The organism is Mangrovimonas sp. YM274, assembly GCF_030908385.1.
Taxonomy (GTDB): Bacteria; Bacteroidota; Bacteroidia; order Flavobacteriales; family Flavobacteriaceae; genus Mangrovimonas_A.
In genome coordinates, this window is sequence record NZ_CP133091.1 from 1,899,216 (window position 1) to 2,014,558 (window position 115,343).

Genomic DNA, 115,343 nt, shown 5'->3' on the forward strand with positions numbered 1-115,343 from the left:
ATGTTGATAGGTCCTCCAATGGTGGGGTATTTGGCTCATGCTTTTGGATTGCGATATGCCTTTTTTGTCTTCGTATTTTCCGGTTTAATGCTGATTCCAATTTCTAGATTGTTTTTCAATAGAAAATAGAAGATTTTTGGGAAATTAACCCCCAATGGTAATCATGCTTCGGTTGTTGTGGAGTTCGGTATTGTTGAATGCTTCAAAAGTGGTTAGGCCGGCTCTAGTAGCTTTCTTTTTAAAAAGTGCCAATTGAATTAAAGGTTCAATAGATTCGTTATTTCTAAGGGATGTGAGCAAATTCGTTTCATTGTTTGAAAACAAGCAATTTTTAAGCTTTCCGTCGGCAGTTAATCTAACACGGTTACAACTATCGCAAAAAGGATTGGTAACAGTGCTAATGATTCCAAACTGCCCCTTAAATCCTTTGATTTTATAATTTCTTGAAGTGAAATTGTCCTCGTTTTCCAATGTTGCAACTTTTGAAGTTCCAAAATGCTCATACACTTGAGTAAGAATTTCTTCTTGGGAAACCAATTTGTCTTTATTCCAATTATTGCCATCAAAAGGCATAAACTCAATAAACCTTAAAGAGATAGGAAGGTCTTTGGTTAAACCAATTAAATCCAATATTTCGTCATCATTGAAATCTTTCATCAAGACTACATTTATTTTCACGTTGAAACCTTTTTCCAAGGCAAGCAAGATATTCTGATAAGTCTTTTGAAATTCATTTCTTCGGGTAATCAGTTTGAATTTCTCCGGATTGAGCGTGTCCAAACTAATGTTGATATCCTGAAGCCCATTAGTTTTAAAGTCTTCAACAAACCGGTCCAAAAGTACGGCATTGGTAGTAATAGACAGTTTTGCAGGTAATGTTGAAAGACGTTTTAAGATATCTGTAAAGTCCTTTCTTACCAAGGGTTCACCACCTGTAAGCCGTATTTTGGTCACGCCATTTTCTACAAATATTTTAGCGATATCAAAAACTTCATCGGCCGTCATTAAATGGCTTTTGGGAGTCAATGGAACGCCATTGGCTGGCATACAATAAGTACAGCGTAGATTGCACTTTTCAGTCAATGAAATGCGGAGATAGTTGTGCTTTCGACCAAAACTATCGGTCAATATGGAATCGTTTTTTTGCATCTATTCGTGTTGCTGTCCTTTTAAAATTTTGAAAATATGGAGAAGGTGAGGGAACACGGCATCCATAGATTCTTTAGCGCCATTGGTAGATCCTGGTAAGGCCAAAACCAAACAATCCCCTAGTGTTCCTGCAACACTTCGTGATAACATGGAGTAAGGCGTGCGCTCTTGCCCATAACTGCGGATGGCCTCTTCAATACCAGGAATACGTCGCTCCAAAATAGGTTCCAATGCTTCTGGAGTAACATCCCTAAATGATAATCCTGTACCTCCAGTAAAAATGATGAGATTATGGTTTTCGGAATTAGTGATTGTTTTTTCTCTTATAATATCAATCTCGTCAGGAATCACTTCGTATTTGGAAATGGCCACATCATTTTGTTCGAGTTTCTCAATGATGGCTTTTCCGGCTCTGTCTTCTTTTAAGCCTGCCGAAATAGTATCGGAACACACAAAAACACAAGCTTTGAGTTGTGATCTATGTTTGTTGTTGAAACTGCTTTTGCCTCCTTTTTTGTCCAACAGTTTAATCGTGCCAATTTCAATCTGTTTGTCGATAGGCTTTAACATGTCATAAAGTGTCAAGGCCACCACCGAAGCGCCGTGCATAGCTTCGACTTCAACCCCTGTTTTATAAATGGTTTTTATGGTAACGTCAATTTTGATGTCAAGATCCTCAATCTCAAATTCAACAGAAGTAAACTCAATAGGCAAGGGGTGGCAATCAGGTATAATGTTATGCGTGTTCTTTACGGCAAACAGTCCCGCAGTTTTGGACATTTCAAACACGTTTCCTTTCGGCACCATATTGTTTTTGATGGCGTCTATGGTGTCTTGTTTACTTACTTTAACTACAGCTTGGGCTGTGGCAACTCTTAAAGTTTTTATTTTATGGGTAATGTCTACCATGGTTTATTTATTGGTTTTCCATTGATGGGTTTCGTCTTCAAAAATCTCCTTTCCAAACAGAGGCACTTTTTTCTTTACAATATCCACTAAGTATTGGGTGGCTTCATAGACTTCCGAACTGTGTTTAGCCGAAACGAACACAAAAAAGCAAATTTCTCCAGCCTTTACAGTGCCCAAACTATGGTAAATATGCATACAGGTAAGGTTGAAGGTTTTAAATGCTTTTTCCCTAATATCAGCAAGAATTTCATTGGCCATGGCTTCGTAACAGGTAAAGTCGATGGCGGCTACGGTTTTATTGTTCACCACATCGGCACGAACCTGCCCTAAAAAGATATTGTGGGCGCCAATATCGGTTTTTGTTTGGTGCTTTCGAATGGATTCTGAAATGAATTCCGGAGAAATAGGACCGTCAATGAATACTTTTTTCATTTTTCAATAGTTTTGAAATGGCTTCGGCGCCATCGGTGATACATATAATGGATTTGAATTGTTGTTGCTTTAAAATGTTAGCTGCTTGCTTGCTTCTTACCCCGCTTTGACAGAAAACAGCATAGGTGTTTTCAGGATTTAAACTGTCTAGATTTAATGCCAATGTAGAAAGCGGAAGCTTGAGCACATTTGGATGTTCTACAGAAGGTAATTCTCCTAGTTCCCTTACGTCAATAAGGGTTATATCATTTTGAAGTGCTTCAGTGATGGATTGATTCCTTACAGCAGTGTTTAAATATTGGGCCGTATAAAATGTCTTGTCAATAACTGGCTCCTGCTTTTTAGAAAAAGAAAAGATGTGTTGTGACGAGGTCAAGGCATTATACACCAATAGTTTTCCTGATAACAGTTCGCCAATACCTAAAATCAGCTTCATGGCTTCATTGGCTTGCATCATTCCTATGAGGCCAACAGTAGTTCCTAAAACACCTGCTTCTTCACAATTTTGAACATTGCCGTTGGCTTCGGGAAACAAACAGCGATACGTAGGGCCATTGTGATAATTACATACCGTGACCTGTCCTTCAAATTGATGAACCGAGCCGTGGATAAACGGCTTGTCTAACAACACACAGACATCGTTGATGAGATAGCGAGTAGCAAGATTGTCCGAAGCGTCAATTACCAAATCATATTTAGGAATGATGTCCAAAGCATTTTTGCCATTTAAAAATGCATCATAGGTTTCAATAGATACCGTTGAATTGTTCTTTTTTAAATGCTCTGCTGCAGTTTTTGCTTTGTTAAGGTTGATGTCCTCCTCAGCGTAAAGTGTTTGGCGATGTAAGTTGGTTTCATCAACAGTGTCGCCATCAATAATACCGATGGTACCAATTCCAGCCGAAGTTAGATATGGCAATACAGCACAGCCCAAACCACCAGCCCCTACAACCAATATTTTGGCATCGGTAAGTTTTTGCTGCCCAGAAATGCCCACTTGAGGCAAATTAATTTGTCTGCTGTATCTATTCATAATTATCCTCCTGCAAATGGTGGTAATAAAGCTATTTCATCGGTATTTGCTATTACCGTTTCGGCTTCAATGCTCACTAAATTGGTATTTAAAGCAATATGGATTGGCAATTGCTGAAGTTCATATTTCTTAAATAAGTGTTCAAGGATGTCACTTAATGTTTCATTCTTCACTTCTATATGTTCTTCTGTACACTGCGTAATTTCAGCGACAGCACCAAAATATTTTATAACAGCCATATTATTCTTTTTTATTGACCAAACCACTGGTGATTTGGTTCATTTGTTTCACTTTTTCTTCAAAGTCGCCTTTAATGGTTTTTCTGTAGGCGTTAAGGTTGTTAACCAATTGGTTGATGTCCTCAGGAATGACATCTTCCAAAAACTGCCTGATACGCTTGGCAGTAGTTGGGGACTTTCCGTTAGTGGAAATGGCAATTTTCACATTGCCTTTGGACACGATTCCACCTAGGTAAAAATCGCATTGATCTGGGGTGTCGGCAATGTTAACCAAAAGCTGTTTGCTTTTGGCATCTTTGTTTATCTGTAAGTTGACTTCAAGATTATCGGTACAGCCAATTACCAAATGCCTATTGTCTAAATCTGAAATGTCATAAGCTTTTTGAGTAAGCTTTACACTAGAGTGTTTACTGGCCAATGCAACCAACTCTTCATGGAAAGTTATAGAAACCACTTCTACATTGGCACGGGGGCTGGATTTCAATAGAAATGATAACTTTTCCAGACCAACATTGCCACCGCCAACAATAAGCACATTGAGTTGGTGTACTTTTACAAAAATGGGATATAATTCGTTTGTTTCCATAATTTGCAATTTAGTTCCCTAAGGTATCTTGGGTTTCATTGATTAAAGTTTGTAATTCTTCTTTTGTATTGATGTTTCTTAGCGCCAATTGGTCTTCCTCTTCAACAATAACCCGATTACAATTCAATTGTTCGATTGTGTTTCGCAATTTCAAATTGTCTTGCACTAAGGCTTTTTCAAAAATTGGTAAACATGTTTTGGAATAAGCTGCAATAAGCGGAAAATTATCCGTTCCGTTGCTAACATAGGTTACATCGGCTTCAGAAAGATTTGCTATGATGTATTTTGAAACGACCTCTGTAGACAGTTCTGGAATGTCGCAACTCAAGATAAGATTGTTTGCTGTTGAAGCATGCTTCAAAGCTGTGTAAATACCTCCAACAGGGCCTTTGTTACTATAAATGTCGGGGAGCAATTCCAATCCAAATTGACAATAGGCTTCATTGGAAGTCACCAAATAGATATAGGAAGTAATAGGATGCACGGCATCGATGACATGTTTAACGAATGGTTGCCCCTTATAAAGTACCAAGCCCTTTTCCTCCTGCATACGCTTGCTGGCGCCACCGCACAAAATATAAGCCGTTATGTTGGACGCAAAACTCATAAGGTCATTAATTTAATGGAAGCAATCAGTAAGACAATCGATAAAATATATTTCAATTGTACATTGGTAGAAATTCTACTTCCGTAGAGCGCGCCTAAGGTCCCACCAATTAAAGCGATGGGAATAAATACAAAAGATTCCATAGGAATGGTATTCTGGTTATAGGTGAAACCTAAAATCCCTGAAATGGAATTCACAAAAATAAACAGTGCCGAAACAGCCGCAGCTTCTTTCATGTTTCCCCATGCCAATAGAATGATGACAGGGCTAAGGATAATCCCGCCGCCAATACCAATCATTCCGGAAAATAGTCCTATTCCAAAACCAATGGCCAATGCCAACGGAAGCTTAATAGGCTTTTGAACGTTTTGTTCCTTTCCGAATACTCCTAGAATTCTCATGATGGCAATGGCTAGAAACACTCCTAATACTTGTTTGTATAAGGTTGGGTTAATACTTAAATAGCCTCCCAAAAATGCGGCCGGAATAGATGTGATGGCGAAAGGGTAGAACAGTTGCCACCTAAAGTGTTTATTCTTTTTGAAAAACCAAAAGGAAATGCCAGACACAAAAATGTTTAGTAAAAGGGCTGTGGGCTTCATAAAGGCAATAGGGAATGAAAACAGGGCCATTAAGGCCAAATAACCACTGGCACCACCGTGACCAACACTGGCATACAAAAAAGCTATCACCACTAATATTAGGGAGAAAATGATAAATGCTTCTGTGCTTAGCGTGCTCATAGTTCCAATTTTTTAAATTCCGCTTCCAAATAGGCCATACAGTTGTTATTGATGGTTTCGAATTGTTCTATCAAGGCTTTTCCGTAAGGGGTAAGGGTTGTGCCTCCACCATTTTTACCTCCAATATTTTTGATAAGAATGGGCTCCTTAGAAATATCGTTCATGTCGTTCATTAGCTTCCAGGCTTTTTTATAAGACATATTCATGGCCTTGGCTGCCGCATTGATAGAGGAGGTTTCCTCCACTTTTTTAAGCAGTAAAATACGTCCGAAACCTAAAAAGGTTTTGCCGTCATTCTCAATCCAAACCCTACTTTTAATGTTCATTGTTCATTCAATTTGATACATTCAATAATGTCACCTTTGGAAACTTCTGAAATATGTTCAGGGATGCACACCAATGCATTACTTAGTGCAAACGTATGCATCATAGAAGAACTTTGACCCCGCAAAACTTCTACAGTGTCATTTTCAAAATGCGCTTTTAAAAACAGTGTTTTTCCCGAGGGATTTTTAATATTGTGTTTGCTCTTAGCTTGTATGCGTTGCAATTCGCTATTTTCAAATCCCATATACTTTTTTAGTAGAGGAAGCGCATAGACATAAAAACAGGTTAAAGCGGATGCCGGATTGCCAGGCAGGGCAAAAACATAGGTGTCTTTGTTCTGTCCAAACCACAAGGGTTTTCCAGGTTTTTGATTGATTTTATAAAATACTTCTTCAACATTGTTTTTAAGCAATGCCTCCCTTACAAAATCATAATCGCCCACAGAAATTCCTCCTGAGACAAATACTACATCTGAAGCAGCAATGGCTTTGGAAATAGTTGCGACAGTAGTTTCAAAAGTATCTTCTACTTTATATTTTGTTATATTGGTAATGCCAATTTTTCTCAAAGCAGCCGATAGCATGGCGGCGTTACTTTCGTAAATTTCTCCTGGCTTAAGCATAGTGCCGGGTGCACGTAGTTCATTTCCTGTTACCACAATGGCAACCTTTGGAGAGGTGTAAACTTTTACTTCATGAATGCCCAAACTTGCTAAATAACCTATAGCGGCTTCATTAAGGCAAGTTCCTTTTTCTAGGGCGAGATTACCTTTTTTTATCTGTTCGCCAGTTCGTCTAATGTTGGCTGTTTTTTCAGGAAGTTTATCAATCGTGATGATATCACTGTTCTTTGTAACGTGCTCCTGTATCACAATGGTGTCGGCAGCATCAGGGACCAAAGCGCCCGTAAAAATGCGTACTGCCTCGCCGTCATTCAAAGAATGGTTAAGCGTGTCGCCGGCTTTCGATTCATTAATTAGCGTATAGCTTTTGGCGTTACTCCATTTTATGGCATAGCCATCCATGGCCGATTGACGAAACGGAGGCATATCAATAGGAGAAAAAATGTCTTCAAACAGTACTTTTCCCAAGGCATTATCCAAAGGGCATATTTCTGATTTATGCGGAATATTGATGCCGTTTAATATGTTTAAAGCTTCGGATACGGATATCATGATTTCACTAGCGTTATTTCTTGGTGAATATAACGAATATTCCTCAAATTTTTCTCCTTCTACATGTATTTTTATTCCTGTTAAAGCTGTTTCATTTTGGCATTCAATATGATATGTTTCTTATAGGCATTTGTGAAAATAGGGGTGTGGTACATTAGTTTTATAATCTTATCTTTAACACCACTTAGAATACACATTTATGATGGACGCGTTACAACAGTATTACGGATACCTTTTTGAGGATGAGTTACTTGAGGAAATTCAACAATTTGGAAGTTTTAGAGAGGTCAAGGAAGGAGACATTTTAATTGAAATAGGCGAGTATATAAAGTACATGCCCTTGCTGATTTCTGGAGCCATTAAAATTCTGAGAGAGGACAAGGAAGGTGATGAACTTATTTTGTATTTTATTGAAAGAGGGGATACCTGTGCGATGACGCTGTCCTGCTGTATGGAACAAAAGAAAAGTGAAATTAGGGCTGTAGCCGAAACAGATACGCAGTTAATCATGATTCCTGTTCAAAAAATGGCAGAATGGATGAGTAAGTATAAAAGTTGGCAAAATTTTATTTTACAGAGTTATAATGAAAGAATGACTGAGCTTTTGGAAGCTATTGATGCCATTGCGTTTTTAAAAATGGACAAGCGGGTGTTAAAATACCTTAAGGACAAGGCTATGGCCAATCATGATGATCTTATTAATGTTACCCATAGAGAAATTGCTAATGATATGCACACTTCCAGAGTAGTTATTTCAAGACTACTGAAATCTTTGGAAAAGGAAGGGCATATAAAACTTCATCGTAACAGCATCAAAGTCTTGGATCTATAATAGACTGTAACCAATGTTACCTTAAATTAAGGTAAGTAAATTACTTTTGCACCAAAATTAAAGACATTGATTGATATTATTGGTTATGTAGCGGCTCTGGTGATTGGAGTGGTTTTAGGTTTGATAGGAGGAGGTGGTTCCATACTTACGGTGCCTTTATTAGTATACCTTTTAGGGTATAGTCCTGTGGTGGCAACTGCTTATTCCTTATTTGTAGTAGGATCGTCTTCTTTGGTAGGTGTAGTTCAAAAGCATCGTAAAAAGCAAGTAGACTTCAAAACCGGTTTGGCCTTTTCATTCCCTTCGTTTTTGGCGGTGTATATGTCAAGGCGATATTTAGTACCATATATCCCTGATGAAATATTCAATATTGGAGGATATGTGCTTTCAAAGGATATGTTGATCATGGTCTTTTTTGCAGTGGTTATGTTTATGGCCGCAACTTCCATGATTAAAAAGAAGGAAAAGAAAGAAGAAGTCCATAAGCCGCAACCCTATTATAAAACCTTTGTACAAGGAATGGTAATTGGAGGAATTACAGGTGTGATAGGAGCTGGAGGAGGCTTTTTATATGTGCCGGCACTGGTACTTTGGGCTGGATTGTCCATGAAAAAAGCAGTAGGGACCTCTTTGGTGATCATTGCCATAAACTCCTTAATAGGTTTTTTGGGAGACTTGCATACGCAAACCATCAATTGGACATTTTTACTATTATTTTCAGCACTAACCATAATCGGCATTTTGATTGGAGGTTCCCTTTCAAAATATGTATCCAATACAAAACTTAAAAAAAGCTTTGGTTGGTTTATTTTAATCATGGCAGTATACATTATAATTAAAGAATTTATTCAATGGTAATGAAGCATATAGTAACTTTGTAAAGTGCTGTAGGCGAATAATTAAGAAAATCATTTATTATGAAGATAGAACAAATATACACAGGATGTTTGGCGCAGGGAGCCTATTACATTGAAAGTAATGGCGAAGTGGCTATTATTGATCCATTAAGGGAGGTACAACCCTATATAGATAGAGCAAAAGATAATAATGCTACCATAAAATATATTTTTGAAACGCATTTTCACGCAGACTTCGTTAGTGGACACGTTACTTTGTCCAAACAAACAGGAGCTCCAATTGTATACGGACCAAATGCCAATCCTTCTTTTGATGCAATTATCGCTAAGGATGGTCAGGAGTTTAAATTGGGGAATGTTACCATTATTGCTCTGCATACACCAGGGCATACTATGGAAAGCACCACCTATTTATTGAGAGACGAAAACGGAAAGGACTACGCTATTTTTAGTGGAGATACGTTGTTTTTAGGAGATGTAGGGCGTCCCGATTTGGCTCAAAAAGGAAAAGAATTGACCCAAGAAGATTTGGCAGGATATCTTTATGATAGCTTGCGTACCAAGATCATGCCGTTGGCAGATGAGGTGATTGTGTATCCGGCACACGGTGCTGGTTCTGCTTGTGGAAAGAACATGATGAAGGAAACGGTAGATACCCTTGGTAACCAGAAAAAAATGAATTACGCTTTGAGAGCAGACATGACCAAAGAGGAATTCATTAAGGAAGTAACCGATGGATTGTTGCCGCCTCCACAATATTTCCCGTTGAATGTGAAAATGAATAAAGAAGGTTACGAAGATATCGATGAGGTTCTAGAGCGTGGCACAAGAGCATTGAGTCCAGATGAATTTGAAGTAGCTGCCAATGAAACAGGAGCTATCGTACTAGATGTACGTGATCAAGGTGATTTTGTAAAAGGCCATATTCCGCGTTCTATTTTTATAGGAATCAATGGAGGATTTGCACCATGGGTTGGTGCTTTGATAAAAGACACCAAACAACCAATATTATTGGTATGCCCAGAAGGAAGAGAAGAAGAGACCGTGACTAGATTGTCAAGAGTTGGATTTGATAATACCCTAGGTTATTTGAAAGGTGGTTTTGAAGCTTGGGAGGAAGCAGGCAAAGAAACAGACAGTTTGGTGTCAATTTCTGCGGAAGAATTGAAATCCCGTATGGAAAAAGAAGACTTGCCAATTTTTGATGTTAGAAAAGATGGAGAGTTTACAGCATCACACGTTGAGAATGCTCATTTTACGCCATTAGATTTCTTAAATGATCATTTGGCTGAATTTCCAGAGGATAAAACATTTTATGTGCATTGTGCCGGAGGATACCGTTCAGTGATTGCAGCATCCATTTTAAAAAGCCGTGGGATCCACAATTTGGTGGATGTTGCTGGAGGATTTGCAGCTATTAAAAATGCTGAGATTCCGGTAACTAATTATGTATGTCCTTCTACATTAAAGTAAGACAAAAACTAATATAGATGGAAAAAGGTCAATTCGTGATTTGCGAATTGGCCTTTTTCGTTTTCAATGAGAGTTTATAAAAAAATTATATCTGCCTTGTAACGTTTTTGAAATTTATCCTACCAATAAGTGTAATCAATTTAATTAATAACGATGAGAGAAGATAAACAACTTTTGGTAGTAACGCATTTAAGCCAGTTGTTGACATGTCTAACAGGTTTTGGAGGCTTAATTGTGCCTTTGGTACTTTGGTTGACCCAAAAGGACCGTGTGTACTCTATGGACCAACAAGGAAAGGAAATTGTGAATTTTCAATTGAGTATCATTGTGTACACTCTATTAAGTATTCCTTTAATTCTTCTATTAGGTTTAGGTATTGTCACCTTGATTGTGGTAGGATTGATTTCATTGGCATTTCCTATCATTAATGCCATAAAAGCAAGTAACGGAGAAGTTCCTAAATATCCCTTATCTCTTAATTTTATTAGTTAGTTATTTTTATAAAGAGATAAACCAAAAAGAGCTCACTAAAATTGTGAGCTCTTTTTTATTTAACACTTATTTTGGGTCAGTTAATTATGAATTAAGCATTACTGGCATTACCAACATAGTAATCAATTCTCCTTCGTCCAAACCATCAATTGGAGTTAGAATACCGGCTCTGTTTGGCAAGCTCATTTCCAATTGTACCTCGTCGGAGTTTAGGTTGTTCAACATTTCGGTTAAGAAACGGGAGTTAAAACCAATTTGCATATCGTCTCCTTGGTAATCACAAGTTAAACGCTCTTCGGCTTTGTTTGAGTAATCGATATCTTCTGCAGAAATATTCAATTCTGCACCAGCAATTTTCAATCTAATTTGGTGAGTCGTCTTGTTAGAGAAGATGCTCACACGACGTACAGAGTTTAAGAACTGGGTACGGTCTATAGAAAGTTTATTTGGGTTTTCTTTAGGAATTACCGCTTCGTAGTTAGGATATTTTCCATCAATCAAACGACATACCAACTCTGAGTTGTCAAAAATGAACTTGGCATTGGAATCGTTGTATTCTATAGTTACGGCATCTTCATTGGTGGCTAAAATTCCTTTTAAAAGATTTAAAGGTTTCTTAGGCATGATGAATTCCGCCACTTGAGAGGCTTTTACATCCTCACGGGTATATTTTACCAATTTGTGGGCATCGGTGGCCACAAAGGTCAAGCCTTCTGTTGAAAACTGAAAGAACACACCACTCATTACAGGACGCAAATCATCGTTACCAGCAGCAAAAATGGTCTTGCTAATGGCAGTCGCCAAAATATCACCAGCAATAGTGGTAGTACTTGGGTCTTCAAGAGCAATAGCTTTTGGGAATTCATTACCATCGGCATATGCCAAGGCATATTTACCGTGGTTAGAGCTAATTTCAACCGTATTGTTGTCTTCAACCACAAAAGTTAAGGGTTGCTCAGGGAATGTTTTTAAAGTATCAAGTAACAAACGCGCAGGTAAGGCGATACTTCCGGTACTGTCACTTTCTACATCTATCACAGAAGACATGGTAGTCTCTAAATCACTTGCAGAAACTACAAGCTTGGAATCGTTCAATTCAAAAAGGAAATTATCTAAAATAGGTAGCGTATTGGAGTTGTTGATCACGCCTCCCAGAACCTGTAATTGTTTAAGTAAATACGTACTCGATACTATAAACTTCATGTATTTGTTTTTATATACTAGATTGTCCTACAAATATATCCCAAACCACTTTTAAATTAAAACAAACTTATTAACAACTGTTAAGTGTATTTTCGCTTTCTGGCATAGTTGAAACCTAGTCCGAAAATTGCCAACAAAAGGAGTGGAAGTACAAGATTTATAAGCTGCCACTTGGTTTTTTGCTCGGCTATTTTTTGAGGATCCAAAAAGGCCAAATCGATTTCTTTGGTTCTAATGTTTATAAGTCCGTCATCCTCCAAAAGGTAATTTACGGCATTTTCCAAGAACTCCTTGTTGCCAAAATTACGCTTGGTAAAGAAATCAAATCCTAATTCCTGAGGTTGGTTTCTAACCACATCATTTTTGATCACGTCACCATCGGCCACTACTATCATTTTGGTAGGGACACTGGTAGTTTTATCTTCGGAAAGTTTCAATGGTTTTACACGGTTGTTGTACACCGAAGTAAATTCGCCTTCCAAAAGAACCGCTAAGGTTTGGTGACCTTTGTTGAAGGTTTCAGGGTTTGGCTCTTGGGTAACAATCTCTAAACTTATTTCGCGTGGCACACCTTCCAACTGCGTAAGGCTGGAACTTCTCAATAAAATGGTTTTGTCAACACTGTTCTTCAAGGTATCTATCTGGCTGGCAAAATCAAATTTCACCAAGTTGATATTGTTCGTGATAGGGTGGTTGGGATTGTTGGCTGCCAATGGGGAATACGGCCATTGTAGTGGCTGAAACTGTGTGTTGTTACCTTCTCCAATCGCCAAAGTAATTGGCGCCGAATACATGTCCTTAACCAATACAGGGTTGATGCGAACCCCGTATTTAAAGAAGAAATCATTTAGGTTGTTGTCCCTCATAACGGCAATGGCGCGTCCAGTTTCATTCAGCAAACTGTCCTTATCCATAATCACAGATTCCGTTAACCACAAACTTTTACCGCCGTTCATAGTGTATTGATCCAAAACATATTTTTCTTCTTCGGAAAAAGGAACGGTTGGTTTAGCTGCAATAACAAGATCATAACCTTCTAACTGTTTCAACGTTTTTTCAGGAGCATTGGCAACACTGTCCATGGTGAAAGGCGCAATATTATAATGCTCTTTCAAGGTCTTTAAGAAATCAGCGATATAAATGTCTTCCAGTTCGCCATTTCCTTTTAGGATGGCTATTTTCTTTTCTTTTGTGGTGGTAAGTTTTTTGAAAGCCTCTGCAAAGGCATATTCCAAATGCTGAATGGAATTGTTCACACGTTCTTGGTCTGTGGCTCCAATATTGTTTTTCAGCAACGGAATTTTAACCGTTTGCTCGTTATAGCTGGCCAAAGCCCAAGGGAAAATAAGTTCTTGTGACGATTTGCCGCTTTCCTTTATCGATAATTGAAAGGGCTGTAGACCACGTTGTGCCAATTGTTGAATGTTTTGGTCACGTGTTGCTTCATCGGCTACAGGATTGATAAAATTAAAAGTCACATCGGAATTATATAAAGCAAACTCTTCCAAAATTTGACGGGTCTCTTCTTTTAAGCGTCTAAATTCAGAAGGGAAATCGCCTTCCAAAAATACATCTACAATTAAAGGCGAATCTACTTCTGCAACTGTATTTAAAGCAGCTTGTGACAGTGTATACCGGTTATCTTGGGTAAGGTCAAATCTTTTGTAGATGCTTTGGGCAAAAACATTGAGAACCAATAAGCCTATTACAAATGTAGATAGCCCAATGATATCTTTTTTATTGATGTTTTTTGTTTGGATGCGTTTAGCGGTCAGCAAAACAAAAATTGCAATGATACTCAAGAAGTACAGCAAGTCCCGGGTGTCCAAGACCCCACGACTCATACTTTTAAAGTGGTTTTCCATCCCTAGTTTTTCTAGGTAAACCGTATCTCCAAAAAGATTGAGACTGGAAAGCCCTTCAAATCCAAAATAGAAAATGAAGCATAAAAATACCGCACTGATAAACGCTACAATTTGATTATCGGTAAGTGTCGAAGAAAAAATACCAATGGCAGTATAAGCGGCGGCTAAAAACAACAATCCAAAATACGAACCAAGGGTACTGCCCACATCCAAATTACCTTCTGGGTTTCCCAGTTTGTAAATGCTATAGGCATAAAGCAGTGTAGGCAATAGCGCCATCACAATTAACAGCAGGGAGCCTAAATATTTACCCAATACAATTTGAATTTGGCTCACCGGTTTTGTGAGGAGAAGCTCCAGGGTGCCTTGTTTTTTTTCATCACAAAAACTTCGCATGGTAATGGCGGGAACCAAGAAAATTAAAATCCAAGGGGCTAGGGTAAAGAAGGTGGTCAGGTCTGCAAAACCATTGTCCAAAATATTAAAATCGCCTTTAAATACCCACAAAAATAAACCGTTGAGCAATAAAAACAACGCAATAACAAGGTAGCCTATGGGGGAGGCAAAAAACGAATTGATTTCTTTTTTAAGTATAGCTAGCATTTCTTGACTTTAGGTGTTAAAAGTAAAAAAATAAATGGGATTGCCTTTGAAGATTTTGAGAGAAGGAACGTATTAAGCCAATGATTCCAACTTATCAACACTCCAAGCTTCTGGTTTGGCATTAAAGAGAGGTTTGGTATTGGCCCAAACACCTTTGAACAATTCTGAATGCCTATAGTTTTCCAAATCGTTTTCGGTGTCCCAATAACTGTATGTGAAAAAGATGTTGGAGTTGGTTTTATCTCGGTACAATTCCAAAAACTGACAGCCTTCAAAAGCTCGTATTTTGGTTTTGTTGGCTTCAAAATTGGAAAGAAATGTGTCTATTTTTTCGGGTTGAAAACTCATTTTCACGATCCGTACAAACATATGTATAATTTAATGGGATTAATATTGAAGTGTCAAGACACTTTCTTAAGGATTAAAGAAATTAATGGTCACCGTATCGCGCATTTGTAATCCCATAAGGGTAGAGGCGCTTCCCACAGTGCTACTGTTACTTTTGTAAATGGCAATTTCTATATAGTTGGAAGAATTGAATACAACAAGCCCTTTTCCTTGGTCGTAGCGTTTTTCTTCAGGAATGTCAAAGTTGATGACGTCACTGTATTTGTTGAATATTTCTTTAAACTTATAACTCCTTGCAGAGATTTCGAAAGGACGTGTTTTTTGAATGGATTCAAAAAATTTACGTTTGATGTTGGTCACTACGTTTCCGTAGTTGTCAATGTAGATTACACTTCCTATAATTTGGTTTTTTTCATCATTTACAAAGGGTGTTAGGTTTTTGATTGGTTTGATGTGGTCAATAACCTTACCAATCACTTCAAGAGTACCTCCTCTAGCAATATGACAAGCCACTTTTACAAACACATCCAGCACAGGGAAATTGGTTTCAATTTTATCGTGTATGTTAATTTCCACAATTTTCTCTGGTGCAATTTCGGAGCAAATCATGCTCATAATGCCGTTGTTGGCGCAGATGAAATAATGACCGTCCAATTTAATGGCAATGTGTTTGTTTTCAGGGTTTAATTCAGAATCAATTCCGATGACGTGGATGGTTCCCTTAGGAAAACTACTGTAGGCACTTTGGATGATGTAGGCGGCTTCCGGAACATTGAAAGGGGACACCGAATGCGAGATATCAACAATGCGAACGTCAGGAAGTTGACTGTAAATAGCGCCTTTAACGGCTCCGGCGAAGTGGTCTTTTTCTCCAAAATCGGTCGTTAATGTGATAATTGCCATTTAAAATTGTTGATAGTTTTTTAACCTAATTTTCATTAAAATTATGTAGCTTTCCATTGTCTAAAAAAATCAAATAAAAATAACTGAAGTCAATTTAATTACAATTTATTTCCGTTATTTTTATTCTGAGAATTAAAAAAATGGCGCCCGTTTTATTTACCACAAAACTAATAAAACAAAAACAGATTAATGTACTAAATCACTTAGCTTTTGAATGAACTTATAATTGAATTGGAAGAAATTACTCCAAAAGAGTTTTTTGGAGCCCATAATGTAAATATTGAACTTCTTAAAAAGTACTTTCCAAAACTTAAAATTGTTGCCAGAGGCAATAAAATTAAAGCCTATGGCGACGAAGATCTTCTCGAAGAGTTTGACCGCCGCCTTACTATGTTGATGGGGCATTTTGGCAAATACAACAAACTCGATGAAAACGCAATAGAACGTGTGTTGACTAGCCAAAGCAGTGATGATTACACAACTTCAGAGCAAAGTGGTGAAACTATTGTTCATGGTGTGGGCGGAAGACTGATAAAGGCCCAAACCCTAAACCAACGTAAATTGGTGGAAAGTATGCGCAAAAACGACATGGTTTTTGCCATCGGCCCTGCGGGTACAGGAAAAACCTATACGGGAGTTGCCCTTGCAGTACAAGCGCTTAAAAACAAAGAGGTCAAACGAATCATCCTTACAAGGCCAGCTGTGGAGGCTGGGGAAAATCTTGGGTTTTTACCGGGTGATTTAAAGGAAAAATTAGATCCTTACATGCAGCCTTTGTACGACGCTCTAAGGGATATGATTCCTGCTGAAAAATTGACAACGCTTATTGAAAACGGGACTATCCAGATTGCGCCTTTGGCGTTTATGAGAGGACGTACCTTGGATAATGCCTTTGTGATTTTGGATGAAGGTCAAAATACCACTCACGCCCAAATGAAAATGTTTTTGACCCGTATGGGAAAAAACGCCAAGTTTTTATTGACGGGAGATCCAGGACAAATCGATTTGCCTAGGCGTACCATTTCAGGTCTTAAGGAAGCTTTACTCATTTTAAAGAATGTAGAAGGGGTAGGGATGGTATTCTTGGATGACAAAGATGTGATTCGTCACAAATTGGTGAAAAAGGTCATTGAGGCTTATAAAAGCATTGAAAATAGGGAATAGTTTGAGCTTGCAAATTTTGATGCAAGTAACCTTTTTTAATGATACAGGTTGCTTAACTATTTTGTAAATTTGCACCGATTAATCCAAACGGGTTAACTTTTATTGATCAAACTATACAGACAATTTTTAAGACCTTATGAGTAATACTATCATAGATACCAATTTTAATTTTCCTGGGCAAAAAAGCGTTTACAAAGGAAAAGTTAGGGAAGTATACAATATCAATGACGAGCAATTGGTCATGATTGCCACAGATCGTTTAAGTGCTTTTGATGTGGTAATGCCAAAAGGAATTCCGTACAAAGGACAAATCTTAAACCAAATTGCGACCAACATGATGAAAGCAACGGAAGATTTGGTGCCTAACTGGTTAACAGCTACTCCAGATCCTAACGTAGCGGTAGGTGCTCTGTGTGAGCCCTTCAAAGTAGAAATGGTAATCCGTGGGTATTTGTCTGGTCATGCCGCTAGAGAATATAAAGCAGGAAAACGTGTGTTGTGTGGTGTGGAGATGCCGGAAGGTATGAAGGAAAATGATAAATTTCCACAACCAATCATCACGCCTGCAACCAAAGCGGAGCAAGGTGACCACGATGAGGATATTTCCCGTGAAGACATTTTGGCTAGAGGGATTGTTTCTGAAGAAGATTATTTGGTATTGGAAGATTACACGCGTAAATTATTCCAAAGAGGAACTGAAATTGCAGCTTCTAGAGGTTTGATTTTAGTAGATACCAAGTATGAATTCGGTAAAACCAAGGATGGTAAAATTGTATTGATCGATGAAATCCACACGCCTGATTCTTCTCGTTATTTTTATGCTGAAGGGTATGAAGAGCGTCAAGAAAAAGGAGAAGCACAAAAGCAATTGTCTAAAGAGTTTGTACGCCAATGGTTAATCTCCAATGGATTCCAAGGCTTGGAAGGACAAACGGTTCCTGAAATGACAGATGAGTATATTACAACGGTAAGTGAACGTTATATTGAGCTTTACGAAAACATCACAGGAGAAACTTTTGTTAAAGCAGATGTAAGCGACATCCAGAGCAGAATAGAAACTAATGTTTTGGAATATTTAAAATAAAACAGAACAGATCCTTTTTGGATTTAAAGAAAAAGGTAGCTTAAAAAAGCTACCTTTTTATTTTTGAGTTAGTTAGTGTGGTTGTGTGTTAATTTTTTTAACTTTAATAGTAAATTAATTAACCATGAAACCACTCTTTACTTTAAGCATTTTCTTATGCCTTTTTATTGCTCCAAATTGTTTTGCTCAAGATCCTTATCTCACTATTACATCCAAAGATTCCATTAATAATATTCCTAAGTTTAAGAGTAGTTTGGGGGTAAATATGAAGCTGAATGGTTATTTGGATTTGTTTGGAGGGCTTCAGGGCAATGACACCTTTAACATTGGCTACATTGACGTATTTGGAGACGATGACGAAACAAGTCTTAATGTTGATATGTACCAAACACAGATTAGGTGGTCAACGTTTATTGTGATGCCAAATGGACAACAGATTAAGGCTATAGTAGAATCCGATTTTTGGGGAGGCAATGGACATGTACGCTTAAGAAAAGCTTATGTGGAAAGTAAGCATTGGCAGATTGGGCAAAATTGGAACAATTTTGGGGACGAGGATCTTTGGCCCAATATTATGGAGTTGGAAGGCCCCCCTTCTGGAATCTGGGTTCGGAATCCTCATGTAAAGTATATGAATACTTTTAATGATGAAAAGTGGAAGTATGAAATAAGCCTGGAAGCACCTCAAGATGATTATTTTACCCTTCAAGAGATTCAACCTTTTTTGGATGATACGCATCAATCCACACCAGATGTCACCTTTGCAATGACCTATCAGAAACCTTGGGGACATTTACGTTTGTCTTCTATTCTAAGAAACATCAAGTATAAACTTAACGACAAGGTGGATAACTTTTTTGGATATGGCGCGACGTTTAGTGGTAAGCATACGGTTGACCGTAATTGTTTCCAATTTCAGTTGGTAGGGGGGAAAGGCATCTCCTATTATCTTACAACCATCTCCGGATTTGGCTATGACGGATATCCCGCCGTTGGAAATGATTTCAAAGGAACTTTGGCTTTTGGAGGTTGGGTAACCTATGAATATTTTTTCAACGAAAAGCTACACGGCAATGCGGTTTTTGGATACACGCGTTATAGTACGGATGATTCGGAACGCTATGTAATTATTGATGAAACGGAAGCCGAATTGGATTATATAGCTGGTGATTTTCGTCATAGACATTATTATGGTATCCTTAACTTGATGTACGATGCTTACGATAGAATGACCTTGGGGTTAGAGGTAGACTACGGAGTTAAATCGGTTAAATTTGATGGTAATATTGACGGGTTTTATTTTGATGAAACCTTTAAACGAGATGCTATGCGTATCAGTTTTGGCTTTATGTTTTCTCTTTAGAAAATTAAGGGTATAAATGGGAAATTCTTAAAAAATCATGTTTCAAAAAATATAAAACTCAAAATATTCATTGGCTTTTCTTACATTTATCACTCACGAAAGCCAATATGAACCAACTTAACCAACTCGTCTCCGACTTTTCTTCGCTTGCTTGGGGATTGCCATTATTGATATTGTTAATAGGGGGAGGCTTGTATTTATTGGTGCTATCCAGATTTATGTCCTTTAGGCTTTTTGGTCACGCCGTTCAGGTTTTAAGGGGAAAATATGACAATCCTAACGATCCTGGAGAAATCAGTCATTTTCAAGCCTTGACCACCGCATTATCTTCAACTATTGGTATGGGAAACATTGCTGGAGTGGCTGTGGCCATTTCTCTAGGAGGGCCCGGAGCTGTATTTTGGATGTGGATAAGTGCTGTAGTTGGCATGTCTACCAAGTTTTTCACGTCCACTTTAGCGATTATGTATAGGGGAAAAGATAGTGCTGGTGAGCTACAAGGAGGCCCTATGTACTTTATTATCGAAGGGTTGGGAAAATCTTGGAAACCAATGGCCATTTTTTTTAGCATGGCTGGGTTGGTTGGAGCATTGCCAGTATTTAATGCTAACCAATTGGCGCAAGCCATCAATGATATTTTGTTGATTCCAAATGGGATTGCTGTAGATTGGAAATCCAAAATTGTCTTGGGAATTGTTTTGGCATCCATCACGGCTTTGGTGGTATTGGGTGGTTTGAAACGTATCAGTCAAACGGCCTCCAAATTAGTGCCGAGTATGGTGGTGTTATATTTTGGCTTGGTCATGGTCATTCTTGCGGTTAATTTCAAGGAAGTGCCTAAATATTTATTGATGATTTTTACAGATGCCTTCGCAGCCAATAATTTTAAGGGTGATGCTTTTCTGGGAGGCATGGTGGGTGGATTGATTCTTTTAGGAATTCGTCGGGGCGCTTTTTCCAACGAAGCGGGAATAGGGACAGCCCCCATGGCACATGGTGCCGCCAAAACAGCGGAACCTGTGCGAGAAGGTCTTGTGGCTATGTTAGGTCCTGCCATTGATACCTTGGTGGTTTGTACTTTAACAGCTTTATCCATTTTGGTCACAGGAGTGTGGCAATCTTCAGATGAAGATGGGGTATCCTTAACTGCCATGGCATTTTCAGAGGCAATTCCGCATATAGGAACTTATCTCCTTTTATTATGTATTGCCGTATTCAGCTTCTCATCCTTGTTTACCTATTCCTATTACGGAGGAAAGTGCATGTCCTTTTTGTTTGGAGCCGATAAAAAACACTATTACAATTATGTCTATATAGGAAGTGTCATCCTTGGTGCTGCCACTAAGTTGAGTCTAGTAATCAATTTAATAGATGGTGTGTTTGCCTTGATGGCATTTCCCACGATGATTGCCACGTTGATCATGGCACCTAGGGTCGTGAAAGAATTGCAAAAATATCTTCAAAAATTAAAATCAAATGAATAATAAAGAACGTTCTAAAGCCTATTGGAAAGAAAACATTAGGTATGTACTCATTTTGTTGGCCATATGGTTCGCGGTGTCCTATGGTGCCGGAATTTTATTAAAAGAGGAATTGGATGCCATAAAAATTGGTGGATTTAAAGTAGGGTTTTGGTTTGCCCAGCAAGGCTCTATGTATGTGTTTGTGGTTTTGATATTCGTGTATGTGAGATTGATGAACAAATTGGATAAAAAATATGGCTATGATGAATAATATCTTTTTGACTGTAGATGTGCAAATGTGGACCTATATCTTGGTAGGAGTAACTTTTTCATTGTATATAGGCATTGCTGTTTGGTCCAGGGCAGGATCTACCAACGAATTTTATGTTGCGGGTGGAGGTGTCTCTCCTTTGGCCAATGGAATGGCCACCGCTGCCGATTGGATGAGCGCGGCGTCCTTTATTTCCATGGCGGGAATCATCTCTTTCAGTGGTTATGACGGTTCCGTTTATCTTATGGGGTGGACTGGAGGTTACGTGTTATTAGCCCTGTTATTGGCGCCTTATCTTAGAAAGTTTGGAAAGTTTACTGTCCCCGATTTTATTGGCGATCGCTATTATTCCAAAACCGCTCGAATTGTAGCCGTGTTTTGTGCTTTGTTGGTGTCCTTTACCTATGTGGCAGGACAAATGCGTGGCGTTGGCGTGGTATTTTCGAGATTTTTGGAGGTGGATATAGATACTGGTGTGATTATCGGGATGCTTATTGTCTTGTTTTACGCTGTATTGGGAGGGATGAAAGGGATTACCTATACACAGGTGGCGCAATATTGCGTGTTGATTTTCGCTTTTATGGTGCCTGCCATTTTTATTTCCATTCAAATGACGGGAAACCCGATTCCCCAATTAGGATTTGGAAGTCAGTTAGCGGATGGTTCTGAAACCTATTTATTGGATAAATTGGATGGCCTCAGTGCTGAATTGGGCTTTTCGGAATATACCAACGGCTCAAAATCGTTGACGGATGTATTTGCTATTACTTTGGCTTTGATGGTTGGAACGGCTGGATTACCACACGTTATTGTTAGGTTTTTTACGGTGAAACGGGTGAAGGATGCCCGTAAATCGGCAGGATTGGCATTGTTGCTAATTGCTATTTTGTACACCACGGCTCCAGCTGTGGCGGTATTTGCTAGAACCAATATGATTGAAACGGTTTCTAATAAATCTTATGCCTCTGTTCCGGATTGGTTCAAAAAATGGGAAACCACGGGATTGATTTCCTTCACCGATAAAAACAATGATGGAATCATCAATTATGTGGCAGATGAAACTCAAAATGAACTCAAGGTTGATAATGATATTATGGTTTTGGCAAATCCAGAAATCGCCAAATTGCCCAATTGGGTGATTGCCCTTGTAGCGGCTGGTGGCTTGGCGGCGGCTTTGTCTACAGCTGCGGGTTTGCTGTTGGTGATTTCGGCATCGGTATCTCATGACTTGATCAAAAAAATCATCAAACCAAACATTTCCGAAAACGGAGAGCTCATCGCGGCAAGACTATCGGCTGTTGGGGCGGTTTGTGTGGCTGGGTATTTCGGTATCAATCCTCCAGATTTTGTTGCGGCCGTTGTGGCCTTGGCCTTTGGGTTGGCCGCCGCTTCCTTTTTTCCGGCCATAATCTTGGGGATTTTCTATAAAAGGATGAACAAAGAAGGAGCTATTGCAGGGATGATTGTGGGGATTTCGTTAATGCTATTCTACATGATCAAATACAAATTGGGTTGGTTGGATGAGGAGCTTCCCGATAAAAGTGAATGGTGGTTTGGTATTTCTCCGGAAGGCTTTGGGAGTATTGCGATGCTCTGCAATTTTATCGTGTCTATTGTCATCATGAAGTTTACAAAGGCCCCGCCAGAGGATGTTCAGGAAATTGTGGAATTGATCAGGATCCCAAGTGGTGCCAAAGAAGCGCAGGGACATTGATTTTCTATACTTATTAATTGCTTTTTTGAACTTAATTTTTAGATTTGTATACTTTGTCTTACATAATGAAAAATGAATTATAAATACTATTTAAGAAGATTTGCAGCAGTAATTATAGACATAATTTCAATCAGTTTAATTATGTGGATTTATGGGAAATTAAAGAGTGGCACTTTGGACCTGAAAGATGAAAATATTCCGTCCTATATTTTTATACCATTTTTCTACCTGTACTTTATTTTATCCGAATTAGTTTTTCGGACAACCATTGGAAAACGAATTTTTAAATTACGTGTAAATTCTAATGGAAAGTTTTTCTTTTTCAAAGTTATTCTACGCAATGTTTTAAATCTAATTGAATTGGTGATTCCTATTATTTATTTGATTCCGATTTTAATCACAGGATTGGCCGGGGCTAGAAAACCTAGGAAGATAGGTGATTTAATAGCTGGAACAACAATTGAATAACTAGAGATTACGTTTTTCATTCTTATTAATGTTTGAATGAATCAAAATACAATAGAAGAAAAAAGGTTACTTCAAATAAACAGATAAAGTAGCAAGGCCCTTTATAAAGGGTTATATTTTATTCAATTTTGACAAAATATTACTACCATGTCTGCGCATTAATAAATAACTTGCCGACTCAATAAAAACTACTGAAAAATGAAATTTCCGAAGGATTTTGTATGGGGTTCGGCAACCTCTTCTTATCAAATTGAAGGAGCATGGAATACAGATGGTCGTGGGCCATCTATTTGGGACGCTTTTTGCCAAATACCGGGTAAAGTGTTTGAAGGAGATACGGGCGATGTCGCTTGTGACCATTACCATAAAATGAAGGAAGATGTGGCCCTAATGAAGCAAATGGGGCTTACTGCCTACCGATTTTCTATTTCGTGGTCGCGTATTTTTCCTCAGGGACGAGGCGAAATCAACGAAAAGGGTATTCAATTTTATTCAGAGTTAATTGACGAGCTTTTAGCAAATGACATAGAGCCTTGGGTGACTTTGTACCATTGGGATTTGCCTTTGGCACTTCAACTGGAAATGGACGGTTGGCTTAACAAGGACATCACCGATGTGTTTGTTCACTATGCTCAATTGTGTTTTGAGCGTTTTGGAGATCGTGTAAAACATTGGATTACGTTCAATGAGGCTTGGGTAGTGGCTATTTTGGGTTACGGCCAAGGCGTGTTTGCACCGGGACGTATTTCGAATACAGAGCCTTATTTGGCTGGACACCATATTTTGATTGCCCATGCCAAAGCGGTACAACTTTACAGAACTAAATTTCAAAAGGAACAAGAAGGAAAAATTGGCATTACCAATAATTGCGATTGGAGAGAGCCTTTAACCGATGCTGTTGAAGACCAAAAAGCCGCTCAACGTGCTTTGGAATTCTTCTTGGCTTGGTTTGCAGACCCAATTTATTTTGGAAAATATCCAAAATGTATGGAGGACCGTTTGGGAGACCGTTTGCCTAAGTTTACTGAGGAAGAACGCCAGATGCTTTTAGGATCTACAGACTTTTTTGGATTGAACCATTATACAACCATGTTGGCTTCGGAAGCTAAACAAATCAATGCAGGTTCGGTTTATGGTAATGGCGGTTTGAGTGAGGATCAAGATGTGAATTTAGCATTGGATCCCAATTGGGAATTAACGGAAATGCAATGGGCTGTGGTGCCTTGGGGCTGTAGAAAATTGCTGCATTGGATTTCCGATCGTTATGACCATCCAAATATTGTCATTACCGAAAATGGCTGTGCTTATGATGACCAAATTGTAAATGGAGAAGTCAATGATGAAAAGCGTGTGGAATTCTTTAAAGGCTATTTGGAAGAATGTGCCATAGCCATTGAAGAAGGCGTGAATCTAACAGGCTACTTTGCTTGGTCTTTTATGGATAACTTTGAATGGGCGTCAGGTTACAGCAAGCGTTTTGGAATGCATTATGTAGATTTTGACACTTTGGAGCGTACCCCAAAGGCTTCGGCAAAATGGTTTGCAGACTTTTTAAAGCAATAATTACTTAGTGATAGAGGCCTTAAATTGTTGTGGTGTCATTAATTCCAGCTTTTTGAACTGTCGGTTAAAATAGCTGGTATTGTTGAAACCTGATTTAAATGCAATTTCAGACATTCTAAAATCCTTGACTTCCTTCATTAGCTTTTTGGAAAACTTGATTTTTTCAGAGTTAATATAATCTATAGGAGAAACACCAAGCGTGTTTTTAAATTTCTTATGAAAATGAGAAGTACTCATACAGGCTTTTTCAGCCAATAAATCTACGGTAATATCCTTATTGGTAAGATTGTCCTTAATATACTTAAGGACCATTCCAATACGGGTATCATTAAACATATGGTCAGGGTCATTTAACAAAAATGTTTTAGCCTTAGTTTGTAGTAATCTTACTATAAGTTCCTGAATCATTAAATCCAAAAGGACATCTTTAGAGGTGTTGGTATTGGTAAAAGTATACACCAAGCGCTCCACTAAATGATTTACATCGGTGTTGTTGATGAGATGGGAAGCCGATTCATTTAAAGCCCATGAATTGTTTTCGTTCTCAATAGCCACTTTCTGATTAAACATTTCAACGACTTCATCTATTTTATCTTCATCAATTCCCAAAGCCAAACATTGTGTAGGACTATCTGCCGTAGCCAAGGGAAAATCAATGACCATTTCCTTGTTGGTAGGCATCACAACAGATTCTCCTGGAAAAAAATCAAAGGCTGGCAAGTCATCCAAATGCATCACTTTTTTACCCGTAAGCATACTGGCAATAATGGGGAAATCGAATTTCAAGGAAACCTGTTCGGCAAAGGCGTGGGTTTCATAAATATTCAATTCTGCATAATCTGCATTGTAGGTCGTTCTATTTTCTACAAGTGTGGTTAGTTTCCTATGTTTTTTATGTTGATTCAACAAGGAACTCATGGTTAAAATTTCAAATTGATTAAAAAAATGTTTAAATGATAGCTTTGTTCAAAAATATGATAATTATGTTCAATAAATTAACAATATGGTAAAATATATTTATAAAAGTTACACAATAGTCAAATTTTACAGCTTCAAATTAAGAACATGATAATTTTTAAAATGATTATAACATGTTGATTTTGAAGCTTTTTAAAAAGTTAAACCTAAAAAGTTGAAAAATGAGTTATTCTAAACCGAAATTTAAAGAAACCTACCACAATTTTATTAATGGTAAGTTTGTCCCGCCAGTGGGGGATGATTATTTTGAAAACACGTCACCTGTAGATAATAGTCTTATTGCAAAGTATCCCAGATCACAGAAGGAGGATATAGAAATGGCGTTGGATGCGGCCAATGCAGCCAAGGAAGCTTGGGGGAATACCTCGGCCACAGAGCGTTCATTATTATTAAACAAAGTAGCGGATATAATTGAAGCTAATTTGGAAGAGTTTGCCTTGGTGGAAACCTGCGATAATGGGAAGCCTATCCGGGAAACCCTAAATGCCGATGTGCCATTGTCGGTAGATCATTGGCGCTATTTTGCGGCTTGTATCCGTTCAGAAGAAGGGACGGCTTCCGAATTGGACGCCAATACACTTTCCATGAATATTAAAGAACCACTTGGTGTGGTGGGGCAAATTATTCCTTGGAATTTCCCTCTGTTAATGTTGTCATGGAAATTACCACCAGCTTTGGCTACAGGGAACTGCGTGGTGTTGAAACCAGCGGAGCAAACGCCTTCCTCAGCCACTTTGTTGATGGAAAAAATTGCGGATGTGTTTCCTCCTGGTGTTGTTAATGTAGTGCATGGTTTTGGACCGGAAGCAGGAAAGCCTTTGGCATCGAGTTCTAAAGTGGATAAAGTTGCTTTTACAGGAGAAACAACCACAGGACAATTAATTATGCAATACGCCTCTAAAAACCTCAATCCTGTGACTATGGAATTGGGAGGGAAATCACCTAACATTTTCTTTAATAGTGTGATGGATGCAGATGATGCTTATTTGGATAAGGCTATTGAAGGCGCGGTATTGTTCGCCTTTAATCAAGGGGAGGTTTGTACGTGTCCTTCCAGATTGTTGGTTCAAGAGGATATCTATGATAAGTTTATGGAGCGTGTTATTGCCAGAACAAATGCCATTGTTCAAGGAAATCCTTATGATACCAATACGATGGTAGGCGCTCAGGCTTCTAATGATCAATATGAAAAAATACAATCTTATTTAAAAATTGGTAAGGACGAAGGTGCCAAAGTGCTTGCAGGAGGAGAGGTCAATAAGTTGGATGGTGATTTTGCCAATGGATTTTACATTAAGCCCACCATTTTGGAAGGGCACAACAAAATGCGCGTATTTCAAGAGGAAATCTTTGGACCAGTGGTATGTGTGACCAAATTCAAGGATGAAGCTGAAGCTATAGAAATTGCAAACGATACACTTTATGGATTGGGAGCAGGAGTTTGGACACGTGATGCCCATCAATTGTATCAAATTCCAAGAGCGATAAAAGCTGGTAGGGTTTGGGTTAACTGTTACCATGCCTATCCTGCGCATGCACCGTTTGGGGGGTATAAAAAATCCGGATTTGGAAGAGAAAACCATGTCATGATGCTTAACTATTACCGCCAAACCAAGAATATGCTCATTTCTTATGACAAGAATAAACTAGGCTTTTTTTAGAAGTAATTGATAGCAATTGAAGAAGGCTGATGTCCCCAAAGTCAGCCTTTTTTTTATCTTATAACTATGGAACGATTAGCAATTACAGAAAAGGCCGCTGAAATAGTAGAGACCCTAAAGAAGAAGTATGGAGCGCTTATTTTTCATCAAAGTGGTGGCTGTTGTGATGGATCCTCGCCAATGATTTTAGAAAAGGAAGACATGTATATTGATGAGAGCGATGTGCTATTGGGCTATCTGCAGGACCTTCCTTTTTATATGAATCGCGATCAGTTTGAATATTGGAAACACACATATTTAACAGTAGATGTCACTGAGGGAAGAGGGGCTAGTTTCTCTCTTGAAATACCTTTGGGTGTCAGGTTTTTGATTCATTCAAGGTTGTTGACCGAAGAGGAAGAAGACTTTTTCAATAAGAAGGAATAGGATTTATCGTTAATCTTTTGAGTAGGATACTTCCGTCGACAGAAAAATGTTGTCGGTAGAAAAAGAGCTGTCTCTAAACATAATTTTTATAACTTAGAACCAAATCAATTCTCTCAATTTGTCAAAATTGGGATACAAATTTTAATACATGAGTCATTATCATATAAAACATTTAGAAGAATATTACCAAGTTTACCGAAAGTCGGTAAGGGAACCTGAAAATTTTTGGGAAGAAATTGCGGAAGAACACTTTTTGTGGCGAAAAAAATGGGATAAAGTCCTGAGTTGGGATTTTACCAAACCGGAAGTAAAATGGTTTGAAGGGGCCCAATTGAACATAACAGAAAACTGTATTGACAGACATCTATCTACAAGAGGGGACAAAACCGCGATTCTCTTTGAACCCAATGATCCAAATGAACCAGCAGAACACATTACCTACAGACAACTTTATGAACGTGTTAATCAGTTTGCCAATGTGCTGAAGGAACAGGGCATTCAAAGAGGGGATAGAGTATGTATTTATGTTCCTATGATTCCCGAATTAGCCATTTCCATTTTGGCCTGTGCTAGAATTGGGGCTATTCACTCGGTGGTGTTTGCAGGCTTTTCTTCCCAAGCATTAGCTACAAGAATCAATGATAGTGAATGTAAACTGGTGGTTACTGCAGATGGTTCGTATCGAGGGGCAAAAACTATCGATTTAAAAGGTATTGTAGACGAAGCTCTGCAGAACTGTCCTACCGTGAAAAGTGTTTTGGTGGTTAAACGCACCAATGAAGAGGTTCATATGGAAGTAGGTCGTGACCATTGGTTGCAACCTTTATTGGATAAGGCCTCCAAAGAAGGAAAGGCGGAAATTATGAATGCCGAAGATCCTTTATTCATTTTATATACTTCAGGTTCTACCGGAAGACCAAAAGGGATGGTGCATACTTTGGCAGGTTATATGGTGTATACCGCTTATACCTTCAAAAACACTTTTCAGTATAGGGAACATGACATTTTTTGGTGTACCGCAGATATAGGTTGGATTACGGGGCATAGCTACATTGTATACGGACCGTTGGCAAATGGCGCCACCACCGTAATGTTTGAAGGTGTGCCAAGTTATCCAGATTTTGGACGTTTTTGGGAAATTGTTCAAAAGCATAAGGTAACGCAGTTTTACACGGCACCTACAGCTATCAGGGCATTGGCAAAACAAGGTGTGGAATTGGTGGATAAATATGATTTATCTTCTTTAAAGGTTTTGGGCTCTGTAGGAGAACCTATTAATGAAGAAGCGTGGCACTGGTACAACGATACCATAGGAAAAGGAAAAAGTCCTATTGTAGATACTTGGTGGCAAACGGAAACAGGAGGTATCATGATTACGCCTATTCCTTTTGTAACACCAACCAAGCCAACCTATGCAACTTTGCCGTTTATTGGGGTACAACCTGCATTAATGGATGATAATGGTCAAGAAATAAAAGGAAACCAAGTAGATGGTAAATTGTGTATTAAATTCCCTTGGCCTTCTATGGCCCGAACCATTTGGGGAGATCACCAAAGGTATAAAGACACGTATTTTTCTGCTTTTGAAAATAAATATTTTACAGGGGATGGAGCTTTGCGAGACGAAGTTGGCTACTATCGTATTACCGGTCGTGTGGATGATGTGATTATTGTATCTGGACATAACCTTGGAACAGCGCCAATTGAGGACGCCATCAACGAGCACCCTGCGGTATCAGAATCCGCAATTGTTGGTTTCCCTCATGACGTGAAAGGAAATGCCTTGTATGGTTATGTAACTTTGAAAGATACAGGTGAAAGTAGAAATCATGAGAACCTTCGTAAGGAAATCAATCAATTAATCACCGATCGTATTGGACCTATTGCTAAGTTGGACAAAATTCAGTTCACTCAAGGATTGCCAAAAACACGAAGTGGAAAGATTATGCGTAGAATTCTACGAAAAATTGCTAGTAACGACACGTCTAATTTGGGAGATACCAGTACACTGTTGAACCCTGAAGTAGTTCAGGAAATTATGGATAATGTTTTATAGAATTAATAAAAGAATAAAAATGAAAAGAGCATCGATAAGGATATTGATGCTCTTTTTTGTTGGAAGAATTGGAGATTAAATATCTAAAACCAATTATTGGCAACTTATGGTTACAGAACCACTCTGCAAACCATTAGAATTCGCTGTTACTTTTATTTGGCCGTTTGCACCTTTTTTTGCTTTAATAATAACCAGAGCCAATCCATTAAAGGCGTTTCTTTCTGTGGAAGCAAAGGAGGTTAAATCTGTAGGATCTCCGTTGTCAGTGGCCACAATGTCTCCAGGTCCTTCAATTGTAAAGGATATGGGATTGTTGGCATTGGCCACAAAACGATCCTTGCTATCGGTAATTTTTACTGTTATAAATGCTAAATCCTTGCCGTTAGAGAGCAGGTCGTTTTGGTCTGTTTTCAATATTAATTTCGAAGGTTTTCCGGTGGTTTGAATGGTTTTTTCGCTCCATAACTGTCCATTTTTATAAGCAACAGCTTTTAGAGTTCCTGGTTCATAAATAACATCATCCCAATGTAATCGGTATTCGAAGGGGCCTTTCTTTTTGAGCCCTAAGGACCTCCCATTTAAAAACAGTTCTACTTCATCTCCAGAGGTGAAAATATGCACTGGAGTAATTTGCCCTATACGTTCTGGCCAATTCCAATGTGGGAGAATGTGTACCATGGGCAAATCAGGACGCCATCTGGATTGGTATAAATAAAAACGGTCCTTTTTAAAGCCTGCTAAATCAATAAGTCCAAAATAGGAACTCTTAGATGAATAATAAGGAGTTGGTTCACCTAAATAATCCCATCCGGACCAGACAAATTCGCCTACTACAAACGGGTGTTTATCCTGCGATGCAAATACTTTATCTGCGGAAGATCCAAAATTGGCGGTATATAGTTCATAGGAACTGACATAACCAGTTTTGGGATCGCCTCCAACACCATCAGAAATAGGTGAACTGATATCTCCTGTTACTGGAAACAGATAAGTTCCTCTAGAACTTAGGGCTGCTGCCGTTTCGCTACTAATGATGGCTTTGTTTGGGAATGCTTCGTGGAAGGCCGGATACAAGGGAGAAGTTTTGATGCCTTGCAAATGAGAATAAGCAGGAGCATCCCTAATGCCTTCTCCCTGATAATTTAAGCTGATGACATCCATAATGGAGGGGAAGGGCATGTTGGGCTTGGCATAGTTCATGGAAGCGGTTGTTGGCCTTGAGGGGTCTTCGCTCTTTACAATAGCACTTAATTTAGCGCCTACTTTCGCACCTTCTTCATCTGTATACTGCTCTCCAACTTCATTGCCGAAACTCCATAATATTACGGAAGGATGGTTCCTGTCTCTTCGTACAAAAGAGCGTGTGTCGGCTTCAAACCAATCATCAAAAATAAGATGGAAATCATGAGTCGTTTTTTTACGCTGCCAGCTGTCAAATATTTCATCAATAACCAAAAAGCCCATTTGGTCTGTTAACTCCAAAAGTTCTGGAGCAGGAGGATTGTGCGCCATCCTAATGGCATTGCATCCTAACTCTTTTAGGGTTTCCAGTTGACGTTTGGCTGCTTTTAGGTTGAAGGCAGCCCCCAAAGCGCCCAAATCATGGTGCTGATTGACACCTTGTATTTTTATGGGTTCTCCATTTACGATAAGTCCTTTGTTGGCATCAAAAATAATTTTTCTAATACCAAATGTAGTTTCGTAATGATCTATAATAGTACCATCTTGAGAATGAACGGTTGTAATTGCTTTGTAAAGATTAGGTGTTTGGCTCGGGGATGGGCCCCATAGTTTTGGATGTTTTATGGTAGTGGCCCCTTTTATTGTTGTCTGACCAGTGGGGTTGAGGGAGATATTGTTTTTTTTGATGCTAGCAGCTCGTAGACCTAATCTTTTGAAGTTATTTTCCAAGGGATAAATTTCTGTCACTACGTTAACTGTTTCATTACTCAGGGCATCATTGTTAATAGCTACTTCAAAATTGATGGTTGCAGAATCTTTAGAAACCTCTTGGGAAGTTACATAGGTGCCCCAATGCCTGATATGAATTTTGTTGGTTTTGGTTAGCCACACATTCCGATAAATTCCTCCTCCGGAATACCAACGAGCCGAATGGTTCGGATTATCAACTCTAATGGCCAGTTGGTTGTTCTCCCCAAATTTGATATAAGGCGTTAAATCCAATCGCCAAGAATTATAGCCATAGGGCCAACCTCCAACCAAATGACCGTTAAGCCATACCATAGCATAAGACATGGCGCCATCTATATCTAAGAAAATAGATTTTTCTTTATCGGATTGGGGAATTTCCAATTGCTTTCGGTACCAAGCCACACCATTGCTAGGTAGTCGTCCCATGCCTCCTCCAACTTCAGCATCATCGCCTTTCATAAAAGGACCTTTTATAGCCCAGTCATGAGGTAAATCTACCGTTTTCCAAGTATTGTCTTCAAAATTAGTTTGTACAAAAGGAAAGTTTTCTCCTGGATTGCCTTTGGGTCTTATGTGATGCTTAGTGCTGTCTTTGATAAAAGGGTTGGCTGTTGGTAATATATAAGTTTTTAGAACTTCGGCAGAAGGGGCTACTTCAATAGCTTGGGTTGCTTCGGAATCCGCTTCTTTGGTGTCATTAACATTTTCAATTGCAGGTCTTACATCATAAATAAGGTCGTCAGCCAAAACTTCCGACTCGTATTTCATGAATTTCCAGTTTTTATTAATTGAAATGCGTTCTCTGGGATTACTATTTTTATCTGGAGAAATAGTTGGTGTACACCCGAAAATAAAAAGAAATAGGAACACCAAAATTATGCTACCTAAAAGTTTTTTTAGTGTATTTAAATTATTATTGGGATTATGTTGAGTATTTTTCAATTTTACCAGCCATTTATTATGTAAATATAAAATATTCTTACTGAATAATGGTTTGGGTTAATTGGAGATTTCTTTCTGAATAAAGTAAATAATGAAGATAGGAGCGTAGGAGGGATACTATGTTATCATAATCTTTTTACCGTTATTGGCAGCCGATTTATAGATGGCTTCCACCACATTAATATCTTTCAAACCCTCTTCACCAGGGACTATTGGTGCCATATTTTTAATGATGGCCAATGCGTCCTCATCCATTTGTTTCGCTTGTTGGTTTCCTTGAAATGGTGATACTTTTTGTCCATCACTTCCTTGCACACTAACACCGCTATAATATTGCAAAGGTTCGGCTTTGTACCAACCATTTGCACAATCAACCTTCATAGTATTAATGTTTTCAGCGAAGGACGTTTTACATTGAGCTGTGATGCCATTTGGGAATTCTAAATTGAAATGTGTTATTTCATCGGCAGTGAAAATGTTTGGTCGTGTATATTCATGCGTTGCACTCACAGAAATGGGCTCCAATCCTGTAGCATACCGAACGGCATTGAGCGGATAAACCCCCATATCATACATGGCACCACCTCCTAAAGTTTTATGAAGTTTCCAGTGTTTATGATTTCTTGCACTATTGTAAAAACCAGCTTCTGCAAATAAGGAGTTTATAGGGCCATACGGTTTGGTTTGCGACCATTTTATGATAGTTTGCGTTACCGGTTCATGCTGAAGACGGTAACCGATGGTTAGCTGTACTTTGTTTTTGTTGCAGGCTTGGATAATGGCTTCGCACTCTGAAACATTCATGGCCATTGGTTTTTCGCACCATACATGTTTTCCGGCTTTGGCGCCAATTATACTGTAAGGTTTATGAAGTGCATTTGGCAAAACAATGTAAACAATGTCAATATCGTCATTATTAGCAATGGTATGCATGTTTTCGTAATTGTAAACATTGGCATCCGGGATATTGTATTTCTTTTGCCAAACAGGAATTTTTTCGGGGGACCCAGTAACAATACCTCTTAGCTCACAATATTTGGTAAGCTGTAGGGCAGGGGCCAAAATATCTGTGCTGTAATAGCCCAATCCCACCAAGGCTACACCTAACTTTGTTTTTCTTTGAGGAATCATAAAACTGGAAAGAGGCAATGCGCTTGCTGCCAAAAGAATTCCTGAAGCTTTTAGAAATGATCGTCTATTGCCCATATTTTAATGTTTGCGAATTAGTCTTCTCTAATTTACAAAAATATGGGCAGTTGTTTAGATTATAAACGAGCTGATAATCTTACGTTGAATACTCTAGGTGTTAAATAGTTTGGAATGGCATACTGACGCTTACTGTAAACATCCCTTACCCAAGTATTGGTGATGGAGTTTTGTACGTCAAACATGTTGAAGATTTCAAATCCTAAGGTAAGGTCTTTAAAATGACGCTTCCAACTATCGTAAGTTTTGTTTTGGTCTACCAATACATAGCTGATTCCCAAATCCGCCCGTTTGTAGTCGCGAAGCCTGTTTTGGTATTGGTAAGGATTGGCATAACTTGGTGAGCCACCAGGAACTCCCGTATTGTAAACCAAATTCAGGTACATTTTAAGTTCTGGGATGCTTGGCACATAATCCTGAAAGAGAATTCCAAACTTTAAACGTTGGTCTGTTGGTCTGGCAATATAGCCCTGATCCTCGATGTTTTCTTCAGTTTTTAAATATCCAAAGCTGAACCAAGATTCTGTTCCTTTTACAAATTCTCCATTAAGTCGCATATCCAATCCAGAGGCGTAAGCTTTGGCATTATTCTTTGCGCGATAGCGAATACGAACATTTTCCAATGTGTATGGATTTACATCTGAAAGGTGCTTGTAATAGGCCTCGGAAACCAGTTTGAAAGGTCTGTCCCAAAGCTCGAAGCTGTATTCATTCCCCAGTACAATATGGGTTGACTTTTGGGCTTTTACATGAGGTTGCACCACTCCTGAAGAATCCCTAAGTTCTCTGTAGAAAGGGGGTTGGTAGTACAATCCTCCAGCAATTCTAAAGAGCATGTCTTTATCCCAATCTGGTTTTATGGCAAATTGTCCACGAGGACTAATCACGGTTTGTGTTACGGTTTCAACCCCGTCACCGCTCACTGTCCAATTATGGGCTCTGGCTCCTAAATTATAGAAGACCTCATGATTTCCTAAAGTGGATCGTTTGCTCCATTGGGCATAGGCCTGTAAACGATCAATCTGAACTTTGTTTGTGGCTCTCACGTTTTGGAACGCCACCAAAGGACCTTCGTATGGATTGTAAGGCTGGTTATTGGGAATGTGCAGCGTAGGAGGTGTGATGGAAAAACCAGCACTGTCAATAACTTCCCATTCTACCAAACGGTCTCTAATGTCTTCATGAGTATATTTTACAGACCATTCAATAGTGGTGTCTTCACTTGGTTTGTAATCTCCTTTGTGTTCAGCGTTAAAAATAAGGGCGTCTAAATCATTTCGGGCGTGAGTTAGTTGTGAACCAATCCCTTCACTAAATTCCACTTCTCCCAAATTTTCATCTCCAATACTACTGTTGACTTCTCCAAGTCGGTATTGAGCCAAAATGTCGAAATATTCCTCTTCTGTGGTGTGATATCCAGAAGCAATTAATTTTAAGGTCAATTTGTCTGACACAAAGTAATTGGCCTTAAACGCACCAAAATTGGTGACATATTCGTCTTTTTCCTGGCCTTCGTAAAATACCAAAAGGGCAATTGGATCCGTTAAGGTTCCAAAATTGGTTTGTCTGTTTTGTGGCTCAAAATTGTATCGGTTTACAGAAAAATTACCCAAGAAATTCAAATGAAATTTGTCTGAAAACTTATAGGTCAAATAGGTTTGGGCATCTGCAAATATTGGTCTCACATTGGTTTCCGTTTCCATGGAATTGATAAGCAAACTATTATCGCGGTAACGTAATCCCACAATTCCAGAGAATTTAGAATCTTTACTGATGGCCTCTGCCGCAACGCTTCCGCCGAGTAGACTTAAATCGGTTCGAACTCCAAATTTTACAGGTGTGCGATAGGTAATGTCTAACACAGAGGAAAGTTTGTCACCATATTTTGCTTGAAACCCACCTGCAGAAAAATCTACATTTTGAACCAAATCGGTATTTACAAAACTCAAACCTTCTTGTTGCCCAGAACGGATTAGGAATGGTCTGTACACTTCAATTTCGTTGACATACACCAAGTTTTCGTCAAAATTTCCACCTCTAACTGAGTATTGTGTGCTTAATTCATTGGAAACGTTGACACCGGGAAGTGTCTTTAAAATATTTTCAACCCCTGGTTGTGCGCCTTTTATGGTCCTGATTACTTCTGGGGTAATTGTGGTAACCCCATTAACAGATTGTCTGGTATTGGTATTGATGACTACAGTACCAATTTGTTCTATATCCATTTTCATGACTGGGTTGAATTCCAGTTCTTGACCATTTTTCAGGTTGAAGGTTGCTACCACACGTTTATAGGACAAATGGGTGAACTCAATGGTCACATCTGTATTGGAAGGAATTTTCAGTTCATAAAATCCGTTGCTATTAGAAGAAGTGCCATTGACGCCTGCTTTAACGGAAACATTTGAGACCGGTAGTTGAGTGTCGTCTAAGATAACGCCTTTTATGGTGGCTTGTTGAGAATAGCCTAAAAGGGATAAACATAAAAATGCAAAAAACAGGAGATAAACGTTAGGTTTCAATAGTTGAGATTTTATTTTCTAAAAAACGTTGCCTCAAATGTAGAACTATTTCCTACATTATCGGTAACGATGACCTTCAAATTGTTTTCAGTATCGCTAATAACGTTATCCTCAAAATTATAGGTTAAGGTCCCTTTTTTGTACTCATACTCCATTAAAATCCATTTTCCGTTAATGGTTGCGCGATAGTTGCTGATGCCTGAGTCTTTGTCTCCAATTTTTACTTTTAATTCAGTGGCATTGCTCATCCATTTTCCGTCGTAAAAATTAACGGGAGTAATGGTTGGTGGCACTAAATCGGATTCTAGAGTGTAGGTGCCCAAAGATTTGCTTCTCGCAGACAGACTTTCTCCCTGTCGTGAGGTAGAGACATATCTCGGTGTTTTGTAGTATCCTGTAAGTTCTGCTATGTAAAGTTTTTCTTTATCATCGTCTAGGTAGTTGCTGATGTCGTAAGTGATAGTGAAGGGTTTTTGCAAGGGCACAATATCTTTTCCTAAAAGCAGCGTGTCTGCTTTAACATCGAAGTCTAAATAGGTGTCATCATAGAACGTACCTTTTGGAATATAGACCGAAATATTGCCTTTTTCCAAATTGGTAGCTTTTCCAGGAAGTGCATAATGCATAGGTTTTATATCTTCTAAAGGCTCGGGTAGTGCTATGTCCTTTCCTTTTATAGGAATAGTTATCCAAACATCATTCTCCTTAAAATCCTTAACCCTTATTTTATATACGGAAGAAGTGCTGTCCAAAACTTTTACATAACCACTGTTTTCAACATCTTTATATAGGCTTAAGGGGTTGTTTTGTTCAACAAAAAGCTTTTGGATATAGTTGTGATTGGTTTTGTAATTTTCAAAATCTATTAATCGGTTGATATGCTTTGTTTCGGAATAACTAAAGCGTTTAAAATCTATTTCAAAATGCTTACTGCCATTATAGAAGGATTGAATATTGCTCACGCCGTTTTTATTAGGAGCGTCATCCAATCGGTCATGGGCATTAATACCAAAACCAATTTCTCCCAAAGCTTCAATTTCTTCCACATTGAAATCGCCTGTTCCCGTAGGTATCAATCTGAGTTCTTTACGCTTTTGGGAGCCATTGATATGGGAGTTTTCATTTTTAACATAAGCAAAAAGCCCATTGATGGTTGGTTTCCGGGAATCGCTCACATCCATTCCAAACAACATGGGGTTCATTGGGCGCTCTTCATTGTCCCTAATTTCAAAATGAAGGTGTGGGGCAGAGGAGCCCCCAGTATTTCCAGATAGTGCGATAATTTCATCTTTGGCAATAGGGAGTTCGTCTGGTGTTGGGAATACTTCAACCTGATAGCTTTCCTTTTGGTATTGACATTCTTTAATATACTTTTCAATTTTATCTGAAAACTTTTGCAAATGGGCATAGACTGTGGTGTAACCATTGGGATGGGTTACATATAGAGCTTTGCCATAGCCGTAATGGGAAATTTTAATCCTACTGACATATCCAGGGGCAGCAGTGTGTATATTTAAACCCTCCCGATGTTGGGTTTTGATGTCCAATCCTGCATGAAAGTGATTGGGGCGCAATTCTGCAAAGGTACCGGCCAGCACTATTGGAATTTCCATTGGATTTCTAAAATAGTCCTGAGGATATGGGCTTTGCGAAAAGCAGATATGACATGATGATAGTAGGAAAAATAAGACCTTTTTCATAAGCAAATTTGTGTGGCTAAAATATTAATTTGGTACTAATCTTCAAAAGGGAATGCCCATAAATAGTAGAAAACAGCACTTTACATTCAATAATTAATTATTTGAAAATTTATTGTAAAACAATTGTGATTTTTGTTTTGGTATCTTAACTTTGTTGATACAGTAGTGGATATTGCAAATGAGTAAAATTGAAGAGATTGTAGATTCTTTAGAGATCAAAATTAGCAAGCTTTTGCACAAACTCGAAGTTTTAAAGCAAACAAATGCTAAGCTTTCAGAGGAATTGGCTCTTCAACAGCAAAAAAAATTACAACATCAGGAAGAAATAAGTGCCTGGGTTGAAAAATACGAAGCGCTTAAGGTTGCAAAATCATTACTTGGCAGTGACGAAGATAACAGAGAAACGAAGCTCAAAATAAACGCATTAATCAGGGATATTGACCACTGTATTGCGCAATTGTCTGAATAATGTAATTGTATGATGTATGTCAGAACAGCTTAAGATAAAGCTATCCATTGCAAATAGGGTGTACCCTTTAACAATAGCTCCTAATCAGGAGGAAGGGTTGCGCAAGGCGGCGAAGAAAATAGAAGCAATGATTGGCCAGTTTGAGCAAAATTATTCTGTGAGAGATAAGCAAGATGTATTGGCTATGTGTGCCCTGCAGTTTGCCTCTCAATTAGAGCAAAAATCTATAGATCGAGAAAATGTTAGCGAAGAAGTACATAACAGGTTGTTAGCCTTGGATGAACTTTTGGAGCAACATACTAACTCATAACGTTCTTTAAATATAACAAAGGTTACTGCCTACATTGGTTATTTTTTTTGATAAACTCAACGTTAATTCTTTAAAAAGGGTGAGTTTAAGCTGTAAGACCGAGCTGCCTCTGAGTAGAGGGTCGATCAGTTTGTTAGCCCTAAACTTGTTTTTAAGGAGTTTATACAAAATGTAAAACCGATGTAGGCTTTTTTATATATATTAACTAACTAAACATGGAAATGAACACAATTTTATTGATTGTAGGAGGCGTGGTACTTGGTGTAGTCATTGGATATATTGTTGCAAAGACTCTGGAAAAGAACAATGCATCAAAAGTGGTATCCAATGCAAAGCAAGAGGCCGAAGGAATCATCAAGCAAGCAACCGCAGAAGGCGAATCTATTAAAAAGGACAAAATACTTCAGGCCAAAGAAAAATTCATTGAGCTAAAGTCTGAGCACGAAAAGGTGATTTTGTCAAGGGACAAGAAGATTGCAGACGCAGAGAAGCGTACTCGTGATAAGGAGTCACAAGTGTCAAATGAGTTGGCAAAGCACAAAAAGGCAACGCAGACCATTGAAGCGAAAATGAAGGATTATGATTTTCGTTTGGACTTCTTGGAAAAGAAAAAAGTAGAACTTGAAAAGGCGCACAAGAGCCAAATTAAGCAATTGGAGGTGATTTCAGGATTATCTGCAGAAGATGCTAAGTCGCAGTTGGTTGAGTCGCTTAAAAACGAGGCGAAGACAGATGCGATGGCTTATGTACAGGACAGAATTGAAGAGGCTAAGTTAACAGCGCAACAAGAGGCCAAAAAGATAATTATCAATACCATTCAACGTATCGGTACCGAAGAGGCTATAGATAACTGTGTGTCAGTTTTCAATATCGAATCTGATGATGTTAAAGGACGAATTATTGGTAGGGAAGGACGTAACATTCGAGCAATAGAAGCTGCCACAGGAGTTGAAATTATTGTAGATGATACACCAGAAGCTATTATTTTGTCTTGTTTCGATTCTGTTCGTCGTGAAGTAGCGCGTTTGTCGTTGCACAGATTGGTAACCGATGGAAGAATTCACCCGGCTCGTATTGAGGAAGTGGTGAAAAAGACACAAAAGCAAATTGATCAAGAAATTATTGAAGTAGGTAAACGTACGGTAATTGATTTAGGAATTCATGGTTTACATCCAGAATTGATAAAATTGGTTGGACGTATGAAATACCGTTCTTCCTATGGTCAAAACTTATTACAGCACTCGAGAGAAGTGGCCAAATTATGTGGAGTTATGGCAGCCGAATTAGGCTTGAATCCTAAGCTGGCCAAACGTGCAGGATTATTACATGATATTGGAAAAGTGCCAGATTCTGAAGCAGATGTTGAAACACCACACGCTATTTTAGGTATGCAATGGGCAGAGAAGTATGGGGAAAAACCTGAAGTATGTAATGCAATTGGAGCGCACCACGATGAAATTGAAATGACAACTTTGTTATCGCCAATTATCCAGGTATGTGATGCCATTTCTGGAGCTAGACCAGGAGCAAGACGACAAGTTTTGGATTCGTACATCCAACGTCTTAAGGATTTGGAAGATGTGGCCTTTGGGTTTAGTGGCGTAAATAAGGCTTATGCAATTCAAGCAGGTAGAGAGCTAAGGGTAATTGTAGAGAGTGAAAAGGTGTCTGATGATCAAGCAGCAAAATTATCTTTTGAGATTTCGCAAAAAATCCAAACAGATATGACGTATCCAGGTCAGGTAAAAGTTACCGTAATTAGAGAAACGAGAGCTGTAAACATTGCAAAATAAGTTTAGAAAACAGTTTTAAATAAAAAAAGCATCCTACATTAGGATGCTTTTTTTATGGGATAAGGTGTTCTATTTTCTTGGGTGATATGTCATTAAAACTTCTTTTAAGTGGGTTCTGTCAAGGTGCATGTATATTTCAGTTGTAGTAATGCTTTCATGACCTAGCATCATTTGAATAGATCGTAAATCGGCACCATTTTCCAGTAAATGTGTGGCAAAGGAATGTCTAAAGGTATGTGGTGAAATGTTTTTGTTAAGATTAATTTTTACAGCCAATTGTTTGATAATGGTAAAAATCATTGCTCTAGTAAGTTGCCGGCCTCTTCGGTTCAGGAACAAGGTGTCTTTAAATTCAGGTTGTATTGGTAAATGAACACGTATTTCTTTTCTGTAAATATTGATGTATTTTTGAGTTTCAGGACCTATCGGTACAAATCGCTGCTTGTCGCCTTTACCCGTTACGCGAATAAAACCTTCTTCAAAATATAAATCAGATAATTTCAAACTGGTAAGTTCACTTACCCTTAAGCCACAACTGTAGAGTGTTTCCAAAATGGCTCGGTTGCGTTCACCTTCCGCTTTACTTAAATCTATGGCATCAATTAGGTTGTCAATATCATCAACGCTTAAAGTGTCTGGAAGCTTTCGACCTATTTTGGGTGATTCAATATGGTCCATTGGATTGGTATCCCTATATTCTTCAAACACCAGATATCCAAAAAAACTGCGCAGTCCTGATATTAAACGTGATTGTGATCTGGCATTGATGGTTTTCGAGATTTCATAGACAAAAGGTTGGACGGTGTCCTTCGTTATATCTAATGGTGAAACCGATATATGATTATCATCTAGATATTTTATGAGTTTTAGGATATCATATTCGTAATTATCTATAGAATTCTGGGATAGGCCACGCTCTATCTTAAGGTAGTGCTTGTAATCTTGTAGTCCGTTTTGCCAATTCATTGGGATAAATGTAGTATTATTTTGAGGGAATATTCAAATTTTAACTATAACTATTGACTAATATTTGAAAGAAAATTTTGCAAAAAAAAGTGTTTATAAAGTGTTATAAATAAGTTATATAAGGTAAATTTGTTAATATTGTTAGAAATAACTGTAAGTGAAACCTTAAGAAAAGGAACCTAATTCAAATAATTAATAGTAATCCATTTAAATTAAAACAAGTATGAAAAGAATTTTATGTTTTGCAATGTTTATGTCTATTGGTATAATAAGTCTTCAGGCTCAAACAGACGTAGAAACAGTAACTGACGATATGATTGAAAAAGTGAAGACAGGCGGATTTAAGATTGGAGCCGATATTGGTTTTCCCCTAAGTGGGACTTCCGATATATCTAGTTTCAATTTTGGTTTCTATGGAACTTATTTGTTCGAAGTTGTAGATAACCTTGAAGTAGGAGGATTGATAGCTTATACTCATTTTTCCGGTGACGGTTATTATTATCGTTATCATCCCTCAGATGGAACAACAACCAGAGTGAATAATGATAGTAATTCCTTTTTACCAATAGCTGCCACAGGTAGATATCACTTTATGGACCATTCATTTTTTGCAGGTTTGGATTTAGGTTTTGCCGTTAACGTTTCTGGCGACGCTGATACAGGAATGTTGTTTAGACCTAAGTTTGGCTATAATTTGGGGATGATCAACTTAATAGCCTCATTTCAGGTAATAACAGCAGAAGTGAAGCGACCATATCACCCCGATTATGTTGGTGGAGCATGGGATGTCAATGGATTTAATTCCTTCAATGTTGGAGTAGAATATTCTTTTTAAAATTTTAATATAAAGCTATTAATCATGAAAAAATTAGTATTAATCATGGTTCTTGTAGTAGGAACCAGCCTTGCGAGTCAAGCACAAGGTGTTTTTAAATTGGGGGGTAGTGTAGGTTTGGCCTCATCCGATGCAGGAGATGTTTCCGATTGGTCTTTGGGAATTGATGCCTACTATATGTTTGGCTATAATGATGCCTTTTTGAGTTTTGGGCCAACCGTAGGTTTCCGAAACTTCTTTATGAAAAATGACAATCATCTTCTATATCGAGATGATGCACAATTTGTCCCTGTTGCTGGAGCAGCCCGAGTAAAGGTATTTGGGATATTTACTGGTGGAATTGATGTGGGATATGCTTTTGGTATTACAGATTATCTCGATGGAGGTTTCTATGTACGCCCTATTGCTGGTATTGATGTGGCAGATTTCATTGAAATTAACGTGTCTTATGAAAATTACTCCGATAAGCTTAACTGGGGAAATGCAAATATTGGCGTTTTGTTTGAGTTTTAGCTTATAATATATAGTCTGTTATTGTATAAAAAGGATTAAGTTGAAGAGCTTGATCCTTTTTTTATGGGAATATTGATTCGTTTTCTTGGGTTTAATGCATCCATTAATAGTCCTTAATAGGTGTTTTTATAAAGAGATAGTTTATTTGGTGTGCGTTATATTGCTGGTTTTAAGTGCGTAAGAAAATTCGTCATTTTTTTCTTGTAAGAACTTCCTTAAAAAGTTAGCTTTGGCGGCTTAAACAATTAAACAACCAAATTTATTATGAAAAAATTATTATTGTGTGCCGCAGTTGCAGTATTCGGATTTTCAAATGTCAATGCTCAAGATTTTAACTTTGGGGTTAAAGCAGGGGTTAACTTTGCTACTTTAGGTGGAGATATCGAAGAAAACGACATGAAGGTAGGTTTCCATGTTGGAGGTGTTGCTGAATTTATGTTCAACGAAAAAATGGGAATTCAGGGAGAGTTACTGTACTCTACTCAAGGGACTAAATTTGAATATTCGGAACAAGGCTTTTCAGAAGAAGAGACATGGAAATTGAATTATATCAATATTCCAGTGTCTTTTAAGTATTATATCGTAAAAGGTTTTAATGTTGAAGCAGGACCTCAATTGGGAATTTTGGCTTCAGGAAAATATGACTATGAGTATAGTGGAGAGTTTGGAGGTGTTGCAGTAAATGAATCAGAAGAAGGAGATTTGGAAGGAATCAGTTCAATTGATTTTGGTTTCAATATTGGAGCTGGATACAAAATGGAAAATGGTTTAAATTTTGGAGCTCGTTATAACCTTGGTTTAATGAATTTGAATGATGAAGATTACAGCGATGAGTTTCTTTTAAACAATGGTGTATTTCAACTTTCAGTTGGATATATGTTCTAAATTTAGAGTTTAATAACATAAAAAAACCGAAGCCAAAAAGCTTCGGTTTTTTTATATACTATTTTTAATATATTTACTTTATGAAGAAACTCATCATCATCAACGGCCCAAACCTTAATCTATTAGGGAAACGTGAACCTGATATTTATGGAAGTCTTACGTTCAATGAATTTTTTGAAACGGTAGTTGATAAATATCCGCAAATAGCATTGGAACATTTTCAGTCCAACATAGAAGGGGAGTTGATCGATAAACTTCAGGAAGTTGGGTTTAGTTACGATGGTATTGTTTTAAATGCAGCCGCCTATACTCACACTTCTGTTGGTATTGGTGATGCGGTAGCGGCAATTGAAACACCCGTTGTGGAAGTACATATTTCCAATACTTTCGATAGGGAGTCTTTTAGGCACATGTCGTTTATTTCTCCAAATGCCAAGGGTGTCATTGTTGGGTTTGGCCTACAAAGCTACGAATTGGGCATCCAAAGTTTTTTGTGATAACAAATACTAAAATTATAGGTGTAAAAAAAAGACGATACTGTTGGTATCGTCTTTTTTTTATAGATGATTTACTTTTTATAAGTGAATTACTTCATCATATGCATCGGCTACAGCTTCCATTACCGCTTCACTCATGGTTGGGTGAGGGTGAACGGCCTTAAGCACTTCGTGACCTGTAGTTTCCAATTTTCTACCCAAAACGGCTTCAGCAATCATATCGGTAACACCGGCACCAATCATATGGCAACCTAACCATTCACCATATTTGGCATCGAAGATTACTTTTACAAATCCGTCCTTTGCACCAGAAGCACTAGCTTTACCAGAGGCAGAGAATGGGAACTTACCAACTTTAATTTCGTATCCTTGTTCTTTAGCTTGCTTTTCGGTTAAACCTACACTTGCAATTTCAGGAGCACAATACGTACAGCCAGGAATGTTTCCATAGTCGATTGGCTCTACATGCATGCCTGCAATTTTTTCAACACAAAGGATTCCTTCAGCAGAAGCAACGTGCGCCAAAGCTTGACCAGGCGTTACATCTCCAATAGCATAGTATCCTGGGATGTTGGTTTGATAGTAATCGTTTACCAAGATTTTATCGCGGTCTACGGCAATACCTACATCTTCCAAGCCTATGTTTTCAATGTTGGTTTTGATACCTACAGCAGATAACACAACGTCAGCTTCCAATACTTCTTCACCTTTTTTGGTTTTAACTGTAGCTTTTACTCCTGCTCCAGAAGTGTCTACTTTAGTTACTTCGGCAGAAGTCATGATTTTTATCCCATTTTTCTTGAAGCTACGTTCCAATTGTTTAGAAACTTCTTCATCCTCAACAGGTACTACATTCGGTAAATATTCAACAACAGTTACTTCGGTACCGATAGAGTTATAGAAATAAGCAAACTCAACACCAATAGCACCAGAACCAACTACAATCATTTTCTTAGGTTGTTCTTTTAAGCTCATGGCTTCACGATAGCCAATTACTTTTTTTCCATCTTGAGGTAAACTTGGTAACTCACGAGAACGTGCTCCAGTAGCAATGATAATGTGGTCTGCAGAATATTCTTTGCCGTCTACATCAACTTTCTTTCCAGTTTTAAGTTTTCCGTAGCCTTCAATAACGTCAATTTTGTTCTTTTTCATTAAGAATTGAACGCCCTTGCTCATCCCTTCGGCAACACCACGACTGCGCTTTACAATAGCACCAAAATCTTTATCAGCACCTTTTACTGAAAGGCCGTAGTCTTCGGCATGCTTAAGGTATTCAAAAACCTGTGCCGATTTCAATAAGGCTTTAGTAGGAATACAACCCCAATTTAAGCATACTCCACCAAGACTTTCCTTTTCTACTATTGCAGTTTTAAAGCCCAATTGAGACGCTCTAATAGCTGTAACGTAGCCTCCAGGTCCACTACCTAGAACAATTATATCATATTTACTCATGAGAATTTGTTTAGTGTATTTTTTTGACGCTACGAATTTACGAAACCTATTTTTAAATATGAATTTAGCCAACAAAAAAATAGGCACTTCGCCCATATAAATATAGCGAGTGCCTTAAAATGCCTAAATGAAATTTTTAATTTTTAGGAGGGGTGTTTTCTGTAGAATCTTTTTGGGTTTCGGCACTATCAAAATCCAAACTTAAAGAGTTAACGCAGTAACGTAATCCGGTTTGGGTTGGACCGTCATTAAAAACATGACCAAGATGGCCTCCACAGTTGGAACAGAGTATTTCAGTCCTTACCATGCCATGGGTTCTGTCTTCTTTGTAAGTGATGCTGCCTTCTATGGCATTGTCAAAACTGGGCCAACCACAATCTGATCTAAATTTATCGGTGCTCTCAAAAAGTTTTGTGCCACATCCTGCACAAGTATAGGACCCTTGTTCAAAATGGAGGTTGTATTCTCCCGTAAAAGGGCGCTCGGTACCTTTTTCTCTTAACACTTGATATTGTTGCGGCGTAAGAATTTCACGCCATTCTTGTTCAGTTTTATTCATTTTATATGTTTGGTTTTTGTTTTCGTTGTTTTTTTGAGCCGTAGAATTGCAACTAAATGCAAGAGCAATAAGAATAACGGTGAGGATGTTTTTCATGGTAATTCAGATTCAAGTAGCTAATTAAAAACTTTAGTCGACGGATAGATTAGCTCATTACGAAATCGTTATAATTAATTCTTAGGATTTTATTTACCTTGCTTAATGGGTTTGTGCGTTTAAAATTGCTAATTTAGAACTTTACAAGTTATGAATTGTGCATGTGTATTAACAATACATCTATCACAGTTATACCAAAACTTTCATACTATATGGCCGAAGTAATTGTACACAGTAAGTTTTCAGATTTTGATATAGATCTTTTTAAGGCAGGAAAGCATTATAGACTATATGAGAAGTTTGGCTCTCATATCATGACTTTAGAGGGTAAGGAAGGAACCTATTTTGCTGTGTGGGCACCCAGTGCCAAATCGGTAGCAGTTGTTGGCGATTTTAATTACTGGGATGACCAAGCACACCAATTGCACGTGCGGTGGGACAAAAGTGGTATTTGGGAAGGGTTCATTCCAAAAGTGGGCAAAGGAAGTTTATATAAATATAAAATACACAGCCACCATGACGGCATCGTCACGGAAAAGGCCGATCCATATGGAAGACGATGTGAGTTGCCTCCAAAAACAGCTTCTGTAGTATGGGAAGATGCTTACAAGTGGAAGGATAAGCAATGGATGGAAAAAAGAAAAGATCACAATGCGCTGAATGCCCCTTTTTCTGTGTATGAAGTACATCTAGGATCTTGGAAAAGAAAGAATAATGGAGAAGACTATTTATCCTATAGCGAATTTGCTGAAGATTTAGTGGCATACGTCAAGGACATGAATTTTACGCATGTGGAGTTCATGCCAATCATGGAGTTTCCTTACGATCCTTCTTGGGGGTATCAAATAACGGGCTATTTTGCTCCAACATCACGTTTTGGTTACCCCGAGGAATTTAAATTGTTGGTGGACAAATTGCACCAAAATGATATTGGAATTATTTTAGATTGGGTGCCTTCCCATTTTCCTGAGGATGCGCATGGATTGGGCTATTTTGATGGTTCCTGTCTGTATGAGCATCCCGATAGACGTAAAGGTTACCACCCGGACTGGAAAAGTTTGATTTTTAATTATGGAAGAAATGAGGTGAAATCATTTTTGATTTCCAATGCCCTATTTTGGTTAGAGCAGTTCCATGCGGATGGTTTGCGTGTAGATGCCGTGGCTTCTATGCTGTTCTTGGATTATTCTCGTGAAGAAGGTGAGTGGGAACCAAATATGTTTGGAGGGCGAGAGCATTTAGAGGCCATTTCATTTTTGAGAGAATTGAACGAGGAAGTTTATAAAAGTTTTCCAGATGTTCAAACCATCGCCGAAGAATCCACAGCCTTTCCAATGGTGTCTAAACCTACCTGTTTAGGTGGTTTAGGATTTGGGATGAAGTGGATGATGGGCTGGATGCATGATACTTTGGTCTATTTTTCAAAGGAACCGGTTTACAGAAAATACCATCAAAACGACTTGACGTTTTCCATGACCTATGCGTTTTCGGAGAATTTCATTTTACCATTATCGCACGACGAAGTGGTTTATGGAAAGCGGTCCTTATTAGGAAGAATGCCTGGGGATGAATGGCAGCGTTTTGCTAACCTTAGGTTGATGTATGCTTATATGTTTACGCATCCTGGAACTAAATTATTGTTCCAAGGAGGTGAGATAGGACAGGGAGAAGAATGGAATTTTCTACAAAGCATCGATTGGCATTTGTTGAAGTATAAAGTGCACAAGGGAATGCAAAATTTGGTGAAGGATTTAAATATTTTCTATAAGACAGAGCCGGCACTTTATGAAAAGCAATTCACAGGTGATGGGTTTGAATGGATTGATTTTAGCGATGCGGAGAGTTCCATTTTAGCATATTTTAGAAAAGGCAATAATCAAAAAGATCATGTAATTGTAGTCTGCAATATGACACCTACACCTAGAATTGATTATAGAATTGGCCTGCCTTTTAAAGGGAAACTAAAAGAGGTGTTTAATAGTGATCTTAAAAAATACGAGGGGACTGGAGCGTATAAAAACAACACGAAAACATCCCAGGAAGTTCCTTGGCATTTTAGAGATGATTCTGTTGAAATTACAATTCCTCCTTTGGGAATGGTCGCCTTTAAATATCAAAATGTTAAAACGTAATTTATTATAAAACAGAGGGTTTTGTTGGTTTTTGATAAAAATATAACCATTAAATTAGTGAGTTAGCAAAACTTGGTGCTGAGTATTTTTTATCTCTGAACTTATGCGTTTTTTTGTTAGTCTATAAGAACTATGACTTATGATTTTAAATACTGAATTAGAAAGAAAGGGAGATTTATTTCCTTCTAAAATTGTAGCATACAATAAGGATGTAGACACCTTGTATTTTACTACCGAAAATAATGTTATTCTGGAGTTAACAGTCGTAAGAGATAGTGTTTTACGCTTTCGTTACACCACTTCAGGAACATTTGACAACGATTTTTCCTATGCTATTACAAAATATGCCAGTACGGGCTACAATTTTTTGGAAATAGAAGAAGAATCCACTTTATATAAAATCACGACTTCAAAACTTATTTGCCATATTTCTAAGTTAAATTTAAAAGTGACATTGTTTGATGCTAAGGATTTAACACTTATAAATGAAGATGAACTTGGATTCCATTGGGAAGAAAGTTATGAGTTTGGAGGTGATGTTGTAAAGATGAGTAAAACATCCCACGATGGGGAAAGTTATTTTGGGTTGGGAGATAAGCCGGTAAAGCTTAATCTAAAAGGAAAACGTTTTGAAAATTGGGTATCCGATTCCTATGCCTATGGCAGAAATTCAGACCCAATTTATAAAGCTATTCCATTTTATACGGGACTGAATGGGAATAAGTCCTATGGAATCTTTTTTGATAACACCTTTAGATCGTTTTTCGATTTTGCGCAAGAACGACGCAATGTTACCAGTTTTTGGGCGCAAGGAGGAGAGATGAACTATTATTTTATCTATGGTCCCCAAATGAGTGATGTTGTGGCCAACTACACAGATTTAACGGGCAAGCCGCATCAATTGCCTCCGTTATGGGCCTTGGGGTTCCATCAATGTAAATGGAGTTATTATCCAGAATCTAAAGTTAAGGAGGTTACTCAAAAATTCAGGGATCTTAAAATACCTTGTGATGCCATTTATCTGGATATCGATTATATGGATGGCTTTAGATGTTTTACCTGGGATAAAAATTATTTTCCAGATCCCAAAAGGATGGTCGAGGAACTTAGCGAACAAGGGTTCAAAACGGTTGTTATTATAGATCCAGGAATTAAGATTGATCACAATTACGATGTTTTCAAGGAAGGCTTGGAAAATGATTACTTCTGCAAACGAGCCGACGGGCCTTATATGAAAGGTAAAGTATGGCCTGGAGAATGTTATTTCCCGGATTTCACGAATCCAGAAGTACGAGAATGGTGGTCTGGCCTGTTTAAGGAACTTATTGAAGAAACTGGTGTAAGAGGAGTTTGGAACGATATGAATGAACCTGCGGTTATGGAGGTCCCCAATAAAACATTTCCAGACGATGTTAGGCATGACTATGAAGGCAATCCATGTAGCCATAGGAAGGCTCATAACATCTATGGTATGCAAATGGCGAGAGCTACCTACCAAGGACTTAAACGGTACACTTATCCGAAGCGCCCTTTTGTTATTACTAGAGCAGCCTATTCCGGTACACAACGTTATACTTCTACTTGGACCGGTGATAATGTAGCAAGCTGGGAACATCTATGGATAGCCAATATCCAAGCGCAAAGAATGGCTATGTCTGGGTATTCATTTGTAGGGAGTGATATAGGTGGTTTTGCCGAGCAGCCTCAAGGTGAATTGTTTACCAGATGGATTCAGCTAGGCGTTTTTCATCCGTTTTGCCGTGTACATTCTTCTGGCGATCACGGTAATCAGGAGCCTTGGGCATTTGATGATGATGTCACAAAAATTGTGAGGAAGTTTATTGAGCTTCGTTACCAGTTGCTTCCTTATTTATATACTACATTTTGGCAATTGGTTGATGAAGGTACCCCAATATTGAAATCCCTTGTTTTGTATGATCAAGAAGATATTCACACGCATTACAGAACAGATGAATTTATGTATGGAGATCAAATTTTGGTATGTCCTGTGCAGGAACCAAATTCAAGAGGGCGTAGAATGTTTATTCCAAGGGGCGAATGGTTTAATTTTTGGAATGATGAAGTCGTGCTGGGAGGAAGGGAAATGTGGGTAGATGCCGATATTGATAGTATTCCATTATTTATTAAGGCAGGCGCTATAATTCCAATGTATCCCGTGCAGCAATATGTGGATGAGAAGGAAATTGACCAAGTAACTTTAGAGGTGTATTATAAAGAAGGGAAAGAGGATTCTATTTTGTACGACGACGCCCATGATGGCTATGATTATACAAAAGGTAGATATAGCTTGAGGACTTTTAAATTAACGGGGAAAGCCAACGAAGTAATTATTCAGCAGCATAAGGAAGGAAAATATGAATCTACCTTAAGTACTTTTATGGTTAAGTTTCACGGTTTGCCATTTCATGTAACAAAGATTGAAATTGATAATGTAGACATTCCTTTATCTCAAGTTAAAATGAATGGCAGTAACAGTATGGTAGTTAGTGAGAAATTCACTCAGTTACATATTATTGGTGAGTAAGGCCGAAAATAACTGGTTTTGAAAATTGAAATTATAATCTGTCTTGAATGATTTTTGTAATTTTAGACTTTCAAATCGAACTATGTATTCAATGACCTCAAAAAATCTATTCGCTACTGCTGTTATAACTTTGGCATTTATTTCATGTGCAACCAATCCGTTTACAGGGAAACAGACCATGGCCATTGTGCCAAATTCAGAGTTGTTTCCGGCTGCATTTCAACAATACGATCAGTTTTTAAATGAACATGATATCATCAAGGGCACGAAAGATGCTGAAATGATCAAACGTGTGGGGGAAAAAATTGCGACAGCAGCAAAACAATGGTTGGATGCCAATGGTTACGAAGGTTATTTAAAGGACTACAAATGGGAATATAACCTTATAAAGGATGAGCAGAAGAATGCTTGGTGTATGCCAGGTGGTAAAATTGTTTTTTACACGGGTATTTTGCCCATTGCCGATGGAGAGGCGGGGGTAGCAACAATTATGGGGCATGAGGTGTCTCACGCGTTGGCAAATCATGGGCAGCAACGAATGAGTGCAGCTTATGTGCAGCAAGGGATAGCTTTAGCTGGAAATATGGCCATCAACAATGATAGTGATAGAGATGCTTTTAATTCGTATTACGGAGTAGGGTCTAATGTTTTAGGAATGTTGCCTTTTAGCCGAAGCCATGAGAGCGAGGCCGATAAAATTGGATTGACCCTAATGGCTATAGCGGGTTATGACCCATCTGAAGCTGTTGACTTATGGCAACGAATGGCTGCGGAAAGCGGAGGGCAAGCACCGCCAGAATTATTAAGCACACATCCTTCCAATCAAACACGAATCAATAATTTGAAAGCTTTGGTGCCGACCGCTAGAGCAGAGGCAAAAAAGTTTGGAGTGACTTCTTTTATCAAATAAAGTATAAAATAAAAAATTTGTTTACTTTCGAAGCTACACCTTGAGGTGTAGCTTTTTTTATAACCTTATATATGACTACATTCCAAAAGGGAAGTAAAAAACTTCTTAATGCTTGGGCCTTTTACGATTGGGCCAATTCTGTATATACTTTAACCATTGCTTCAACCATTTTTCCAATTTTTTACGGAACTTTAAAGTTTGTCGATGACAACAAAGTGCATGCTTTTGGTTATGAATTTAAAAATACAGCATTGATAACCTTCATTACGGCCTTTACGTTTTTGGTAGTGGCTATTATTTCTCCAATCTTATCAGGAGTGGCTGATTATATAGGCAATAAAAAAGTCTTTATGCAATTTTTTTGCTATTTGGGAGGTTTGGGGTGCTTTGGACTTTATTGGTTTAGTCTAGAGCACATATACCTGAGTTTGCTTTTTTATTTTTTTGGATTGATAGGATATTGGGGGAGTTTGGTGTTTTACAATTCTTATTTACCAGATATCGCTTTTGAAGAGCAACAGGATAAAATTAGTGCGAAAGGGTTTAGCTTAGGGTATATAGGAAGTGTTTTGTTATTGGTTTTGAATTTAGCCATGGTGATGTTTCCTAATGTCTTTGGTTTTGATACGAGTATACCACAGACCTTAAGAGAAACGGGGTCTGAACTTGAAATTGCGGAGGCGCTTCAAAAGGCAAAAGATGAAGCCTCTATCCAAGCTATGCGTTCTTCATTTATAACTGTTGGCTTATGGTGGGTGTTGTTCAGCCAATATACTTTTAGAGTGCTTCCAAAGGGACTTTCCAAAAGTAATGGAAGAGTCAATAGGCAAGTACTGTTTAATGGTTTTAAGGAACTAAAAAAAGTATGGGATGGATTGACTCATAACTTAAGATTAAAACGTTACCTCTACGCTTTTTTTGTTTACAGTATGGCAGTGCAAACCATTATGTTGGTCGCCACTTATTTTGGGGAGCAGGAAATTAATTGGGGAGGAGAGAGTGAGAAAACACTAGGCTTAATTGTAAGTATTTTGGTAATTCAAGTAGTGGCTATTTTGGGGGCCTTTTTGACTTCAAGGGCGTCTGAAAAGTTTGGTAATATTCCAACATTGATAGTTATCAATTTTATATGGATGGCACTCTGTTTTTATGGGTATTTTGTTGAAACGCCCATTCAGTTTTATATTACAGCTGCCTGTGTAGGCTTGGTTATGGGAGGAATCCAGGCGTTATCGCGTTCTACCTATTCCAAATTTTTGCCAGAGACCAAGGATACCACTTCATACTTCAGCTTTTTTGATGTTTCTGAAAAAATAGGCATTGTAATCGGGATGGTTATTTATGGATCGATAGATCAAATCACAGGTAGTATGCGCAATTCCATTCTGTTTTTGTTTATTTTCTTTTTGATTGGCATCGTTTTACTTATGCGGGTTCCAAAACAAGTTTTGCAAACTGATTAAATTGTTTATGTTTGTAAGAAATCAACTAAAACTTACAGAATTTAAACTACTTATTATGAAAAAATTAAGAGTTTTATTGTCGTTTTTGACGCTTTGTTTCTTTTTTAATTGTGAAAATGAGCCAATCGATAGTACTGTGGAACCAGGAAATTCGAATTCGTCTGCTTTTTTTCAGGTAGATTTCAATGGTCAAACATATCAGGCTGATGTGGCCTCTGCGGGACTCATGGATAATATGATTAATCTTACAGCAGTGAAAAATAATGGAGAAACGTTTACTTTATCGCTGTTTGGCAATAGTGTAGGAACTTATGAATTGGGAGTTATAGATTTAGATAACTTAATGGTGCCGCCCAATACAATGGGATACTATAACCAGAATGATCAGGAAGAATTAGAAGAAAATGCTTGGGTTTCTTTGAATGCAGAAGATCCTTCAACACCAGCCGGTACTGTTAGTATAACAGAAATTAACTCTCAAAATAACACCATTAGCGGATCTTTTTCTTTTACAGGAATGAATGACCAAGATGGAACTATTGATACGATCGAGTTTATCAACGGAATTTTTACAAATATTCCTTTTGAAACCGGATGGCCGGGGAGTGGTAATGAAGATGACAATACGTTCTACGCAGAGATTGATGGGGAGGAATTTGTGGAAGATGTCATTAATATTGACATTCTTGAATCTGAATTAGGTGATGGTTTGGGAATTTTGGCATCTAAAAACAATATGGAGACCATTCTGGTGTCTGTTCCTTTAAATATCTCACCAGGGCAACATGATTTTACAGCCATGTCGATGGTACAAAATCCGATGTTGAAAGTACAATATTCCCAATTAAGCAACCCAACGAATATAGCCTTATTAGAAGGGAGTATTTCTATAAGTTTGCATGACACTGCAGCCAAACATATTGTTGGAACCTTTGAATGTTCAGGAGCAACTACTAGTGGAAGTGATATGAATATCACAAATGGAAGCTTTGATATTTACTACGAATAACCTCAAACTTTATAAATATAACATGAAACAATTTTTAAAACTTACTAATTTATTTGCCTTAGCAATTTTACTATCAGCTTTTACTTGTGAAAATGAACCATTAGACAGTGAAATTTCGGGAGTTGATGGCAACAATACGGGGAATTCTGGAGCTTCACTTGTTGGAGATTGGACTACAGTTTCTTTTAATGCTACTATGAATACTTCAACAGGAATGGGAGGAATGAATATGGAGGTAGACGCAGCAATGGAAGGCGTAAATATGGATTATATAGTTACCTTTACAAACAACACCTTTAGTACAAACGGGAGCTATGATATTGAAACGGATTTAACCGTAAATGGAATGGATAATGGTACTACCACTTCATCGCTATCTGATGTTAATGGAACGGGAAATTATTCAACAAGTGGAAACACTATTACGTTTGATGGCTCCTTATTTGATTTGGAAGTGGATGGTATTGATACTTCAGCTCTGGGAGAAGCCCAATCTGGTGAGTATTCATTAAGTAATAATGGACAGACTCTTACGATAACGCAGGCGCAAGATATAAACCAAAGTCAACAAGGTGTTCAAGTAACAAGTACAGTAGAATCTGTAATTGTTTTGAATAAGCTTTAGAAATAAGACCTAAAAGAAAAAGCCGCTCTGTTAAGAGTGGCTTTTTTTGTGCCTTCTCATTGCTGCATTTTAAAGTAATAATCTGCAGAATGTTTTCCTGAACCATAGAACAGGAAGAAAATACACACTAATAGTGTAATGGTTGCTACCACTAGATTAGCGGTATTCATTTCTCCTATAAAATTGATAAGTATCGCTCCAATTAAAATAGGAAGTTGTGCAATAATGGCCCATCTTGTCAATAAACCAAAAGCTATTAATGCCCCGCCGATAAAATGTGCAGGAGCTACATAATGAACCGTTATCATTCCTCCGGCCATATTTTGGATAGGCGTGAAAAGATCCATTAAAATTTGACTATTGGCCATAAAACTGATGCCTTTGGTGAACAAAAACACGCCCAGCGCAATACGTAATAGATCTAAGGGGTAATACGTATGTGCGTTGGCCCATTTGTTTAATGTTTTTATGGTACCCATGACTAATAAAGTGTTGATTATTAGTCTTTAAATTACAAAAAATAAGCGAGATAAGGAAATTAAACCTGTAGCACGCCTAAGTTGAAGGGCTTCTCAATTGGTGCATGATTGGCTGCTTCAATGCCCATACTTATCCAAGTTCGAGTATCCAATGGGTCAATAATGCCATCGGTCCATAAGCGGGCTGCGGCGTAGTATGGAGACACTTGATTATCGTAACGGTCCTTGATCTTTTTATATAATTCTTCTTCCTTTTCTTTTGTAATGGGTTCGCCTTGTTTCTTTAAAGCGGCGGTTTCAATTTGCAGCAATACCTTAGCTGCAGAATTACCACTCATTACAGCAAGTTCTGCACTTGGCCAAGCTACAATGAGTCTTGGATCGTAGGCCTTACCACACATGGCATAATTGCCCGCACCATAACTGTTACCTATTACAATGGTGAATTTTGGAACTACCGAATTACTTACGGCATTTACCATTTTAGCCCCATCTTTAATGATTCCGGAATGTTCACTTTTGCTACCTACCATAAATCCTGTTACATCCTGAAGGAACACTAATGGGATTTTTTTTTGGTTACAGTTGGCAATAAATCTAGTGGCCTTATCGGCTGAGTCATTATATATTACGCCTCCAAACTGCATTTCGCCTTTCTTGGTTTTTACCAATTTACGTTGATTGGCTACAATCCCAACGGCCCAACCATCAATGCGAGCATAACCTGTAATAATGGTTTGCCCATATCCAGCCTTGTATTCCTCAAATTCGGAATTGTCTACCAAGCGCTTAATAATTTCGTACATATCATATTGTTCTGCACGACTTTTAGGAAGGATGCCATAGATGTCTTCCGGAGATTCTTTAGGTTTTGCACTTGCAGCTCTATTGTAACCTGCTTTGTCAAAATCCCCAATTTTATCGACGATATTTTTAATGGTATCTAAGGCGTCTTTATCATCTTTGGCCTTATAATCGGTAACCCCAGATATTTCGCAGTGGGTTGTAGCTCCTCCCAAGGTTTCGTTGTCAATGGTTTCTCCAATGGCTGCTTTTACCAAATAGCTGCCGGCCAAAAAGATGCTACCTGTTTTGTCTACAATCAAAGCCTCATCACTCATAATTGGCAAATAAGCGCCACCAGCAACACAACTTCCCATAACGGCCGCAATTTGGGTAATTCCCATGCTGCTCATTACAGCATTATTTCTAAATATGCGACCAAAATGTTCCTTGTCAGGGAAAATTTCATCCTGCATCGGTAAATAAACACCAGCACTATCTACCAAATAAATTATAGGAAGTTTATTTTCGATAGCGATTTCCTGTGCTCGAAGGTTCTTTTTTCCTGTAATCGGAAACCAAGCTCCGGCCTTTACCGTTGGATCGTTGGCAACAACGATACATTGCTTTCCTTGGATATAGCCTATTTTAACAACAACCCCTCCAGAAGGGCATCCGCCATGCTCTTTATACATGTCTTCTCCTGCAAAAGCACCAATTTCAATGCTTTTGGAATTTTTGTCCAAAAGATAGTCAATACGTTCTCTTGCTGTTAATTTGCCTTTTTCGTGAAGTTTTTCTATTCGTTTTTTACCGCCTCCTAATTTTACCGTTGCTAAGCGTCGTTTTAGATCTGACAGAAGTAATTTATTGTAATCTTCGTTTTTGTTGAAGTTGATGTCCATAGCTGAATTTTAATTTCCGCTAAAGTAAAAAAATAAGTTTTTTGCTGAAAGTATAATTTTTTCCTTTAAATAATATGAATTATTAAATTACATGTAAATAGTTTCCTTGGAAAATAAAATGTTTTAGCGTATATTTGCCATGGAAACTAATTGAAACATGATGAAACATATTGTAGGCTTTGCAGGCAGTAATAGTAGGACTTCAATAAATAAACAGTTGGTAAAATATACATTGGAACAATTTGATGGTATTACTGGAGAGTTATTAGACCTAAATGATTTTTCCTTGCCGTTATTTGGAGTGGATCTTGAGAGAGAAATTGGATATCCTGAACCTGCAAAAAAGTTTTTGAAGAAATTGCAGGCTGCAGATGGAATTGTAATTTCCTTGGCTGAACACAATGGAGCCTATACGGCTGTTTTTAAAAACCTATTCGATTGGATGTCCAGAATCGATAGGAAGTTGTTTAATGACATCCCAATGTTGTTGATGGCAACTTCAACCGGAGCTAGGGGAGGTGCATCGGTACTGGCTATGGCTTCAGATAGATTTCCAAGGCACAATGCAAATATTGTAGCTAAGTTTTCTTTACCATCCTTCAATGAAAATTTTTCCGAGGAAAGTATTAAAAATAAGGACTTGGATGAACAGTTAAAGGTTGAAGTTGCCAAACTAGAAGAAGCTCTAAAATAGAAAATTATTGCAATCATGGGAGATATTTCAAAAGACATCAATTCAAGTTTTGCCAACAACAAATTAAAGGCTTTGATAAATGTGATGTATACCTCAAATTGGATAACAAACCATCAAAATAATTTTTTCAAGCCGCACGGCATTTCTCCTCAACAATATAACATATTGCGAATTTTAAAAGGAGCAAAGTCTGCTTTAAAGGTTCAGACAATCAAGGAGCGAATGATAGACCGTTCTCCAAATGCTACACGGCTTATGGATAAGTTGTGTGCCAAAGGGTTGATTGAACGGCTTCCCAGTGAGAGTGACAGAAGGGTAGTGTTTATTGAAATTACCAAGGAAGGCTTGGAGCTTTTGCAGTCTATACCAGACGATTTTGATGTGCAATTGGTTAAAAAGCTTACTGAAGAAGAAGCAGGTCAATTAAGTGACCTTTTAGATAAAATGCGTTAATAGAATTTAAGTAACTATTTAAGTTGAATAAAAATCTTCTAAATAGAAGACCAAAAGAAAGGAAATTAAAATGAAAACAGTAGTTCATAAAGCAGATAGTAGAGGCTTTGCCAACCATGGTTGGTTACAGGCAAATCACTCTTTTAGTTTTGCCGGATTTTACAATCCTGAGAAAATACATTTTGGGGCTTTGAGAGTCCTTAATGATGATGTTATAGCGCCTAAGATGGGATTTGGAACACACCCTCATGATAATATGGAAATTATTACCATTCCTTTGGGAGGGGTACTAAAACATAGAGATTCCATGCATAACGAATGGCAATCTGTATTGCCAGGTGAAGTCCAAGTAATGTCGGCGGGTACAGGTGTACAGCATTCCGAAATAAATGGTTCAGAGGAAGAACATTTAAGTTTGTTTCAAATTTGGGTGTTCCCAAACAAACAGAATGTTGCTCCTCGATACGATCAAAAAAGATTCGATGTTGCTGAGCGAAAAAATAAATTACAGACATTGGTATCTTCTATTGATGAAGATTTTGATGGAAGTCTAAAAATCCATCAAGACGCAGTGTTGTCAAGAATAGATTTGGATGCTGATAAAACTTTTGAATATCAGTTAAAGTCGTCAAAACATGGTGTTTACGTGATGAATATTCATGGAGATCTCAAAATTGGAGATCAGCTTTTGAAAACAAGAGATGCTCTAGGGGTTTGGGAAGTAGAATCTTTTGAAATCACTGCTAATGAAAATTCCGAAATATTATTTATTGAAGTACCAATGATATAGTACTTTCTTTGAATGTTCCCTTTATAAATGCGTCATGAAAGTGACGCATTTTTTAGTTAAAAAATCCGATATTTGTACTCCACTAACGATCTAAATTAAATAGAGAAAATGGCGATGAACAAAAATACGGTTTTGGCTTGGGCTACAACCATTATGATATTTGTAGGAATAGGTTTAATAGCATTAGGAGCTTTTAGATACAATGATGTTGCGGGCTGGGGCTTTGCGGCAGTAGGTGTTGGCTTTTTTGCAATTGCCTGGGTATTTAATGCTCTTAAAGGAAGGGTTTAACCGTTCTATAACTGTCGAGAGTCTTTTTAGTTTAATGGAATAATATTTCAAAACACATGAGTGACGATAAAAAAGTGATTTTTTCAATGTCTGGGGTAACCAAGACATTCCAAAGTGCCAATACTCCGGTACTAAAAAATATCTATTTGAGCTTCTTTTATGGAGCCAAAATAGGCATCTTGGGACTTAATGGTTCCGGAAAATCTACCTTGCTTAAAATTATAGCTGGGGTTGATAAAAATTATCAGGGGGATGTAGTGTTTTCACCTGGGTATAGTGTCGGGTACCTAGAACAAGAACCAAAGTTGGATGATGATAAAACGGTGATGGAGGTTGTAAAAGAAGGAGCTGCCGAAACGGTTGCAGTTTTAGAAGAATACAACAAAATCAACGATATGTTTGGTTTGGAAGAGGTATACAGCGATCCAGATAAAATGGAAAAGTTGATGAACCGTCAAGCTGAATTACAAGACCAAATAGACGCTACCAATGCATGGGAATTGGACACTAAATTGGAAATTGCCATGGATGCTCTTCGTACACCCGAAGGCGACAAAAAAATTGGAGTGCTTTCAGGAGGGGAACGTCGTAGAGTGGCTTTGTGTCGTTTGTTGCTACAAGAGCCGGACGTGTTGTTGTTGGATGAGCCTACCAACCACTTGGATGCAGAATCGGTGCATTGGTTAGAGCATCACTTGGCACAATATAAAGGAACGGTTATTGCGGTAACCCACGATAGATACTTTTTGGATAATGTGGCCGGTTGGATTTTGGAATTGGATAGAGGAGAGGGCATTCCTTGGAAAGGGAACTATTCTTCTTGGTTGGACCAGAAATCCAAACGTTTGGCACAAGAAAGCAAATCGGCATCCAAACGTCAAAAAACCTTGGAGCGTGAGTTGGAATGGGTACGTCAAGGAGCTAAAGGACGTCAAACCAAACAAAAGGCACGTTTGAAGAATTATGATAAGTTGATGAGCCAAGACCAAAAGCAATTGGATGAAAAATTGGAAATCTATATTCCAAATGGACCGCGTTTGGGGACCAATGTTATTGAGGCTTTAGGTGTTAGCAAAGCTTATGGAGACAAATTGCTTTATGAAGATTTGAACTTTAAATTGCCGCAAGCAGGAATTGTAGGGGTGATTGGTCCTAATGGTGCTGGTAAAACGACAATTTTTAGAATGATTATGGGAGAAGAAACTCCGGATAAAGGTGAATTTGTAGTGGGTGAAACTGCTAAGATTGCCTATGTGGATCAAAGTCATTCCAATATAGATCCTGAAAAGTCGATTTGGCAAAACTTTAGTGATGAGCAGGAGTTGATCATGATGGGAGGGCGCCAAGTGAATTCCAGAGCTTATTTAAGCCGATTTAACTTTTCAGGAAGCGAGCAGAACAAAAAGGTAAGTTTGCTTTCCGGTGGTGAGCGTAACCGCTTGCATTTGGCGATGACGCTGAAGGAAGAAGGAAACGTATTGCTTTTAGATGAGCCTACCAACGATTTGGATGTAAATACGCTTAGAGCTTTGGAAGAAGGTTTAGAAAACTTCGCCGGGTGTGCTGTAGTGATCAGCCACGATAGATGGTTTTTGGACCGTATCTGTACCCATATTTTAGCGTTTGAAGGGGATAGCCAAGTGTATTTCTTTGAAGGTAGCTTTACCGAATATGAAGAAAATAAAAAGAAACGTTTGGGTGGTGACTTAATGCCAAAACGAATCAAGTATAAGAAGTTGGTGAGATAATCTTTTTAATTATATAATAAAATAACAGCCTGCTTTGCAGGCTGTTTTCGTTTTGGATATGTGCTAATACATTTTATAAAACAACAATCTTATTTTTTGGTTTTCAAATGCGTTTTCAAGGATATTTTTGTCAATTGAGGATATTGTTTAATTACAAAAAGTAATAGAAGTTGTGTCCAAATAAAAAGCCTGCATTATAATGCAGGCTTTTTTATGTTGAAACTTGAATTAAAATTAGTTCAAGTTTGAAGTTTTAGATACCAAAGTTGACGCTGGTACATCTAGAGCAAAACCAGGTCTTCCTGATTGTAATGAATATATGCCTGAAGCTCCACTATATTCACCTTCAATTACTGTTCCATCCGTTAATGTAATAGTATAGGTAGCTTCTAATAAACCATCTTCAGTTTCAGTTGGCCAAGTTATTGTTGCTAGATTGAATACTACACTTTCAATGATAGTTTGGTCATCTTCGAAACCAACAATATCTTCACTATTAGCAATAATAAATGCTTCAAATGCTCCAGGTACCGTTGTACCATCCCATTCTGAACCATACCATGTATAATCACCTGTAGGAGGAGTCAAATCTTCTAAGGTCCAAGCTGCTTCACCTGTATCAGGGTTAGTTCCTGTAGGTCCTTCTGTTTGAAAACCGATACCAATATATAAGTCATTTGGGTAAGAGAATGTACCATCTCCATTGTCAACAGACTCATAAGGATTGAAGTACATAACAACTACGTTAGTCTCAGTTGCACCTGCAAAAGCAAAAGCCCCTGTATTGGTAGTATATTCTTGAGTACCATCAATTACAAAAGAGTCAGATGCTTCAACAAGAGGTAAGTCAACTGTAACAGTAATAGTGTTACTTACCAATTCACCATTGGTAGCATGGATAGTATACTCTCCTCCTGCAGTAGGAGTAAATACGTTAGAAGATAATGTAGCTCCACTTGCAAAATAAGTAGAAGTACCTGTTACGTCTTCATCAAGGTCATTCATCACAGAAAGTGTTACCGAACTTCCTAATTCAATAGATGTAACATCGGCAGTCAAGGTAATTGAAGTAGCAACTGGATCCCCTCCTCCATCAGAAGAATCATCATCACTGCTACAAGAAACTAGGGCAGATGTTCCCACAAAAAGAGAACATAGTAATAAAAGTTTTTTCATAGTTGTTGTTTTAAAATTAAATTTTCGTTGCCAAAGATATACTTATATAATTAATAATCTAAAAAAAGCTGTTAAAATTAATGTGAATTAGTTTGTTAAAATATGATTTAATGTTTATCTGAATGGGATTGTTTATAATTAAGAAGAATTCATATTATTTATGGCAAGGAATTAAAATAAGCCAACCATTAAGAAAGAGCTTTAAGTAAAAAAAAGGACCTTAATAGGTCCTTTCTAAGTAATTTATTTGTTGTCATATAAATGGCCTTCTGTAAAGTCCTTGTAACTTTCATCAACCGAGGATTTAAAAGATTCCATTTCTGTAAGCCTTTTGTTCTCTGCCTTTAGTTTGTACATTTTTAAAATTGCAACAACTATAAAAAATATAAATACAGCGGCTGTTAGGATGAGAATTACGGTAAGCTGTGTAGTACTAACCAAAAAATGGGAGATGTAGGCTAATGTCTTCATATTTTAATAGATAGAGGGGTTCGTTAGACCAAATATACAATATATTGTTTTAACCTAAATAGTGCCTTTCTAAATTTTTATGCGTTATAGAATATCCTTGTTCCCATACCATTTTAATTGCACAACTTCGATATTTGGGTTTTGGGAAGTAACCATGTTTTTAAACTTTTCTACATCACTATGGCCGTCGGTTCCTCTGTAATGGTAGGGATATACTTTTGCAGGCTTAAAGTCAAGTACAGCACTTGCGGCACTTTCCACTGTCATAGTGTAAGGAAGGTTCATGCATACAAAAGCAATATCTATATTCTTGAGACTTCGCATTTCAGGGATGTCTTCTGTATCTCCAGAAATATACACTTTAGTGCCATTAATATCCAAGATATATCCATTACCACGGTCTTTGGGGTGAAATTGCAGAGCTTCTTTTCTTAAGTTATACATGGGAATAGCGTCGATATTCAATTCAACTTTCGACGTTTTAAAGCCTTTGCTTAAACCATTGAACATGAGTTCAAAATTTTTGAGTAGAGGCGCGGATAGTTTTTCCTTTACCGCTCTTGGGCCTATGATAATTGTATTGGGTGATGCAATGGCTTCTAAGGTTGGTATATCTAAATGATCACCGTGAATGTCTGTGATAAGAATGAAATTAGGGGGATTTAAAGTGCCATAAAGGTCTTGTCCTCCTACTGGGTCAATGTAAATAGTCGTCCCATTGTTTTCTAAAACCAAAGAAGCATGTTCTATAGCTGTAATTTTAAGGTCGTCTTCTTCGGAAACATTACTTGCAATGTTTTTTTTAGCCTCAGACTTATTTCCTGTTGGTTCAGGTGCCGATTCTTTGGTTACCGAAGAATCTATTTCCACTTTATCAACTGCTTCTGAAGGTGTTGGAATGGGATTTTCAACCTGAGAAGGCGTTTCAACGGGTTCTTTTTTGTCACTTTTACAATTAAATAATAGTAAGCCTACGGCTAAGCTTAATATAATGTAAGATTTATTGGTCATAAGATTTTAGTTTTTAGTTAAATATAAAATAAGAAATTTTAAATAAATATCATGTAACAAATTAAATTGTTAAACTACTTATATTTTTAGAGAGATTTAATTTTATAAATGGTATTTTTTTAACGAAATTGCCTTTCCGAAAAATTAACGTTCAACTAAAAAATTACAACTAAATATGTCTGATGATTTCGATTTATTGGAAACCAACTCCAATCAAAGCCAAGAAAAAGTAGATGTCAATTGGGGAAAAGCCATTGACACCATGAAGTCCAAATTAGCTCAAGAGGACGATCCTGAAGTGCGTCAAAAGATTTTGAATGCCACTTTGGATGACGTTGTCCATATGGCCGAAAAGGACCGTTCTACATTGTTGGATGCCATAAAGGATTTAACAGATTATCAGGACGAAGTGGGAATCATATTTGAGGACTTTTCTCATTTAAATGCTGAAGAGCAAAAAGTTATAGATGACGCTATAAAACGTTTGGAACGTGCTAGGGTTGAGCTTGAAGATGCCGAGGCGAAACCAGACACATGGTGGAATAATCTTTGGGGGCGTAAAAGTAAAATTAAGGAAGCTGAGCAAGAATTGCAAAATGCGCAAAAAGATAGAGATGCAGCCGATAATAAAGCCAAAGCGTTATTTCAGCAACGTATAGAATCTGCAGATGTTCAAACTTTGTTAAGTGAATTGTCTTTCAAGAGTCAGGCTGCGGTATCACGTTTGAAAAATCGTGAAATGGAAATCAAGGAAGTTGAAGATAAGCTTCAGGATGCCATTGTGGAAGCTACCAAAAATCATACGAAAGCGCTTGAAAAGAAAAAAGAAGTTGAAGCTAAACTTGAAGAGCAATATGCTTTGTTGAAACAAGCTCGCCAGGAATTGGAGGAGATTGCCGATAAACAATCTGCTGAATACGCACAAGCCGTTGGAAAAGTTACCGAACTTGAGCAAAAGGTGGAAGAGTTGGAAGGTCTTAAAAATGCCTACACTACTTTGGCGGCTTCCAAAGATAGTTTTGTGCACAAACACAATTTAACCATTAAAGTGTTGACATCTTTAAGAAGCAACCTGCAAACGCATAGAGCAAAATTAAAGAGTGATACCGAAGAACGTCTAAAATACTATGATGGGTATGTAGTGGCTTTAAAAGCTCGCACTGACCAAGAATTTGCAGCTATTTTAGAGCATTTGGGGGTTAAAACAGATGAGCATATTGGTGAAACTTTAGCTTCAATGCATACTGCAAGTGCTAGAGCACGCCAAGAAATGATGGATAATATTCCTGTTCATGAAAAAGTTATGCAAGGTGTGTACAGCAGTTATGCTGAAGCTTTACAGGAAATTCGTGAAAAGGATACGGATATACAAAAGAACTTCGCCGAGCGATATGGTATAGATATGAAAGAAATCTTTGAGGATTACTATAAAGCAGATGCTAAAGAATCGGTTGAAGTGGAAACTACTAAACCTGCTAAAAAAACAAGCGCAGGTAACGACGATTTGTTAGGCTAAACAAAAGGATTCCCTCGAAAGAGGGATTCTTTTTTTAGCACCTTTTGGGTGAATTAGTATTAGGTTAGAACGCAGAAGAACGAATTTCTTATTGCTTTTGTCTAATCCATTAAAAGTGATTTTTTAAATGTCTGTAGAGCATATTGTAACCCCCTTGGATTCGGCGATTCTCGATTCAAAGGAGCATTATAATTTTTACCATAACATGGTAGATTTTGCTTTGAAGGAATTGATTGTTAGTGTACAGCGAAATGCATTGTGCACCAAGCAGGAAATAATCTTTTTTAAGCAATATTGCGATTTGTTGATGTATTCCATAGAGGCCATGCGTGTTAAATATATGTATGACGACGAGGATAACATGAAAGTGGATCTAACAGAATCTGGCTTTCCAAATTATTTGGAATTCAGGTATTTGTTTAACGATCTTGAACTTCGTGACCAATATTTGGAAAAGTTGACGCCAATCCCTGTGTTGCAAGAGGAATTTCTAGATACCTTATTACGAAAAAAACAACCAGTGAAGCGAAGCAGGTTGTTTCAGGCAGCTTCGATTTCTTATTATCAATCGGTGAACAAAAATTACATTTTTAATCGTTTTGTTCAAGGGAAAATTATTGCAGCACCAGAAACAGCTTCAACCGAATTAATGACCAGTTGGAGTTTCTTTGATGTGGTACTCAACCGCCCTTTTATATGTTTTATGTATTTCGACTTAAAAGGAAGCAATCGTATTGAAGACATTAAAAATGATATTTATGAAGCGCTTAAAACGGTTGGGGATAGAAAAATGCCTATGGACACCATGGCCTATGGCATTGACAAAAAATTGCCGAATATCCATCCGAAACTTATCAAACGTATTGATTTAGGGCCGCTTCACAATGTATTTGCCAAAGATGAAAACAAAATTACCCATGCCATTTTAAAGAGCATAGGTAAAAAAGAAATTCCGTTGGAATCTTATGCCATGTCTTTGGAAATTGATGAAGTGCGTTCTAATGGAGACTTTAGTGAAGGTGGTTATTTTTCGAAGCAAATCTTTCAAAAGTGGAGTGAACCTTCAAAGGAAAAGTATGTATTTGCACCTCACAGAATTATTCAAATGCTATACAGTAAAACTCCAGAAGTGATGAATCAACTGGCAAAACCGCCTATTGAAATTAGCAGTTTGCCAACCAACTAAAAATTTAAGTGTAATCAACCAAGGTCATTTAAGAAGATAGAAAGAAGAGATTTGATGACCTTCAAAATATTGAATGAAAATATATGGAACATAATTCCACTTTTCCTATAAAGCAAAATGAATTGGATATGCTTCGTGACGAAGCAACCTCATATTTAAAAAGTATCCAGTGGGAACAGGGGCAGCGTGCCAAAAATAGAGATAAGGATAGTAAGGACGATTCTATTTTGTTGTATCTCTCCAGAGCAAATAACGGTGGTGGCGCAACTGAAATCACGTCTATTTCCAAAACTATTTTAGGTTTAAAGAAGCGTTTATTGCCAGAATCTGTAGCTATTCCATTGTATTTAAATGAGACGCTTTATGCTGTTCAGGAAGGGATTACCCTAGGTATTTGGATTAAGGATAGTTATTACGATGCCTCGGGACTTTCCAGTTTGAATGAACGAAAATCGGCTTTGGACAATTCAGGGAAGCGTGAGTACGAAAGCAAAATGCAAACGGCTACGGCTTTCATGTTATACGCTACGGCTTATAATATTTTATTTCGTTTAAAACCTGTGGCTTCAGACGATTTAAGTGTGATGAAGCAAAAGTTTGCAGGCATTCCGGAAGTGTCCTTGTTATCTCCATTGAAAGGGATTTCCTGTATGTTGTTTTACTACGATAAATATTTGTCGCATCCTGATATTATCAAGTCAGACAAAGATGTAGTTGATTTTACCGTGGTGTATTTTGAAGCTTTGATTGCTGAAATCCAAATGCGTAAAAGTACTTTGGAATATCAAGAAACCATTTTGGATCGCACTTATAAATTGGAGCATTCGGATTTTGCCATTTCAGGATGGGAAAATGTGTTTATGGGGGCAGCCAAAAGTGTCGAGTTTAATAAAATTCAGTTTGAACAAATCGTAGGAAACCGTGATGCCAAGCATTTTGCTCGACGTTTAACAGAGCGCCTATTGAGCTATGATTTTATAGAGAAGAAGAATCCTTTTCAAGAATTAGGCGGTTTTATGCCGGTTTTTATGGGGTATGGAATTCCAGGAACCGGAAAAAGTATGTTGATTGCAGCTATTGCCACAAGACTCAAAGAGCATTGTGACAATTTGGACATTCCGTTTTTGTTTCATCCAATGCCGGATACGTTGATTAGTACGTTTCAGGGTGGTTCCGCAGAGAAAATGGTGGAATGGATGAAGCCTTTGCAGGATCCTTCAAAATTGATTTTTGCACCTATTGACGATGCCGAAAACAACCTTCAGGAACGAACCTCTCAAGGGGTTTCGGCAGGAGTTAAGGAGGTTATTGGTGTCTTTTTACGTTATACAGAAGGTGCCTATGCGGTGAATTATGGAAATAGTTCCATTGGTTTGTTTACTAACCTTCCGGAAATGTTGGATAAAGCGGTGATTTCACGTGTGCAGGGGCGTTTTAAAATTGATGGCGCACAGACTGAGCATGATTTTTTGGATCAGGATTATTTATGGTGGCGCAAATTTGAAGACACCATGCCGGATTTTGTGAACATGGAAAATCCAAAGGATTATACCTATTTGCAGCATCAAGGCTTGGCTAAAAATATGGGTGAGATTCTTCAAGTTGTTGATAAACCAACAGAAGCAAGGGTACATGACATTTATGATAGAGTGGAAGCTTCATATCCTTCCAATTCACATTTGTTTTATGCCAATTTGTATAAGGAAATTCAAACTACTTTTCCTTTCTTCTCGTCTAGGGATGTTCGTAATATCCAATCGGCCATTTCATTGCGTTTAACAGATTTTGACCTTGATCAAAATTGGTTTGACAATCCAGAAATTTATTTCAAAAAGGATTATGAAACCAAATTTGGGATGTTGAAAGAATTGATGCGTGAGAATATGAATGGTTTGAACTTTTCGGAAATTAGAAGACAGGAGGTGGTTCGCTATTTGGACAATGTAGCAACCATTGCCGATACCGACTTCAAACGTAAAGTTGATGAGCGCGTAGCACAATTGAATATTGATTTGGAAGCAAGAAAAATGTTTGAGAATGGGCACTAATCGTGTAAAAAATATAAACAGGGAAATACTGTCGGACCGATGGGCTTTGTTGGAAAAGATAAACTACGATTACCAATTGAAATCGGGAGAGTGGGTGCGTCAAAATAGAGAATCATATAATAGAGGTGATGGTGCTACTATTTTACTTTATAATCCGGAAAAAGGTACAGTAGTCTTAACGGAGCAGTTTCGAATGCCTACCTATTTGAATGATAATACCGATGGTTTTTTAGTAGAAGCCTGTGCCGGTATGTTGGACAAGGACCATCCGGAAGATTGTATCATTAAAGAGGTAGAAGAGGAGACCGGTTACAGAATTAAGGAAGTAAAAAAAATAATGGAAGCCTACTCTTCTCCTGGAGCAGTTACTGAAAAAATGCACTATTTTATTGGAGAATATTCCGAAGACATGAAAGTTAGTGAAGGTGGTGGTCTTGCGAGTGAGTTGGAAGATATAGAAGTTATGGAATTGCCGTTTTCAGAGGTTATTGAAATGATAGCCCAAGGGCAAATCCAAGATGCCAAAACGATTATTTTAGTACAATATGCCCAAATTCATAAGTTATTGTGATGGAAAAGCTAAAAGCGGCAAATTTATTTAGAAGTGAGTTGCTTCCCGTAAGTGGAAAATTGGTAGAACGGTATAACCAATGCTTGTTGAAGTTAGGGTTTACACCTACAAAATTGACACAGTTTTCGATTGATGGCATAGGCTGGAGTCCGGAAATTGCCGAAGAAAAAAATGAAATACACTACCTCAATAATGGAGAAGCTAATCCACACGGTATTTTGATTTCGCCTTTACAGAAAGGAAAACCTGTGTATGTGCCTTTCCATACCTTTGATAGGGAAATTATGCAGTATGTATTTAGGGTATATGGTCAAAAAATCACCGATATCACCCGAGATTGTGCCATTTGCTTGGATTTCGATCAAAAAATAGATGTGTTTTACGAACCCTTGGATTTACTTAAGTATAAAGATGTTCAAATACGGTTTCATTTGATAAACGACCTGGATAAAGCGCAGAAAAAACAATTACAACTAATTGAAAAGTTTAAAAAAGATCAAAACTTTATAGATGAAGGGTTGCATTCAAAATTACTGGAATCGGCCAAGAAATATGGCGATTTACGTAATCGTGATCTAGGGTTAGTCGATTTACAATTTACAACCGAGTCTTTCTATACCAGAGCCTTTGGTGGGGTTTATGTGTTGCGTGATTTCATTATGCCTATCGTGGTATTTGAAGATTTACATTGGTACAAGGAGGCAATTAAGGATACGGTTTATGAAGTATTGATTTACCATGTGTCCCAACCGGAATTAATGGAGAAATTGCGTGACCATGTGTTGATTGAATGCGATTTGGAAAACGTTGTGAAAACAGATAGGTATGACCGTGTCAAGAAAATGGAATTGGCAGAAAGCCTAACGGAACCAAATCATCCTATTTGTGACATTCTCAATGACAGTGTCCTGTTTAAAAGTTATTTGAACAAATTGGACATTGAAAGCCGTAAACGGGTGATGAGTGTAGAGCGTTATTTGGAGAAAATGGAAGTGAGCAATCAATACAAAATTTCGGATATCGTAGACTTAAAAATGTACGAAGCACTTCATAGCCCGCATTCTTCCTTGAAAGCGAAACACCAAGATCTGATTTGGCAGTTATTGGTGAATATTTCATCAAAGGATGTGTTGTTTTTATACTGGTATGACAAAGAGGCGTTTTACCAAGAGTTTAATGATTGGGAAGACTCCCTTCAAGATTGGGTAATCCAAACCATACGTAACAATATCTAAGTTTTTTAGACTAATTTAGTAAGTATCATAACCTTTAAAGCATTATTATGACACTAGAACTCATTGTATTTATTGCGTCAATTCTATTTGGACTTCTTATCTATTGGAGAGAGTCCAACGGAAATGGATTATATCGATCCTTTAATAAAATAATCAATTCCAAAAAACTTCAGATGAAGGCCGAAGACAAAACGGGTTTTGTATATCAGCAATCGTTTTTAATCCGGTTGGTGTCCATTACATTTTTGTTCTTGATAGGTATTGTAATTGCTCAATTTTTATTACCCATCGATTTAGCTGCTATTTCATTGTTTGCGTCCATGATTTTAGGAACTATAATAGGAACTTATTTGGCACAATTGATATTCAAGTCGAATGAGGTCATTGATGAGCAAAGTGAGTCTCTGGAGGGTATAGTTCAAGAAACCTTGGAAAAAGGAAAGGATTTTATAGACGATTTCAAACAAAAAAACTTGGATAAGGAAGCTCCAAAGGAAGAATTATCCAAAGAAGCACCTCCAACCGATAAGGAACAAAAAAGTGCTCGCGAGCGCTTAAAGGATAAGGGACTACTTTAATATTGAATTCCAATTAAACTTAGTAAATCACTTTAACAACTCATTTTGCATATGCCTAAAATTATTGTTTTCCTTTTATTGATTTCCAACATAGCTTGGAGTCAGGATGTAAAAAAGAAAGTAGGGCTGGTTAAAGATGCCGAAACTCAAGAACCGATTGCTTTTGTTAACATATTTATTGAGGGGTCTACAGATTATAATTTAACCGGCGGTATTTCCAATGAATTAGGAGAGTTTGCAATAGATTCTCGAAATTCCGAAGTAACATTTAGCCATATCGGTTATGAATCTCTGACAGTTGAATTGAACGACGAGTTTAATGAAATATCCTTAACTCCTAAGAATTATGTGCTTGATGAAGTTGTTGTTTCAACGGTTTCTGCAGAGGATTATTTAAAGGATGTTATAAAATCATCCAACAGTAAAATAGACAAAAATACTTTATTGAAAAGTTATTGTAGAGAGGTTGTAAAGGTGAATGATGCTTACACAAAATTTTCAGATGCTTTGGTAAACTATTATATTAAAAAGGGGAATGGAAAGGCAATGGTTACATTGGATCAGCACAGAGCACTTAAAAGTGATAGAATTGATGAGGAGGACTCCAATAATATCGATAACATAAATTCGGCATTTACCTTACAGGACTATGTGAAAGATGCGTATAATTTTAAAGGCCTTAAAAACTTGCTGAAAGACAAAAATTATGAGTTTGTAAGAAGGATAAGGCAAGAGGCTAATGGAGAAGAGTATGAGTATATCGATATTTCGCCCAAAAAGGATGTTGAGGAACTCTTGCTTAAAGGTTATGTAATTATTGACCCCAAAACCTCAAGTATCTTGGAGTTTAAGATTTATACATCAGCAGACCACCTTAAATATTCAGAGCTTAAAAATATTTTAATAGCAAAGTTCAAAATAAATGGACTGCCATTATGGTCTAAATTTAATGTGATTGATGATAAATACATCCTATCCTACAATAAAAAAACAATAGGGATGTATATTAAAATGGGGAAAAAGATTGATGACGATTTTGAGTTTAGTTCAGACTTATTTGTTTATCAATTCAACGAGAACATTGAAATGCCAGAAGAAGGTTATGAAAGAAGAACTATCTACGAATCGGGTACAGAGTTTCATGAAAACTTCTGGGAGAATTATAATTCTTTTCCGCTGAGCGAGGATGAACTCAATTTTATTAATTCGGTTGCAAAATAATTTATTTTAGATGATTAAAAATTACTGGAACAAAGGAAAGCGACAAAAACAGATCTCTGTTGTTTTGGGTATTGTGATATTGCTAGCGCTATTCATTTTAAGGGATGATTATCAACCAGCCCTTTTGTTCATTAGAAAATATATCTTTTTCATTTTGTTGTCGGGAGTTATATTGGCCTTTGGTTTGCATAAATTCCGTAATCAAGCCCATACAGGAAAACGGATTCTAATTTTAGGAATCTTATTGGTGTTTTTTGGGTTTCTATACGTTTTGGGCTGGCATTTCAAAATGTACGATTATATGAAAACTTATAACGTCTATAACCACCTCAATAGGGTAGAGATAGACGATTTACCGCTTACACAAAATGAGCGCATTCAACCGCTTCAGAATATTTTTTCCATGGCCAACGAAAGTGTTGGCGAAACCAAGGATGTGTCGTTGCCACATTTAGTTAGGGTAGATGGCGAAAACAAATGGACCATGGCTATCCAGCCAACCGAAAAATATGTTTGGCAACGTATCAACGACAATACCGAAGAAGTCTTTGCGGTATCCAGTACCACGCCATTTCCTAGATTTTCAAGTGACAATAGAATTCCGGTAACCTTTTCAATTGGGGAGTCTTTAAAATTTAGTAGAAACACCTATAATGCGGTTGTGCAGAAATTTAACCCATGGATGTTGTTGAACTACGAACCGGGGGATGTGTTTTATATGAAAGACGACTCCAACAAATGGGTTGAAGTGGTAAGCCTTATTAAATGGAATGGATTTTTCTTTCCGTATCCAACCTTTGGGGGTGTAATGATCATTGAGAATGGTGAACATGATTTTAAGGATTATCTAGAACGTATATTTATAGGTAAGGGAACTTTTGTAAGTCCAGAAAATATGCAAGGCCATGAGTTTCTTCTACGACAAAATATTCTGTCGGAAAAGGTGTCAAGAATCCAAGCAGAATCCCTAAAATTTTTAGGAGGCTTTTCAGATCCATTACCTTGGAATATGAAAACAGCGGTAAAAATTCCAAATCTTCCGGACGACCAAAATCAGCAACCTTTTGTAACCGATTGTGATTTTTCAGATACAAAAACAGGAGCTTACAGTGGTTTGTACCATTGGTTTGGCTTGGAGCCGGTAGGTGATGAGCGTACCAGTTTAACCTTTAGCGTGTTTATACCGGCAGACGGTACAAATGCCTTGTATTATTATGACCATGCGGCCAAAAAGCAGGGGTATGCTGGGGTTTCCGCCATGCCTTTAAAAGTAATCGAATCGAGGAAGGAGTTTGATTGGAGCGTGAACAAACCTGTAGAGTTTAGGCCGTACATTAAAAATATTGCGGGTAAAAAACGGATGTTCTTTTTAGGAACTATTTCTGCAGTACGTGAAGATTCTGACAACTTTGATGGCGCTGCAACTCCAGATTTAGCCTTGGTGGATAGTGAATATCGGGATGTGGTTTGGATTGACGTAAAACGTCCGAGTACTTGGGACAAGGCTGTATATGACCAGTTGAATGAGGCTTGGCGTTCTAGTGAGGGTATAGGAGAGTATTTTGTAGAGGAGACTAAAGATATTGATATTCTTCAACAGCAAGAGGAAGACTCTTTAAAAGTGATTCCAAAAGTCGATATTAATAAAGCTGAAATAGAACGCTTGGAACGTCAATTGGATTCGTTAAAAAGTGTACAAAACTAAATACATTCAAGTTCACTAGTTTGAGTTTCCATTTATAAAATCTACCAGCATATTCGTCACATTGTCCGTTACCGTTTTTTTGTTTTCAGAATCAATTATGGCATTGCTAATATGAAGATAGGACATTTCTGAAAATTGGCTGAAATGCGTTAAAGTGTCGTTTATTTCTTGAGGATAGGTATCTGCTGCTTCTTGGAAAGAATTTAAAATTCCATAATCGATTTCTAATCCAAAAGGAGTCGCAGTAACCAACTTGGTAGCCCGGCGTATCTGTTTGTTACTTTTGTTTTTAAAATCTTGAATGGAACAATATTTTACAGCTTTGATTTTATTTAAAGTTTTGAGGACGATATCAGCTGTAGTTTCGGTATTAAGCCCCATGATAAAATAATTTTTCAAAAATCCTTCAGCATATGCATAGCTAAATCCATTACCACTATGGCGGCCTTCTTTTTTCATAAAGCCCGTTTGTGAGGATAGGTTCACACAATTTAAGCGCTTGTTCATTGCTAAGGAAGCTCCTTTAAGGATTCCGTAGGCATTGTTTGGACCACCTCCTATGATAATTGGTGTTTTACCAGCCTTTATAATTTGATGGACTACATAAGTCACTTTTTGATCAATTAACTCTACTTTTCGTCTAGCTTTAGCAATATCTTTTTTGCGTTCTGGATTGTAGGAAAGAAGCTTTTTTTGGATTTTTTTGAAATCTAAATGACCAAGAATGAGCACCTTTTTGGGTGTAGTAATTGTATTACGGTTTAAATTTGTTAAATTTTTTACAACCCGCTTCCAAGTCTTGAAAGCCCCAATTTTACTGCTGTTAGCGAAGTTTCCTAAATCCTCGGGAATGCCGAAAATTACATAGTCAACGTCCAAATTAACAATATCGTCGTATATATTTGTGAGGCTCGAAAGTAATTGGACCTGTGTTCCAAACTTGGAATTGGCTGAACCTTTTTTAGTTAGGTTTTCTAAATCTTGCCCTTTAAAAAGTATAAGTTGGTCCATGTAGGATTTTTAGTTTTAAAAAGGTAAAAATACAGTTTTATTTATTTACTTTCGATTCGAAAAAACAATTAAGAATTAACGTTACACTCACTAAAAACAACAATTATGGAGAATACAAACAGTAAGAGTACGGGATTAAAAGTGGCCATCGGTATTTTAGTGGTTCTGTTTATTGGAACTGGTTTTTATACTTCTAAACTGTACACCGACAAAAAACAAACAGAAGCTACACTAATCAAGGAGAAAAATCAAGTTATGGCTGATTTAACGAATATGGCCAAGCAATATGATAAAGCCATTGATGAGAATCAGGTTGCAAATGAAAAACTTGTAGAACACAGACAGCGTATTCAAGGTTTGATGGATTCCTTAAAAATTTCCCAAAATAGCGTGAACAGCTTATGGAGATATAAAAAGAGATTTTTAGCACTTCAGGAAGAACATGAAAGACTATTGGTTGAAAACGACCAGCTGAAAGCAGAAAAATTACTATTGGCTGCGTCTTTAGACAGTACCCAAGTTGAATTAGCAGAACGCACCATGTTTACCGATTCACTCTTGGTTGAAAATACTGAATTGGCAACCGTAATGGCAAATGCCTCTACTTTACAAACTGTAGGTTTAAAAGGTTTCGGAGTTATTGAAAGAAGTTCAGGAAAATTGATTCCTACTGAAAGAGCTCGTAGAAGTGACAAAATTAGAGTTTGTTTTACCGTCGCAAAAAACTCCTTAGTAGGTGCTGGTGATAAAGAATTGTATGTTCAAGTATTGGATCCTCATGACAATGTTTTGGGAGCTAATGAGCAAATTCAATTTGAGGATGAAGTATTAAACTACAGCTTGATTAGTAAGTTTAATTATGAAAATAGAAGTTTAAACATTTGTGAGTTTGTGGCTCCAAACGATGATAAGTTTGAAGAAGGACGTTACGTTGTAAACGTATTCAACAAAAAGGAACTTGTGTCATCAACTGAGTTTACATTGCAATAAACTACATTGTTTGATTGATTGATAGATTAAGATGAAAAAGCCGAAAGTTATACTTTCGGCTTTTTTTATTTTACCAATTGTCCATTTATAATGACTTGGTCAATTAAATTATCTCCAAAGGAATAGGGGAGGTATTGATAACCAGAAATTGGTTTTGTAATGATAATATTAGCCTTTTTACCTCTACAGATACTTCCGTACATATTGCTAATCCCCATAGCATAGGCTCCATTAATGGTCGCTGCGTTAATAGCTTCTTCAGGGGTCATTTTCATTTTTATACAAGCGGTGCTTACTACAAAGTTCATATTCCCACTCGGTGTAGAGCCTGGATTATAATCTGAAGCCAAGGCCAGCGGTAGACCTGCATCTATAATCTTTCTGGCAGGCGTGTAAGGAATACTTAAAAAATAAGAGCAGGATGGCAATGCCACTGGCATTGTGCTACTGTCTTTAAGAACCTCGATATCTTCCTCTGCCATTTCTTCCAAATGATCCACTGATAGGGCATTGTATTTTACACCTAAGGCAACACCGCCAAAGGCATTAAATTGATTCACATGAATTTTGGGGATGAGGCCATGTTCTATGCCAGCCTGTAGAATACGTTCTGTATCTTCCAAAGAAAAATAGCCCTGCTCACAAAATACATCTATATAGTCTGCAAGTCGATCTTGAGCCGTTTGAGGAATCATCTCGTTAACCACCAAATCAACAAATCCCTGTTTGTCATTTTTATACTCAAGTGGCACAGCGTGTGCCCCTAAAAGCGTGGGCTTTATAAAGGCTTGGGATTCTCTCTTTAAACGTCTAATGACCCTTAACATTTTAAGTTCGGCAGGAACGGTCAATCCATATCCCGATTTTATTTCAACCGCACCTGTCCCAAGTTTAATGATCTTGTTTAGGCGCTCCAAGGATTGTTGATATAGTTCCTCTTCACTAGTATTTTGTAATTTCTCGGCAGAATTGAGAATCCCGCCACCCCGGCTTGCGATTTCCTCATAACTAAGTCCGTTAATACGGTCAACAAATTCTGAGGAACGATCTCCTGCATACACAATATGGGTATGGGAATCACACCAGGAAGGCATTACAGTTTTGCCTGTAGCATCAATAACCTCTTCGGCATAGATGTCTTCGCAATCTTCCATTGGGCCATACTCGACAATGGTATCGTGCTCAATAAGTAAATAGGCGTTTTTTAGAGTGGGTAGGACTTTCATATCCTTACCTTTTACAATGGTAACGTTGGTTTCTCGAACCTGCACCAATTCCTTAATGTTTTTGATAAGTATTGACAAAACGAAGTATTTTTTTCAAATGTCATTAATTTTTTTAACATAAAAAAACGCCGACTTTATTTGCCGACGTTTTCACTTGATAACATGATATTTATCAGTTTTTTTTGAGTACAAAAACGTATTATTTTATACTTCCAATCATATCCTCTGGTTTTACCCAAGCTTCATATTCTTCTGGAGTTACATAGCCTAAATTAACAGCCTCTTCTTTTAAAGTAGTACCGTTTTTATGTGCTGTGTTGGCAATTTCAGCAGCTTTATAGTAACCAATTTTAGTGTTTAAGGCAGTTACCAACATTAAGGAATTGTTCAATAATTGTTTGATTACTCCATGGTTTGGCTCAATACCAGAAGCACAATGCTCTTCAAAGCTTACGCAGGCATCTCCTAAAAGTTGAGCAGATTGTAGCAGGTTAGCAGCCATCATTGGTTTGAACACGTTCAACTCATAATGTCCTTGCGTACCTCCAACACTTACAGCTACATCATTACCCATTACTTGGGCGCAGACCATAGTTAAGGCTTCGCATTGGGTAGGGTTTACTTTTCCTGGCATGATAGAACTTCCTGGTTCGTTGGCAGGAATAATAATTTCTCCAATTCCTGAACGGGGTCCAGAAGCCATCATTCTTATGTCATTGGCAATTTTATTTAAGGAAACAGCTAATTGCTTTAAAGCACCGTGAGTTTCAACCAACGCATCGTGTGCAGCTAAAGCTTCAAATTTGTTATGTGCAGATACGAAAGGTTGGTTGGTAAATTTAGCAATGTATTCAGCTACCAATTCAGCATAACCTTTTGGTGTGTTAAGACCTGTACCCACAGCAGTACCCCCAAGAGCCAATTCAGCTAAATGAGGTAAAGTGTTTTCTAAAGCACGTAAACCGTGATCTAATTGCGATACATACCCAGAAAACTCTTGACCCAAAGTTAGGGGAGTGGCATCCATAAGGTGGGTTCTACCAATTTTTACTACATCTTTAAAAGCCAAAGATTTTTCGTGAAGTGTATTTCGTAATTTAATTACCCCATGAATGGTGTTTTCTACAATTTTTTTGTAGATCGCAATATGCATCCCTGTAGGGAAAGTATCGTTTGAAGACTGTGATTTGTTTACATCATCATTAGGTTGGATGGTTTTTTCACCTTCTCCAATTACCTTTCCGGCAATTTGATGCGCTCTATTGGCAATAACCTCGTTGACGTTCATGTTACTTTGGGTACCAGAACCAGTTTGCCAGATTACCAATGGGAATTGATCATCATGTTTACCTTCTAGAATTTCATCACATACTTGAGCAATTAAGTTCCTTTTTTCTTCAGGAAGTACTCCAAGGTCACAGTTGGTGTATGCGGCCGCCTTTTTTAAATAAGCAAAGCCATAAACAATTTCCAACGGCATTGAAGCTGGAGCTCCAATTTTAAAGTTGTTTCTTGAACGCTCGGTTTGTGCACCCCATAGTTTGTCTGCAGGTACTTTTACCTCGCCCATGGTGTCTTTTTCTATTCTATAATTCATGATGATTAGTATATTGATTTAAAAACACAAATTTAAGTTATTTGAAGGTGAATTAATAATGAATCCAAAATTATTGACCGTGGTTTTCCATATGAAATTTGAATGGTAATCTAAATGAAAATTTCTTGTGTTTATGGTTAGTTAAGCTCAATTAAAAGGGAGGCGGTGGAGCTTTAAAATTAAGATGGTTTAAAAGGGATCTTTAGATTAACTATTTCGTTTTCAAGTGCTTTATTCCTACCTTTAAGAGAAATTATAAAACAATAATTATGGCAGCAATACGATTAGGAGATGAGGCACCAAATTTTACGGCGCAATCATCTGAAGGAGAAATTAATTTTCATGAATGGTTAGGAGACAGTTGGGGTATTTTATTTTCCCATCCAGCCGATTATACACCTGTTTGTACTACCGAATTAGGAACCGTAGCAAAATACAAGGATGAGTTTGATAAACGAAACGTTAAAGTAGTGGCCTTAAGTGTTGATGGACTAGAATCGCACAAAGGATGGATCAATGATATTAACGAAACACAGAACACTACTGTTAATTTTCCGATTATAGCCGATGAGGATCGAAAGGTATCAGAGCTTTATGATATGATCCACCCAAATGCCAGTGAAAAATTTACGGTAAGATCGGTGTTTGTGATTGATCCCGACAAGAAGGTAAAGTTAATTATTACGTATCCAGCTTCTACAGGAAGAAATTTTGATGAACTTTTGCGGGTAATAGATTCTTTGCAGTTAACAGCCTATCATAAATTAGCAACACCAGCCAATTGGAAAGCAGGGGATGATTGTGTGATTTCACCATCTGTACCCACTGAAGAAATAGCGGAGTTGTTCCCCAAAGGCTATACAGAAGTAAAACCTTATTTACGTATCACTCCTCATCCAAATCTCAATTAAAAGGTAGATGATATCATTTCTGTTCCAAGGTTATTTTATGTATTAGTTAAATAGAATCTAATATTAAAGAGTTGGCTATGCATTTTTATCATTTTATTGATATCAGAATTTATTCTGTTCACACAACAAAAAACAAGGAAACTTAGCGAAAATAAAATTTATCAAATAAATCCCATACTGTAAACCTCGTTAATTTGTGAGGGAATAATTCCTTGTAAAGCATTTACGGTAAATGGGTTATAAGTGTGGTGACACTTTAATTTGAATATACCGCTTATGAAATACTAACAATATGTTAATAAAATTTAATCTGTTATTGTAAAACAAGACACTTTGTGTTATCTTTGCGAAAGTTATAAAAAAAGAAACCACATGTTTGAGTTTGATCAGTATTTAGGATTTTTAGCATTTTTAACCATATTGACTATTGGATTCTGGTTAATGATATTTTTATTGACGTTTGTAATTCCTTATTGGATTGGGGGAGCTTTAATGGAGCGTCTTAAAGAAATGAGAGAAGAAAAAAAGGCAAGTCGTCTTAATAGTTAAGCTACGATTTTACTTATAAAATAAAAAAAGGAAGCCATTTGGCTTCCTTTTTCTTTGGTATCTACCGGATAATTATCCTTGAAATTCCATATCATCTTCGCCGCCATTATGATCTCTGGATTGGCGTTGTTTCTGCTGATTGAAGCGATATATAAATGACATAGTGATTGAGCGTTGACGCCATTGGTTTTCGCTATATCTAGTAAAGAACTCAGTGGTTGTGAAGGATTTTCTTTTTCTAGAATTAAACACATCACGTACGTTAAGGGAAAGTGTAGCATTATCTTTTATTATTTCCTTACTAAATGCTAAGTCCATAGAGAATATCCCATCGGTATCGCTTTGTGCATCCTGTACGGCTCCACGGTAATGAGCGTTTGTTTGCCAATCAATTTTATAAGGTAAAGTAACCTTGGAGCTAAATCTTGCAAACCAACTGTTGTTTTTAGCGCTATAATCTACCCCATTAAATTCACCATCTGTATTAAATTGGTAAAAGTTAAAGCTGGTATTTAAGCGCAACCATTTTTGAGGGTTATACATAATTCCAAACTCTCCACCGGTTCTTGTATTTGTTGAAAGGTTTACAGGAATGGTTCTAATAATGTCAATGCCATCGCTCGTTTGCTGTCCTGTGTTTTCCTCTACAAATTCAAAAGAATCAGTCTCATGTTGGTAATATACAGAGGCGGTAAACGTTAATTTGTCCCAGCGTCTTAAGTATCCAAGGTCGAAGGCACTTGCAAAAGCTGGTTGTAAATTTGGATTACCTTGAAATACATTGGTGCGGCTTGATCTACTTGGGAATGGATTGATAAACCACCCTCTAGGTCTGTTGATTCTTCTGTTATAACCAAATGAAATGTTCTCTTCAGAATCTGAAGAATCTCCAGATAAGTTGTAAATCAGGTTTAGGGTAGGGAAGAGCCCTAAATAGTTGTTGTCGAATTTGGTTTGAATAGGAAAGCCATAAGCATTATTCAACTCTTCATCGGTCAACTGTGAGTCAATATCCCCTTTTAATTGTGTATGCTCCAATCGAAGCCCCAATAGGAATGAAAATTGACCAAATTTAGTTCCATATTGAGTATATATGGCATTTACGTTTTCGGTATAATCGAAAACATTAGTCAGGGTATCATTTACAACATAATTGCCATTGGAGATATCCTCCTGTTCCAATACATAATCGGTAACTTCATTTTCCAAATTGCTTCTAAATCCTGCTTCAAAACGACTGTCTTCTCCTAATGGCAATACATAATCAGCTTGGATTAGGAATTCGTTTTGTGTTTCCTTGGTAAAAACTTGCTCAGATTGAAAAGGATCGGGATTATTTTGATCTGTAAAATCATAATCCTCATTAATATAGGTGTATTGATCTTCCTTATCATTTTCATATTGAAAATCTACACTCAATTGATGTCCTTCGTCATTAAATTTATTGATATAGTTTAATGAAAGTTGATAGCTATTGTCCTCTTCAGTTTGTTTTTCTCTACGTAAAGTTTCTTCAACTACTACGTCGTTGTTAAAACGTTCGCTAATATTTTCAGAAAGGTCGGCATCTTCCCCATATCTATAAAACAAGCTGGCGGTTAAGGATGATTGTTCCGTTAAAAAATACTCTATTCCAAAATTACCATTATAGTTTCGGTTTAACCGCTCTACTTCTTGGTCCTCACGAATACGACGAAATTCTGGCTCCAAAATTTCACCATCGACCTCGCGATCAAAATAAGTCACATCTCTGAAGCTAGTTCTAGGAGCGTCAAAGTAGCGCCACCCAATATTGGAGAATAAGTTGAATTTTTCAGTACGATAATTAAGGTTAGCAGTTAAACCAACATTATCTGGATGCCCTAAATTAAAGTTTACCGAACCATTAAAACCCAGGGTTTCTTTTTGACGTAGAATTATGTTTAGAATACCAGCAGTTCCTTCGGCATCGTAGCGGGCAGAAGGGGAGGTGATGACTTCCACACGTTCAATGGCTTCGGCTGGTAGTTGGCTTAAAATATTAGAATCTCCAAAACCTGCCATGGCAGAAGGTTTTCCGTTTATTAAAATACGTACATTCTCATTTCCACGAAGACTGATAGCCCCTTCCGTGTCCACAGAAACTGAAGGGACATTGTTCAAGGCATCACTTACCGTACCTCCAGCAGTGGTGATGTCCTTTCCTATGTTGTAGATTTTTTTATCGAGCTTAATTTCAACAGAAGTACGTTCGGCAATAACCTCTACCTCATTTAGGGATTCTACATCTAGTGACATATTAATGGTGCCCAAATTGGTGTTTTGGGTTACATTACGGTTGTCAAATGTTATTGTTTTATAGGAAATGTATTCAATAGAAATGGTATAAGTCCCTGTAGGTACTTTAATGGAAAAATTACCCTCAGTATCTGTAACTCCCCCTGTGGTAATTTTGTTTTCTGCTTTATTTAAAAAAGATACTGTGGCATACTCTAAGGGTAGATTAACATCGGCATCCATAACTTTTCCAGTAACTAGGACATCTTTATTTTTTTGAGCATAAATAGTATTGCTTAAGCAAATTAAGGTAATTAGTGTTGATAGTAAATACTTCATTTTCAGTTGTTAGCTTTTTTTCTTTTTCGTTTGTGTTTTTTGTTCTTTTTAATTTGCTCTTGAGGGTGTTGTACGGCCTCCTGAACCTGTTGGATGGTTGCTTCTGTACAGATGTCTTTTAAATCTGAAAAATGGGTTCTATCAAGTTCGGTAAGTCTTTCCTTTAGGATGTAACTTTCCAAGTGGGCTTGATAAAGCTCTTGTTTAGCATCAAAATAGGAGTAGAGTTTTTGTTTGATAATATGCTTTTGAAAGTCGTCCACTTCCAAACTGGCGACAAATTCAGTAATGAAGTTGTCCATTTCCTCTTCCATTTTTTCCTTGTAGCGCTCTATTTCTTTTTGTTGGCTCTCGCTAGTTTGCGATACCATTGTAGATGTTCCTAAGGAGAAGAGAATAAAAAACAAAATTAACCTATGCATAGCTTCTATTTTCACGTGTTAGACCGCAAAAATAGCTTAAGGTTTAGCCAGCATAGGTTAAAGTTGTGTTAAAGAAACCCTAAATGGAGGGTTAGAGAATAGTCAGAATTTTTGAAGCGGGTCTTCCAATGATAGCTTTATTGTCCTTAATAACTATAGGGCGCTCAATAAGCTTTGGATAATTTGCCATGGCAGAAATAATGTCATCATCGCTAAGGTCTTTTCCCTTGAATTCCGATTTCCAAATGGCCTCATTTTTTCGAACAAGCTCTATAGGGGCAATGCCTAAAAGCTTAACCAAATTGGCCACTTGTGCCTTGTCAGGAGTGTCTTCAAGATATTTAATCACCTTAAATGGCGCTCCGTAAGTTTCTAAAATTTCGATTCCTTCTCTGGATTTGCTACATCTTGGGTTGTGATAAATCTCAATCATGTTGTTTATAAATTTTCGGGGGTTTCCTGTTGCCCCATCATCATTAAATATGCTTTTAAAAAGGGTTCAATATCACCATCCATAACAGCATCAACGTTCCCGGTTTCATGTGCTGTACGTACATCTTTAACTAGTTTATACGGATGCATGACATAATTTCTAATTTGACTTCCCCATTCAATTTTCATTTTGCTCGCTTCAATATCCTCGCGTTGCTCCAATTGTTTTTGCAATTCAATTTCATACAATTGAGACTTTAACATTTGAAGGGCCCTTGCTCGGTTATCGTGCTGAGAACGTGTTTCTGAACAGGATATTTGAATGCCAGTAGGTTTATGGACAAGTTGAACTTTGGTTTCCACCTTGTTTACATTTTGACCACCAGCACCGCTGGATCTCGCCGTGGTAATTTCAATGTCGGCAGGGTTGATCTCAATTTCAATGGTATCGTCCACTAAAGGATACACATACACGGACACGAAGCTAGTGTGCCTTTTGGCATTACTATCGAAAGGAGATATACGCACCAATCGGTGCACACCATTCTCACCTTTTAGCCAACCAAAGGCAAAATCGCCTTCAATTTCCAAGGTTACCGTTTTAATACCAGCTACGTCACCTTCTTGAAAGTTAAGTTCTTTTACTTTGAATCCGTTTTTTTCGGCATACATCAAATACATACGCATGAGCATGCTTGCCCAGTCACAGGATTCGGTACCTCCAGCACCGGCAGTAATTTGCAGTACCGCACTTAAACTATCACCTTCATCGGACAGCATGTTTTTGAACTCTAGGCGCTCAATAAGTTCCAAAGTTTTATTGAAATGAGCTTCAACTTCTTCCGCTGATATTTCATCTGCCTTGTAGAAATCGTAAAGGACTTCTAAGTCTTCAACCAATGTTTTTGAAGTGTTGTAGTCTTCAACCCATTTTTTCTTTTCCCTTAGGGACTTCATCACCAATTCGGCTTGTTTGGAGTCGTTCCAGAAATTAGGGTCGAATGTTTTTTCTTCTTCGTTAGAAATTTCGATTAGTTTGGCATCAATGTCAAAGATACCTCCTCAACGCTCCCAGGCGTTCTACAAGATCTTTTATTTGATCGGATGTAGTCATAAAGATTAATTTTTCTTCAAAAATAACACACATTTTTGAAATGACTGCCCCTTTGGAAACTTTTATTGTTGGTAGGTCACTTCTACGGAGTGTTGGGTTTCATTTTTTCCGGTTGAATAGATGACACCTTTAATTGGGGAACAATCGTTGTAATCTTTTCCGTGCGAAACTTTTATGTGATTGTGGTCGGCCAAAATATCGTTGGCGGGATCGAAACCTATCCATCCAATTTCGGGAATAAAGGCTTCAGCCCAAGCGTGCATTTGGGAATCGCCAAAAAAGCCATCGCCTTGATGCAAATAGCCAGAAACATATCTGGCAGGTATATTGTTTTGGCGGGCAAAGGCAATAAATAAGTGGGTAAAGTCTTGACAGACACCATGACGATTTTCAATAATTTCATCTAGTAAGCTGCCTATATGGGTTACACCTGTCTTAAAATAGAGGAAGAGGTACGCCCAATGATTAAGTGCTGTTAGATTGTCCATAATGGACTTGGAGGAATCAAAAACAAAGAGGCTTTTATATTTTGAAAGAAGTTTAGTGAGTTCTGTAGATGTTAGATACTCCTCATTCTCAACTTTAAAATTTAAGTTGTTAATGTTTTCCAATTCTTGGGAAGGTTCTTGTTTTGAGTTGAATACAAATGGATTGATTTCTTCCTTTGTTAATTTAAATTCGGCTTCAAACTGAATGGCCTTGAAAGGCTCTTTGCAGTGGATTCTGGCCGTTTGGAAATTATATCCATTTATAGAATGCTCGATTCGGGCATTTACTGAAGTTTTAAAATCACTAAATACTAGTTTTTGGGAATCATTGTTTTCGGGAATGATCATAAATTGCCAATAGGCCTCAAAAACTGGGTTTTCGTAGGTGTTGTTGGACTTATATTTAATGGTGTATTCAAAAGCCATACATTCAGTAAAATACTATGCAAAAATAGGTTGTCAGTGAAAACAATATGTGCAAAGAAAAGTTAATAATTAAAATATTCATCATTTAGTTTTGTGGATATTTCAGTTAACCCTTGAAGCGTATTTTCAATGAATTGCGCCACATCAGTTTCAATTTCTTCTATGGTTTTAAATTCGTAATCGGCCCGCAATTTGCCTATGAGAAAAGCGGCCGAGGTTTTATCCCTAACTTTTATAGCATCTATAGTGGTAATGTGATGCCTAATTTGGTTGAGTGAATTCATTACCGACCTGGGACAGTTAGGATTGAGCAGTAGAAACTCCAGTGTAGAGCTTTGGTTTGGTGTTTTTTTATAAAACCTCCTGTTCATATCGTAGGACTCACAGCATTTCAATAAAGTAGTCCACTCAAAACTGTTTTCGATAGGTTTGGTATAGCCTCCTAAGGCTTTTTGAGCATCTTCATATTTGGTTTTTATGATTCGGATAATTTGGGTAGCACGCTCTATGTTAATCCCTAAAAGAACCAAGGCGTATACTTCGTCATGAAGCAAGGTGCTTCGTATTCGACCTCTTAATATGGAGGTTTGCTCGGTAACATGAGTGGTAAAATCATGTAGTCCGCTTTTGATCAAAACCTCTTGCGAATAGTCCTTCATGTAATGGTAAAACTTGTTGATGGATTCATAAAATTCTGTAGACATAGAGTCTCTGGAGGTATTGGCATTTTCTCTGGCAAATTTTATGCAATTAAAAATGGAATAGGACTTTTCTGGATTGAGTCCAACATTGTATATAATATCCTCTTCGCTTAAATTGGTTTCGGTATGGGGAGCATCTCCTACCATGGAGGCGATGGAGTGTAGAACGAATTGTCTGGATTGGGAAAGCTTATTGGGGGCGTCCAATGAAGAAAAATAATTGACATTCATATAGCGTGCCGTATGTTCGGCACGTTCAATATAACGACCCATCCAGAAAAGATTATTGGCTACTCTTGCTAACATAAATTATTTTTTTAAAACCCAAGTGTCCTTGGAACCTCCACCTTGAGAGGAATTAACAATTAAATTTCCTTTTTGTAGTGCTACACGGGTGAGGCCCCCTTTTAAAACAAATTCTTTATTGTTTCCTAAAAGTGTAAAGGTTCTCAAGTCAATATGGCGTTGTTCAAAGGAATTGGACTCTTCTATATATGTGGCATGAACTGAAAGTGACATAATAGGTTGGGCAATGTATTTTCGAGGGTTTTCATTTACGACTGTTTTTACATTTTTAATTTCTTCTTTTGAGAGTTTATTGCCGATAGAGATGCCATAACCACCTGCTTCGTCCACTGGTTTGATAACTAACTTATCGACATTTTCCAACACATATTGTAAATCGTCAGGGCGACTGCAGTGATAGGTGTGAACGTTATTGAGAATTGGTTTTTCGTCAAGGTAAAATTTAATAATTTCTGGCATGTAGGTGTAAATGGCCTTGTCGTCGGCAACGCCTGTTCCAGGTGCATTTACCAAGCTTACATTGCCTTTTTTATATGCCGCAAAAAGCCCAGGAACGCCTATGGCGGAATCTTGTCTAAACTCTAGGGGATCCAAAAAGCCATCGTCAATTCTTCTGTAGATGACATCCACTTTTTTAGGTCCAGATATAGTTTTCATATAAACAAAGTCATTTTCCACAAAAAGATCTCGGCCTTCCACTAATTCTATCCCCATGGTTTTGGCTAAATAGGAGTGCTCGTAATAGGCTGAATTGTATATTCCTGGTGTAATGACGGCGCAAGTGGGTATGTCCACCCCAGGAGGTTTTACGGATTCCATGATTTCCAATAAATTTTCGGCATAATTGGTAACGTTATGGATTTGGTAGTGGTTAAACACACCAAACAAAGCACGCTTCAAGGCATTTCGGTTACAGATGACGTAACTTACGCCAGAGGGACACCTTATATTGTCTTCCAATACATAGTATTTACCGTCGGAATGTTTGATAAGGTCGGTGCCAGAAATATGATTGTAGATACCTCCAGGCGGATTTAAGCCTTGCATTTGCCTGAGGTAATTGGCAGAAGAACTGATAAGTTCTAAAGGAACTATTCCTGCTTTGATGATATTTTTTTCATGATATAAGTCCCAAAGAAAGGCATTCAAGGCTTTGCTGCGTTGTAAGGCTCCTTTTTCTATGGTTTTCCATTCTTTGGCTTCAATAATTCTAGGAAACAGATCGAATGGAAAAATCTTTTCTTGCGCTTGGGAATCCCTATAGACCTGAAAGGTGATTCCCTGATTAAAAAAAGCTGCTTTGGCTTTCTCATTTAGAGCGGCATAATCAGAATTGGAGTGGTCTCTGTAGAGTTCAAATATTTTCTTGTATGTTTTCCGTACTTTTTTGTTCTCATCAAAAATTTCGTCGAAAAGATTTTCATTTTTGATATAAGAGGAAAACAAGGGATTTGTTATTTTCGATTTCATTTTATACCGATTTACTCTAAAATAATGATAAGTATTAACTTAAAATGCGTAAAAAATGAAATAATCTATAGGGAAATATGAGGTTTGTATAATTATTTCATGATTTATTATTAAAATAACAAAATGCCATTTAAAAGCAAGTAAAATAGGGATTTACTATGGGGAGGTTTAGGGTATAATTTGAATCGGCCATTTAAATGGTTAGTTTTATAACAAATATTAACACTATGAAAAAGCAGATACTACAGCTTCTGTTTCTATTGTTCTTCAAAGTAACGTTTTCCCAAGTTTTTGAAGGAAAGCAATTAAATTCCTATTCAGGTTTTTTCAATTTTTATTATGAAGAAGCACAGGACAAGATTTATTTGGAAGTAAATAAATTGGATATAGAGTTTCTGTATGTGAATTCTCTTGCCACTGGAGTAGGGTCTAATGATATTGGTTTAGACAGGGGGCAGCTTGGAGATAATAGGGTGGTGAGCTTCACTAAAGCTGGAAACAAACTGTTACTGGTGCAACATAATTTGGACTATAGAGCTAATACAGACAACGGCTTGGAGAAAAAAAGTATTGAGCAGGCTTTTGCAAAATCGGTGCTTTTTGGTTTTAAGATAGAAAAGGAAAATAATGGAACTTATATCATCGATTTAACACCATTCTTATTGGAGGATAGGCACTTGGTTAGTAATACGCTGAAACGCGCTAAAGAAGGAAATTATCGAGTAGATTTGAGTAAAAGCGCTTTGTCTTTGGAAAGAACTAAGGCGTTTCCCAAAAATGTTGAATTTGAGGCCTTGTTGACCTTTTCAGGAGAACCTTCGGGGTCTAAATTGAAAACGGTTACCCCAACACCTTCCTTGGTGAGTGTCGTTCAACATCATTCCTTCTTGGAGTTGCCTGATAATAGCTATCAACCTCGAGTTTTTGATCCTAGAAGTGGGGCGATTTCCATATCGTATTTGGATTATGCTACACCAATTCAAGAGCCTATAAAAAAACATTTCATCACTAGACATCGATTGGAAAAGCAGTTTCCTAATGAAAAATTAAGTGAGGCCAAAGAACCCATTATTTATTATTTGGACCCTGGTACTCCAGAACCCGTGCGTTCTGCTTTATTGGAAGGGGCAAGTTGGTGGAATGAAGCCTTTGAAGAGGTTGGTTTTAAAAATGCTTTTCAAGTAAAAATGTTGCCAGAGGATGCAGATCCAATGGACTGCAGGTATAATGTGATTCAATGGGTGCACCGTTCAACACGTGGATGGAGTTATGGCGGTAGTGTGATAGATCCTAGAACAGGAGAAATCATTAAGGGGCATGTAAGTTTGGGGAGTTTAAGGATTCGCCAGGATTTTATGATTGCCCAAGCTTTATTGAATCAGCCATTTGCTAAGAGTGATGATAATTATCAACCTATGTTGGAGATGGCCTTGGCGAGAATTCGTCAGTTGGGCGCACATGAAGTAGGGCATACCTTGGGTTTTGCCCATAATTTTGCAGCCAGTGCCAATGATAGGGCTTCGGTAATGGATTATCCACATCCACTAATTAAGCTTCAAGGAAAGAATATCGATTTAACCAATGCCTATGCTACTGGAATAGGAATTTGGGATAAGGTTACGGTGGCTTACAGCTATTCAGAATTTTCAAATACTACAAATGAAGGAGAAGCTTTAAATGCTATTTTGGATAAGGCCCAAAATGAAGGGCTTCGTTTTATTAGCGATTTTGATGCCAGAGCACAGGGAGGTGCCCATCTGTTGGCCCATTTATGGGATAACGGAGAAAGTGCTTCTGAAGAATTAAATCGGGTGATGAAGGTTAGGGAGCAAGCCATAGCCAATTTTTCAGTGGATAATATCAGGACATATGAGCCTTATACGGTTTTGGAAGATGTGTTTGTGCCACTGTATTTCTTTCATCGGTATCAAACAGAGGCTGCTACAAAAGTAGTGGGTGGTTTGGATTACAATTATGCGATCAAAGGAGATGTACAACTCATTACAAAAATAGTGGATGCAAACGTTCAAAAAGAGGCTTTGGAGGCTGTTTTAGGAACACTATCTGCGGAACAATTGGCAATTCCGAAGGATAAATTGGCGTTATTTCCGCCAAGGGCATTTCAATATCAAAGAGGGCGCGAATCCTTTTCAGGAAAGGCGGGCGTGGCTTTCGACCCTTTAAGTGCAGCATCCACCTCAAGTGATATGACTTTAAAATTGTTGTTACATCCAGAAAGAGCCAATAGGTTGGTGACGCAAAAGAGCTTGGATAAAAATCAAATAGGTCTGGAAGACGTTTTAAATGAATTGATTGAGAAGTCGTTCCATCAATCATATAAAGATGCTTATTTAAATGAAGTACAGCAGATGGTGAATGTGAATGTTTTAAAATATATAATGAATTTGGCCGTTACCGAAAAAGCTTATTTTCAAGTGAATGCTATCGCTAGTAATGCTTTGGAAACTATTTCTGCAGAGCTCAAACAAAGCAACAACCACTATGCTGCGCATTACAATAGATTGATAGCTGAATTCAGTAAAGAACCTAAGGAATTTGTGCTTGAAGAAGCCCCTAAAATTCCAGATGGATCACCTATTGGAACAGATATGTGTAATTATGTTTTAGATTGATATGATAGTAGATTTAAGAAGTGATACGGTAACAAAACCAACTCCAGAAATGATGGAGGCCATGATGGCTGCTAAAGTGGGTGACGATGTGTTTAGGGAAGACCCAACGGTCCTTGAATTGGAAGAACGCATAGCCCGCATGTTTGGAAAATCAAGTGCTTTGTTTTTTCCTTCGGGAAGTATGGCCAATCAAGTGGCTATAAAAATGCATACCAACCCAAGTGAACAGGTGATTTGCGATAAATACGCGCATATCTATAATTATGAAGCAGGAGGAGCTTCGTTTCATAGCGGTGTGTCCTGTAAGTTAATTGATGGGCACAGAGGTATGTTTACGGCCAATCAGGTTAAGGAAGCTATCAATCCTTCGCAATATTATTACAGCCATACGTCTTTGGTGGAAATTGAAAACACGACCAACAAAGGCGGTGGAGCGTGTTGGGATTTTAAGGAATTGGAACGTATAAAAGAAGTCTGTAATGAGAATCAATTGGGGTACCATTTGGATGGTGCCAGATTGTGGAATGCTTTGGTGGCAAAAGAGGAAAGTACCCAACAATACGGTGGGCTGTTCGATACCATTTCGGTGTGTTTGAGCAAGGGATTGGGCTGTCCTGTAGGTTCTGTGTTGGTTGGCGATGCAGATATCATGGAACATGCCATCCGTTACAGAAAACTTTTCGGTGGCAATATGCGTCAGGTGGGTTTTTTGGCAGCAGCTGGACTGTATGCTCTAGATTATCATATTGAAAGGCTTCAAGAAGATCACGACAAAGCCAAAGAAATAGGAGCTGTTTTAAAGGAATATTCAGTTATCAAAAGTGTTGAGCCCATCGAAACCAACATCGTGATTTTTGAGTTGAATGCGGGTGTTGAAGAGGAGGGTTTTGTTAATGCCCTTAAAGAAAAAAACATCCATATTATTGGAATGGGAGGGGGAAAACTAAGAATAGTCACACATTTGGATTATACCTCGCAAATGCATGACTATTTTTTATCGAGTTTAAAAACCTTGAAAATTTAACTTATTTGAACATGTCCATTCCTGGAATGTTTGGCATTCCTTCTTTGGCTACTGCGGCAATTTCGGTTTCGTTAACCGTTGTGGCGCGCTCGATGGCCTTGTTAAGGGTTAGTAATAAATAATCTTCCAACATTTCCTTGTCTTCTAGCAATTCATCGTCAATGGAAATGGATTTTATGGTTCTGTTGGCGGTGATGGTAACTTTCAATTTATTGTCGTTACTCGCTTCGTCAATTAATACCGTATTTAGGCGTTCTTTAGTAGCTTCAACTTTCTTTTGGGCTTCCTGTAATTTGTTCATCATGCCCATCATATCTCCAAACATAATATTGAATTTTATGGTTCACTGCAAAAGTATCAATTCTGCCCCAAAAAAGCATTAATATTAAGTTAACACCCAAATTGTAATTAAAACCCTATTTTTGCACTCTTCAAAAATTAAACTTAATGACACAAGTAAAGGTACAGCCCCCTGTTGCTAAACGTATTCCTAAAGAGTTAAAGATTCACGGTGATGTAAGAGTTGATGACTATTTTTGGTTGAATCAACGAGAAGACCAAGAGGTTCTTGATTATTTGAATGCCGAAAATGCCTATTGTGATGAACTGACGGCTCATACCAAGGTATTTCAGGAGCAATTGTTTGAGGAGATGAAGTCTAGAATCAAGGAAGACGATCAATCTGTGCCTTATAAATACAATGGCTATTGGTACATTGTAAAATATGAAACAGGAAAAGGTTATCCTATTTACATAAGAAAAAAGGAAACTCTAGAAGCGGAAGAAGAACTGCTTTTTGATTGTAATGAAATGGCGGAAGGTCATGATTATTTTCGTTTGGTAGGCCTTAGTGTAAGTCCAGACAACACTTTAATTTCTTTTGGAGTTGATACTGTTGGGCGTAGAAATTATACTTTAAAAGTTAAAAATTTAGTTACTGGAGATATCTTTTCTGATAATATAGAAAACACGACAGGCTCAGCGTCTTGGGCCAATGACAATGCTACATTGTTTTACACTAAAAAGGATTCTGAAACCTTACGGTCTGATAAGATTTACAAACATAAATTAGGTGAAGAAGCAACCAATGATACTCTTGTATTTCATGAAGCTGATGATACGTTTGGAGTTACTGTATATAAATCGAAATCAAGAAAATATTTGGTGATAGCATGCTACAGTACCTTGACGAACGAATACCATATTTTGAATGCTGATACACCTAATGAATCCTTTAAATTATTTCAAGAGCGCATTAGGGGAGTAGAGTATAGTATTTCTCACTTTGAGGACGCTTTTTATGTGGTAACCAATGCAGATGGAGCTTCTAACTTCAAATTGATGAAAACACCGGAAGAGGCCACTGAAATTGAAAATTGGCAAGAAGTAATAGGGCATCGTGAGGATGTATTGATTGAGGATATCGATATCTTTAAAGACTTTTTGGTGGTAAGTGAGCGTAGCAATGGGTTGAATGAAATTAGAATTATTCGTTGGGACGGAACCAATGATTATTACCTACCATTTGACAATGAAACATATACTGCATATACGGGAACTAATGTTGATTTTGATTCCGAAATTTTAAGATATGGGTATAGCTCCTTAACCACTCCTTCATCGACCATCGATTTTAATATGGTGACCAAAACAAAAACCATCAAAAAAGAGCAGGAAGTATTGGGAGGGAAATTTGACAAAGAAAATTATGTTTCTGAGCGAATTTGGGCCACTGCTGATGACGGCACCAAAATTCCGATGTCTATGGTATATCGTAAAGGACTTAACATAGATGGAAGCAATCCATTGTTGCAATACGCCTATGGCTCTTATGGATCCACGATAGATCCTTATTTTTCAACCATTCGATTGAGTTTGTTGGATCGTGGATTTATTTATGTGATTTCACATGTTCGTGGCGGGGAATATTTAGGACGACAATGGTATGAAAATGGAAAATTGTTGACAAAAACCAATACGTTTACAGACTTTATCGCGTGTTCGAAGCATTTGATAGCAGAAGGATACACTTCCAAAGAGCATCTATATGCCTTAGGAGGTAGTGCAGGAGGGTTGTTAATTGGAGCCGTCATTAACCTAGCACCTCAACTTTACAACGGGGTGATTGCTGCGGTACCTTTTGTGGATGTGGTAACTACGATGTTGGATGATAGCATCCCATTAACTACAGGTGAATATGACGAGTGGGGAAATCCAAATGATGAGGAATATTACAATTACATGAAATCCTATTCGCCTTACGATAACGTCAAAGCCCAAGACTATCCAAATATTTTGGTAACCACAGGTTTGCATGATTCGCAAGTGCAATACTGGGAGCCTGCCAAATGGGTAGCCAAATTAAGATTGTTGAAAACCGATAGTAACAAATTACTACTTAAAACCAATATGACAGCAGGTCATGGAGGGGCTTCAGGACGTTTTGAAGCTCTTAAAGAAGATGCTGAAGAGTACGCATTTTTACTGGACTTGGAGAATATTAATAACTAGTTAAAAAAAAAACGTTATTTTTGCGAGGTTTTAGGTGACATTTTTTTAATTTGTGACTGATAAATAGCATTTATGAAAGAAAACTTACAAGTATTTGATAATGTGTTGGAACTTATAGGGAAAACACCGCTTATCAAATTAAACAAGATGACTTCAAACTTCGATGGTGACTTCTACGCAAAAGTAGAAGCTTTCAACCCAGGGCATTCCTCTAAAGACAGAGTTGCTCTGCACATCATTGAAGAAGCAGAGAAAAAAGGAATTTTGTCACCGGGAGATACCATTATCGAAACGACATCTGGAAATACTGGATTTAGTGTAGCAATGGTAAGCATCATTAAAGGCTATGAATGCATCCTTGCCGTTAGTTCAAAGTCTTCGGCAGACAAAATTGACATGCTGAAATCCATGGGAGCCAAGGTGTATGTATGCCCAGCCCATGTAAAGGCAGATGATCCGCGTTCTTACTACCAAGTAGCTAAGCGTTTACATGAAGAAATTAAAGGTTCTGTTTACATCAACCAATATTTCAATCAGCTAAACACCGATTCTCATTACCATAGTACTGGACCAGAAATTTGGGAACAAACAGAAGGTCAGGTTACACATTTAATAGCTTGTAGTGGTACCGGAGGAACTATTTCAGGAACAGCAAGGTTTCTGAAGGAGCAAAATCCAAATATCAAAATTATTGGTGTAGATGCTTATGGTTCGGTACTTAAAAAGTACCATGAAACCAAGGAGTTTGATGAAAAGGAAATTTATCCATACAGAATTGAAGGTTTGGGGAAAAACTTGATTCCATCGGCTACAGATTTTGATGTTATTGATAAGTTTGTAAAAGTAACAGACGAAGAAAGTGCTCACACAGCAAGAGAAATTTCAAGAACAGAAGGTCTTTTTGTAGGGTATACCAGTGGTGCTGCCATGCAAGCCATTAAGCAATTGAGTGCTGAAGGGGAGTTTCAAGAAGGTGATAAAGTTGTTGTTATATTCCCAGATCACGGGTCACGTTATATGAGTAAAGTATACAGTGACACATGGATGGAAGAACAGGGCTTCTTTGACAGTAAAACAGAAATTGAAGCGATTCAATACGTAAAATAAGATTCATATTTTTATAAGAAAACCTATCATATAACTATTTAGATGATAGGTTTTTTTGTGCAAAGAAATTATGAACACAAGTTTATAAATTAATTATGCAAAGCGGATAGAATTAATTAATTTTGCCGCAGTAACTAGACAAATTTTAGCTTTAATGAAAGATTTATTTGATAAAATATACAAGGATAAGGGACCTTTAGGAAAATGGGCCTCTCAGGCTGAGGGATATTTTGTATTTCCAAAATTGGAAGGGCAAATTTCCAATAGGATGAAATTTCAAGGAAAGGAAGTTATCACTTGGAGTATTAATGATTATTTAGGATTAGCTAACCACCCAGAAGTTCGTAAAGTAGATGCAGAAGCTGGAGCCGCTTACGGTTCGGCGTACCCAATGGGTGCTCGTATGATGTCTGGTCACACAGATTTGCACGAAAAGCTGCAAAGCGAATTGGCAGATTTTGTTAATAAGGAAGCTGCTTACCTTTTAAATTTTGGTTACCAAGGAATGGTGTCTACTATTGATGCGTTGGTTTCTAAAGATGATATTATTGTTTATGATGTAGATGCACATGCCTGCATTATAGATGGTGTTCGTTTGCATATGGGGAAACGTTTCACCTACAAGCATAATGATGTTGAAAGTTTAGAAAAAAACTTGGAAAGAGCCACTAAAATGGCTGAGCAAACCGGAGGAGGAATTTTAGTGATTTCTGAAGGTGTATTTGGAATGCGTGGGGAACAAGGTAGATTGAAGGAAATAGTAGCCTTAAAAGAAAAATACAATTTCCGCTTTTTGGTGGATGATGCTCACGGATTTGGAACCTTAGGGAAAACAGGAGCTGGAGCAGGAGAGGAGCAAGGCGTTCAAGATGGTATCGATGTGTACTTTGCAACATTTGCTAAGTCATTGGCTAGTACCGGAGCTTTTATTGCTGCAGACCAGGAAATTATAGATTATTTGAAATATAACTTGCGTTCCCAAATGTTTGCCAAGTCATTGCAAATGCAATTGGTGGTTGGAGCATTGAAACGTTTGGAAATGTTGAAAACCATGCCGGAGCTTAAAAACAAGCTTTGGGAAAATGTAAATGCTTTACAGTCTGGGTTAAGAGAGCGTGGTTTCGATTTGGGAACTACCCAAAGTTGTGTGACACCGGTTTACCTTAAAGGAAGTATTCCCGAAGCCATGGCTTTAGTTAAGGATTTGCGTGAGAACTACGGCATTTTCTGTTCTATCGTTGTATATCCTGTAATTCCTAAAGGCTTAATTCTTTTAAGAATGATTCCGACGGCTACACACACAATGGATGATATTAATAAAACGTTAGAAGCATTCTCTGCAATTCGTGAACGCTTGGAGAATGGAACATACAAAAGGCTTTCTGCTGCTGTTGCTGCTGCAATGGAACAGTAAACAGAAAAAAACTATAGCATAAAAAAAGCCACTTTAAAAAGTGGCTTTTTTTATTAGATGTCTTTTCGGTAGGTCCTTCTTCGTTTTGTTACGGGAGAGTCGAAATTTTTCCATAATTGATGGATGGCCATGTTTTCTTCCAACTCAGGAGTTCTTATACAGCGCTTAACGCCGTCCTTTCTGAAGGAGTCATAGAATTCCTTAAAAATAAGAGCTGTAACCCCTTTGTTTTGATATTCTGGATGTACCCCTATTAAATAGAACACTGCTTCTTCACAATGTTTTTTGGCCTTTAATAAATGATAAAATCCAAAAGGGAACATTTTTCCTTTCGCCTTTTGGATTGCCTTTGAAAAAGAAGGCAACACAATGGAAAAAGCAATGATGTTGTCATCCCTATCTAGTATAAATTTTATATAGTTAGGGTTGATTAGAGGAATGTACTTCTTTTTAAAATAAGCTTTTTGCTCCTCAGAAATGGCAACAAAGGAGGCTAGATTGGCGTAGGTTTGGTTAAAAAGGTCAAACATTCTGTCAACATACGGCAGAAGATCTTTCGTATTAGAAAAATTAAGAGCACGAACTCCATATCTCCTTGAGATAAGAGGAACCATTCTTTCAAATTGTTCGGGTTTTACCTTATCTACATCAAAATGTCCTTCAATATATTCTTTTTGTTTGATGTACCCCAACTTTTCAAGATGGGTAACATAATATGGGTGGTTGTACCAGGTAATCATGGTACTTAATTGGTCGTATCCTTCCGTTAAAACACCAACCTTATCCAAATTAGAGAATCCCATTGGACCCTCAATAAACTCAAGGTTATGAGCTTTTCCATATGCAATAACCTTATCCAATAGCGCTTTGGTAACTTCAACATCATCAATAACATCAAACCATCCAAATCTAACTTTTTTGTCTTGTGTTTTTACTTCGGTCCAGTTAATGATGGCTGCAATTCTTCCTACAATCTCATTATCACGATAAGCTAAAAAGTAAGAGGCCTGGGCATGCTTGAATACAGGGTTTAATTCGGGATCAAAACTTTCCACTTCATCATTAATCATTGGTGGAACCCAATATTTATTATCCTTATATAGTTTGAAGGGAAATTTAACGAATGCCTTTAGTTCCTTTTTAGAATGTATTTCTTTAACTGTAATCATATATCTCTTCAGGTAAATTATTTACCACTATCATTAAAAATCGGTGTCTATTTTATTTTTGTGCTTATTGGCACGTTGCTTTCGCTTCATTTCATCTTTGGCCGAATTGTTGTTATCTGGTTCTTTATCCTTGTGGAAATCAAATCGATAAGAAGCCCCTAGGTTTACGTTAAATACTGAAGGCGTATCTTTGGTATTTAGGGTTATGGCCGTATCCAATTGAAAATCTTTGCTCCACAAATAAGCGCCGCCAAATCTAAACAAATTATCGGCGTAAAAGTCACTTTTGATGCCTTGAGTTTCCCCAAACAACACCCATTGTTCGTTTAGGGATTTTGTTAAGGTGATGATGTATTGAAAATCGGAATAATCAGAACCTATTCTGTCTTTGATTAAGTTCAAAACCAATACCCAACCATTACTGAAATTATTTTGGGTAGCAATCATAACCTTAGGGCTAAAGCCTTCTACATCTGGGGCAGTATACGGATTGTCTTTAGAGTCAAAATTGGCGCCAACAAAAGCAGAAACGGCCGGAATTAAGGATTTCCATTGAAATTTTCGGTTGGCATGGTAGCTATAGACATTAGGTTTGTCTTCTTGGTTTTTATAAGGGTCGTAAATTAAATATTTGGCACCAAGCGTAAAGTTTTTAAAGTTGGAACGCTTCGTCTCGGAAGAAATGGCAGAACGATTATCTGTAAATTTATCGTTTTGATAGGTGCCTTCCAAGCTAACTTCCAACTGTTCAAAAAACAGGCCGTATCTAGCCATGAAGTCGGCTCCAAAACCAGATACCTCGTATTGAAGAGGCGTGTGTTTTTCTTTTACAAAGTATGGCCCCATTTCAAATTGAAGCACATTGGTACCAACAGAGAAGGCACTTCTTGAAACACCTGGGCGGTTAGAATTGATAACATCAGTATATTGGCCAAAAGATAGGGATGTGGCAAAAAATGCGAATAACAATAAATAGGTCTTCATAGATTGTATCTGGTTCATAATTTTTTGGGTCTAGGACGTTTTTAGTTTCCTGTTTGCATTCAAAACTACACATTTTTTTTCATTCTAAAATCAAACAATGATAAGGACACCAAGGAATCTATTTTATAATTTTTTTAAGGATTTATGCGGGGGTCTAAGGAAAGAGAATTGTATTTTTGACAAAAATTAATTCATGTTGCAAACAGCATCTGCGGTGGGCCTTTTACGAACAATATTAATTATACTGCTGATTTATTACGGATTGAAAATTCTTTCTAGAATTTTTGCACCTTACTTGGTACGTTATATGTCCAAAAAAATGCAGGAACGCTTTGGAGGGCAATTCCAACAGCAACAACCATATAGAGAAAAGGAAAAACAAAACGTTGGGGAAACGGTCATTGATAAGATGCCCAAAACCGACGCGTCTTCAAATAAAACCGTAGGAGAATATATAGATTACGAAGAAATTGATTAATTTTCGCAATCATTCGATAATATATATTCATGCATTTTCCAATCAGAAAAATTCTTCCACACTTACTGGTTTTAGTAGGTTTTATTGTTGTTTCATTAGCATATTTTAGTCCCGTTTTAAAAGGAAAGGAAATCTTCCAAAGTGATATTATGCACTATAAGGGGATGGCCAAACAACAAAACGATTTTAGAGAGGAAACAGGTACAGAAACCTATTGGACCAACAGTGCTTTTGGAGGAATGCCAACCTATCAATTGGGAGCACATTATCCCCATAACTACATCAAGAAATTAGATTTAACGCTTCGGTTTTTACCAAGACCAGCCGATTATCTATTTCTATATTTTATAGGGTTTTATATTCTATTATTGGTGCTAAAGGTGGACTTTAAGTTAGCAGGATTGGGAGCTTTGGCTTTCGGTTTTTCCACCTATCTTATTATTATTTTAGGAGTAGGACACAATGCCAAAGCACATGCTATTGCTTATATGCCTTTAGTATTGAGTGGAATTATACTCACCTTTAGAAAGAAGTATATTGGAGGTTTTCTACTAACTGCCGTTGCCTTGGCTTTGGAAATCTGTGCTAACCACTTTCAAATGACCTATTACTTGCTGTTGTTAGTGTTGGTTTTAGGTGTTGCTTATTTGGTGGATGCTTATAGAAAAAAGGAATTACCACATTTTTTTAAATCCGTTGGAATGATGGCTGTAGCAGCTATTTTGGCCGTAGGACTGAATGCCACGAACATCATGGCGACTCAAGAATATGTTAAAGAAAGTACCCGCGGCAAAAGTGAATTGACCATAAATGCCGATGGTTCCCCTAGAGAAGTTACTAGTGGTTTAAGTAAAGATTACATCACCGAATATAGTTATGGATTGTTGGAAACATTTAATTTGTTTATCCCTCGATTTATGGGAGGTGGTAGCCATGAAGATGTGGGGCCAGATTCTGCCATGTATAAGTTTTATACCAATATTGGGGCCTCTCCAGTAGAGGCTGCAAGAGAAGTGCAGGCCACACCTACGTATTGGGGAGACCAAAGCATTGTGGAAGCACCTGCCTATATTGGCGCGGTGGTATTATTTCTCTTTGTTTTAGCTTTGTTTTTGCTGCAGGGTCGCTTAAAATGGTGGCTTGTGGGAGGCTCTATACTATCCTTATTATTGTCTTACGGAAAGAATTTAGGGTTCCTAACAGATCTATTTATAGACTATGTCCCATTATATAACAAATTTAGGGCTGTTAGTTCCATTCAGGTGATTTTGGAATTGTGTGTTCCTGTATTGGCTATTTTGGGGCTTACCCAATTATTTAAAAATGAAGACAGTAAGGGAACCAAGGAAAAGGCTTTAAAGTATTCGGCGATGATTACGGGTGGTTTGGCTTTAATCTTTTTATTGTTTAAATCTTCTTTCTTGGATTTTGTTGGTATAAATGATGGCTATTTCCGTCAGGCTTATGGTGAATATGGTCAAAGTTTTGTAGATGCCTTAAGAGAAGATAGAAAGTCTATGTTTACAGCAGATACCATCAGAACGTTGGTTTTGGTACTATTGGCTTCCGGAACTATTTTCTTATTCCTTCGCAAAAAATTGTCGCAAGGAAAAGTTATTTTGGTAATTGCCTTATTGATTGTGTTTGACTTGGTTGGTGTGGATCGACGCTATGTGAACAATGATAATTTTGTATCCTCTTTAAAGGTGAATAATCCTTATCAAGCTTCTGCGGTGGATCTGGAAATCATGAAGGATCAATCGCATTATAGAGTGTTTGATTTAACTTCAGGAGGAGCTAGAGCTTCTTATTTCCATAACTCTTTAAGTGGATATCACGCTGCGAAATTGGGACGTTATAATGAATTGTATGAGTTCCATGTGTCCAAAAACAATATGGAAGTGCTCAATATGTTGAATACAAAGTACATCATTGCTCAAGATGAAAAAGGAAATGTGTTTCCTTACACCAATGAAGAAGCTAATGGTAATGCTTGGTTTGTTTCGGACTTGAAAGCTGTTGAAACGGCTAATGAGGAAATTTTGTTATTGGATAGTTTGAATACCAAAACTACGGCGATTTCTTCTTTGCCAATTGAATCGAAAAAGTTTTCGGTAGATTCTTTAGCGACGATCACTTTAACTGATTTTAAACCGAATTACCTAAAATATTCTTCCAATAATAAGAATGATGGTTTTGTAGTGTTTTCTGAAATTTACTATGGTCAAGGTTGGCAAGCCTATGTAGATGGCGTTGAGACAGATCACGTTAGAGTCAATTATGTATTGAGAGGAATGAATGTGCCATCGGGTACACACACCATAGAGTTTAAGTTTGAACCAAAAGTAATCGCAACAGGTAGTAAGATTTCCTTAGCGAGTTCCATTGTATTGGTTCTGTTACTTATTGGAGGTGGATTTTTAGGATATAAAAAAATAAATGAAAGTGCCTAAAAAAGCACTCATTATAACATATTATTGGCCTCCAGCTGGCGGACCTGGAGTGCAACGCTGGTTGAAATTCGTAAAGTATTTGCCACAATTTACTGTGGAACCTATCGTGTTTTGTCCGGAGAACCCCAATTATCCTATTGTGGACCAAAATATGTTGAATGAAGTTCCGGAAGGCATCACGGTTTTAAAATTTCCTATTAAAGAACCCTATCGTTTTGCCAATTTCATTTCCAAGAACAAAGCCAGTGAGATTAGCTCTGGGGTAATTCCAAAAGCCAAAAAGCAATCCTTTGTTCAAAAGCTATTGCTGTATGTTCGTGGTAACTTTTTTATTCCAGATGCTCGTAAAAACTGGGTAAGACCTTCGGTTGAATTTCTTTCAGAATATATCTCAAAGAATAACATTGAAACGATTATAACCACAGGACCTCCACATAGCTTGCATTTAATAGGAATGCAGTTAAAGGCTAGATTAGGAGTGACTTGGATTGCAGATTTTAGGGATCCCTGGACTACGATTGGTTATCACAAGGAACTTAAGCTTTCTAAATCTTCTAAAGAAAAGCACTTGAAATTGGAGCAGCAAGTGCTGCAAACTGCCAACCATATTTTGGTAACAAGTAATAACACTAAATTGGAGTTTGAAACCAAAACGAGTCAGCCTATAACGGTTATCACCAACGGATACGATACTCATAAGGTCGCTAGACCCAAAAAGGATAAAAAGTTTACGATGTCCCATATCGGGTCTTTGTTGTCTGAACGTAATCCTGTTCAATTTTGGCAAGCTATTGCTGAGTTGATTGAAGAAAATGAAGCCTTCCGTAAAGTGTTTCAACTTAATTTGACAGGGGTGGTTAGCGACGATGTACTTCAGAGTATTTATAAGCATAACCTAAGGGAATATGTTCGTTTAGAGGGATATGTGCCGCATAGCGAAGCGATAAAAGCCCAAATGCAATCACAGGTGTTGTTGTTAATCGAAATAGATTCTGAAGATACCAAAGTGATCATTCCCGGGAAATTATTTGAGTATATGATTTCCAATACGCCCATAATTGCTATTGGGCCTAGACAGTCTGATGTGGAACGAATTATTAAGGAAACCAACACAGGACACTATTTTTACTACGATGAAAAGCAGCGTATAAAGTCGCAAATATTATTGTATTTTGAAGCTTACAAAGCAAATTCATTGGTAACACAGCCTATTGGTTTGCAACAATACAGTAGAAAATCATTGACTGAAAAACTGTCCAAACTAATTTAAACCAACCTGAACTTATATGGGAATTGTCATTAAACAATCCTTTAAAAACACAGTCAGTACATATCTAGGATTTGGTATTGGTGCCATCAATACTTTGTTTTTGTATACCAATTTCATTTCTGACGAATATTATGGATTGGTTGGTTTTATCTTATCTGCGGCCAATATCATGATGCCTTTAATGGCTTTTGGGGTGCAGAACACCATGATTAAGTTTTATTCAACTTATAAAACCAAAAATAGCATCAACAGTTTTTTAACCTTAATGTTGTTTTTGCCTTTGGCAATGGCTATTCCAATAGGGGGTATAGGCTTTTTTGCCCATGATATGATTTCCAATTGGTTGGGTGCCGAAAATGAAATCGTGAAAGGCTACGTGTGGCATATTTTTATCACAGCTGTGGCTATGGCCTATTTTGAAGTGTTTTTTGCTTGGGCCAAAGTACAGATGCAAACGGTTTTTGGAAATTTCATGAAGGAAGTATTCCACCGAATAGCGATTATGATCCTCCTATTTGCCGTTTATTTTAATTGGTTTACCGTAGAACAGTTTATAAATGCTTTGGTTGGGGTATATGTGCTAAGGATGGTGGTAATGAAACTGTATGCGTATAGTGTGCGTTGGCCGGTGATTCGATTTTCTAAAATTGAAAATTTGAGTGCTATTTTAAAGTATTCGTCGCTTATCATCATAGCAGGTTCTATAGCAACGCTTATTTTGGATATTGATAAGTTCATGTTGGGTAAGTTACGGCCAGATATTGAAGAAGTGGCTTATTATAGTGTGGCCATTTTTATAGCCACCGTTATTGCGGTGCCTCAAAGGGCGATGCACCAAATTTTGATGCCTTTAACTGCAAAATTGTTAAATGATAAAAACACGGTGGAGCTAAGGGGACTTTACCAAAGGTCCTCACTAAACCTCTACGTAGTAAGTGGCTTGATTTTTTTGTTGATTGTTTTGAATATTAATGAGCTTTATTTAATTATTCCAAAGGAATTTAGAGAAGGCTTGTTAGTGGTGTTTTTGATTAGTGCAGCAAAATTATACGATAATGTGATGGGGAATAACAACGCCATTTTGTTCAACAGTGATTATTATAGAATGGTCTTGTTTTTTGGGGTATTGTTGACCATTTTAATTGTTCTGTTAAATTTAGTCTTTATTCCTAAGTATGGAATGAATGGAGCGGCAATAGCAACCTTTATAGCTATATTTATCTATAACTCTATAAAAATATACTTTGTCAAAATGAAATTTGGAATATGGCCCTTTAGTAAGGGGACAGTGCAATTAAGCTTATTGATTGTATTGCTATTGCCTCTGTTCTATGTATGGGATTTTCCGTTTCATCCAATATTAAATATTTGTTTAAAATCGTTTTTGATTGTCTTGTTATACGGTTTACTGGTTTTTAAATTTCGGATTTCCCAGGATATCCATGAGCTTGTAGAGAAGAGATTTAAAAAATAGTTAGTCTATTAAATGAGAAAACCCCGTGAGCTGCTTTGAGGCATACTTCTCACAGGGGATTTCTAACTAACCAACCAAAAATTGTATATATGTTATCTTCTTCCAGAACTTCTTTGAGAACCATTATTGGTAGCTCTTTTGTTCGAAGAAGTTGTATTTCTACTTTGAGTTACTTTAGCAGCTCTACTGTTTGTTTGTCTGCTATTATATGTACGATCATTAGAACGATTTGGTTGTCTCGATTCTAATTTTTTTCGTCTTTCAGAACTGTTATTTACCGTTTTTCTTGAACTACTCGTTCTAGTTGTTTGTATTCTAGAATTTTGAGTATTTCTATTCAAATTTGAATAATTTGAAGTTTTTCTATTATTTGCTACGCTTTTAGTTCTAGATGATCCTTCCGTCGCTCTATTGTTAACCGTAGCCACACGTCTTTGCGGTGTGGATTCTTGTCTATAACGCTCATGAGTTCGGTTTTGTTGTGCGTTGGTACGTCTAGAATTAATTGCTACAGCACTTCTGCGTCCATTAACATTAACGGGTCTAGCATTGTTATGGTAAGGTCTGTAATAATTATGTCTTACTGGTGTATAATGCCTTCTATAAGGTTTAGGACTTACCATGCAATAATTGTAGGACGGAACCACATAGTATCTATGCCATGGTCGATACACATAGGCTCGGTTATAAACATTTATATAACCAGTACAATGGGTATAGGTTCGGTAGTTATTGTAATGAACATATAAACCGCCTATTCTTGCAATACGACCAAAGTTGTTATAGTGGATATTTACGTTTCCTGCTCTTACAATTCTTCCGTAGTAATCATAAAAAATAGGCACATGTTCAATTTGAATGATTGCTCCAAAGTCGTCATACTGAATAAAAGGACTGTAGTTATATCCAGAATTAAAGCTTATTGAGAAATTTGGTGAATTGAAAGCCACATTTACATCGGGTCCATATTTGGGAACATAAAAATCGAATTGGCCATCTGGAAATATGGAAAATTCTATTCCACCTTCCGTAAAAATGAAAGAATTACCATAACCTCCTGCATAGGTGTGGGAAATAGTATTGTTGCTGTAAGTAGATGTTGCGAATACAGATACACCTGCTAGAAGTAAACTCGTAAATAATAAAATAATCTTTTTCATAATAGATGATTTTAAGGGTTCAGTTTATACAAAACAAACAGCGTGCCAAATATGATTTGCCTTTACAATGTATACTCAACAATCAGATCAGGACGATGTGATTTAATAGGTTAAATAACCTATTTATCAGTTAGGTATTGGTTGTGTTTTATTGAATGGTCCGTCGATTAAATTTTCAATAATAAAAAATATGTATTTGTTGAAACAAAGTTTGCTTTGGACTTTTTACAAACCGCTACGGAGTTATTTTGCGATTTTACACAACCTTTGCAGTTTGAAAAGCCGGGGAATAACTACCCAAACACATACAATTTGCAAATTGATAGTACTACGGGGCATATTTTTATTTTCTTAGGTGATTTTGTGGCCAGATAGTCCAATTGAGTTAAAAATTTTAAAAGGCCTTTTAAAGGTCTTTTTTTATTTGGGTGCTATAATCTGGATTTATTGATTTTATCTATTCCTTATAATATGTAGTAAAATTCTTTTTATTACTTTTAACTTGCTAACCAGCAAATCATAGCAGATGGATCAATCTGAGATTACTTGTAAAAATTGTGAAAATAATTTTGATGCTCAATTTGAGTTTTGTCCCTATTGCGGTCAAAAGGTTGATGAACAGTTAACTTTAGGAGTTTTGTTCTATAATACCATCAGTAATTACTTTTCTTTTGATGCCCGTTTTTTTAAGAGTTTTATTCCCTTAATGACCAGGCCTGGCTATTTGGCAAGTAAATTTATTGGCGGAAAACGCTTGTTGTATTTGCATCCTGCACAGATGTATCTGTTTATTTCGGTTGTTTTTTTCTTCGTGTTCTCATTTGTTACTAGAGAACAAACTCAAAAGTTGGATACAGCTCTAAAATCCGAATTTGAGCATAAAAAAGAATATTTAGATTCTATTAAACGAGCAGTTTCAGATTCGGTAACAGTTGCAGAGGTAAATCAAAAACTGAAAGATTCCAAGGTTGGTTTCCAATTGGACGAATCTGGTTTTAAGGTTTTGGATTCCTTGAAGGCGCCAAAAGAAAAAGAGGTGCTTAAAACTGGATTCAATTTTAATCAGGAAGCCATAGATTCTTTAATTGCTTCTGGTGCTCCTGATGAGGATATTTATAAAGAAATGGGAATGGACGACGACGACAGTGCTTTTACCAGGCGTTTGTATCACCAAGCATTAAAATTTTATAAGAATAGGAGTGGAGGCTCTATTTTGCAAGCATTTTATGATAGCATTCCTATTTCCATGTTTATTTTGCTTCCAATTTTTGCACTAATTTTAAAGTTGTTTTTCTATCGAAAGGGAAAGTATGCGCACCATCTGGTTTTTACCTTTTACTTTTTCTCTTTCTTATTCATGGTTTTTAGCATATTGGTAATCTGTAATTTGGTTTGGAAAGGGTTTCCAGGTTGGATAAACAGTTTTATTATGTTTTCAACCTTCTTTTATTTATTGATTGCCATTAAAAAGTTCTATAGGCAAGGATGGTTTTTAAGTTTTTTAAAGGCTAGTATTGTATCCTTTAGCTTCTTGATGTTTGTAATTCCGTTGGCAGTAATTGTAATGGGAGTTTCAGCATTTATGTTTTACTAAAGAAGCTTGTCTCAAACGAATGAGACAAGCTCCCTGCTATATGTAGATTAATAAATTAAAGGGGTTTCAATTGCTTTCAGCGTGGGCGCAAGATACTGTTTTTTAGAGGAATAAAAAGTCTGGAATCTGTTAAAATCGATTAAAGTTTTTCTTTGAGAAATTTACCTGTAATAGAGTGTTCATTTCTTACAATTTCTTCTGGGGTACCCACAGCTACCAGTTGTCCTCCGTGTTGGCCGCCTTCTGGACCTAAATCAATTATAAAATCGGCACATTTAATAAGATCCAAATTATGCTCAATAACAATAATGGAATGCCCTTTGTCAATTAGGGCCTGAAAAGATTTGAGCAATTTTTGGATGTCATGGAAATGAAGTCCTGTTGTAGGTTCGTCAAAAATGAAGAGAGCGTTATCACTTTTGCTTCCCTTCCCAAGGAAAGAAGCTAGTTTAATTCGTTGTGCTTCACCTCCCGAAAGCGTTGAAGAACTTTGACCCAAGGTAACATAGCCCAAACCAACATCTTGAAGGGGCTGAAGCTTAGACTGAATTCTTGTTTCTTTATGTTCAGAAAAGAATGCAATAGCCTCATCTATGGTAAGGTTTAAAATATCGTCGATGGTCTTACCTTCAAAGGTTACCTCTAATATGTCCTTTTTAAAACGTTTGCCGTTACAGGTCTCGCAGGTTAGGTGCACATCAGCCATAAACTGCATTTCTATAGTAACTTCACCTTCTCCTTTACAAGTTTCGCAACGGCCACCATCCACATTAAAGCTAAAGTGCTTGGCTTGATAATTGCGGATCTTACTCAGTTTTTGAGAAGCAAATAATGCTCTAATATCATCGTAAGCTTTGATGTATGTAACTGGGTTAGAGCGAGAAGATCTCCCGATTGGATTTTGGTCTACAAACTCGACATGCTTTATGTTTTTAAAGTTGCCTTGCAGTTCTGTGAATTGGCCTGGTTTATCACTAAAATCAGTTAATTTCTTTTGAATGGCAGGAAAGAGAATCTTCTTGATCAAGGTACTTTTTCCACTACCAGAAACACCGGTAATCACCGTGAGCATTTCCAAAGGAAATCTTACGTCAATGTTCTGAAGGTTATTCTCTCTAGCTCCAATAATGTCGATGTGGTATTTTGAAGTGCGTCTTTTTTGAGGTACTTTAATTTCCAGTTGGCCGTTTAAATATTGAGCAGTCAGTGATTTGGAAGCTAAAATATCCTTGTAAGTTCCAGTAGCAACCACTTCACCTCCAAAAGTTCCTGCTTCTGGGCCTATGTCAATAATTTCATCGGCGGCGTTCATGATATCTTCATCATGTTCTACCACAATCACCGTATTTCCCAAATCACGAAGGGCTTCAAGTACTTTAATTAGTTTTTGAGTATCTTTTGGGTGAAGACCTATACTTGGTTCGTCCAAAATATACATGGAGCCCACCAAACTACTTCCAAGGGACGTGGCAAGGTTGATACGTTGGCTTTCTCCTCCAGATAAAGTATTGGAACGTCTGTTTAGGGTTAAATACTCAAGCCCTACATTTTTAAGGAATGACAGGCGGTTAGTGATTTCCTTTAGCAGACGCTCAGCAATTTTTGTGTCGTATTGGTTTAATTCAAGAGCATCAAAAAAATCAGCTAATTGGCTTAGTGGCAGTTCTACTAAATCAGTTATCGTTGCGCCTCCAATTTTTACGTAATTGGCTTCACTTCTTAAACGTTTTCCATGACATACGGTACACTTTGTTTTCCCTCGGTAACGGGACAACATAACTCTGTTCTGAATTTTATAAGCTTTGGCTTCCAGTTCTTCAAAAAAGGAATTCAAGCCTTCAAAGTATTTGTTTCCTTCCCATACCAATTGTTTTTGAGCTTCGGATAATTGATAGTAAGGTTTGTGGATTGGAAAATCAAATTTATGCGAGTTGTTCACCAATTGGTCTCTATACCAACTCATACTTTCTCCTCTCCAAGGAAAGATAGCATTTTCATATACCGACAATCCTGTATTTGGGATGACCAAATCTTCATCAATGCCTATTACATCTCCGTAACCTTCGCATTTTGGACAGGCACCGTAAGGGTTGTTAAAACTGAATAAATGGACGTTAGGCTCCAAAAAGGTCATACCGTCCAATTCAAATTTGTTATTGTAGGTACGTTGCTCTCCGTTGGAAAGTGCTTCTATGGTACACGAACCTTTCCCTTCAAAAAAGGCTGTTTCAATGGCATCTGCCAATCGATTGTAAAAATCTTCTTCGTGTCTGACTATAACTCGGTCTACCACCAAAACAACATCTGCAGTCAATGCGTTTTGAAGAGCATCTTCAATTCTTAGAACGTCATTTTCATGTTTAACTCTTGCGTAGCCCTGTTGCTGTAATACTTTAAGTTTGTTCTCCATGGTACGCCCTTCTTCAAGAATAATAGGAGAGAGGAGCAGTAATTTTTCACCATCTTCAAATTGCTTAATATATTTTAAAACATCTTGTGTAGTATGCTTCTTCACCTCATTGCCTGAAATAGGAGAGTAGGTCTTGCCAATACGTGCAAATAAGAGTTTTAGGTAATCGTAAATTTCGGTAGTGGTTCCTACCGTAGATCGCGGATTGGTAGAATTCACTTTTTGTTCTATAGCAATAGCTGGGGCAATACCCTTAATGTAATCCACCTTAGGTTTGTTGAGTCTTCCTAAAAACTGACGGGCATAACTGGACAGACTTTCTACATAACGCCTTTGTCCTTCGGCGTAAAGGGTGTCAAAAGCCAAACTAGATTTGCCAGAACCCGATAGTCCTGTGATTACCACCAATTTATTTCTGGGAATAACGACATCAATATTTTTTAAGTTGTGAAGTTTTGCGCCTTTGATGATGATATTCTCTTTTGGATTTACTTCGGAAATATTAATGCTCATAGTGCCTTTTACTTATAGATTTGCAAAGATACTACAAGTATTTTATCTGAATAAATTAATTTCACATCGTTAAAATGAAAACGTATTGCATCCTAAAAAAGGGTAAAAATTGTATAACGTTTTGCAGGAAATGCAGGTTTTAGTATAAACAAAATGTTAAAGTTTAGTGTTAAATTTTGCTTTTTTGTTTTTATAGTTGTTATATTTGGAGCTCAAGCAATCAAAAAAACACTTGCCTATAACATAATATTACTTTAGAAAATTAACCCCAAGCTAGGAAGTTTACTTCGAGCCATTAAAGTAATTATTATGAAAAACGAACTTATCACTGATGCTGTTTTAGTAAGGAATTATATTAACGGAGATGAGAACGCTCTTTCCGTACTTATTTATAGGCACAAACAAAAGATTTACAGTTTTATCTATTCCAAAGTCTTGGATAGAGATGTTACCGAAGATATTTTTCAGGATACCTTTATTAAGGTTATTAAAACCTTGAAATTGAAGAAATATAATGAGGAAGGAAAATTTCTTCCTTGGGTAATGCGTATTGCCCACAATTTGGTAATTGATCACTTTAGAAAGAGCAACAGGATGCCGAAATTTGACAATACTGGGGAATTCAGTATTTTTTCCGTTTTGGGAGATGGTGCTTTAAATGCCGAAAAGCAGATTATTAAAAATCAGGTGGAAAGTGATATAAGACGTCTTATTGAAGAACTGCCGGAAGATCAAAAAGAGGTTTTGGTAATGCGCATGTACAAAGACATGAGTTTTAAGGAAATTTCGGATGTTACAGGCGTAAGTATTAATACTGCTTTAGGTAGAATGCGCTATGCATTAATCAATTTGAGAAAGGTAATTGAAAAAAATAATATAATTTTAACAAATTGATATAATAAAGTGATTTTTTGTGCGTTATTTAGATTATAAGAACCTAAAAATTTAATAATGGCAAAACTTTACTCAGAATGCACACCCCCAAAAAAAGATAATCTTAATCCTAAAAAAGAAACCGTAGATTTTCTTTTAAACTATTCAAAGGCTTTAAGTGTTATACATTGTAATAAATTGAAGTTTGAAGCACTTCTAAACTAAACTTTGAAAGCCCTGAGAAATCAGGGCTTTTTCATTTTATAATAGTCATTGATTACAGAAGCTCTACCAATGGTTTTGGTAATAATATCTTTGTCGAGATCCCAACCTCTGGCAGGAGAGTATTCTCTTCCGTACCAAATAATCTGCAAGTGAAGGTCATTCCATAATGCTTCTGGGAACAATCTTTTGGCATCCTTTTCGGTTTGTGTCACGTTTTTGCCATTGCTCAAATTCCAACGGTACATCAATCGGTGTATGTGAGTGTCTACTGGAAAAGCTGGAATCCCAAAGGCTTGGGAAAGTACAACTGCCGCTGTTTTATGGCCTACGGCGGGTAATGCCTCTAATGCTTCGTACGTCTGTGGCACTTCGCCATTATGTTTTTCAATTAAAATTTCCGATAAGCCATGAATACCTTTACTTTTCATAGGAGACAGGCCTACGGGCTTTATAATGTCCCTTATTTCTTCAATTGAAAGTTTAACCATATCATATGGGTTATCAGCTCTTTCAAACAGTAAAGGCGTAATTTGGTTGACTCTTACATCGGTACTTTGTGCAGACATTAGCACCGCAATCAATAGAGTGTAGGGGTCTTTATGGTCTAATGGAATAGGAATTGTTGGATATAGGTCTTTTAAAGTGGTAATTACAAAGTCCACTTTTTCTTGCTTGGTCATAAATTGTATTTTTGTACAAACTTCAAAGTTAATAATTATGACCCAATTAAAGATAGGAGATAAAGCTCCAGATTTTACGGCAAAAGACGAACAAGGAAACACCGTAACACTAAGCGATTATAAAGGTAAAAAGTTAGTACTTTTCTTTTATCCGAAAGCGAGTACACCTGGTTGTACAGCTGAAGCTTGTAATTTAAGTGAAAACTATGAGCGCTTCAAAGCCTTGGGCTATGATATTTTGGGCGTTAGCGCAGATTCGGAAAAAAGACAATCCAATTTTAAAAACAAATATGATTTCCCTTATCCACTTTTAGCTGATGAGGATAAGCAGGTTATTAACGCCTATGGGGTTTGGGGACCTAAGAAATTTATGGGGCGTGAGTATGATGGAATCCATAGAACCACCTTTATTATTGATGAGAATGGAATTATTGAAGATGTTATTCTTAAAGTAAAAACAAAAGCTCACACAGATCAAATTTTGGCATAAAGAGAAAAGACCTTTTGATAGTTTCAAAAGGTCTTTTATTTATTGTTTCAATAGTTATTACACTATTCTTCGTGATAAACTTCTTCGGTTTCAAATCCAAATAAGTTTTCTTCTTTTATTAATTTGGCAACACCTTCTGGTAACATGTTTTCCCAACCGTCTTCACTTTCTGTAATCATTTTAAGTACCTTTCTAGAGAAGATGGATAAAATACTAGGATCATAATCGGTAATGTCAACTACCTTTCCATTGTATTTAAAGAACTTGTAAAGTTCCTTCATTCTAGGGTGTACTTTCAGGTTTTCGCTGGTCACCAATGTACCGTCTTTGTTCATCATAGGGTAAAGGTATACGCGTAAATCCTTGAAGAATAATTTTCCAAAGGCTTCCAAAATACCTCCACTTAAATGACGATAGTATTTCTCATCAAAAATATCTACCAAGTTGTTAACGCCCATGGCCAATCCCATTCTATTTTTAGAATATTGCGAGAAATACTCAACTAAACGATAATATTCCTGGAAATTGGAAATTAGTACCGTTTGTCCCAAAGAACATAATAGTTTAGCACGGTCCATAAAGTCCTGCTCGTTGATTTCTCCTTCGGCACGTAAATTGGAAAGTGTAATTTCAAATACCACCTGAGTGTTCTTGGCATCTACTTTATTTTCCTTAATGAACATGTCATGAGATTTATGGAACATGTCCATATTCACTTTGGTAACAGGTCTAAAGCTTCCTCGGAATGCCAAAATATTCTTTTTGTACAACACTCGAGCGGGGAGTACATTGTTACCGTCCGGAGCAAACATTACGGCATCGGTCATGCCATTTTTTACCAATTGTAAACTCATCAAACGGTTATCAACCTCACTAAAGATGGGACCACTGAAGTTGATAGTGTCAATTTCTAATTGGTCTTTGTCCAAGTGGTCATATAAATACCTTAAGAGTTTCTTAGGTTCATTATACTTATAAAAAGCACCATAAATCAAGTTTGTACCAAGTACACCCAAGGTTTCTTGTTGCAATCTTGCATCATTTTCTTTAAAACGCAAGTGAAGAATAATCTCGTTGTATTCTTGCTCTGGATCAACTTGATATTTAATTCCTACCCAACCGTGTCCCTTATAATTTTTCGCAAAATCTATGGTAGCCACGGTGTTGGCATACGAAAAGAATAATTTGTGAGGGTGTTTATCCCTAGGAAGTCGTTTTTCTATTAAGTTAACCTCATGGTTAAGCATTTTACGCAAACGGGCTTCGGTTACGTAACGCTTATCGTCTTCAATTCCATAGATGGCATCACTAAAGTCTTTGTCATAAGCAGACATAGCTTTGGCGATGGTCCCAGAAGCGCCTCCCGCTCTGAAAAATTGACGTACCGTTTCTTGTCCAGCGCCAATTTCGGCAAAAGTTCCATAAATATTCTCATTAAGGTTTATTCGAAGTGCTTTCGACTTTAACGAAGGTACATCATCGAATTCTTTATCTCCCTTTAAGGTTATTTCCATCTTTTTAAATCCGGGTTTTTAGTATGCCACAAAGGTATTAAAATACCATGGTAAACAAAAAAATAACATTATTTTTGTTCCAAACTCAGATGATTTGAAAGTTACGTTTTTAGGCACCGGTACATCGCAGGGAATCCCTATTATTGGTAGTACACATCCCGTGTGTTTAAGTGAAAACCCTAAAGATAAGAGGTTGCGGGTTTCTGTGTTGGTGGAGTGGGGTGATCATGCCTATGTAGTGGATTGCGGTCCCGATTTTAGGCAACAAATGCTAAGGGCTGGATGTACAAAATTGGACGGTATAATCTTTACTCATGAACATGCAGACCATACAGCGGGACTGGATGATATTAGACCCTTTAATTTTAGGCAAGGCGACATGCCCATTTATGCCCACGAGCGCGTTATTAAAGGACTTGAGAGAAGGTTTGATTATATTTTTGAAACCGAAAATAAATATCCAGGAGCACCAGGCGTGATATCCAATATTATTGCCAATACCCCTTTTACTTTGGGAGGTTTAGAAATTATACCCGTTAATTTAATGCATCACAAACTTCAGGTATTTGGTTTTCGATTTGGTGATTTTGCCTATTTAACAGATATGAAGACCATTACTGATGAAGAGGTGGAGAAACTAAAGGATTTAAAAGTTTTGGTAGTGAATGCACTGCGTATAGAGCCTCATATGTCACATCTCAATTTAGAAGAAGCCCTAAATTTTATAGAACGGGTGAATCCGGGGAAAGCGTATCTCACACATATAAGTCATCTTTTGGGATTTCACGACGACGTACAACAAAAATTGCCAAGCAACGTTTTCTTGGCGTATGATAACCTACAAATTTCTATTTAAACTATGAAGAGCAGAATTTTTATGTACCTGTTTATTTTTTCGGTATTGTTGATTGTTTTCCA

The 115,343-nt window shown here is 37.4% G+C and carries 103 protein-coding genes and 1 other RNA gene (2 of these 104 cut by a window edge); 60 read left to right on the forward strand and 44 right to left on the reverse strand.

What is annotated here, in order from left to right; translation table 11 throughout:
• A protein-coding gene (locus RBH95_RS08185) for an MFS transporter (protein ID WP_307902243.1) crosses the window boundary here: on the forward strand, positions 1-129 show its end. 1,002 nt of this gene lie to the left of the window's left edge; only the last 129 of its 1,131 coding nucleotides appear in the window; its start codon lies off the left edge, out of view; it ends in the stop codon at positions 127-129.
• Between the two features lie 15 nt (positions 130-144).
• Here the strand turns inward: RBH95_RS08185 and moaA are convergent, their stop codons facing one another.
• Genes moaA through glp form a run of 10 tightly spaced genes read right to left on the reverse strand, consistent with a single transcriptional unit; the run spans position 145 to position 7,199 of the window.
• Positions 145-1,149 (reverse strand): GTP 3',8-cyclase MoaA, encoded by a 1,005-nt coding sequence (gene moaA / locus RBH95_RS08190; protein WP_307902203.1) that lies wholly within the window; start codon positions 1,147-1,149, stop codon positions 145-147.
• Positions 1,150-2,058 (reverse strand): bifunctional molybdenum cofactor biosynthesis protein MoaC/MoaB, encoded by a 909-nt coding sequence (gene moaCB / locus RBH95_RS08195; RefSeq protein WP_307902204.1) that lies wholly within the window; start codon positions 2,056-2,058, stop codon positions 1,150-1,152.
• Between the two features lie 3 nt (positions 2,059-2,061).
• On the reverse strand, positions 2,062-2,490 hold the full coding sequence (locus tag RBH95_RS08200) for a molybdenum cofactor biosynthesis protein MoaE (protein ID WP_307902205.1): 429 nt from the start codon (positions 2,488-2,490) through the stop codon (positions 2,062-2,064).
• Positions 2,471-3,523, reverse strand: a complete 1,053-nt coding sequence (locus RBH95_RS08205; RefSeq protein ID WP_307902206.1) for a HesA/MoeB/ThiF family protein — start codon at positions 3,521-3,523, stop codon at positions 2,471-2,473. The genes RBH95_RS08200 and RBH95_RS08205 overlap by 20 nt, the downstream gene beginning before the upstream one ends.
• 2 nt (positions 3,524-3,525) lie before the next feature.
• A complete protein-coding gene (locus RBH95_RS08210) occupies positions 3,526-3,762 on the reverse strand; it encodes a MoaD/ThiS family protein (RefSeq protein ID WP_307902207.1) in 237 nt (78 codons plus the stop codon).
• A gap of 1 nt (position 3,763) precedes the next feature.
• A complete protein-coding gene (locus RBH95_RS08215) occupies positions 3,764-4,348 on the reverse strand; it encodes a bifunctional precorrin-2 dehydrogenase/sirohydrochlorin ferrochelatase (protein WP_307902208.1) in 585 nt (194 codons plus the stop codon).
• A 10-nt stretch (positions 4,349-4,358) separates the two neighbouring features.
• Positions 4,359-4,955, reverse strand: a complete 597-nt coding sequence (locus tag RBH95_RS08220; RefSeq protein ID WP_307902209.1) for a molybdenum cofactor guanylyltransferase — start codon at positions 4,953-4,955, stop codon at positions 4,359-4,361.
• Positions 4,952-5,698 (reverse strand): sulfite exporter TauE/SafE family protein, encoded by a 747-nt coding sequence (locus RBH95_RS08225; RefSeq protein WP_307902210.1) that lies wholly within the window; start codon positions 5,696-5,698, stop codon positions 4,952-4,954. Before RBH95_RS08225 ends, RBH95_RS08220 begins: the two co-directional genes overlap by 4 nt.
• The gene (locus RBH95_RS08230) at positions 5,695-6,024 is read right to left on the reverse strand and encodes a winged helix-turn-helix domain-containing protein (protein WP_307902211.1); all 330 of its coding nucleotides are present in this window, start codon (positions 6,022-6,024) and stop codon (positions 5,695-5,697) included. Before RBH95_RS08230 ends, RBH95_RS08225 begins: the two co-directional genes overlap by 4 nt.
• A complete protein-coding gene (gene glp, locus RBH95_RS08235; protein ID WP_307902212.1) occupies positions 6,021-7,199 on the reverse strand; it encodes a gephyrin-like molybdotransferase Glp in 1,179 nt (392 codons plus the stop codon). Before glp ends, RBH95_RS08230 begins: the two co-directional genes overlap by 4 nt.
• A 199-nt stretch (positions 7,200-7,398) precedes the next feature.
• On the opposite strand from glp, the gene RBH95_RS08240 reads away from it, so the two are divergent.
• The 4 genes from RBH95_RS08240 to RBH95_RS08255 all read left to right on the forward strand — a co-directional run bounded on the left by RBH95_RS08240 (position 7,399) and on the right by RBH95_RS08255 (position 10,853).
• Positions 7,399-8,031 (forward strand): Crp/Fnr family transcriptional regulator, encoded by a 633-nt coding sequence (locus tag RBH95_RS08240; protein WP_307902213.1) that lies wholly within the window; start codon positions 7,399-7,401, stop codon positions 8,029-8,031.
• Positions 8,032-8,097: 66 nt separating this feature from the next.
• Positions 8,098-8,889: a sulfite exporter TauE/SafE family protein gene (locus tag RBH95_RS08245; RefSeq protein WP_307902214.1), complete on the forward strand. Its 792-nt coding sequence runs from the start codon at positions 8,098-8,100 to the stop codon at positions 8,887-8,889.
• 59 nt (positions 8,890-8,948) lie between these two features.
• Positions 8,949-10,361, forward strand: a complete 1,413-nt coding sequence (locus tag RBH95_RS08250; RefSeq protein ID WP_307902215.1) for a rhodanese-like domain-containing protein — start codon at positions 8,949-8,951, stop codon at positions 10,359-10,361.
• Between the two features lie 153 nt (positions 10,362-10,514).
• Complete coding sequence (locus tag RBH95_RS08255; protein WP_307902216.1) at positions 10,515-10,853, forward strand: DUF4870 domain-containing protein; 339 nt, start codon at positions 10,515-10,517, stop codon at positions 10,851-10,853.
• Positions 10,854-10,937: 84 nt separating this feature from the next.
• Here the strand turns inward: RBH95_RS08255 and dnaN are convergent, their stop codons facing one another.
• The 4 genes from dnaN to RBH95_RS08275 form a co-directional block, all read right to left on the reverse strand.
• Positions 10,938-12,056 carry a DNA polymerase III subunit beta gene (dnaN, locus tag RBH95_RS08260; protein WP_053992411.1) on the reverse strand — a complete coding sequence of 373 codons (1,119 nt, stop codon included), beginning with the start codon at positions 12,054-12,056 and terminating at the stop codon, positions 10,938-10,940.
• Positions 12,057-12,136: 80 nt separating this feature from the next.
• Positions 12,137-14,524, reverse strand: coding sequence for a gliding motility-associated ABC transporter substrate-binding protein GldG (gene gldG / locus RBH95_RS08265; protein WP_307902217.1), 2,388 nt, complete (start codon positions 14,522-14,524; stop codon positions 12,137-12,139).
• A gap of 72 nt (positions 14,525-14,596) precedes the next feature.
• Complete coding sequence (locus RBH95_RS08270; protein ID WP_307899113.1) at positions 14,597-14,893, reverse strand: putative quinol monooxygenase; 297 nt, start codon at positions 14,891-14,893, stop codon at positions 14,597-14,599.
• Positions 14,894-14,938: 45 nt separating this feature from the next.
• Positions 14,939-15,775, reverse strand: coding sequence for an S-adenosyl-l-methionine hydroxide adenosyltransferase family protein (locus tag RBH95_RS08275; protein WP_307899114.1), 837 nt, complete (start codon positions 15,773-15,775; stop codon positions 14,939-14,941).
• 210 nt (positions 15,776-15,985) lie between these two features.
• Between RBH95_RS08275 and RBH95_RS08280 the strand changes: the two genes are divergently transcribed.
• From RBH95_RS08280 to RBH95_RS08315, 8 genes are all read left to right on the forward strand, one after another.
• On the forward strand, positions 15,986-16,939 hold the full coding sequence (locus RBH95_RS08280) for a PhoH family protein (RefSeq protein WP_307899115.1): 954 nt from the start codon (positions 15,986-15,988) through the stop codon (positions 16,937-16,939).
• Positions 16,940-17,075: 136 nt separating this feature from the next.
• Entirely contained in the window at positions 17,076-18,023 is a 948-nt protein-coding gene (locus RBH95_RS08285) for a phosphoribosylaminoimidazolesuccinocarboxamide synthase (RefSeq protein ID WP_307899116.1), read from the forward strand.
• A gap of 124 nt (positions 18,024-18,147) precedes the next feature.
• On the forward strand, positions 18,148-19,386 hold the full coding sequence (locus RBH95_RS08290) for a hypothetical protein (RefSeq protein ID WP_307899117.1): 1,239 nt from the start codon (positions 18,148-18,150) through the stop codon (positions 19,384-19,386).
• A gap of 107 nt (positions 19,387-19,493) precedes the next feature.
• Complete coding sequence (locus tag RBH95_RS08295) at positions 19,494-20,870, forward strand: sodium:alanine symporter family protein (RefSeq protein WP_307899118.1); 1,377 nt, start codon at positions 19,494-19,496, stop codon at positions 20,868-20,870.
• Positions 20,863-21,120: a DUF4212 domain-containing protein gene (locus RBH95_RS08300; protein WP_053978018.1), complete on the forward strand. Its 258-nt coding sequence runs from the start codon at positions 20,863-20,865 to the stop codon at positions 21,118-21,120. The genes RBH95_RS08295 and RBH95_RS08300 overlap by 8 nt, the downstream gene beginning before the upstream one ends.
• Positions 21,110-22,834, forward strand: a complete 1,725-nt coding sequence (locus RBH95_RS08305; protein ID WP_307899119.1) for a sodium:solute symporter family protein — start codon at positions 21,110-21,112, stop codon at positions 22,832-22,834. Before RBH95_RS08300 ends, RBH95_RS08305 begins: the two co-directional genes overlap by 11 nt.
• 72 nt (positions 22,835-22,906) lie before the next feature.
• On the forward strand, positions 22,907-23,302 hold the full coding sequence (locus RBH95_RS08310; RefSeq protein WP_307899120.1) for an RDD family protein: 396 nt from the start codon (positions 22,907-22,909) through the stop codon (positions 23,300-23,302).
• A gap of 198 nt (positions 23,303-23,500) precedes the next feature.
• Positions 23,501-24,865 (forward strand): GH1 family beta-glucosidase, encoded by a 1,365-nt coding sequence (locus tag RBH95_RS08315; protein ID WP_307899121.1) that lies wholly within the window; start codon positions 23,501-23,503, stop codon positions 24,863-24,865.
• Here the strand turns inward: RBH95_RS08315 and RBH95_RS08320 are convergent, their stop codons facing one another.
• On the reverse strand, positions 24,866-25,783 hold the full coding sequence (locus RBH95_RS08320) for an AraC family transcriptional regulator (RefSeq protein WP_307899122.1): 918 nt from the start codon (positions 25,781-25,783) through the stop codon (positions 24,866-24,868).
• A gap of 221 nt (positions 25,784-26,004) precedes the next feature.
• On the opposite strand from RBH95_RS08320, the gene RBH95_RS08325 reads away from it, so the two are divergent.
• The 3 genes from RBH95_RS08325 to acs all read left to right on the forward strand — a co-directional run bounded on the left by RBH95_RS08325 (position 26,005) and on the right by acs (position 29,986).
• Positions 26,005-27,504: an aldehyde dehydrogenase family protein gene (locus RBH95_RS08325; protein ID WP_307899123.1), complete on the forward strand. Its 1,500-nt coding sequence runs from the start codon at positions 26,005-26,007 to the stop codon at positions 27,502-27,504.
• 66 nt (positions 27,505-27,570) lie between these two features.
• Complete coding sequence (locus RBH95_RS08330; protein ID WP_307899124.1) at positions 27,571-27,930, forward strand: DUF779 domain-containing protein; 360 nt, start codon at positions 27,571-27,573, stop codon at positions 27,928-27,930.
• A gap of 148 nt (positions 27,931-28,078) precedes the next feature.
• Complete coding sequence (gene acs / locus RBH95_RS08335) at positions 28,079-29,986, forward strand: acetate--CoA ligase (RefSeq protein WP_307899125.1); 1,908 nt, start codon at positions 28,079-28,081, stop codon at positions 29,984-29,986.
• A gap of 93 nt (positions 29,987-30,079) precedes the next feature.
• On the opposite strand, the gene galB is transcribed toward acs, so the two are convergent.
• The 4 genes from galB to RBH95_RS08355 all read right to left on the reverse strand — a co-directional run bounded on the left by galB (position 30,080) and on the right by RBH95_RS08355 (position 38,288).
• Positions 30,080-32,788 carry a beta-galactosidase GalB gene (gene galB / locus RBH95_RS08340; RefSeq protein WP_307902244.1) on the reverse strand — a complete coding sequence of 903 codons (2,709 nt, stop codon included), beginning with the start codon at positions 32,786-32,788 and terminating at the stop codon, positions 30,080-30,082.
• A 189-nt stretch (positions 32,789-32,977) separates the two neighbouring features.
• Positions 32,978-34,066: a Gfo/Idh/MocA family protein gene (locus tag RBH95_RS08345; RefSeq protein ID WP_307899126.1), complete on the reverse strand. Its 1,089-nt coding sequence runs from the start codon at positions 34,064-34,066 to the stop codon at positions 32,978-32,980.
• A 59-nt stretch (positions 34,067-34,125) separates the two neighbouring features.
• The gene (locus RBH95_RS08350; protein ID WP_307899127.1) at positions 34,126-36,588 is read right to left on the reverse strand and encodes a TonB-dependent receptor; all 2,463 of its coding nucleotides are present in this window, start codon (positions 36,586-36,588) and stop codon (positions 34,126-34,128) included.
• Between the two features lie 11 nt (positions 36,589-36,599).
• Positions 36,600-38,288, reverse strand: a complete 1,689-nt coding sequence (locus RBH95_RS08355; protein WP_307899128.1) for a M23 family metallopeptidase — start codon at positions 38,286-38,288, stop codon at positions 36,600-36,602.
• A 178-nt stretch (positions 38,289-38,466) separates the two neighbouring features.
• Here RBH95_RS08355 and RBH95_RS08360 point away from each other — a divergent pair, with 178 nt between their 5' ends.
• From RBH95_RS08360 to rny, 4 genes are all read left to right on the forward strand, one after another.
• Entirely contained in the window at positions 38,467-38,757 is a 291-nt protein-coding gene (locus RBH95_RS08360) for a hypothetical protein (protein WP_307899129.1), read from the forward strand.
• 16 nt (positions 38,758-38,773) lie between these two features.
• Complete coding sequence (locus RBH95_RS08365; protein ID WP_307899130.1) at positions 38,774-39,067, forward strand: cell division protein ZapA; 294 nt, start codon at positions 38,774-38,776, stop codon at positions 39,065-39,067.
• A gap of 54 nt (positions 39,068-39,121) precedes the next feature.
• Positions 39,122-39,229: non-coding RNA, 6S RNA (ssrS, locus tag RBH95_RS08370), on the forward strand.
• 53 nt (positions 39,230-39,282) lie between these two features.
• Positions 39,283-40,860 (forward strand): ribonuclease Y, encoded by a 1,578-nt coding sequence (gene rny / locus RBH95_RS08375; RefSeq protein ID WP_307899131.1) that lies wholly within the window; start codon positions 39,283-39,285, stop codon positions 40,858-40,860.
• A 69-nt stretch (positions 40,861-40,929) separates the two neighbouring features.
• Here rny and xerD read toward each other — a convergent pair whose 3' ends face one another.
• The gene (xerD, locus tag RBH95_RS08380) at positions 40,930-41,826 is read right to left on the reverse strand and encodes a site-specific tyrosine recombinase XerD (protein ID WP_307899132.1); all 897 of its coding nucleotides are present in this window, start codon (positions 41,824-41,826) and stop codon (positions 40,930-40,932) included.
• Between the two features lie 223 nt (positions 41,827-42,049).
• Here xerD and RBH95_RS08385 point away from each other — a divergent pair, with 223 nt between their 5' ends.
• From RBH95_RS08385 to aroQ, 4 genes are all read left to right on the forward strand, one after another.
• Positions 42,050-42,661 (forward strand): hypothetical protein, encoded by a 612-nt coding sequence (locus tag RBH95_RS08385; protein ID WP_307899133.1) that lies wholly within the window; start codon positions 42,050-42,052, stop codon positions 42,659-42,661.
• A 24-nt stretch (positions 42,662-42,685) separates the two neighbouring features.
• The gene (locus tag RBH95_RS08390) at positions 42,686-43,174 is read left to right on the forward strand and encodes a hypothetical protein (RefSeq protein WP_307899134.1); all 489 of its coding nucleotides are present in this window, start codon (positions 42,686-42,688) and stop codon (positions 43,172-43,174) included.
• Positions 43,175-43,438: 264 nt separating this feature from the next.
• Positions 43,439-44,059: a porin family protein gene (locus RBH95_RS08395; RefSeq protein WP_307899135.1), complete on the forward strand. Its 621-nt coding sequence runs from the start codon at positions 43,439-43,441 to the stop codon at positions 44,057-44,059.
• A gap of 80 nt (positions 44,060-44,139) precedes the next feature.
• On the forward strand, positions 44,140-44,556 hold the full coding sequence (aroQ, locus tag RBH95_RS08400; protein ID WP_307899136.1) for a type II 3-dehydroquinate dehydratase: 417 nt from the start codon (positions 44,140-44,142) through the stop codon (positions 44,554-44,556).
• A 78-nt stretch (positions 44,557-44,634) separates the two neighbouring features.
• Here the strand turns inward: aroQ and lpdA are convergent, their stop codons facing one another.
• On the reverse strand, positions 44,635-46,011 hold the full coding sequence (gene lpdA, locus RBH95_RS08405; protein WP_307899137.1) for a dihydrolipoyl dehydrogenase: 1,377 nt from the start codon (positions 46,009-46,011) through the stop codon (positions 44,635-44,637).
• A gap of 136 nt (positions 46,012-46,147) precedes the next feature.
• Entirely contained in the window at positions 46,148-46,570 is a 423-nt protein-coding gene (gene msrB, locus RBH95_RS08410; RefSeq protein ID WP_307902245.1) for a peptide-methionine (R)-S-oxide reductase MsrB, read from the reverse strand.
• Positions 46,571-46,878: 308 nt separating this feature from the next.
• Between msrB and glgB the strand changes: the two genes are divergently transcribed.
• The 6 genes from glgB (at position 46,879) to RBH95_RS08440 (ending at position 55,350) form a co-directional block, all read left to right on the forward strand.
• Positions 46,879-48,798 carry a 1,4-alpha-glucan branching protein GlgB gene (glgB, locus tag RBH95_RS08415; RefSeq protein ID WP_307899138.1) on the forward strand — a complete coding sequence of 640 codons (1,920 nt, stop codon included), beginning with the start codon at positions 46,879-46,881 and terminating at the stop codon, positions 48,796-48,798.
• Positions 48,799-48,937: 139 nt separating this feature from the next.
• A complete protein-coding gene (locus RBH95_RS08420) occupies positions 48,938-51,343 on the forward strand; it encodes a glycoside hydrolase family 31 protein (RefSeq protein ID WP_307899139.1) in 2,406 nt (801 codons plus the stop codon).
• Positions 51,344-51,434: 91 nt separating this feature from the next.
• Entirely contained in the window at positions 51,435-52,253 is an 819-nt protein-coding gene (locus RBH95_RS08425) for a M48 family metallopeptidase (RefSeq protein ID WP_307899140.1), read from the forward strand.
• A gap of 71 nt (positions 52,254-52,324) precedes the next feature.
• On the forward strand, positions 52,325-53,716 hold the full coding sequence (locus RBH95_RS08430) for an MFS transporter (protein WP_307899141.1): 1,392 nt from the start codon (positions 52,325-52,327) through the stop codon (positions 53,714-53,716).
• A gap of 55 nt (positions 53,717-53,771) precedes the next feature.
• On the forward strand, positions 53,772-54,725 hold the full coding sequence (locus RBH95_RS08435; protein ID WP_307899142.1) for a DUF6252 family protein: 954 nt from the start codon (positions 53,772-53,774) through the stop codon (positions 54,723-54,725).
• Positions 54,726-54,747: 22 nt separating this feature from the next.
• A complete protein-coding gene (locus tag RBH95_RS08440) occupies positions 54,748-55,350 on the forward strand; it encodes a hypothetical protein (protein ID WP_307899143.1) in 603 nt (200 codons plus the stop codon).
• Positions 55,351-55,406: 56 nt separating this feature from the next.
• On the opposite strand, the gene RBH95_RS08445 is transcribed toward RBH95_RS08440, so the two are convergent.
• Entirely contained in the window at positions 55,407-55,829 is a 423-nt protein-coding gene (locus RBH95_RS08445) for a DoxX family protein (protein ID WP_307899144.1), read from the reverse strand.
• A gap of 59 nt (positions 55,830-55,888) precedes the next feature.
• A complete protein-coding gene (locus tag RBH95_RS08450; RefSeq protein ID WP_307899145.1) occupies positions 55,889-57,517 on the reverse strand; it encodes an acyl-CoA carboxylase subunit beta in 1,629 nt (542 codons plus the stop codon).
• Between the two features lie 157 nt (positions 57,518-57,674).
• Here RBH95_RS08450 and RBH95_RS08455 point away from each other — a divergent pair, with 157 nt between their 5' ends.
• The 5 genes from RBH95_RS08455 (at position 57,675) to ettA (ending at position 61,493) form a co-directional block, all read left to right on the forward strand.
• Entirely contained in the window at positions 57,675-58,211 is a 537-nt protein-coding gene (locus RBH95_RS08455; RefSeq protein ID WP_307899146.1) for an NADPH-dependent FMN reductase, read from the forward strand.
• Between the two features lie 15 nt (positions 58,212-58,226).
• Positions 58,227-58,664 carry a MarR family winged helix-turn-helix transcriptional regulator gene (locus tag RBH95_RS08460; RefSeq protein ID WP_307899147.1) on the forward strand — a complete coding sequence of 146 codons (438 nt, stop codon included), beginning with the start codon at positions 58,227-58,229 and terminating at the stop codon, positions 58,662-58,664.
• A 70-nt stretch (positions 58,665-58,734) separates the two neighbouring features.
• Complete coding sequence (locus tag RBH95_RS08465) at positions 58,735-59,454, forward strand: pirin family protein (RefSeq protein WP_307899148.1); 720 nt, start codon at positions 58,735-58,737, stop codon at positions 59,452-59,454.
• A 108-nt stretch (positions 59,455-59,562) separates the two neighbouring features.
• Complete coding sequence (locus tag RBH95_RS08470) at positions 59,563-59,745, forward strand: CAL67264 family membrane protein (protein ID WP_307899149.1); 183 nt, start codon at positions 59,563-59,565, stop codon at positions 59,743-59,745.
• A 56-nt stretch (positions 59,746-59,801) separates the two neighbouring features.
• Positions 59,802-61,493 carry an energy-dependent translational throttle protein EttA gene (gene ettA, locus RBH95_RS08475; protein ID WP_307899150.1) on the forward strand — a complete coding sequence of 564 codons (1,692 nt, stop codon included), beginning with the start codon at positions 59,802-59,804 and terminating at the stop codon, positions 61,491-61,493.
• A 234-nt stretch (positions 61,494-61,727) separates the two neighbouring features.
• Here ettA and RBH95_RS08480 read toward each other — a convergent pair whose 3' ends face one another.
• From RBH95_RS08480 to RBH95_RS08490, 3 genes are all read right to left on the reverse strand, one after another.
• On the reverse strand, positions 61,728-62,669 hold the full coding sequence (locus RBH95_RS08480; RefSeq protein WP_307899151.1) for a hypothetical protein: 942 nt from the start codon (positions 62,667-62,669) through the stop codon (positions 61,728-61,730).
• Between the two features lie 243 nt (positions 62,670-62,912).
• Positions 62,913-63,140, reverse strand: coding sequence for a LapA family protein (locus RBH95_RS08485; protein ID WP_307899152.1), 228 nt, complete (start codon positions 63,138-63,140; stop codon positions 62,913-62,915).
• A gap of 84 nt (positions 63,141-63,224) precedes the next feature.
• Positions 63,225-64,151 (reverse strand): MBL fold metallo-hydrolase, encoded by a 927-nt coding sequence (locus tag RBH95_RS08490; RefSeq protein WP_307899153.1) that lies wholly within the window; start codon positions 64,149-64,151, stop codon positions 63,225-63,227.
• 175 nt (positions 64,152-64,326) lie between these two features.
• Between RBH95_RS08490 and RBH95_RS08495 the strand changes: the two genes are divergently transcribed.
• The 8 genes from RBH95_RS08495 (at position 64,327) to RBH95_RS08530 (ending at position 74,211) form a co-directional block, all read left to right on the forward strand.
• Positions 64,327-65,667: a microtubule-binding protein gene (locus tag RBH95_RS08495; RefSeq protein ID WP_307899154.1), complete on the forward strand. Its 1,341-nt coding sequence runs from the start codon at positions 64,327-64,329 to the stop codon at positions 65,665-65,667.
• 127 nt (positions 65,668-65,794) lie between these two features.
• Positions 65,795-66,853, forward strand: a complete 1,059-nt coding sequence (locus RBH95_RS08500; protein ID WP_307899155.1) for a hypothetical protein — start codon at positions 65,795-65,797, stop codon at positions 66,851-66,853.
• Positions 66,854-66,936: 83 nt separating this feature from the next.
• A complete protein-coding gene (locus RBH95_RS08505; protein WP_307899156.1) occupies positions 66,937-68,901 on the forward strand; it encodes an AAA family ATPase in 1,965 nt (654 codons plus the stop codon).
• Positions 68,891-69,472 carry an NUDIX domain-containing protein gene (locus RBH95_RS08510; protein WP_307899157.1) on the forward strand — a complete coding sequence of 194 codons (582 nt, stop codon included), beginning with the start codon at positions 68,891-68,893 and terminating at the stop codon, positions 69,470-69,472. Before RBH95_RS08505 ends, RBH95_RS08510 begins: the two co-directional genes overlap by 11 nt.
• Entirely contained in the window at positions 69,472-70,707 is a 1,236-nt protein-coding gene (locus RBH95_RS08515; protein ID WP_307899158.1) for a DUF6638 family protein, read from the forward strand. Before RBH95_RS08510 ends, RBH95_RS08515 begins: the two co-directional genes overlap by 1 nt.
• Positions 70,708-70,754: 47 nt before the next feature.
• Positions 70,755-71,285 (forward strand): hypothetical protein, encoded by a 531-nt coding sequence (locus tag RBH95_RS08520; RefSeq protein WP_307899159.1) that lies wholly within the window; start codon positions 70,755-70,757, stop codon positions 71,283-71,285.
• Positions 71,286-71,336: 51 nt separating this feature from the next.
• On the forward strand, positions 71,337-72,506 hold the full coding sequence (locus tag RBH95_RS08525; protein ID WP_307899160.1) for a carboxypeptidase-like regulatory domain-containing protein: 1,170 nt from the start codon (positions 71,337-71,339) through the stop codon (positions 72,504-72,506).
• Between the two features lie 10 nt (positions 72,507-72,516).
• Entirely contained in the window at positions 72,517-74,211 is a 1,695-nt protein-coding gene (locus tag RBH95_RS08530; RefSeq protein WP_307899161.1) for a hypothetical protein, read from the forward strand.
• 15 nt (positions 74,212-74,226) lie between these two features.
• Here the strand turns inward: RBH95_RS08530 and RBH95_RS08535 are convergent, their stop codons facing one another.
• Positions 74,227-75,222: an arginase family protein gene (locus RBH95_RS08535; protein ID WP_307899162.1), complete on the reverse strand. Its 996-nt coding sequence runs from the start codon at positions 75,220-75,222 to the stop codon at positions 74,227-74,229.
• Positions 75,223-75,327: 105 nt separating this feature from the next.
• On the opposite strand from RBH95_RS08535, the gene RBH95_RS08540 reads away from it, so the two are divergent.
• Positions 75,328-76,212 (forward strand): chromosome partitioning protein ParA, encoded by an 885-nt coding sequence (locus RBH95_RS08540; RefSeq protein ID WP_307899163.1) that lies wholly within the window; start codon positions 75,328-75,330, stop codon positions 76,210-76,212.
• 65 nt (positions 76,213-76,277) lie between these two features.
• On the opposite strand, the gene hutI is transcribed toward RBH95_RS08540, so the two are convergent.
• Positions 76,278-77,516, reverse strand: coding sequence for an imidazolonepropionase (gene hutI, locus RBH95_RS08545; RefSeq protein WP_307899164.1), 1,239 nt, complete (start codon positions 77,514-77,516; stop codon positions 76,278-76,280).
• A gap of 121 nt (positions 77,517-77,637) precedes the next feature.
• Complete coding sequence (gene fumC / locus RBH95_RS08550) at positions 77,638-79,035, reverse strand: class II fumarate hydratase (RefSeq protein ID WP_307899165.1); 1,398 nt, start codon at positions 79,033-79,035, stop codon at positions 77,638-77,640.
• A 269-nt stretch (positions 79,036-79,304) separates the two neighbouring features.
• Here fumC and RBH95_RS08555 point away from each other — a divergent pair, with 269 nt between their 5' ends.
• Complete coding sequence (locus tag RBH95_RS08555; protein WP_307899166.1) at positions 79,305-79,946, forward strand: peroxiredoxin; 642 nt, start codon at positions 79,305-79,307, stop codon at positions 79,944-79,946.
• A 372-nt stretch (positions 79,947-80,318) separates the two neighbouring features.
• Positions 80,319-80,495, forward strand: coding sequence for a hypothetical protein (locus RBH95_RS08560; protein WP_307899167.1), 177 nt, complete (start codon positions 80,319-80,321; stop codon positions 80,493-80,495).
• Positions 80,496-80,567: 72 nt separating this feature from the next.
• On the opposite strand, the gene RBH95_RS08565 is transcribed toward RBH95_RS08560, so the two are convergent.
• The 7 genes from RBH95_RS08565 to RBH95_RS08595 all read right to left on the reverse strand — a co-directional run bounded on the left by RBH95_RS08565 (position 80,568) and on the right by RBH95_RS08595 (position 88,449).
• Positions 80,568-83,090, reverse strand: a complete 2,523-nt coding sequence (locus tag RBH95_RS08565; protein ID WP_307899168.1) for an outer membrane beta-barrel family protein — start codon at positions 83,088-83,090, stop codon at positions 80,568-80,570.
• Positions 83,091-83,092: 2 nt separating this feature from the next.
• Entirely contained in the window at positions 83,093-83,512 is a 420-nt protein-coding gene (locus RBH95_RS08570) for a hypothetical protein (protein ID WP_307899169.1), read from the reverse strand.
• A gap of 91 nt (positions 83,513-83,603) precedes the next feature.
• Positions 83,604-83,945, reverse strand: coding sequence for an arsenate reductase (glutaredoxin) (gene arsC / locus RBH95_RS08575; RefSeq protein ID WP_307899170.1), 342 nt, complete (start codon positions 83,943-83,945; stop codon positions 83,604-83,606).
• A gap of 5 nt (positions 83,946-83,950) precedes the next feature.
• Positions 83,951-85,058, reverse strand: a protein-coding gene (gene prfB / locus RBH95_RS08580; protein WP_307899171.1) for a peptide chain release factor 2 whose coding sequence is annotated in 2 segments (ribosomal slippage) — positions 83,951-84,994 and positions 84,996-85,058 — 1,107 coding nt in all. Because the reading frame shifts where the segments join, the coding sequence is not laid out codon by codon here.
• 62 nt (positions 85,059-85,120) lie between these two features.
• On the reverse strand, positions 85,121-85,972 hold the full coding sequence (locus tag RBH95_RS08585; RefSeq protein ID WP_307899172.1) for a transglutaminase family protein: 852 nt from the start codon (positions 85,970-85,972) through the stop codon (positions 85,121-85,123).
• Positions 85,973-86,034: 62 nt separating this feature from the next.
• Positions 86,035-86,979 (reverse strand): alpha-E domain-containing protein, encoded by a 945-nt coding sequence (locus RBH95_RS08590; RefSeq protein ID WP_307899173.1) that lies wholly within the window; start codon positions 86,977-86,979, stop codon positions 86,035-86,037.
• Between the two features lie 3 nt (positions 86,980-86,982).
• On the reverse strand, positions 86,983-88,449 hold the full coding sequence (locus RBH95_RS08595; protein WP_307899174.1) for a circularly permuted type 2 ATP-grasp protein: 1,467 nt from the start codon (positions 88,447-88,449) through the stop codon (positions 86,983-86,985).
• 227 nt (positions 88,450-88,676) lie between these two features.
• Here RBH95_RS08595 and RBH95_RS08600 point away from each other — a divergent pair, with 227 nt between their 5' ends.
• Positions 88,677-91,082, forward strand: a complete 2,406-nt coding sequence (locus tag RBH95_RS08600; protein WP_307899175.1) for a zinc-dependent metalloprotease — start codon at positions 88,677-88,679, stop codon at positions 91,080-91,082.
• A gap of 1 nt (position 91,083) precedes the next feature.
• Positions 91,084-92,106, forward strand: a complete 1,023-nt coding sequence (locus RBH95_RS08605) for a low specificity L-threonine aldolase (protein ID WP_307899176.1) — start codon at positions 91,084-91,086, stop codon at positions 92,104-92,106.
• A 1-nt stretch (position 92,107) separates the two neighbouring features.
• Here RBH95_RS08605 and RBH95_RS08610 read toward each other — a convergent pair whose 3' ends face one another.
• Positions 92,108-92,431, reverse strand: coding sequence for a YbaB/EbfC family nucleoid-associated protein (locus tag RBH95_RS08610; RefSeq protein WP_053992475.1), 324 nt, complete (start codon positions 92,429-92,431; stop codon positions 92,108-92,110).
• A 122-nt stretch (positions 92,432-92,553) separates the two neighbouring features.
• Here RBH95_RS08610 and RBH95_RS08615 point away from each other — a divergent pair, with 122 nt between their 5' ends.
• The 3 genes from RBH95_RS08615 to RBH95_RS08625 all read left to right on the forward strand — a co-directional run bounded on the left by RBH95_RS08615 (position 92,554) and on the right by RBH95_RS08625 (position 97,138).
• Complete coding sequence (locus RBH95_RS08615) at positions 92,554-94,617, forward strand: S9 family peptidase (protein ID WP_307899177.1); 2,064 nt, start codon at positions 92,554-92,556, stop codon at positions 94,615-94,617.
• Positions 94,618-94,689: 72 nt separating this feature from the next.
• The gene (locus tag RBH95_RS08620; protein WP_307899178.1) at positions 94,690-95,724 is read left to right on the forward strand and encodes a PLP-dependent cysteine synthase family protein; all 1,035 of its coding nucleotides are present in this window, start codon (positions 94,690-94,692) and stop codon (positions 95,722-95,724) included.
• Positions 95,725-95,878: 154 nt separating this feature from the next.
• Positions 95,879-97,138, forward strand: coding sequence for an aminotransferase class I/II-fold pyridoxal phosphate-dependent enzyme (locus RBH95_RS08625; protein ID WP_307899179.1), 1,260 nt, complete (start codon positions 95,879-95,881; stop codon positions 97,136-97,138).
• 53 nt (positions 97,139-97,191) lie between these two features.
• Here RBH95_RS08625 and RBH95_RS08630 read toward each other — a convergent pair whose 3' ends face one another.
• Positions 97,192-98,307, reverse strand: coding sequence for a GNAT family N-acetyltransferase (locus RBH95_RS08630; protein ID WP_307899180.1), 1,116 nt, complete (start codon positions 98,305-98,307; stop codon positions 97,192-97,194).
• 33 nt (positions 98,308-98,340) lie between these two features.
• Positions 98,341-99,309 (reverse strand): transporter, encoded by a 969-nt coding sequence (locus tag RBH95_RS08635; RefSeq protein WP_307899181.1) that lies wholly within the window; start codon positions 99,307-99,309, stop codon positions 98,341-98,343.
• Between the two features lie 175 nt (positions 99,310-99,484).
• Here RBH95_RS08635 and RBH95_RS08640 point away from each other — a divergent pair, with 175 nt between their 5' ends.
• From RBH95_RS08640 to RBH95_RS08655, 4 genes are read left to right on the forward strand one after another with little or no spacing between them, the layout of a single operon-like run.
• Positions 99,485-99,769 carry a DUF4834 family protein gene (locus RBH95_RS08640; RefSeq protein ID WP_307899182.1) on the forward strand — a complete coding sequence of 95 codons (285 nt, stop codon included), beginning with the start codon at positions 99,485-99,487 and terminating at the stop codon, positions 99,767-99,769.
• Between the two features lie 29 nt (positions 99,770-99,798).
• A complete protein-coding gene (locus RBH95_RS08645; RefSeq protein ID WP_307899183.1) occupies positions 99,799-102,222 on the forward strand; it encodes a YfhO family protein in 2,424 nt (807 codons plus the stop codon).
• Positions 102,209-103,492, forward strand: a complete 1,284-nt coding sequence (locus tag RBH95_RS08650; RefSeq protein ID WP_307899184.1) for a glycosyltransferase family 4 protein — start codon at positions 102,209-102,211, stop codon at positions 103,490-103,492. Before RBH95_RS08645 ends, RBH95_RS08650 begins: the two co-directional genes overlap by 14 nt.
• Before the next feature lie 16 nt (positions 103,493-103,508).
• On the forward strand, positions 103,509-104,966 hold the full coding sequence (locus RBH95_RS08655; RefSeq protein ID WP_307899185.1) for a lipopolysaccharide biosynthesis protein: 1,458 nt from the start codon (positions 103,509-103,511) through the stop codon (positions 104,964-104,966).
• 92 nt (positions 104,967-105,058) lie between these two features.
• Here RBH95_RS08655 and RBH95_RS08660 read toward each other — a convergent pair whose 3' ends face one another.
• On the reverse strand, positions 105,059-106,126 hold the full coding sequence (locus tag RBH95_RS08660; protein WP_307899186.1) for a hypothetical protein: 1,068 nt from the start codon (positions 106,124-106,126) through the stop codon (positions 105,059-105,061).
• Between the two features lie 526 nt (positions 106,127-106,652).
• On the opposite strand from RBH95_RS08660, the gene RBH95_RS08665 reads away from it, so the two are divergent.
• Complete coding sequence (locus RBH95_RS08665) at positions 106,653-107,720, forward strand: DUF3667 domain-containing protein (protein WP_307899187.1); 1,068 nt, start codon at positions 106,653-106,655, stop codon at positions 107,718-107,720.
• Between the two features lie 139 nt (positions 107,721-107,859).
• On the opposite strand, the gene uvrA is transcribed toward RBH95_RS08665, so the two are convergent.
• The gene (uvrA, locus tag RBH95_RS08670) at positions 107,860-110,643 is read right to left on the reverse strand and encodes an excinuclease ABC subunit UvrA (protein ID WP_307899188.1); all 2,784 of its coding nucleotides are present in this window, start codon (positions 110,641-110,643) and stop codon (positions 107,860-107,862) included.
• A 309-nt stretch (positions 110,644-110,952) separates the two neighbouring features.
• On the opposite strand from uvrA, the gene RBH95_RS08675 reads away from it, so the two are divergent.
• Positions 110,953-111,537: an RNA polymerase sigma factor gene (locus RBH95_RS08675; RefSeq protein ID WP_307899189.1), complete on the forward strand. Its 585-nt coding sequence runs from the start codon at positions 110,953-110,955 to the stop codon at positions 111,535-111,537.
• 224 nt (positions 111,538-111,761) lie between these two features.
• On the opposite strand, the gene nth is transcribed toward RBH95_RS08675, so the two are convergent.
• On the reverse strand, positions 111,762-112,421 hold the full coding sequence (nth, locus tag RBH95_RS08680) for an endonuclease III (protein ID WP_307899190.1): 660 nt from the start codon (positions 112,419-112,421) through the stop codon (positions 111,762-111,764).
• A gap of 37 nt (positions 112,422-112,458) precedes the next feature.
• Here nth and bcp point away from each other — a divergent pair, with 37 nt between their 5' ends.
• Positions 112,459-112,911, forward strand: coding sequence for a thioredoxin-dependent thiol peroxidase (bcp, locus tag RBH95_RS08685; RefSeq protein WP_307899191.1), 453 nt, complete (start codon positions 112,459-112,461; stop codon positions 112,909-112,911).
• A gap of 62 nt (positions 112,912-112,973) precedes the next feature.
• Here bcp and RBH95_RS08690 read toward each other — a convergent pair whose 3' ends face one another.
• Positions 112,974-114,425, reverse strand: a complete 1,452-nt coding sequence (locus RBH95_RS08690) for a TonB-dependent receptor (protein WP_307899192.1) — start codon at positions 114,423-114,425, stop codon at positions 112,974-112,976.
• Between the two features lie 94 nt (positions 114,426-114,519).
• Between RBH95_RS08690 and RBH95_RS08695 the strand changes: the two genes are divergently transcribed.
• Positions 114,520-115,281, forward strand: a complete 762-nt coding sequence (locus RBH95_RS08695; RefSeq protein ID WP_307899193.1) for an MBL fold metallo-hydrolase — start codon at positions 114,520-114,522, stop codon at positions 115,279-115,281.
• A 3-nt stretch (positions 115,282-115,284) separates the two neighbouring features.
• On the forward strand, positions 115,285-115,343 hold the 5' end (the start) of the coding sequence (locus RBH95_RS08700; RefSeq protein ID WP_307899194.1) for a hydrolase. 451 nt of this gene lie beyond the right edge of the window; 59 of the gene's 510 nt are visible here — the first part of the coding sequence; the start codon lies at positions 115,285-115,287; its stop codon lies off the right edge, out of view.

Excerpts from the sequence above, each read along its gene's own strand:
- moaA (WP_307902203.1), bottom strand. The coding sequence starts at position 1,149 with ATGCAAAAAAACGATTCCATATTGACCGATAGTTTTGGTCGAAAGCAC.
- moaCB (WP_307902204.1), bottom strand. The coding sequence starts at position 2,058 with ATGGTAGACATTACCCATAAAATAAAAACTTTAAGAGTTGCCACAGCC.
- RBH95_RS08200 (WP_307902205.1), bottom strand. The coding sequence starts at position 2,490 with ATGAAAAAAGTATTCATTGACGGTCCTATTTCTCCGGAATTCATTTCA.
- RBH95_RS08205 (WP_307902206.1), bottom strand. The coding sequence starts at position 3,523 with ATGAATAGATACAGCAGACAAATTAATTTGCCTCAAGTGGGCATTTCT.
- RBH95_RS08210 (WP_307902207.1), bottom strand. The coding sequence starts at position 3,762 with ATGGCTGTTATAAAATATTTTGGTGCTGTCGCTGAAATTACGCAGTGT.
- RBH95_RS08215 (WP_307902208.1), bottom strand. The coding sequence starts at position 4,348 with ATGGAAACAAACGAATTATATCCCATTTTTGTAAAAGTACACCAACTC.
- RBH95_RS08220 (WP_307902209.1), bottom strand. The coding sequence starts at position 4,955 with ATGAGTTTTGCGTCCAACATAACGGCTTATATTTTGTGCGGTGGCGCC.
- RBH95_RS08225 (WP_307902210.1), bottom strand. The coding sequence starts at position 5,698 with ATGAGCACGCTAAGCACAGAAGCATTTATCATTTTCTCCCTAATATTA.
- RBH95_RS08230 (WP_307902211.1), bottom strand. The coding sequence starts at position 6,024 with ATGAACATTAAAAGTAGGGTTTGGATTGAGAATGACGGCAAAACCTTT.
- glp (WP_307902212.1), bottom strand. The coding sequence starts at position 7,199 with ATGATATCCGTATCCGAAGCTTTAAACATATTAAACGGCATCAATATT.
- RBH95_RS08240 (WP_307902213.1), top strand. The coding sequence starts at position 7,399 with ATGATGGACGCGTTACAACAGTATTACGGATACCTTTTTGAGGATGAG.
- RBH95_RS08250 (WP_307902215.1), top strand. The coding sequence starts at position 8,949 with ATGAAGATAGAACAAATATACACAGGATGTTTGGCGCAGGGAGCCTAT.
- RBH95_RS08255 (WP_307902216.1), top strand. The coding sequence starts at position 10,515 with ATGAGAGAAGATAAACAACTTTTGGTAGTAACGCATTTAAGCCAGTTG.
- dnaN (WP_053992411.1), bottom strand. The coding sequence starts at position 12,056 with ATGAAGTTTATAGTATCGAGTACGTATTTACTTAAACAATTACAGGTT.
- gldG (WP_307902217.1), bottom strand. The coding sequence starts at position 14,524 with ATGCTAGCTATACTTAAAAAAGAAATCAATTCGTTTTTTGCCTCCCCC.
- RBH95_RS08270 (WP_307899113.1), bottom strand. The coding sequence starts at position 14,893 with ATGTTTGTACGGATCGTGAAAATGAGTTTTCAACCCGAAAAAATAGAC.
- RBH95_RS08275 (WP_307899114.1), bottom strand. The coding sequence starts at position 15,775 with ATGGCAATTATCACATTAACGACCGATTTTGGAGAAAAAGACCACTTC.
- RBH95_RS08285 (WP_307899116.1), top strand. The coding sequence starts at position 17,076 with ATGAGTAATACTATCATAGATACCAATTTTAATTTTCCTGGGCAAAAA.
- RBH95_RS08290 (WP_307899117.1), top strand. The coding sequence starts at position 18,148 with ATGAAACCACTCTTTACTTTAAGCATTTTCTTATGCCTTTTTATTGCT.
- RBH95_RS08295 (WP_307899118.1), top strand. The coding sequence starts at position 19,494 with ATGAACCAACTTAACCAACTCGTCTCCGACTTTTCTTCGCTTGCTTGG.
- RBH95_RS08300 (WP_053978018.1), top strand. The coding sequence starts at position 20,863 with ATGAATAATAAAGAACGTTCTAAAGCCTATTGGAAAGAAAACATTAGG.
- RBH95_RS08305 (WP_307899119.1), top strand. The coding sequence starts at position 21,110 with ATGATGAATAATATCTTTTTGACTGTAGATGTGCAAATGTGGACCTAT.
- RBH95_RS08310 (WP_307899120.1), top strand. The coding sequence starts at position 22,907 with ATGAATTATAAATACTATTTAAGAAGATTTGCAGCAGTAATTATAGAC.
- RBH95_RS08315 (WP_307899121.1), top strand. The coding sequence starts at position 23,501 with ATGAAATTTCCGAAGGATTTTGTATGGGGTTCGGCAACCTCTTCTTAT.
- RBH95_RS08320 (WP_307899122.1), bottom strand. The coding sequence starts at position 25,783 with ATGAGTTCCTTGTTGAATCAACATAAAAAACATAGGAAACTAACCACA.
- RBH95_RS08325 (WP_307899123.1), top strand. The coding sequence starts at position 26,005 with ATGAGTTATTCTAAACCGAAATTTAAAGAAACCTACCACAATTTTATT.
- RBH95_RS08330 (WP_307899124.1), top strand. The coding sequence starts at position 27,571 with ATGGAACGATTAGCAATTACAGAAAAGGCCGCTGAAATAGTAGAGACC.
- acs (WP_307899125.1), top strand. The coding sequence starts at position 28,079 with ATGAGTCATTATCATATAAAACATTTAGAAGAATATTACCAAGTTTAC.
- RBH95_RS08345 (WP_307899126.1), bottom strand. The coding sequence starts at position 34,066 with ATGGGCAATAGACGATCATTTCTAAAAGCTTCAGGAATTCTTTTGGCA.
- RBH95_RS08355 (WP_307899128.1), bottom strand. The coding sequence starts at position 38,288 with ATGAAAAAGGTCTTATTTTTCCTACTATCATCATGTCATATCTGCTTT.
- RBH95_RS08360 (WP_307899129.1), top strand. The coding sequence starts at position 38,467 with ATGAGTAAAATTGAAGAGATTGTAGATTCTTTAGAGATCAAAATTAGC.
- RBH95_RS08365 (WP_307899130.1), top strand. The coding sequence starts at position 38,774 with ATGTCAGAACAGCTTAAGATAAAGCTATCCATTGCAAATAGGGTGTAC.
- rny (WP_307899131.1), top strand. The coding sequence starts at position 39,283 with ATGGAAATGAACACAATTTTATTGATTGTAGGAGGCGTGGTACTTGGT.
- xerD (WP_307899132.1), bottom strand. The coding sequence starts at position 41,826 with ATGAATTGGCAAAACGGACTACAAGATTACAAGCACTACCTTAAGATA.
- RBH95_RS08385 (WP_307899133.1), top strand. The coding sequence starts at position 42,050 with ATGAAAAGAATTTTATGTTTTGCAATGTTTATGTCTATTGGTATAATA.
- RBH95_RS08390 (WP_307899134.1), top strand. The coding sequence starts at position 42,686 with ATGAAAAAATTAGTATTAATCATGGTTCTTGTAGTAGGAACCAGCCTT.
- RBH95_RS08395 (WP_307899135.1), top strand. The coding sequence starts at position 43,439 with ATGAAAAAATTATTATTGTGTGCCGCAGTTGCAGTATTCGGATTTTCA.
- aroQ (WP_307899136.1), top strand. The coding sequence starts at position 44,140 with ATGAAGAAACTCATCATCATCAACGGCCCAAACCTTAATCTATTAGGG.
- lpdA (WP_307899137.1), bottom strand. The coding sequence starts at position 46,011 with ATGAGTAAATATGATATAATTGTTCTAGGTAGTGGACCTGGAGGCTAC.
- msrB (WP_307902245.1), bottom strand. The coding sequence starts at position 46,570 with ATGAATAAAACTGAACAAGAATGGCGTGAAATTCTTACGCCGCAACAA.
- glgB (WP_307899138.1), top strand. The coding sequence starts at position 46,879 with ATGGCCGAAGTAATTGTACACAGTAAGTTTTCAGATTTTGATATAGAT.
- RBH95_RS08420 (WP_307899139.1), top strand. The coding sequence starts at position 48,938 with ATGATTTTAAATACTGAATTAGAAAGAAAGGGAGATTTATTTCCTTCT.
- RBH95_RS08425 (WP_307899140.1), top strand. The coding sequence starts at position 51,435 with ATGACCTCAAAAAATCTATTCGCTACTGCTGTTATAACTTTGGCATTT.
- RBH95_RS08430 (WP_307899141.1), top strand. The coding sequence starts at position 52,325 with ATGACTACATTCCAAAAGGGAAGTAAAAAACTTCTTAATGCTTGGGCC.
- RBH95_RS08435 (WP_307899142.1), top strand. The coding sequence starts at position 53,772 with ATGAAAAAATTAAGAGTTTTATTGTCGTTTTTGACGCTTTGTTTCTTT.
- RBH95_RS08440 (WP_307899143.1), top strand. The coding sequence starts at position 54,748 with ATGAAACAATTTTTAAAACTTACTAATTTATTTGCCTTAGCAATTTTA.
- RBH95_RS08445 (WP_307899144.1), bottom strand. The coding sequence starts at position 55,829 with ATGGGTACCATAAAAACATTAAACAAATGGGCCAACGCACATACGTAT.
- RBH95_RS08450 (WP_307899145.1), bottom strand. The coding sequence starts at position 57,517 with ATGGACATCAACTTCAACAAAAACGAAGATTACAATAAATTACTTCTG.
- RBH95_RS08455 (WP_307899146.1), top strand. The coding sequence starts at position 57,675 with ATGATGAAACATATTGTAGGCTTTGCAGGCAGTAATAGTAGGACTTCA.
- RBH95_RS08460 (WP_307899147.1), top strand. The coding sequence starts at position 58,227 with ATGGGAGATATTTCAAAAGACATCAATTCAAGTTTTGCCAACAACAAA.
- RBH95_RS08465 (WP_307899148.1), top strand. The coding sequence starts at position 58,735 with ATGAAAACAGTAGTTCATAAAGCAGATAGTAGAGGCTTTGCCAACCAT.
- RBH95_RS08470 (WP_307899149.1), top strand. The coding sequence starts at position 59,563 with ATGGCGATGAACAAAAATACGGTTTTGGCTTGGGCTACAACCATTATG.
- ettA (WP_307899150.1), top strand. The coding sequence starts at position 59,802 with ATGAGTGACGATAAAAAAGTGATTTTTTCAATGTCTGGGGTAACCAAG.
- RBH95_RS08480 (WP_307899151.1), bottom strand. The coding sequence starts at position 62,669 with ATGAAAAAACTTTTATTACTATGTTCTCTTTTTGTGGGAACATCTGCC.
- RBH95_RS08485 (WP_307899152.1), bottom strand. The coding sequence starts at position 63,140 with ATGAAGACATTAGCCTACATCTCCCATTTTTTGGTTAGTACTACACAG.
- RBH95_RS08490 (WP_307899153.1), bottom strand. The coding sequence starts at position 64,151 with ATGACCAATAAATCTTACATTATATTAAGCTTAGCCGTAGGCTTACTA.
- RBH95_RS08495 (WP_307899154.1), top strand. The coding sequence starts at position 64,327 with ATGTCTGATGATTTCGATTTATTGGAAACCAACTCCAATCAAAGCCAA.
- RBH95_RS08500 (WP_307899155.1), top strand. The coding sequence starts at position 65,795 with ATGTCTGTAGAGCATATTGTAACCCCCTTGGATTCGGCGATTCTCGAT.
- RBH95_RS08505 (WP_307899156.1), top strand. The coding sequence starts at position 66,937 with ATGGAACATAATTCCACTTTTCCTATAAAGCAAAATGAATTGGATATG.
- RBH95_RS08510 (WP_307899157.1), top strand. The coding sequence starts at position 68,891 with ATGGGCACTAATCGTGTAAAAAATATAAACAGGGAAATACTGTCGGAC.
- RBH95_RS08515 (WP_307899158.1), top strand. The coding sequence starts at position 69,472 with ATGGAAAAGCTAAAAGCGGCAAATTTATTTAGAAGTGAGTTGCTTCCC.
- RBH95_RS08520 (WP_307899159.1), top strand. The coding sequence starts at position 70,755 with ATGACACTAGAACTCATTGTATTTATTGCGTCAATTCTATTTGGACTT.
- RBH95_RS08525 (WP_307899160.1), top strand. The coding sequence starts at position 71,337 with ATGCCTAAAATTATTGTTTTCCTTTTATTGATTTCCAACATAGCTTGG.
- RBH95_RS08530 (WP_307899161.1), top strand. The coding sequence starts at position 72,517 with ATGATTAAAAATTACTGGAACAAAGGAAAGCGACAAAAACAGATCTCT.
- RBH95_RS08535 (WP_307899162.1), bottom strand. The coding sequence starts at position 75,222 with ATGGACCAACTTATACTTTTTAAAGGGCAAGATTTAGAAAACCTAACT.
- RBH95_RS08540 (WP_307899163.1), top strand. The coding sequence starts at position 75,328 with ATGGAGAATACAAACAGTAAGAGTACGGGATTAAAAGTGGCCATCGGT.
- fumC (WP_307899165.1), bottom strand. The coding sequence starts at position 79,035 with ATGAATTATAGAATAGAAAAAGACACCATGGGCGAGGTAAAAGTACCT.
- RBH95_RS08555 (WP_307899166.1), top strand. The coding sequence starts at position 79,305 with ATGGCAGCAATACGATTAGGAGATGAGGCACCAAATTTTACGGCGCAA.
- RBH95_RS08560 (WP_307899167.1), top strand. The coding sequence starts at position 80,319 with ATGTTTGAGTTTGATCAGTATTTAGGATTTTTAGCATTTTTAACCATA.
- RBH95_RS08565 (WP_307899168.1), bottom strand. The coding sequence starts at position 83,090 with ATGAAGTATTTACTATCAACACTAATTACCTTAATTTGCTTAAGCAAT.
- RBH95_RS08570 (WP_307899169.1), bottom strand. The coding sequence starts at position 83,512 with ATGCATAGGTTAATTTTGTTTTTTATTCTCTTCTCCTTAGGAACATCT.
- arsC (WP_307899170.1), bottom strand. The coding sequence starts at position 83,945 with ATGATTGAGATTTATCACAACCCAAGATGTAGCAAATCCAGAGAAGGA.
- RBH95_RS08585 (WP_307899172.1), bottom strand. The coding sequence starts at position 85,972 with ATGGCTTTTGAATACACCATTAAATATAAGTCCAACAACACCTACGAA.
- RBH95_RS08590 (WP_307899173.1), bottom strand. The coding sequence starts at position 86,979 with ATGTTAGCAAGAGTAGCCAATAATCTTTTCTGGATGGGTCGTTATATT.
- RBH95_RS08595 (WP_307899174.1), bottom strand. The coding sequence starts at position 88,449 with ATGAAATCGAAAATAACAAATCCCTTGTTTTCCTCTTATATCAAAAAT.
- RBH95_RS08600 (WP_307899175.1), top strand. The coding sequence starts at position 88,677 with ATGAAAAAGCAGATACTACAGCTTCTGTTTCTATTGTTCTTCAAAGTA.
- RBH95_RS08605 (WP_307899176.1), top strand. The coding sequence starts at position 91,084 with ATGATAGTAGATTTAAGAAGTGATACGGTAACAAAACCAACTCCAGAA.
- RBH95_RS08610 (WP_053992475.1), bottom strand. The coding sequence starts at position 92,431 with ATGTTTGGAGATATGATGGGCATGATGAACAAATTACAGGAAGCCCAA.
- RBH95_RS08615 (WP_307899177.1), top strand. The coding sequence starts at position 92,554 with ATGACACAAGTAAAGGTACAGCCCCCTGTTGCTAAACGTATTCCTAAA.
- RBH95_RS08620 (WP_307899178.1), top strand. The coding sequence starts at position 94,690 with ATGAAAGAAAACTTACAAGTATTTGATAATGTGTTGGAACTTATAGGG.
- RBH95_RS08625 (WP_307899179.1), top strand. The coding sequence starts at position 95,879 with ATGAAAGATTTATTTGATAAAATATACAAGGATAAGGGACCTTTAGGA.
- RBH95_RS08630 (WP_307899180.1), bottom strand. The coding sequence starts at position 98,307 with ATGATTACAGTTAAAGAAATACATTCTAAAAAGGAACTAAAGGCATTC.
- RBH95_RS08635 (WP_307899181.1), bottom strand. The coding sequence starts at position 99,309 with ATGAACCAGATACAATCTATGAAGACCTATTTATTGTTATTCGCATTT.
- RBH95_RS08640 (WP_307899182.1), top strand. The coding sequence starts at position 99,485 with ATGTTGCAAACAGCATCTGCGGTGGGCCTTTTACGAACAATATTAATT.
- RBH95_RS08645 (WP_307899183.1), top strand. The coding sequence starts at position 99,799 with ATGCATTTTCCAATCAGAAAAATTCTTCCACACTTACTGGTTTTAGTA.
- RBH95_RS08650 (WP_307899184.1), top strand. The coding sequence starts at position 102,209 with ATGAAAGTGCCTAAAAAAGCACTCATTATAACATATTATTGGCCTCCA.
- RBH95_RS08655 (WP_307899185.1), top strand. The coding sequence starts at position 103,509 with ATGGGAATTGTCATTAAACAATCCTTTAAAAACACAGTCAGTACATAT.
- RBH95_RS08660 (WP_307899186.1), bottom strand. The coding sequence starts at position 106,126 with ATGAAAAAGATTATTTTATTATTTACGAGTTTACTTCTAGCAGGTGTA.
- RBH95_RS08665 (WP_307899187.1), top strand. The coding sequence starts at position 106,653 with ATGGATCAATCTGAGATTACTTGTAAAAATTGTGAAAATAATTTTGAT.
- uvrA (WP_307899188.1), bottom strand. The coding sequence starts at position 110,643 with ATGAGCATTAATATTTCCGAAGTAAATCCAAAAGAGAATATCATCATC.
- RBH95_RS08675 (WP_307899189.1), top strand. The coding sequence starts at position 110,953 with ATGAAAAACGAACTTATCACTGATGCTGTTTTAGTAAGGAATTATATT.
- nth (WP_307899190.1), bottom strand. The coding sequence starts at position 112,421 with ATGACCAAGCAAGAAAAAGTGGACTTTGTAATTACCACTTTAAAAGAC.
- bcp (WP_307899191.1), top strand. The coding sequence starts at position 112,459 with ATGACCCAATTAAAGATAGGAGATAAAGCTCCAGATTTTACGGCAAAA.
- RBH95_RS08690 (WP_307899192.1), bottom strand. The coding sequence starts at position 114,425 with ATGGAAATAACCTTAAAGGGAGATAAAGAATTCGATGATGTACCTTCG.